Raw genomic sequence first — 88,409 nt, forward strand, 5'->3', positions numbered from 1 at the left:
CTTTTTTACCGATATATCGGTATTGTAAAACCCTTACTATTTATTTAGTAAGGGTTTTTTCGTTTTTTTTAATCTGAGAGTTTTATGAAAATAATAGCAAAACTATGATAATACTAACTTTTCTTATTAAACATACTATCTAAAATAGTGTTAATTCCTTTCGCCAATAATATAATAGCAATTATACAAAAGATAAATGCTATAATTAGTAATACGATAAATAGAGATTTATCCTGATTATTTAAGGCTAAATGTATTAGGCTAGGACCTAAAAACATAAAAATTAAGCAAATTAAGAGTTGTTTCAGGCCCTTTGTTAATATTTCCTTATCTGTTCGATTACTTTCGTCCATGATTAATACTTTCTCTTACTGATTTATATTTCATTAATAATTGGGTCGCTTCTGATTGTTCAATATGTAATTCTTGCATTATCATTTTTACGCCTCTATTTACAAGTTTGTCATTGCTAAGTTGCATATCTACCATTTTATTACCCTTCACTTTACCTAGTTGAATCATGCATGTTGTTGAAATTGTATTAAGTACTAGTTTTTGGGCAGTTCCAGCTTTCATTCTTGAACTACCAGTTAAAAACTCAGGACCCACCATAACTTCAATAGGATATTTTGCTGTTAACGATATAGGACTATTATGATTACAAGTAATACATCCCGTTAAAATGCTATTAGAATTACATTGTTCTAAAGTGTGAAGTACATAAGGAGTAGTACCTGATGCTGCAATACCAATCACAGTATCATTTTGTGATATATTTAAATTTTCTAAATCTTTCCAGCCTTGTGTTCTTGAATCTTCTGCATTTTCTACAGCTTTTCGAATGGCTTTATCTCCACCAGCAATTATTCCAATTACTAAATTATCTGAAACTCCGAATGTAGGTGGACATTCTGACGCATCCAAAATCCCTAATCTACCACTAGTTCCAGCTCCAATATATATAATTCTACCACCATTCTTAAGTTTGGGAATAATTCTATTTATTAATGCTTCTATTTGTGGTAAAGATTTTTCAACGGCTAAAGAAACGAGTTTATCTTCATTATTTATATTAGTGATAATCTCATTTACAGACATGCTATCGAGATTATTATATTTTGATTCTTGTTCTGTTATTTTTGTAAACGTCATAAGTTGAAGGTAAGAATAATAATTATATAGGATGCTATTTAGTTAAGCTTGATTAATATACTAATTAAATTTACTGGATTTTAATCTAAATAAAACTATTCTACTGTATAAATAACTTGTTCAACTTCTGATAATCGAAAATAACCAAATGGATAATTTTCCTCGTTAGTTGTGTTTATACAATTTCCTCGAACTGTAGCTGGTTGTGTTTCAAAAGGCCCACCTCCATCTTCGCTTCCTTGTTGTAATAAGATAAACATAAACTCATAGTACTGCTCAGATACACCAAAATGGCGAATAGTTAATTCATTTCCTGATTCTAAATCTTCTTCAGAATAAAAACCAAAAATTTGATTCCCATCTATAAATCTATCATCGCCAACATCTAGGGATGGAGAGTCCGAAATATCAGTAAAATATTCAAAGAAATAATAATTGTCTGTTTCAGCAGGATCTGTAAAATAAACTTTAATTTCAATCTCATCGCCAAAGAAACTTCCTTCATCATCTTGCTCAATATAATCAATTGGAGCAACTGATTTTAAAGTTTCTGTAGCTGTATATACTTCATTATTATAATTTATAAATAATGTATACTCTCCATCAATAATTGGGATAAAATCAGAATTTCTATAAATACCAGTTTCATTCTCTTCAATAAATGAAAACGTATTACCATTAGTATCAAATATTTGTACCAAAGCATTGTTAGCTGGTGGAATAATTTCATCAAAGAATGGTGCTGAAAGAGTTAGTTTTATAAACTGTTCGTTTCCTGAAGTGTTTTTATACCAATCTATGGAGGCTTCAATAACTAATCTTGGTTCAACTTCATTTAAATCTACATCAATTACATCTTCACAAGAATATAAAAACGTACATATTATTAAAAAACAGAAAACTTTTTTCATGTGTTAAAATTTAAAATTATAAGATATTGATGGTACCATTCCGAAAATCGCCAATTTAACTGCTTCATTGTTACTTGTGTCGCTATTTTCACCAAAAGATATGCTGGCAGCATTTTTACGTCCGTAGACATTATAAATTCCGAATACCCATTCACCTTTAAAATTCTTTTTACTTTCTGGTTTTGGTGTATATATGGTTGATAAATCTAACCGATGATATGCTGGTAATCTACTTGAGTTTCTGGCTTCATAATTTGGTATTACTAGTCCGTTATATTCATATTGACTATTAGGATACGTAGTGGGTTGTCCGGTTTGAAAAATAAAATTAGAACTAAATGACCATTTTTTATTGAGCTCGTAACTTCCGGTTAGTGAAACATCATGAGTTTTATCGTATGCCGTGCTATACCATTGTCCACTATTAATTCCTGTTTCAATAGGAGTTCGTCCTGGTGTTCTTTGCTCAGATTTTGATAATGTATATGCTAACCATCCGGTAAATCGACCTTCATTTTTTCTGAGTAAGACTTCTAATCCGTAAGCTCTTGCTTCTCCATTTAAAATTATTTGTTCAATGGCATCATTGGCAATTAAATCTGCACCATCAACATAATCAATTCGGTTTTTAATGGTTTTATAAAAGCTTTCAATTTCAATTGAAAATGTATTATCCTTAAATGTTTTAAAGTAACCAACGGCAACTTGATCAAGTAACTGAGGTTTTACATATTTACCACTTGGCGTCCAAACATCTAGTGGAGTAGGAGAAGTTGTGTTTGATAATAGATGTAAATATTGACTCATTCTGTTATAACTTGCCTTCACTGAAGATACATCGTTTAATTGATATGCTATAGCTAGTCTTGGCTCTAAGTTAGTAAAGGATTCTATTACATCAGATCGGTTAAAACTTTCGGTTCCTATTGGTTCTGCTTTTTCATATATACCAATTTCCTCATTAAAGATTAAGGGAGAATCATTTTCATAAATATTTAATTCATCTTGGCCTAATCGATGGAACATACTTAGTCTAGCTCCATAACTGATACTAAGCTTATTACTCAATTTATGCTCAGCATCGATATAAACGGCATTTTCAAACGCGTATTTATCAATAAGTTTATAGGGATTAATTCCAGAAGTTTCCGTTGTAGGATTAATTTCACCAGGATTAAAATCGTAATACATACTGTTCAAACCATATTCAAGCTTAAAATTGTTGTTGATGTAGTGTTTAAAATCGTATTTTAAATTGAAGTTTTTTATACCCGAAACCCAGTCAAACTCTACAAAACTTAATTCTAAACCATAATAGTAATCAGAATAAATTAATGATAAATTTGAAAATAGTTTATCTGAAAACAAATGATTCCATCGGAAATTCAATACAGAATTTCCAAATGTATTTTGAAAGCTATCAGAAATTTCAAATACATCTCTGCCAAAATATCCTGACAAATAAATATTATTATTTGTATTAATATTATAACTCAGTTTAGTATTTAAATCATAAAAATAAGCTTTGCTATCAATATCAAAAAGTGGTAAAAATAAATGGGCGTAACTGCTTCTACCTCCAATTAAAAAAGAGCCTTTGTCTTTTTTTATAGGACCTTCAGCCAATAATCTACTAGAGATCAAGCCAATTCCTCCATTCATATGAAATGATTTACTATTCCCTTCTTTTTGATAAATATCTAAAACTGAAGATACACGTCCACCATATTTAGCAGGAATTCCTCCTTTGTACAATTTTAAATCTTTAATGGCATCTGGATTAAAAACAGAGAAGAAACCAAATAAATGAGACGAATTAAATATGGTAGCTTCATCTAATAGGATAAGATTTTGATCTGCTGCACCACCTCGTACATTAAAACCTGAAGCACCTTCACCGGCATTAGTTACACCTGGAAGTAAGGTAATAGATTTAATAACATCGACCTCACCCAAAACCACAGGCATATTCTTTATGGTTTTTATTGATAAAGAATTAACACTCATCTGAGGTTTCTTAATGTTTAGTTTTTCAATATTTTCTGTGATTACAACTTCGTCTAAGCTTTCAGTAGCTTCTAATAATTTATAGTTTTTAGTAAGGTCTGATAAAAGTACTACAGATTCATTTACTGTTGTAAAACCTAAATAGCTAATTTGTATATCATAAGTGCCAGCTGGCAGCGTAATAGAGTAGAAGCCATATTCATTGGACATGGTTCCTGTCTGTAATTCTGGAATTATAATATTTACGCCAATGAGTGTTTCATTACTTTGGTTATCAGTTATCGTTCCACTTAATGTGAACTTTTCTTGAGCATAGAGATTAATGCTGCATAAAAATAGGCAGAGAAAAAATCCTCTGGATAGTATTTTCATATGTGATGAATATTATATTGATTGATGATGACTTTCTGTTATAACGAATAACTAATGTAGTTGTTACACTAAAAGTAATTTAAAAGCATAAAAAAAGCTTCTCGAAAGAAGCTTTTTAACAAAATCTTAATGTATAATAATTAAGTAATTAATTCATAATTGTATTAAATGCTTTACTTGGACGCATAGCATTAGATACTAGTTCTTCATTTGGATAATAATAGCCATCAATATTTACAGATTCACCTTGGCAATCTATTAATTCTTTCACTATCGTATCTTCATTAGTGGAAAGTTCTTTAAATATTTTTGAAAATTCAGTTTTAAGATCAGCGTCTTTATCTTGATTAGCTAATGCTTCAGCCCAATATAAAGCCAAATAAAAATGACTTCCTCTATTGTCTAATTCATTTACCTTTCTTGAAGGCCCTTTTCTATTTTCTAATAATTTATCAGAAGCATCATCTAAAGTTTCTCCTAAAATGCTCGCTTTTTTATTGTTATTTACAATAGAAAAATGTTCAAGAGAAACAGCTAATGCTAAGAACTCTCCTAGAGAATCCCAACGTAAGTGATCTTCTTCAACAAACTGCTGAACATGTTTTGGAGCAGATCCACCAGCACCAGTTTCAAATAAACCACCACCATTCATTAAAGGAACAATAGATAACATTTTTGCACTTGTACCTACTTCTAATATAGGAAACAAATCAGTTAAATAATCTCTTAACACATTTCCTGTTACAGAAATAGTGTCATCTCCAGCCTTAAGACGTTCTAATGTGAAATTTGTAGCATCGATTGGTGATAAAATTCTAAGATCTAATCCGTCAGTATCGTGATCTTTAAGGTATGTATTTACCTTTCTTATCAATTCTGCATCATGCGCTCTGTTTTTATCTAACCAAAAAACAGCTGGTGTTTGGGAAGCTCTAGCTCTTGTAACAGCTAACTTTACCCAATCTTGAATTGGTGCATCTTTAACTTGACACATTCTCCAGATATCTCCAGTTTCAACTTTATGGCTTATTAATACATTTCCGTTATTATCAACAACTTCTACTTTGCCATCTGCTGAAATTTCAAATGTTTTATCATGAGAACCGTATTCTTCAGCTTTTTGAGCCATAAGACCTACGTTAGGTACTGTTCCCATTGTAGTAGGATCAAAGGCACCATGTTTTTTACAGAAATCTATAGTGGCGATGTAAACACCAGCATAACTGCTGTCTGGTATTACTGCTTTTGTATCTTGTTGATTTCCTTCTGCATTCCACATTTGACCAGATGTTCTAATCATTGCAGGCATAGAAGCATCAATAATGACGTCACTTGGCACATGTAGATTAGTAATTCCTCTATCAGAATTTACCATAGCTAAATCGGCACTATGATCTAAGGCAAAACGAATATCATCTCTAATTTCATCGCGTTTATCTTCCGGAAGTTCACTTAATTTTTCAAGTAAATTTCCAAAGCCATTATTTACGTCTACACCTATTTCATCAAAGGTTTTACCATGCTTCTCAAATAAATCTTTAAAAAATATTCTTACGGCATGTCCAAAAATAATTGGGTCAGATACTTTCATCATAGTTGCTTTCATATGTAAAGAAAACAAAACACTTTGATCTAAAGCATCCTCAACTTGTTCTTCTAAAAACTCAAGTAATGCCTTTTTACTCATTACTGTAGCGTCGATAATTTCGCCTTTAAGTAAACTTAAATTCTCTTTTAAATTAGTGGCATTACCTTTAGAATCTGTATGTACAATTTTTACGGTTGTTTTATCTGCAAGCGTAACTGATTTTTCATTGTGAGCAAAATCTCCTTCAGACATTGTTGCCACATGCGTTTTAGAATCTGCCGTCCAAGCTCCCATACTATGAGGATTTTTCTTAGCGTAATTCTTAACTGCTTTTGGTGCACGTCTATCAGAATTTCCTTCTCTTAAGACAGGATTTACTGCACTACCTTTTATCTTATCGTAACGAGATTTAATTTCCTTTTCAGATTCATTTTGAGGCTCATCTGGATAATTAGGAATTTTAAATCCTTTATTTTGTAATTCTTCAATGGCAGCAGTAAGTTGCGGGACAGATGCACTAATATTTGGAAGTTTAATAATATTAGCTTCTGGTTTTTTAGCTAATTCGCCCAATTCTGCAAGTGCGTCAGCTACTTTTTGATCTTCAGTTAAAAAATCTGGAAAAGTTGCTAAAATTCTAGCTGCTAAGGATATATCTTTTGTTTCAATAGAAATACCAGAAGACTTTGTAAATGCTTTAACAATTGGTAAAAATGAACGTGTTGCTAAAGCTGGTGCTTCATCCGTTTTTGTATAAACAATCTTTGCTGTTTTTGTCATAAGTCTAGTAAATAGTTTGAAAAATAATTAGCTTAAAATTAAGCAGAGCAAATATACGAAAACGTTTGATTTTTCACGTGCTAGATTTGCACTAAAGCACGCTATTATTTAAAGAATCAATAAATTTTTGCTTAAAATAATCGATTTATTATTTTATCTTAATATTGAAGCTTTTTAGCAATCCAGAAATGTTTTCATTAGAAAAAGAAGCTTTATTTAATTGATTTACGGAAGGATTGATATTAAAGTTAATGGCAGAAGTAAAGTCTGCACTTTCTAGATTGGTTCTATTAAACGTTGATCCGCTTAAATCACAGTCTTTAAATACGACTTGTTTTGCTTCGGATTCAGTAAAATCTGCTTGATGAATTGTACAATTTTGAAACTCAGTAAGGTTAATTTTTAATTGATAGAAACTACTGAAATTTAAAATGCAATTAATAAATTTAAACGATAACAAAAAGGCATTACAATTTTGAAATAGAACACCAAGTAATTTACAATCTTTGAAAGATACGTCGTTGAAGGTTGTGTTAATAACGTTGACATTGCTAAAATTACAATCTATGAAGTTGCATTCTATAAAATTAATGTTTGAAATGTCTGAGTTTTCAAACGTACAGTTGGTAAACGTACAATCTGTATATTCAGCTTTTGGGAGTAGGTTTACGGTGTAATTTTCGCTCTTAAAATCGTGTTGATCGAATAAAAGTAAGTTCATTCTTTAATTTTTCTTAATTGTATTTGTTTGTCATCCCACAATAGAACTTTATAATACACCGAAAATTTTTCAGCAGGTGTTTTTTTCCATTCCTTCTTGGTGTAGATTAGGTTAACTACATTGTTTTCTAAACTAAATGACTTTAAGTGAAATAGGGTTGAGCCTACTGGGCAAAATATGTATTTAATATGATGTAATTTTCCTATGGAATCAAAATTAATGAGTTCTTGTTTATCTCTAACATTTGAAATTAAGAATTTTAATTCGGCTTCAGTTAAACCATTTTTTTTATAAAGGGAATCTTTAATTTTTTTAATTGGGTTTGTAGAAATTAAGCTTATGGTATCTTGTTCTAACCAATTCCTTAATATATAAGGATTTTGCTTTTTAATAGTCCATGTGTTAGTATGCAATATAGCAAGCGAATCTCGTTGAGCATTACTCTGTGAAGTCAAAAGTAGGATGATAATGAGGAATAAAGGTTTCATTATATTAAGGATAGACGTTTTTATATAAAATAAGAACTAATGGTTTAATGATCTAGTGTATTTAATCCAAACAAAAAAAAAGCCATATCATTCAGAATTATCTGTGTTGACATGGCTTTCATAGAAACAGAACTATTATGACTTACTTAGCTTTCACTAACTCAACTAAATGACCAGCGTCAAAAGTTTTTCAGTACATCAGTATCTGATTCAAATTCGAAACATTTTATATCTTTCAAAATGTATTGACCTGATATTACTTTGTTTCTTAGGTTTGTTTTTCTTGATGTTTTTCTGATAAATATTCAAATACTCGAGTATCTATTAGGGAACATTGCTCATCCTTTTCGTGTGCACTTTCGATTCCACTACTTTTTCAGAACTTTTCACTTTTCTACTATAACCTACACAAGCATGTTATCTTATAAAAGCTTCATGATCGTTTTACAAACACTTGTTAACACAAGTTGCTACACAATCTCAAAAAACAACCTCATTACATAAAGAACGAATCTCTAACGACAACTAACATTAATTTGAAATAGGATTCAAAAAACAAACTAGGTTTGTTATTAATTGTTTCACTAAATTACATAATTAAATTTGAAATCGCTATAGTTTTAACATTTTAGATATCAACACCTTATGAACCGTAGTTGTTAACAATTGTTAAAAACGAAAAGAGCCTTCTGATACAGAAGGCTCTTTTTGTTTTTATATAAGTTTGAATTATCTTCTAACTTCTTTGATTCTTGCTTTTTTACCAGTAAGACCTCTAAAGTAGTAAATTCTAGCTCTACGTACTTTACCACGTTTGTTAACTTCTACTTTCTGTAAAGCTGGTAAGTTCACTGGGAAAATACGCTCTACACCAATAGTTCCTGACATTTTACGGATAGTAAACGTTTCAGAAGATCCACTTCCTTTACGTTGTAATACTACACCTCTAAAAAACTGAGTACGTACTTTTTCACCTTCTCTAATTTCATAGTAAACAGTGATTGTATCACCAGCACTAAATTCTGGAAAGTCTTTACGAGTTACAAATTCGTCTTGTACAAATTTTACTAAAGAATTCATTTTGTTTTGTTTATAATTTTTGATTCAAAGCAACATTCACGATTCTCGCCAGAGGTTGGTCTAAATTGGTTTGCAAAAGTAGTGCTTTTTATAAAATATGCAATGCTTTAGTATATTATTTTTTGTGGGATTATTTATTAATTGTCAATCGATGACGATAATTAATACTGAAACTAATTCTCAGAATCTTTCTTTGATAATTCTGTTATGACAAACATTAATAAACCAATAGCAAAAATTAAATACGATAAACTTCTAACAATATTAGAAATACCTTGAATTTGTAATAGAGTGTCCATACTGTATCTGCCTGCCATTATTGTAATTATTAGGCTTACAACATATTTAATACAAAATAATAGATAACCAATAAATATGGTCCAAGTTGCTGGAGTTCTCTTTTTTATAATAAGTACAATTGTAGCAGCTAATATGATTAGCATAGAAATGCTACTAATTATCTGACCAATAGAAAATAGAATTTGTGTAGAACTATCCATAATTTAATATTTTACTGTTTATCATCTAAAAGATCAGGACGTCTTTCTTGTGTTCTTTTATAGGCTTGCTCTTCTCGCCATTTTTCAATTTTAGCAAAATTACCACTAAATAGTACTTCAGGCACTTTCATACCATCATACTCTCTAGGTTTTGTGTAAATTGGTGGTGCTAATAAATTATCTTGAAACGAGTCTGTTAAAGCAGACGTTTCATTACCAAGTACGCCAGGAATTAATCGAATTACGGCATCACACAAAACAGCTGCACCTAATTCTCCACCAGAAAGCACATAGTCACCTATAGATATTTCTCTTGTAATAAATTTATCTCGTACACGTTGATCTACGCCTTTATAATGTCCGCAAAGAATAATTATATTTTCTTTTAAAGACGTTTGGTTGGCAATGCTTTGGTTGAGTTGTTCACCATCTGGTGTCATATAGATAATTTCGTCGTAATTACGTTCTGCTTGTAATTTTGAAATACATTTGTCTATTGGTGCAATACTCATTACCATACCAGCACCTCCTCCAAATTGAGTATCATCAATTGACTTGTAATTACCAGTTGCAAAATCTCTTAAGTTATGAAAGTGAATTTCTACCAGACCTGCTTCTATTGCTCTCTTCAGTATAGAGGCTTCAAACGGACTTTGTAAAAGTTCTGGTAAAACGGTAATAATATCTATACGCATGATTTATGTTAATTGGCTGCGAAGATAAGATTTATTGTTATGTTTTTTAATAAAGTCTAATTTTAGTATTGTTATGGAATGATGATTGTTAATATTCCATTTATTAGAGTTTATTTATCTGAATCAATAAGATCTTGAATTACTTCAGACGTTAATTCAAAGCCTTTTAGATCTGGCCATCCTTCCCATACTACAATGCCATTTGGATCAATAATTACGCAATGTGGTATGCCTCTAATTTCAAAAATATCATTTAAATGTTTATCGGTATCAATAGCACTATAATATTCTATTTCTGGGTAATTGAGTTTTTCAACTGTGGCTTCTGTTTCATCACTTAATCCAATGACAACTAGATTTTCACTAAACTCTTTATGAAACTTATTTAATTTTGGAATAGATCTTAAACATGGTCCACACCAAGTAGCCCAAAAATCTATAAGTATAAATTTACCTTCCATCTCTGGTTTATCTGATAACCATTTTTCTACTACCAATTCTGGCGCTTCTTTATTTATAAAAGATTTAGCCCATAATTCTTTTTCTTGAGAAAATGCGTTGACACTTATAAGAACAATAATAATTAGAATAAGTTTTTTCATGTTTAATAGTCTTTAATGATAAGGTAATTTGGTTATTAATGCATTTTTAACATAGAGCTGTCCAAAACAAATTATTAAGTAAAAAATCATTGAATGTCTCTTTAGTTTGTTTCTTACCTAATTGTTTAATTTCAAATTTTGCTGTTTTACGATTCCAACTTAATGTAAGGTTAGTACATTCAATTTGTATATAGACATCATAAACCTTTTTTAGCGTCTTTAATTGTTCTTGAATATCGTTTTTAGATAAAAACTGCTTTTTTTCAATTGATTTTTCAATTAATTCAATATCTGCTTTATCAATAATTTTAAAGTTTCCTGATAATATAGACACTAATGAATTTTTATCAGTTAGTGAACGTATCAGTTCCATAATATTATAATACGATGTTTTCTCACTTTTATATTCTGAGTATTCATAACAGATCAGTTCATCTTCTTTAATTTTCATTCCAAATGGTACGAGGTTAAGATTAACATTTGTATCTGTGCCAAGTTGAGGGATTTCAAATTCAACATAAAACAAAGGAGAGATGGAATCTGTTACTATATCTTTTGTTGTAAAACTTTTAATGCCAAAATCTTCTGGTAAAATTTCGGAAAGTAATCTGTTTGAAGTGGTTTTTTTCATCCAATCACATCCGCTATAATCCGATTGTAACAAGGTGTAATTTCCATTAACATCCTTATAAGCACCAATAGATGAACTACAATTACAACCACATGTTGGGTATGAGCCAGAAATATATAGGTAACCATTTTTAGAATCGTCAATAATTTTTACGTCTGAAGTTTTACTTTCTAAATCCTCTAAATTTGAATAACAAGCTTGAACGTTATTCCATAAAAGTTGACTCAATTCACTTTTAGTTTGAGTAAATCCGATATAAGGAATTATAAAAGTAAATAAATATATTAGTCGTTTAGGCATTGCAACTTAACTGTTTGTTTTTCATTTTTTTTTATAAAAAAAATCCGTAATTAAAATTACGGATTTATATTATAATGTGTTAAAGAAATTTAATTAAGATTTATGCTTATTTAATTCATCTTGTAATTGACGTCTTACTTTTTGCTCTCGTTCTAATGCAGTGCGTCTGTGTTCTTCAAATTCAGTTTCAACTTCATCTAATTTGTGTTTAGCTTCTCGTGTTGCTGAATTACTACCTTTAAATTTGTAAATAAATAATAATAAAAATGCAAATAAAGCGCCAATAATAGACCACATAATTACATTGTAATTCGTTTTACTAGTCTGCATACCTAATAAGGCCATGTTATTTTTTTCAGAATCTGTTTGATCCAAAATGGTCTGAGTATCCACTAACTTTACTTTTAGATCTTCAATTTCCTTAGCTTGGTTACCTACAACTTTTTCAGAATTTTCTAGTTTTTTGTATGTAGTTTTTAACGAATCAAGAACATGTGCTTTTAAAGTTAAAAGCCAAGCATATTTTACAGCTTCATATTTTTGGCCATTGGTACCTCTAAAATTACCAGACTTCTTAAATATATATTCAAACTGACTATCTATTGTACCACTGTTTAATGACAACTTATCGTCCTCATCATCTGTGTTTGTTTGCGCGTTTAAATTTTGCAAACTAAGTGTAACTATAAGAATTACAGAAACTTTGGTTAGGAATTTCATCTAAAGATTAATTTTAGTTTTGATGGATTAATTGACTGCCAAGATAATAATTTTATGAGTATTACATAAACATTTATCAAACAAATAGCCTCACATTAAAGTAAGGCTATTTTATATACGATAGATATTATAATTTAGATGTTAAGCGTACTTAAATGTGATAAATTCGTAATATCATTTTCGTCTAAGCTATATTGATACAGTCCATTTGCTCCAATTAACACCAATATTCCATTGTTTATAATAACATCAAAGCTGTCAACATTTATAGAGGTAACTAACTGTGAATTATTAGGATCTGAAATATCAAAAACCTTAACTTCATCATCACAAACAAATAGATAATCGTTGTAAAGTCCTATTCCTATTGGTCGAGTTAAATTTCTCGATGATATTAAAACGGGATTAGTAATATCTGCAACATCATATATTTCTAATACATTAATGGTATTGCCACAGCCAATATTAGAGTGTAAGGTTACATAAGCATGTGTATCATTGGCAATAACAGGATCGCATGCCGTAAAATGTTCTACAGCAGAGAGATAACTAGGTTCTTCAGGATTATCTAAATCGTAAATAAACATGCCATTTCTAGAACCTATATATAAATAGTTCTTATAATTAAATAGAGTTTCAATATTCCATCCTATTGGTATGGTATTAATTTGAACAGGTTCTGCTGTATTAATTATACTAAACACATTTAAGTTAGTATCGTCAACAACGTATAGGTAATCGGTGTAAAGTGCAAATCTAGCAAGTGATCCACCTTGTCCGTTTTCAGAAAAGGAAGATGCATCATTGGAACTATCAGAATCACAGCTCAGAACTAAAAAAATAACGAGTAAAATTAAATAGATTTTTTTCATAGCTATTAGTTTATAAGTTCCCAGTTTACAATAATATCATCGTCTTCGAGAGCATAATAATATTCACCCTCTGGAGACCAAATTTGAGGAAATACATGTTCTAAACGTTTCGTAATTGTTAGAGTTTCTGAAGATTCGTCAATTGTAAATGCAATTAAATCTGTAGCATTATTGGCGTATATAATGTCTTCCTTTATACTTAAATCTGAAGAGCCAAGTACTTTTATAAAGGCAATATTTTGTGGATTTGAAGGGTCTGAATTATTGATAAGGTGGAAGCCTTCATTTACCTCGTTAATAAAAATATAGTTTCCTTTTACGTATATTTTTCCTGAATTTTCTATAGCTCGTGGCGTGTTTTCAAGCATAGTTGTAGATTCAAAAGCAGTACGCTTAATAATTACAGGCTCGTAATTAGATGTCATAATGAAGTCATCATCAACACCTCCAAAATGGATACAGCTATGTAGCAGCAATACCGAAACTACTGCCAGAAAAGCAAGTTTATTTTTCATAATTAAATTGATTAGTTGTTAAGAAGATGAAAAACTATGAAAAAGGTTGCGTTTAAATTTCATTAAATTACTAACAGCTTAACTTTTAAACAAAAAAAATCTTGCCAGCTGACAAGATTTTTTCTTTTTTTCCTTTTTCAATTATTCTAATAATAAGCATAGCGTCTTACTTTAGAAATATACTTTGCTAATCTAATAACTTGATGACTGTAGCCATACTCATTATCATACCATATATATAAGATGGCATTTTTACCATCTTTTCTTACAATTGTTGCTTTACTATCATAAATTGAAGGTGCAGAACTACCAACAATGTCACTAGACACAAGCTCATCACTCATCTCAAATTTAATTTGTTCTACCAAATCACCTTCTAGCGCATATTTTTTCATGATGGTATTCATGCTTTCCACTGAAGTTTCATTTTTTAATTCTAAACTAAGAATTGCTAAAGATCCATTAGGCACTGGTACTCTAATAGCGTTAGATGTTAATTTTCCTTCTAACGATGGTAATGCTTTGCTAACCGCTTTTCCTGCGCCAGTTTCAGTAATTACCATATTAAGAGCAGCAGCGCGTCCTCGTCTGTATTTACCATGAAAATTATCCACAAGATTCTGATCGTTGGTATATGCATGAATGGTTTCTAAATGACCAGTTTTAATACCGAAAGAATCTTCTACTGCTTTTAAAATTGGCGTAATTGCATTTGTTGTACAAGATGCGGCTGAGAATATTTTTACTTTATCAGGATCGTTTTCCTTGTGGTTTACACCATGAACAATATTAGGAATGCCTTTTCCTGGTGCAGTTAATAAAACTTTATCTACACCTTTGGCTTTGAGGTGTCTGCTTAATGCTTCTTTATCTCTAAAAGCGCCAGTATTATCTATAATTAAAGCATTTTTTATACCATACTTTGTATAATCAATATCTTCAGGCTTATTTGCAGAGATTATTTTCACTGTAGTTCCATTAATTATTAATGCAGAATTTTTTACATCAATACTTACCATACCAGAGAAATCTCCATGAACTGAATCATTTCTTAATAATGAAGCACGCTTTTCTAAAACAGTTTCGTTAATTTCTCCTCTAGTTACAATAGCTCTTAACCTTAATTGTGTGCCTTTTCCTGTGCGTGTCATTAATTCACGTGCTACCAAACGACCAATTCTGCCAAAACCATAAAGAACAACATTCTTTGGTTCAATAGGTTTATTTTGTTTTGAGTTACCAAGTTTAGCCGCTACAAAAGCAGTAGCATTGCTATATTTTTGGTCTTCCATATGAAACTCATAAGTTAACTTACCAATATCTAATTTGGCAGGAGGGAAGTTTAAAGCATTAATGGCTTGTGCAATTTCAACAGAATCAAAAATAGAAATTGGTTTTTGTACAAATTCACCAGCATATTCATGCAGATTCAAAATTTCGCTTACATTTCTATCAATTAATTGATTTCTAAATAGAACTAATTCAATAGACTTATCATACCATAAGTCACTGATGATTTTTATAAATTCTACTGTTGCTCTGCGACGATCAGCTTGAAAAGCCAATTCCTTTTCGTAAGTGGCATTAAAACTCATATTTTTTTGTTTAGAGAATAAATTATTAGTTTATATTTTTTGCGAAAGTACTATATTTCAAACGTTTTCGTAGCACATTTTAACGAAAATAAAAACCCTTCAAAGAAAATTACTTTGAAGGGTTCATTTAACCTAAATTTAATGTCTCATTATCTAAAATGATAGACCACTTTCTCTCCGTTTTTATTTATCACTTCTAGCTGAAGCGCTTCATTGATATGCTTAGAAGTTATAGCACTTTTTGCATCATCAATTGTGTAAAGTTCTGTTCCGTTAATTTTAGTGATGATAGAACCTTCCTCAATACCGTTTTTATTCCAATAAGGTTTATAATTGTCATCAAAACGTGAAATCTTTACTCCATATTCAGTATTGTATTTTTTAAGTTCTTTTTTTGATGCATTTTTAATCATTCCTATATTCTGTAGATTATAAGTCGATGGTTTTAATAAAGTAACAGGAAGTGTTTCTTCTTCACCATCTCTCAATAAGGTTACATTTACCACGTCATCAGGACTTTTGGTTTTTAAATAACCAGATAAATCCGAAAACTTATTAATTTTAACGTTGTCTATTTTATTGATTATATCGCCAGATTGTATACCTGCTTTTTCTGCTCCTGTATCTTCTTGTACATCGCTAACGTAAAAACCTTCTGTAGTTGTTGTTCCTAATTCTTCAGCAGCTTTACTATTTAATGCACCACCAACAACACCTAGAATACCGTTTTGTACATTTCCATATTCCATAATGTCATTTACAATTTTGCGTGCAATATTACTTGGCACAGCAAAAGAATACCCAATGTAAGAACCTGTACGAGATGAAATAGCTGTATTAATGCCAATTAAATCACCATTTGTATTAACTAAAGCTCCTCCTGAATTTCCAGGATTTACAGCTGCATCAGTTTGTATAAACGACTGTGAATGGTTTCCAGATAAATCTCTTGATTTTGCACTTATAATTCCGGCTGTAACCGTAGAAGTTAGGTTAAAAGGATTGCCAACGGCTAAAACCCATTCACCAACTTTTGCATTATCAGAATCTCCAAAAGCCATAAACGGAAGGTCTTCATCAGTTTCAATTTTTAATAAAGCGATATCAGTAGATTCATCCGTACCTATCAACTCAGCCATATATGCTTTGTTATTATTTAAGGTAATGCTAATTTCGTTTGCATTTTTAATTACATGGTTATTGGTAACAATATAACCTGTTGGCGAAATTATTACACCACTACCTGTACCAACTTGTGCTCTTTGAGACTGACGACCAAAAAATAAATCTTGCATCGATGTTGGTGCACTAACGATAGATGTATTTTTTACATGGACTACGGCATCCAATGATTTTTCTGCAGACTCAATAAAATTTGGAGTATTTGCACTATTATTATTTACGTTATTGTAATTTGATGCTGGTACAAAGACTGGAGTATCAGCTGTGGTTTCTACCATTAAGGGTTTAGAATCTTTTTCAACAAATAATTTGTAACCACCTAAGGTTAAAAGGCCTCCTAATGCCGAAACAAAGACTAATGTTAGAATCTTCTTCATGTTTTTTTAGATTTAAGTATTACTATTCATTTTAACTAACGATTAAATTTAGAAATTTATTGATTTCATTTTTCGATTTAACGACTTTTTAACGTGAATTTTAACGCGTGTTTAACAACTGATTTTAATGTGTATTATTCTTATATTTGCCTACAATTATGAATATGACATTTTACAAATATCAAGGTACAGGTAACGATTTTGTAATCGTAGATAACCGCTTAAATACAATAGATAAATCTAATACTAAGCGTATTGCTGAAATCTGCGATAGACGTTTTGGTGTAGGTGCAGACGGATTTATACTTTTAGAAAACGATGATAATACAGATTTTAAAATGGTGTATTATAACGCAGATGGTAACGAAAGTAGTATGTGCGGAAATGGTGGTCGTTGCATTGTAGCTTTCGCAAAGTTTCTAGGTATTATAGAAAATGAAACTGAATTTATTGCTATTGATGGTCTTCATAGTGCAAAAGTTGATAATGGTATTGTTCATTTACAAATGCAAGACGTCTCTAAAATAGAATCATTTAAAGATCATCAGTTTTTAGATACAGGTTCGCCACATCATGTAGAAATGGTTTCTAATATTTCTAATTTTGAAGTAAAATCAAAAGGTGCTAAGATAAGATATGGTGCACCATATAATGAAGCTGGTAGTAATGTGAATTTTGTAGAGCAAATTTCTGATGATAATTTCGCTGTAAGAACATACGAGAGAGGTGTAGAAGATGAAACCCTATCTTGTGGTACAGGCGTTACAGCTGTTGCGATAGCTATGCACAAAACAGGTAAAACATTAAATGAGAAGGTTAAACTGAAGACACAAGGTGGTTCCTTAAATGTAATGTTTAATTTTGATGATAGTGGCTATTCTAATATTTGGCTAATTGGTCCTGCAGAACAAGTGTTTAAAGGCGAAATGACATGGTAAGCTTAACAGGAAATCAAATATATTTAAGAGCTTTAGAGCCCGAAGATTTAGAGTTTGTATACGAAATAGAAAATGACACAAACTTGTGGTATTTAAGTGATACACAAACACCATATTCTAGATTTTTAATTAAGCAATATTTAGAAAATGCTCAGCAAGATATTTTCGAAGCCAAGCAACTGAGATTAGCAATATGTAATGTTCAAAAAGAAACAATAGGATTAATTGATGTGTTTGATTTTGATATAAAAAACAAACGTGCTGGTATCGGAATATTAATTCAAGATAAAGAAAATAGAAATTTAGGTTATGGTAAGGAAGCATTAAACTTATTAGTTAACTACTGTTTTTCAACATTACATTTACACCAAGTTTATGCTAATATTTCAGAAAATAATTTAGCGAGTTTAAAGCTTTTTGAAACGAATGGGTTTAAGAAAATAGGATTAAAAAAAGATTGGAGTTTTGATGGAAAAACTTACTCTAATGAATATGTATTACAACGAATTAACAACTAACTATGTATATTAAAAAAATTCTTTGGGCAGTAGCTCTTATTGGCTTGGTAATTTGTGGTGCATTTGCCTACTATGTATATAATGCCATGTTTGCACCTAATACAAAATTCAATAATGAAACTGCTTATATAGAAGTACCAACAGATGCAAAGTATGCAGAAGTACGTTCACAGTTAGAGCCACTTTTGGAGGATATTGATGCCTTTGATGCTTTAGCCAAACAGAAGCAATACATTACAAATATTAAAGCTGGTCGTTTTGCTATTAATAAAGGAATGAATAATAATGATATTATTAATTCGATAAGAAGTAAAAATCTTCCAATAAAAATTGCGTTTAATAATCAGCATAATTTAGCAGATTTGGCAGGAAGAATTAGTACACAAATTGAAGCTGATAGTTTATCCCTTATTAATGCGATGACAGATGAAGCATTTTTAAGAAAAAATGGATTTAATAAAGCAACTGCTTTAGGAATGTATTTGCCAAACAGCTATGAATTTTTCTGGAATACATCTGCAGAAACATTTAGAGAAAGGATGCTAAAAGAATATAACCGTTTCTGGACAGCAGATAGAAAAGCAAAAGCCAAAAAGCTGAATTTAACGCCTAATGAGGTCATTACTTTAGCTTCAATTGTGCATGAAGAATCTAAGCAAGCCAATGAGCAACCTAGAGTTGCAGGAGTTTATCTCAATAGGTTGAGAATTAAAATGGCTTTACAAGCAGACCCAACTTTAAAGTTTGCAGCTTATCAATTACCAAAGTATAAGAACACAATTATTAGACGAGTTTTAAATATTCATAAAGAAATTGAATCGCCTTATAATACATACAAGTATTCAGGTTTGCCACCTGGACTTATCGCTATGCCAGATTTATCTGCTGTAAAAGCGGTTTTAAATCCTGAGAAGCACGGCTATTTATATTTTGCGGCAGATGCAAAACGAATTGGCTATCATAAGTTTGCTAAAACTTTAGGTCAGCACAATAATAATGCACGCGAGTATCATCAATATTTGTCATCTCAAGGTATTAATAAATAAAGTCAAATGCGTTTATACTGCCATTTTGTATTATTCTTTTTGGTTAGTTATTCTGTTTTTTCGCAATCTAAGTTCAATGCATTTTTAAAGCCTAGTGATACTTTAAATAAATCACGACGCAATACAGTTGTCATTTCAGAATCCGTTTTAGCTTCTGCTACACTAATTGGTCTCAATCAATTGTGGTACGCAGATTATCCGCGTTCTAGTTTTAAAACTTTAAATGATAGTGGAGAATGGTTACAGATGGACAAAATGGGACATGCTTTTTCATCGTATCAATTAGGTAGGGTAGGAGCAAATTCTTTAGAATGGGCTGGAGTTAGTGAAAGAAATCAATTAATCTATGGTTCTACAATTGGCTTAGGGTTTTTAACCGCAGTTGAAGTTTTAGATGGTTTTTCAGAAGAATGGGGATTTTCTTGGACAGACATGGCAGCAAATACAGCAGGAACAGGTTTATACGTTGGCCAAGAGTTACTTTGGAAAGAACAACGTATTATTTTAAAATATTCTTTTCACAGAACGCAATTTGCAATACAAAGACCAAACAAATTAGGTAATGGATTAACTGAAGAATTTTTAAAAGATTATAATGGACAAACCTATTGGTTGAGTGCTAATATTAATTCGTTTTTAAAAACAGAAACGATTCCTAACTGGTTAAATTTTGCATTTGGCTATGGTGCAGAAGGTATGTTAACTGGTGAGTCCTCGGATTTAAACTTTACAAATCAAAATAGAAGACGTCAATTTTACTTTAGTTTAGATGTTGATTTAACCAAAATTAAGACCAATTCTAACGTCTTAAAAACTGTTTTTAGCGTTTTTAACGTTGTAAAAGTTCCTTTTCCTGCATTGGAGTTGAGTGACGATGGTCGTTCAAAGTGGCATTTTATATACTTTTAAGTTAAAATTTTAACACTTAAGCGGCTGATTTTCAGTAATTACAAAATAGTCGTATATTTGCACGCGAATTTGGTAACGTAATTGGGGAAATTATTTTACTAATTAAATTTAGCTGTTATGATTAAAAGTAACATTAAGAATTTTTTATTACCGTTTTCAATTTGTTTGCTCTTAGCAATATCATTGTATCCAGATACTACACTTAACCTTGAAGCTTATTCTACTGAAGGTTTAGAACTTAACTATAACATTTCTGAAGATTTAGCCATGTTGCCTAAAGAGACTTCAGTGAAGTATAATATGTTTACACCACATTTAGGTAAATCATTTGATGGTTTTAAAGAGGCATTAGCATTTAAAGAATCAAGGGGAAATTATTTTACGGTAAATACTTTGGGTTATTTAGGAAAGTATCAGTTTGGTGAAGAAACTTTAAAGTTGTTAGGTATATATACACCAAACCAATTTTTATATAACCCTGAGTTACAAGAAAAGGCCTTTGTTGCAAACGCAGAAAGAAATAAATGGGTGCTTCGAAAAGATATAAAGCGTTTTGAAGGTAAATTTATTGGAGGGATAGAAATTACCGAATCTGGTATTTTAGCAGCTGCGCACTTAGCAGGTCCTGGAAGTGTTAAGAAATACTTGCGTAGTTATGGAGGTACCAATAGTTCTGACGCTTATGGAGCAACGGTTAAAACTTACATGAAAAGATTCTCTGGTTATGATACTTCAATGATCACACCAGATAAAAAAGCTAGAGTTACCTTATAATTATTTAGTCATTAGTCTTTTTGGATAATAAATATTGCAGGTCTCTTGTGGAGGTCTTCTTTGTTATGTTTCCAATCTTTCGCAGTTTTCGTTCTAATATACTCGGTTGGTAATGTTAAATCACAAGCCACACAAATTCTTGTATTAGGTTGTAATGTATGTGATAAATCTTCGAGTATTTTCATGTTTCTATAAGGTGTCTCAATGAATATTTGAGCTTGGTTATGTTCAGAAGATAACCGTTCTAAAGACTTTAACTTAGCTTTTCTCTCGCTTTTATCAATAGGTAAATAGCCATTGAATGTGAAACTCTGGCCATTCATACCAGATGCCATTAGCGCTAAAATGATAGATGATGGACCAACAAGTGGAACAACTTTTATATCCATTTGATGGGCTAAACTTACAATATCAGCACCAGGATCTGCGATTGCAGGGCAGCCAGCTTCAGATAATAAACCAATAGAATTTCCCTCTAAACAACTATTAAGATAAGTGTTGCGTTCAGCTTCAGTGGTATATTTATTTAGTACTTGTAATTTTAATGAAGGTTGAGATTTTCCGGGAGAAACACGTTTAATAAATCGTCTTGCAGTTTTTTCATTTTCAACTATATAATAGTCTAAATCTTCGATTATCTTTTTGATTGAAATCGGTAAAACCTCTAATGGTGGATTATCTCCTAATCGTGTTGGTATGAGGTATAATGTTCCTTTTGTGATGCTCATTAATTTTTAACCAGTTTATGAATGGATTGTGCTCCGTTTTCGTCTGTTATTTTTAATAGGTAAATCCCAACTGACAATTCGGATATATTAATTTGCTGAATACTAGTTGTACTTTGAGCAACAGTTTTCATTACTTTTCCTTGTAGGTCAAATATATGTATAACAGATGATAATTCATTTGCTAAATTTGTGCCAAAATTTATATTCACAATATTATTAGATGGATTAGGATAAACGGAAATTGAAGAAATTGAATTTTGATTTAAACTTAACGTCGTATCCGTTAATTTATAAATATTTCCAGATGTTAAATCTGAAATATATAATTCTCCATTTAAATCTTCACCAAAAGCACTCCAATTACCATTAAAATCTTGTAAGTTTCTATTCCAAACGTCATTGGTTTCATCATAAGTTAAGAAACCTATTTCTTGACTACAGTAATCAGCAAAGAAGTATAAACCATCAAAACTAGAATATGCTGTTCCTCTATATACATAACCACCTGTTATAGAGCACTTAGATTCTCCATCGTCAAAATGGTGATAGCCACCAATAGGGTAAGTATAAGTACTAGCTGCGGAGCAATCGTCAGAATTAAATATTGAATTACCTTCGTAGCAACGCCATCCATAATTTAATCCGGCAGCGGCATCTGCAGCCGTAGTGTGGTTAATTTCTTCGTATGCATTTTGTCCAACATCTGCTATCCAGATGTCTCCGTTTAAGCTATCAAAAGAAAATTTCCATGGGTTTCTTAATCCGTAAGCCCAAATTTCTCCATTAACACTTGGGTTGCCTACAAATGGGTTGTCTGCAGGAATACTATAATTATGTATTGATGTGACTGAATTGATATCTAACCTCAAAATTTTACCTAAAAAATTTGTTGTGTCTTGTGAGTTATTTTGAGGGTCACCAGAAGCACCACCATCGCCAGAAGCAATGTATAAAAAGCCATCTGGTCCGAAAGCTAAATCACCACCATTATGATTACTGTAGGGCTGATAAAAGGAAATAATATTAAACTCCGAACCAGCATCTGCTAACAACGGATTTGTAGCATCTCTAGTAAATCTAGAAATTACAGAATCTCCAGAATTGTCTATATAATATACAAAGAAGTAACCATTGGTCTCGTAGTCTGGATGAAAAGCCAAGCCTAACAAGCCTCTTTCGTTACCGCTATCAATAACAAGATTGTCAATATCTAAGAAAGCAGTACTTTCTATGGAGCCATCAGAATTAACTATTTTAATAAACCCATCTTGTTCTACAACGTAAAGTTTGTCGTCACCAGCATGTTTAATGTTTACAGGTCTATTAAAATTTGAAGCAAATAGCTCTAAATCTATGTCTTGGGCGTGTGAAAACTGTAAGGTAAAAAAAGCAAAAACAAACAGAGTAATAGCAGACTTCAGCATAATTATTAATGGTTTTAGCTACTAATTTACAAAAAAAACGAGCTTAGTTATAGTAAAATTACGATTAGTCGTTTATTGTTTTTATTAAGATGTCGCAGGTTTCATGTACAAGATTGTATACATATTCAAAACCATCTTTTTCGCCATAATAAGGATCTGGCATATTTTTATTTTGAATTGAGGTATTAGCTTCTAAAAACAACATTACTTTTTCGATATCATTATTATTTCTCGCAAGCCTAATAATGTCTTCATAATTTGAAGAGTCCATAGCGTAGATATAATCAAACGTATCAAAATCAGCAACCGTAAATTGTCTAGCGGTTTGTGTACTTATATCTAATCCATGTTTTTTGGCTACAGCAATAGAGCGTTCGTCTGGTTTATTGCCAACGTGGTAGGCAGCTGTACCAGCAGAATCAACATAAAAATGGTCTTCAGGAAGTTTAGACTGCATAATTCCGTGTGCTAAAGGTAAACGGCAAATATTCCCCAAGCATACCATTAAAATACGAGTCATAATAAAAGGTAATTAAAGAGCTAACTTTTTAGACAAATCCTCAACGTATTTTCTAAATTGCTTATCAGTTGATGATAAATTATCAACGGTTTTACAAGCATGCAGAACTGTAGCATGATCACGTTGTCCAATTTGAGAACCAATACTAGCTAAAGACGCTTTAGTGTATTTTTTGGCAAAAAACATAGCTAACTGACGTGCTTGTACAATATGACGCTTACGTGTTTTAGATTGTAGTGTATTAACATCCATCTGAAAATAATCTGAAACTACTTTCTGAATGTAATCTATAGAGACTTCACGCTTAGTGTTCTTAACAAACTTCTCTACGATGTCTTTTGCAAGATTTATAGTAATTTCCTTTTTGTTGAATGAAGACTGAGCAATTAAAGAAATAATAGCACCTTCTAGCTCTCTTACATTGGTTTTAATATGTTTTGCAACATATTCTACAATATCATCTGGCATTTCAACGCCATCTCTATAAAGCTTATTCTTTAAAATGGAAACTCTAGTTTCAAAATCTGGAGTTTGTAATTCGGCAGAAAGTCCCCATTTAAAACGAGATAATAAGCGTTGCTCAATATCTTGCATATCTACAGGCGCTTTGTCACTTGTTAAAATAACTTGCTTTCCGTTTTGGTGTAAGTGATTAAATATATGAAAGAATACATCTTGCGTACCTGTTTTACCAGATAAGAATTGTACGTCATCAATAATTAAAACATCTATAATTTGATAGAAGTGAATAAAGTCATTTCTATTATTTTTCTTCACAGAATCAATATACTGCTGTGTAAACTTCTCTGCAGAAATATACAATACAGTTTTCTCAGGATATTTATCTTTGATATCAACACCAATGGCATGGGCTAAGTGTGTTTTGCCTAAACCGACACCTCCAAAAATCAATAATGGATTGAATGAAGTTCCTCCTGGTTTATTTGCTACTGCAATACCTGCATTTCTAGCTAAACGGTTTGAGTCGCCTTCAAGGAAGTTTTCAAAACTATAACTTGGGTTTAATTGAGACTCAATCTTAACATTTCTTATTCCCGGAATGATAAATGGGTTTCTAAGTTCAGGGCTTTTATTATTAAAAGGCACATCGACATCTTGCGATTTTACAGCAGATCTATTTGAACTTGGAATTTTTTCAGTGAAAGGTTGCTTATTACCATAAGTGTTTTCCATTTTAATAACGTAAACCAATTTGGCATCTTCTCCTAACTCCTTAGTAAGCGAAACTTTTAAAATCTTAACGTAATGCTCTTCTAACCATTCATAGAAGAATTTACTTGGCACTTGTATACTCAATGCATTTCCAGAGAGTTTAACAGCATCTATAGGTTCAAACCAAGTTTTGTAGGCTTGTGGTTGAATATTGTCTTTAATAAAAGCAAGACAATTACTCCATACAGATTGCGCTGTGTTCTCCATGCGTTAAGTTAAGTTATTTGTTGTTAGTTATATTAGCAAAAAAAAAGAGAATTAGGATTCTCTAGTAGTTTTTGAACAAGGCAAATATGTGAACAAAATTCTTAATAAAAAAATTAAAATATTTTGAATATTTAGAAATTTTTCCTCATGTTTAAAACGAATTTAAAATTACGAAATAAATCCTAAACAAATTTACATAAATGAACTTTAATGAAACAGAAATAAGAGTGCGATATGGTGAGACAGACCAAATGGGCGTTGTATACCACGCCAATTACGCGGTATACTTTGAAGTAGGAAGAACCGAGTGGTTACGTGAATTTGGCTTAAGTTATAGTGCAATGGAAGCGGATGGGATAATGTTACCTGTAGTATCACTTTCTGTAAACTACAAAAATTCAGCACGTTATGATGATGTTCTTAAAGTAAAAACTACACTTAAAAAAATGCCAACGGCTTCTATTGAATTTGAATATGAATTACGAAATCAGTCTAACATTTTATTAGCAACAGGAAGTACAATTTTGGCTTTTATTGACACGAAGCGAAATAGACCAACACGTTGTCCAAAATATCTTTTAGACCAACTGCAAAATTATTCGTTATAATTCTTTGATTTCAATACCGTAAAATTGATCAAATAATTCAAAAACTTTAGAACCGTTACTTTTTCTGACAGATATTTCTAACATACAATTTAATTCTAACGTTTGTTTTTTGATTTCGACTTCATTCTCTTTGATTAATCTCATCACCTTGCTCATGTTTTTGTATTCAAAAATGAGTTGAAATTCTTTATTAATTGTTCGTTCTACAATTTTTGAAGCTTCTAAAGCTAATTGTGCGCCTGTTCTGTAAGCATTTATTAAACCACCAACTCCCAATTTTACGCCACCATAATATCTAACTACAATTATTAGAATGTTGGTTACTTCAAATGATTGTATTTGTCCATAAATAGGCATACCTGCAGAATTACTAGGTTCGCCATCATCGTTCGCTCTATATTGTTTAGACTCGGCTCCTATCTGGTAGGCGTAGCACCAATGTCTTGCAGAATAATGTGTTTTTTTTACGTCCTCAAGGTGTTGTTTTATTTGGTCTTCGTTATCTACCGGAAACGCAAAACCAATGAACTTACTATTTTTATCTTTGAATATTTCGCCTTCTGCAGGCTCTAAAATTGTTTGGTATAAATCTTCCTCTGTCATTCTGTAAGATAGTTAATATCGCTTCGACAAAAATACCAATACACTTATTATATAATCGTTATAATATAATAATATTCAATTTTATCGATGTGAAGAGGGCTTTCTATGACGATTAATTTTATTAGCAATTAGATTATTGGATAGAATACATTTTTTAATAAGTAAAGTTTATAATGTTCTATAAATTTACTTATATTTTTCGTTTTAAATTTTAAATATCAATGGTGAAAATAAATATACTATTCTTCTTACTGTCTTTTAATGTTATTATGGCTCAAGATCAAGAAACGATTGGCTTAGTTTATAATGATTTTAATAAAACCAAATCAGAGGGCTATACATTAATTAAGCCTACAAATGATAATAGAGTGTTTTTAATTAATAACTGTGGAGAGGTTGTTAATCAATGGGATGCCACAGGAGATGGAGTGAGCAGATCATATTTTTTAGAAAATGGGAATTTATTATTGAGTAATGGAACTAATGCAGAAATTAGAGATTGGGATAATAATATAGTTTGGAGTATTTCTTATAGCGATCTTGGTTTTGTAACTCATCATGATATTGCTCCATTATCTAATGGTAATTTTTTAGTATTAGTGAGAGATGTTTACTCTAAAAGTGAAATGGTAGGTCATGGGTTAGATGTTTCCTTTCCTGATGATGATTTTCAGCTTGAACGAATAATAGAAATTGAGCCATTAGGCAGTAATTCTGCAAACCTTGTCTGGGAATGGAAGGCTTTTGATCATTTAATTCAAGATTTCGATAGTTCTAAAGATAATTATGGTGTTGTTGCAAATAATCCACAATTATTTGATCTTAATTATGGAAATCAATCAAATTTCATGCACGTAAATGCTATAAATTATAATGAAGAATTAGATCAAATTGTATTTTCAGCAAGAAATTTAAACGAAATTTATATAATTGATCACAGTACTACAACTATCGAGGCAGGAAAACATGATGGTGGAATTTATGGTAAAGGAGGCGATATACTTTGGAGATGGGGAAACCCAGAAGTTTATGACAACGGTATAGTCGCAGACCGTAAATTAAATGGTCAGCACGATGTAAAATGGATTACTGAAGGACCTAATCAAGGTAAAATTTCTGTATTTAATAACGCTGGTTACGGTAGTGATTTTGCTGCATCATCTATTCATATTATCGATCAAAACCATACCGAAGGCGTCTACACTTTAAATTCGGGTAAATATTTACCTGAAGATTATTTTTGGTCTTGGGATGGAGTAATAATGAGTACTGTTATGCATGAGGGCAAAAAATCTGGCGTGCAATTTATGTCTAATGGTAATGCTTTAATTAACGAATCTGGCAAAGGAAGAATTACAGAGGTAGATAATATGGGTAATGTAATATGGGTTTATATTATTCCTGCAGGTAATAATTCTAATTATAATCAATTCTCACAGCCAGGTGTAAATGAAGCTTTTAGAGTGACCAGATATTCTGAAAATTATATTGGTTTTAATGGATTAACTTTTAATAACACCGGGATTATTGAAGATGTAAACTCTATTTCAGCTAATTGTGTTAATATGTTATCTGACGATGATTCTTACTATGTGAATTTAAATGTATATCCTAATCCCACAAAAACTATTTTAAATTTCACAAAACAAATCGATGAAATTAAAGTTTACGATATATCAGGAAAAGTTGTGCTAAACAAAGCTAACTCTGATTTTGTAAACCTTGAAAGTTTACGAATAGGTTTATATCTTATTGGACTTTTTGAAGATGAGAAATCCGTGATTTTTAAAATTACAAAGAATTAAGGTTATCATTGATTTTAGTTACTAAAAATTTGATTACGTTAATGTAACTAATACAATTGATACGATAGCGATAACTATTCCAATCCAGTTTTTGTTTGAAATATGTTCTTTGAAGAATAACAAACCTATTAACGTAGAGATTGCTACTATAATCACATTATTAATAGTAAATACAGTCGAGCTTTCATAGCCATCTACACGTAAGGCTTTTAATAAAAAATAAATTGAAGCATAATTAACGATACCGAGAGTAATACCAAAAGGTATACTTTTTAATTCGAAACGATTTTTTTCTTTTATAGCTTTGTAACTTAAAATTACTAATCCAATAGTTGCAGCGATACCAAAAATCGTAGCTGAAAATAAAGGAATATTATCGTCAGGAGCAAAATGATTAACTGATGTATCTATAATTCCAGAACCAAAGAATAGCATGACTGGTAGAAATATTGATGGCTTCAATACAGTGTTGTCTTTTGGTTTAATAGAGGTTAGATAAACAGCAAATAACGCTAATACTATACCAATGATTTTTTGAGCACCAATACTTTCGTTATATACATAAATACCAAAAAGGATAGGAATTATAACACTCATTTTACTGGCAACTGAAGCTACAGAAAGGCCGTTTTTCTGTGCTGTCAATGCCATGACATTAAATATAGCTATAAATAAAAAACCTAAACCAAGTGCTCCATAAAACCAGCTTGCACCTACAATTTGAGAAATAATAACTTTACCATCGTAAAAGAATAAGCCAGCTATGCAGGCTGTAATATAGTTTACAATTATAGCTTGGAGCGTATTAACCTTATGCTTGCTATATAGTTTAAATAAAACAAATATTCCAGTTGATGATAGAATACTGAGAAGTAAATATATCAAAAGAGTGCTTTTTTAGTTTCAAAAAGAGTGACTACATCTTCTTTGGTTTCATCAATATTCCAAGTATGAAATCCCATTTGGTCTACTGTATCAGTATTGTCTTTAGTGTCATCTATAAACAGACATTCATTAGCGTTAAGCTTATTTTCATTTAACACGTATTCAAAAATATCTTTATTTGGTTTTCTAAAATGAATTTGCTGAGATAAATAAAAGACATCAAAACACGACTTAAATTCTTCAAAAAACGGAACCGTTTCCTTTACATAATCAATATGCATATCATTTGTATTACTCAGTAGTATGAGTTTGTATTCTTTTTGAAGTGCTAAATTTTTAATAAACTCTAAGCGATGCTTTGGGAAGTCTTTAATGATACAATTCCAAGCCTTAATAAGTTCTACTTCATTAATATTTGGAAATTTCGATTTGTAAAATGCTATAAATTCAGAAGTCGTAATCTTTCCTACTTCATATAATTCGTTAATTTCAATCATATCAGATTCAAAGGTCTCTAAATTGAATAAATCTAAAGCATGTTGCATGGCACCTTGTTTGTCAAGGTTGATAAATACATCGCCAAAATCGAAAATTAAAGTCTTAATCTTTTGCATATATTTTTAAAGTATCATTTTCAATAGTGTTTTCGGAAATTAAATTTCCGCTAAATTGTGGCGCTTTAATACCAGATTTAAATTCGATTTTCCCGATAAAAACTCTGGCTTCATCCCAAAGATTTTCATCTATAAATGTTTGAAGCGTTTGAGAACCTCCTTCTATAATTATAGAATTTATTTGAAACTTAAATAATCCATCACATATTTGTTTGGCAATTGATTTTTTTAAATTCCAATCAATTTTTATATATGAAGCACTAATACTATTATTCAGTGGTGGATGAATTGACCAACTTGTTTGGTTAGTGTCTATGACAGGAAGAGTGTTATTTTCTCCATGAAAAATTATATTATCAGATTCATCATTCAAAATGGAGTAGTCAGAATTTAATTTTAAATCTTTATCCAATACCACTCTAATTGGGTTTTCGCCAGACCAATCTCTAACCGTTAAACTCGGATTGTCTGCTACAACTGTATTGGTTCCCACTAAAATGGCTTGTTCTTCTGAGCGCCATTTATGGACTAATTGGCGTGAGTACTGGTTGGTTATCCAAACTGGTTTTTGCTCGTCCTTTTTTAAAGGTGCAATAAAATCATCAGCCGTTTCTGCCCACTTTAATATAATATAAGGTCGCTTTTTATTGTGAAATGTAAAAAATCGCTTGTGATGTGCTTTGCATTCGGCTTCCAAAACACCAACCGTTACATGGCAGCCAGATGCTCTTAGTTTTACAATGCCTTTTCCGGCAACTTCAGGATTATCATCAATACAACCAATAACCACATTTGGAATGTTGTGTCTCACAATTAAATCGCTGCAAGGTGGTGTTTTTCCAAAATGGCTGCAAGGTTCTAGCGTGACGTAAATGGTACTTTTCGCTAAAAGCGATTGGTCTTTTACGGCATTTATGGCATTAACTTCAGCATGATTGCCACCATAAGTGCTAGTGAATCCTTCAGCAATAATTTGGTCGTTATAAACAATTACGGCACCAACCATTGGGTTAGGTCTTGTAATTCCTAATCCATTTTTGGCAATTTGCAAACAGCGTTTTATATAAGTTTCGTGCGTAGTCAATTAAAGTTTAATTTTTACATCTTGGATTTCATCAACTGTATACGTAGACGAATAACCCATAATTTTATATTTAATGTCGCCTTTATAATGCACTTTTAGGCTTTGGCTAATTAAACTTCCTAATAAACCACCTAAACTATTTTTATCAATAAGTTTTTCTGTTTCTACAGTAACCGTTAAAGGGATTGTAAAATCCTTTTTTCGTGGCACATCAAATTCATCAGAAATAATTGTGGCAACTTCTGTATCATTAATATAGACTTTAAGATCATCCGTTTTTAGTGTACCACCAACATCATTTTTATTCAAGAAAAAAGCATCTGCACTGAGTGTAATTCTTTTAGAATTAGAATCAACAACTTTTATGTTATCTAGCTTTACAAATTCTGGTTTTTCCGTTACAGAACAGTTGAAAAGTAGTGTAAAAGTTAAGGAAAACATTAAGAGTCTTTTAAACATAAAATTGTTTTTATACGTATTTTTGAAATTGCTAAAACCTAATTAATTAGTGCGTAAAGATACTATTGTTATTCGAGAAATTGAAGCTAAGGATAATCCTAAAATTGCGAAGACGATTCGTAATGTTTTAATAGAAATGGGTGTGCCAAAAGTGGGTACAGCCTATGAAGATTCGGCCTTAGATTGTATGAGGGAAACGTACGACGCACCAAAGAAAGCGTATTTTGTAGTAGAATCTGGTAATGACATTATTGGTGGTGCCGGAATTTCGCCATTAGATAATTACGAAGGTAACATCTGCGAATTACAAAAAATGTACTTTATGCCAGAAGCTAGAGGTAAAGGTTTAGGCTCAGAAATGATGCAAAAATGTCTTGATTTTGCCAAGGAAGCTGGTTTTGCACAATGCTATTTAGAAACCTTGCCTTATATGGATGATGCGCGTAAATTATACAGAAAAGTAGGTTTTAAATCCATTGATAAACCACTAGGAAACACTGGTCATTACTCGTGTACGGTTTGGATGCTAAAAGATTTGTAGGTTATGGTTTTAAAAGAACTTCAGAGTATATTTCATATCGAATTAGATGCAATTTATGGTCAGCATGAAGTGAATAGTTTTTTCTATTTGTGCACAGAGCATTATTTGAATACAGCAAGAATTCAATTAACGTTAGAACCAGAATTAGCCATCACAAAACCTGCAACAGAAACGTTTTTTAAAGCCTTAGAACATTTAAAACAACAAAAACCAATTCAGTATTTATTAGGCGAAACCGAATTTTTTGGATTACCGTTTAAAGTGAATGAAAATGTATTGATTCCACGACCTGAAACAGAAGAGTTGGTGGATTTGATTATCCGTTCTGTCGCATCGAGTTCAGTGGACAAGTCATTAAGAATCTTAGATATTGGTACAGGTTCTGGTTGTATAGCCATTTCTTTAGCTAAAAACTTACCGAATGCCGAAGTTTATGCACTAGACGTAAGTCCTGAGGCTTTAAAGATAGCAAAGCAAAATTCTGAATTAAATAAGGTTGATGTCCATTTTATTGAAGCCAGTATTTTAAATGAGACTTGTCATTCCGCACTTGATGCGGCATCTAAATTTGATATTATTGTTTCTAATCCACCATACGTAAGAAACCTAGAAAAACAAGAAATTAAACCCAATGTTTTAAACAATGAACCGCATTTAGCATTGTTTGTAGAAGATGATAATCCGTTACTATTTTATAAAGCCATAACAGCATTCGCGGAAAAAATCTTAAAATCAAAAGGACAATTGTATTTTGAAATTAATCAATATCTTGGAGAAGAAACGAAGGCTTTACTAACCAACACTAATTTTGAAGCTGTTAAGTTATTGAAAGACTTAAATGGAAATAATAGAATGTTGAAGGGTAAAAAGGTTTAGAATGAGAAGTTTAATTTCTTTTTTTGTTTTGATTATTTGTTTCTCTTGTAAGAAAGAAAAACAATCTATTCCAGTGGTAGAAAACAAGAAAGAAGTTATTGAGGCAGCCGATTCGACTACACTTTACAAAGAATCACAAAGTAATAAAAAAGATGTTCTTGGTGATAATTCGCCGATTCATGAGTTTATTGTATTGACTAATAGATTAGAATTAGGAAGATGGAAGCATGATACTATTCGTGCAAAAAAAATATATGGATTAGGAGAAAATAGTTCAAAGAAACCTGTGTTTTTTAAAGAGAAGCCATTTTATGAATTAACTTTTGATGAAACAGGAATTAGCCGATTTGTTAAGTCCAAAAATTTCAAAGATGAATTAGAGGATTTTGATGTTGAGGTTTTTGAAAATACAGTAAGTATTTGGTCTTATTTTTACAGAGATGATATGGATGACAATTGGATTGAAGATGGAATAATTGAACAATGGGAATTTAAAACACAAACTTTAGCCAAAATTGCTCACGAAAATATTGAAAAGAAAGGTGGAACAGTCTTTTACTTTAATACAAATCCATTTTTCTATACCTATAAAAACTATTTATTCATTTTTCATACGAGAGCAATGGCTTTTAGTTATGACCAGAAAATAATATTTGAAGATTTTAAAAATCTTCTAAAAGAATAATTTAATAATGAACACAAAACAACAAATAGAATCACTTAGAGAAGAATTACGTCAGCACAACTACAATTATTACATTTTAGATGATGCAACGATAAGTGATTACGAATTCGATATAAAATTAAAAGAACTTCAAGCTTTAGAAGAAAAGCATCCTGAGTTTTTTGATGCTAATTCGCCAACGCAACGTGTTGGTGGTGCAGTGACTAAGAATTTTAAAACAACGGTTCATGATTCTCGTATGTATTCTTTAGATAATTCATACTCTAAAGAAGATTTGTTGGATTGGGAAACACGAATCAAAAAAATGGTAGATGGCGACGTTAACTACATGTGTGAGTTAAAGTACGATGGCGCTTCTATGAGTTTAACCTATGAAAATGGTAAATTATTAAGAGCAGTCACACGAGGCGATGGTGTGCAAGGCGATGAAGTTACGGCGAATATAAAAACCATTAATACCGTTCCGCTTCAATTGAAAGGCGACTTTCCAGAACGTTTTGATATACGAGGCGAAATTGTTTTACCTATTGAAGGCTTTTTAAAAATGAATGCGGAACGCATCGAAAACGAGGAAGAACCTTATAAAAACCCAAGAAATACGGCATCAGGAAGTTTAAAGCTTCAAGATAGTTCAGAAGTGGCAAAGCGTCCTTTAGAATGTCTTTTATATAGTATAGTGGGCAACAATCTAAATTTAACTTCGCAATACGAAGGTTTAGAAAAAGCTAGAGCTTGGGGATTTAAAGTGCCAAAAGAAGCCAAATTAGTAAAATCTATTGATGAGGTTTTAGAGTATGTAGACTATTGGGATAAAAACAGACACAATTTACCTTACGAGATAGATGGTGTTGTAGTTAAAGTAAATAATCTATACCAACAAGATGAATTAGGTTTTACTGCAAAAGCACCACGTTGGGCTATGGCGTATAAGTTTAAGGCCGAACAAGTTTCTACACGTTTAAATGAAATTACATATCAAGTTGGAAGAACAGGAGCTATAACACCTGTTGCTAATTTAGAACCTGTAGAATTGGCTGGTACAACGGTTAAACGAGCTTCGCTTCATAATGCAGACCAGATTGAAAAATTAGATATTAGAGTAGGCGATGAGGTTTTTGTAGAAAAAGGAGGCGAGATTATTCCAAAGATAATTTCGGTAGACCTAACAAAGCGTCCTGCGGATTCTATACCAACGAGTTATATTGCTAGTTGTCCTGAATGTGGTACAGAATTAGTTAGATTAGAAGGTGAGGCAAAACATTACTGTCCTAATTATATAGCCTGTCCACCACAAGTGGTTGGTAGAATTCAACATTATATCTCTAGGAAAGCTATGGATATTGATGGACTAGGAGGTGAGACGGTTGCTTTATTAGTTAAGGAAGGCCTAATTTATAATTATTCAGATTTATATGAATTAACTGTGGAACAAGTGATTCCGCTAGAACGAATGGCAGAAAAAAGTGCTGTAAACTTGGTTAATGGTATTAAGGCTTCTAAGCAAATTCCGTTTGAGCGTGTACTATTTGCTTTAGGCATTCGTTATGTAGGTGAAACGGTTGCCAAGAAATTGGCTAGGCATTATAAATCTATCGATGCTTTAATGTATGCATCGCTATTAGATTTAGTTACGGTTGATGAAATAGGAGAGCGCATTGCGCAGAGTGTTGTGGAGTTTTTCTCTTCAGAAGAAAATAAATTGATTATAGAGCGCTTAAAAGGGTTTGGAGTGCAATTAGAAATCTCAGCTGAGAAACTTGCTAACCAAACTGATAAGTTAAAGGGGTTGTCTATAGTGGTGTCTGGCGTATTTGAAACGATTTCTAGGAATGAGCTTAAAAAACTCATAGAAGATAATGGAGGAAAGGTGTCTTCATCTATCTCATCTAAAACATCTTATCTCGTTGCAGGTGATAAAATGGGACCAAGTAAGCGGACAAAAGCCGAAAAATTGAATATTCAAATACTAACAGAATTAGACTTTTTGAGTAAATTGAAATAAATTCTTACAGAAAAACAGCTATTTATTCGATGAAATACATAATTTATTCGTTAAAGTGTTAAAAAAATGTTTATATTTGCTTCCATAATTAAGGGATCAATTATAATGTTATTAAATAGAACGATAAAAATAATATTGCTACTGCTGGGAGGAGTTTATATTTCGCTGCAAGGTTTAACCTTGGAGGTAGAAGGCGCCTACGTAAGTGCAATAGCGCTAGTATTATTTACAATTTTTTATATTGGACGTTCGAAAGTTAGATCTAAATTCTTTATTACATTTCTTATTACATTTACTTTAGCACAAGTATTAGGAGCAATTTCTTGGCACACTCCTGAAGTTAAGGCAGATGAAGTTGATTATTTATACTTTGTTAGTAATATGCTTTATATAGTGTCTTATGTTCTGTTAATACTTAAAACGATTAGGCAACTGAGATTAAGAACAATATTTTCTGAATTAACCATTCCGATTTTAGTTTTAGTTGTTTTAGATATATTCTGTGTATCGCTAATCTCAAATACAACAGAAGGTGTGTTGACTACCTCACAATATATTTTAGAATATACTTACAATGGTGTTGTTATGGCATTATTATCCATTGCGCTTATCGATTATATGTATCGCAATAACTCAAAGTCTATGCTATTTTTATTGGCTACTATATTCCTTACGTTTTCAGAAATAATTCAATTAGCGTATTTCTACATTTTAAATGATGACAGTTTGGGATACATTTATGCCTTCTTTCTAGTAATTGCCTTCGTCTTTTTATATGCTCAGTCTCAATATAAAGTTACTGAGCCGATAGCAGCATATATTGACGAACCTTTAGAAGTTGAAAACACCTAATTGATCAATTAGTCGAGTGTGTTGTCACTTTTAACTTGTTCTTCAATAGTATATAAGTCAACCACTTCTTTTCTTCCTTTTAACTCATTATTACCTTTAAATTTTATGGAATATGGATGGTCCAAATTTAATATATTTAATAGCTGAGAAGATATTAATAGGTCAACGGAAAGTTCATTACATAAACCTTGAATTCTCGCAGTCGTATTTAAAGTATCACCCGTAAAAACCACATCTTTTTTTATTCTCCCAATTTCACCAGTTGTAACCTCGCCAAAATGAATTCCGGCTTTAAAAGTTGGATGTACTTTATATTTATCAATAAATTTAGATTTTCGATTTTCTAAGTCGTGTTTCATTTTGAAGAAGCAATAAATGCAATTATTGTTTATATTCTTTGAAACTTTCCATGATACAACCATTTCATCACCTACGTATTGATAAACTTCACCAGAATATGTTATTACTGCTTCTGAAATTACATTATAGTAATCATTTAAAAGCTTGAAATATTGATGGTGGCCAATTTTTTCAGCAATTGCTGTAGACGATTTCATATCCAGAAACATAAAAATCCTGTTTTCAATTTTTGGCTTATGATATTTGCCTGTTATAAAATTTGAAAATGAATTAGGACCAACTTTTTCACTTATCTCATTGTAAAAAAGTGTAAATACAAGTGAAACAGCCATTTGAAAACTAGTACTAATAAAGCTTATACTATTGATAAATTCACTGAATTTGTTCAAAATTTGCTCGTCGAAAATATTTGTTTTTAATTCAATACTCGCTGCTACAGGATAAGCGATACAAATTATAATAAAGAGAAATAGAGAGTATATAATTGACTTTCCTATGACTTTGGTTAAGAAACTTTTTTTTAAAAACAATTGGTTTATAAAAAGTAGTTCAATGATTCCTAATATCAAACCAACAATTGTAACAACAGGCAAGGCAAATAATACAATTTTATAATCTAGTTTTATGACGCCATTGATTGTATAGCCAAAATCTTTTGTGGCGGCATACTCAATTATTAAAAAGATGATACCAAATATCAGCCAGATTAAACCAAATGGAATAACTCGTTTAATATTTCTTTTAAGTTTTGGCGTCATCCTTTGAATTCCATTCGAGTTTAGTATGATTTGTTTTTAAAGTATTAATGTTTCAATCCATTATCTATTTACGGATAGTAGTTTCTCTAAATGATTAATCTAAAATTACTCTGAGCTCTAATTACACAACTATGGAAGCGCCATCTGCTTTAATGTTTTTTCCAGAATTAAAATAAAAATCTACTTTACCAAGATATAATCCATAACAACCAACTTGATTAACTAAGACATTTTTACCAACACTATTTTTTTCAATCGTAGGTTTAGGTAAAAAGGTGTGCGTGTGTCCTCCAATAATAAGATCAATATCTTTTGTTGCTCTTGCTAATTTTAAGTCGCTAACTTTGTTTGGCTTATTCTTATAATTATAGCCTATATGAGAAAGGCAAATAACTAAATCACATTTTTCTTCTTCCTTCAAAATTCGAGACATGTCTTGTGCTTTTTCAATAGGATCGTGATATACGGTTTCTTTATACATTTTTTTATCCACTAAACCTTCTAGCTTAATTCCTAATCCAAAAACACCAATTTTAATTCCGTCTTTAATTAAAATTTTATAAGGTTTTACATGCGTATCCATTACAGTATTTGAAAAGTCATAGTTGGCAGAAACGAATTCAAAGTCAGCATGAGGAATCTGTGCATAAAGACCATCAATTCCGTTATCAAAATCATGATTTCCAATTGTGGCTAAATCGTATTTTAGCATGCTCATAAGCTTAAATTCCAATTCGCCTCCATAATAGTTAAAATATGGTGTGCCTTGAAAAATGTCGCCAGCATCTAATAATAAAGTATTCGGATTTTCTTGTCTTATAGATTCCACTAAGGTTGCACGTCTTGCAACACCTCCTTTATTCGCATTTCTGCCGTCATCTGGTCCAAAAGGATCAATATGACTGTGAACATCGTTGGTGTGCAGTATGGTAATCTTAGTGATTTTAGACGAATCAAAAGATTGTAAACTAAGTCCGCCAACACCAGCTAAAACGGTTGCAGCAGTGGATTTTTGTATAAATTGTCTTCTTTTCATCGTTTTAAAACTTTAATTTGATAAATCTGTTGTCGATCTTTGGATTTAAGGTGTCTGTCTTCTTAAAATTATCAATTAATACGTTTCTAATTTTATAATCTAAGATGGTTAAACCTTCATTGGGTTGAAAAAACGTCATACCATCTCCACCATTATAGAGATAATCGTTAGTAGCAACGTAATACGTTTTTTTAGGATCAATTGGTTCTCCTAATACTGTTGCAGACTTAATTTTGTCATCAACCGTTAAAGTAAGTTGAAGCTGTTTAGAAATAGGATGAGCGCGTTTAGCTTTTGCTAAATAGTCCATCATTTCATTAACTTTATTGCCTTTCATGGCTACCACAACTACAGAGTTTTCAAACGGCATTACTTCATAAGCTGTTCTTGTTGTAATATTTCCTTGAGATATAATAGCACGAATACCACCATGGTTTAACAAAACAAAATCTATATGTTCGCTAGTTTTTTTAAGGAACACCTCGTTACCTTCATCATAGACAGCATCAGCCATCAAATTTCCGATAGCAGTATTTAATTCGCCATCAGATTTAGAATAAGTGTCTAATGCGTAAGAGATAATATTATCCATATCTGCATTAACATGTTCTCTGTAAGGTTTAATAAAATCTTCTACTTCTTTATTGGGCTCTAAGGTCTCGTCAATATTTATGCGTTTACCTTCAATTTTAGAAACTTGCGAAGAAGAACAAGTAAAAAGCAGTAGTAAAAAACAAAGTTTTAGTGTGTGTTTAATAGTCATTGAATAACTTATATAAAGTTTGTATTAAAATGTGAGTGCTTTTATTAAATTTGCACAAAGGCTAAAGATAAATGATTTTAAAAGCATTTAAAGAAAAATCAAATCGAAAATATGTGAACAAATTGTTGGCAGAACGAAAACCTTCTGTAAACAATAGTAAAGTAAAAACAGTCGCGGTTTTATTAAATGCTAATGAGTTTCATGAGTTTGAGGTGTTTAGAGTCTATTTTAAAGAATTAGGCTTAACATCGCCAAAACATAAAATTGTGGCCTTTACTATGGATGATAAGTTAGAGCACAATCAATGGAATGCGCATTATAGTCCAAAAGATTTTGGATGGAATGGTAAAATAAAAAACCAAGATTTACAATCTTTTATTGATGAGCCGTTTGATATGCTGATTTGTTTTTTTAAAAATCCGGTATTACAATTAAATCAAATTACGGCTATATCTAAAGCTAATTTTAAAGTTGGAATTTCAAATGAAGATGAAAGACTCTATGATTTAATTATTGATGTAGAATTAAAGAACATTAATATATTTAAGCAAGAATTGAAGAAATATTTAAACATACTAAAAAAATTATAATGACAAAGTTTATAGGAACTGGTGTAGCGTTAATTACACCTTTTAATGCGGATTTAAGTATCGATTTTGAAGCATTAGAGCGTCTTGTAGAATACAATATTGCAAACGGAACTGATTATTTAGTAATAAGTGGAACAACAGGAGAAAGTGTTACCGTAACTGCAGAAGAAAAAAAGGAATTAATAGCTTTTATAGCTAAAGTAAATAATGGAAGATTGCCGCTTGTACTTGGAATTGGTGGTAATAATACAGCAACTGTAGTGGAAGAAATTAAAGCTACGGACTTTACTGAAATTGACGGAATTTTGTCAGTTTCTCCATATTACAGTAAGCCAACACAAGAAGGTATTTATCAGCATTTTAAAGCAATTGCATTAGTTTCACCAAAACCTATAATACTATATAATGTTCCTGGTAGAACATCTTCTAATATGTTGCCAGAGACAACATTGAGATTAGCTAAGGATTTTGAAAATATTGTAGCCGTAAAAGAAGCAGGTAATAATGTGCATCAATATTTAGAGCTTTTAAGGACTAAGCCAAAAGGTTTTTTAATACTTTCTGGTGATGACGACTTAGCTTTGGGTGTAGCATTAGCAGGAGGTTCTGGTGTTATTTCTGTGATAGGACAAGCATTACCAAAGGAATTTTCTGAAATGATTCGTTTAGGTATTGCTCGCAAGGCGAAGGAAGCGTATGATATTCATTTTAAGCTTATGCCAATTGTAGGTTTAATATTTTCAGAGAACAATCCGGCTGGTATAAAAGCTGTTTTAGAAGCTCTTAATATTTCAAATTCAAATGTGCGATTGCCGCTAGTTGAAGCTACAGAAAACCTAAAAGATGCTATAAAAAACGAATTGAAAATATTAGGTAAAAGTTAAACTTTATATAAATACCTAATTAGCCTAAAAACAACGTTTAAATTAGCCAATAATAATTGTTTTTAAATTCCGTTTATAATGTTTACTTTTGCAGTCTGTTTAAAATTTATGAAGAGAGGACTTTACATATTACTTGTTACTTTAATATTAGTATCATGTAGTGATTTTCAGAAAACCCTAAAATCTGAAGATACTTCGGCCAAATTTGATATGGCTGAAGAACTTTATAATGACGGGAAGTGGGCAAAATCATTTAGATTACTAGATCAAATTCTTCAGAAGTATAGAGGAAAACCTCAGGCAGAGAAATTAACATTTATGCATGCTATGTGTTTGTATAATATGAAAGAGTATTATAGGTCTAGTTATCATTTAGATAAGTTTACGGATATTTACCCGCAGAGTGAGAAGGCAGAACAAGCTTCATTTTTATCTGCTAAAGGTTATTATTACAATTCACCTATTTACTCTAAAGAACAAAAAGAGACTATAGAAGCGATTGAAAAATTACAGTTGTTTGTAAATGCTAATCCTAATTCTCAATATTTAAGTGAAGCTAATACTTTGGTAAAAGAATTAGATTTTAAATTAGAGAAAAAGGCATTCGAAATTGCAAAGCAATATGATTTAATTAAAGACTATAAAGCATCAATTAAATCATTCAATAACTTTTTATTAGAGTTCCCAGGAACGACATTAAGAAGTGAAGCTTTTTATTACAGATTAGATGCTGCTTATAATTTAGCCATTTTAAGTGTAGAGTATTTAAAGGAAGAACGACTCAATGAAGCAATTGACTATTATAATGCTTTAAAGAAAGCATACCCAAACTCAGAAAATATTGAGAATGCTACGGCATTGTACAACCAATTACAAGAAGAGTTGAATACATTAAAGACAAAAAGTTAAACTATTATATAATGATGGATTTAAAAAAGACAGATGCACCAGTAAGTTCAGTAACTTACAACAGAAATGAAATAGATGCACCAACGGATAACATCTATGAAGCAATTTCAGTTATTGCAAAACGTGCAGAGCAAATCAATACTGACATAAGAAGAGAGTTAATTGATAAACTTGAAGAGTTTGCAACATATAACGATAGTCTTGAAGAAATTTTTGAAAACAAAGAGCAAATCGAAGTTTCTAAGTTTTACGAAAAATTACCAAAACCACACGCACTAGCTGTAAAAGAGTGGTTAGATGATAAAATTTATCATAGAAATACTGAGGATCCTCAGTCTTAATTAAATGTCTATTTTAAAAGACAAAAACATTTTATTAGGCATTACAGCTGGTATTGCCGCATATAAATCTGCTAACTTAGTAAGATTATTTATAAAAGCAGGTGCTAACGTTAAAGTCGTTATGACACCTGCTTCTAAGGATTTTATAACACCACTTACACTTTCTACTTTATCTAAAAACCCTGTTTACTCATCTTTTACAGAAGATGGAGATGACAGTCAGGTTTGGAATAATCATGTTGATTTAGGCCTTTGGGCTGATCTATTAATAATTGCACCTGCAACGGCTAACACTATGGCTAAAATGGCAAATGGTGTATGCGATAACATATTATTAGCAACGTATCTTTCGGCTAAATGCCCAGTTTATTTTGCGCCAGCAATGGATTTAGATATGTATAAGCATGAAACTACAAAAGCTTCTTTTGAAAAACTGATTTCATTTGGTAATAAGCTCATTCCTGCAGGTACAGGTGAATTAGCAAGTGGATTAGTAGGTGAAGGTAGAATGGCAGAACCTGAAGATATTTTTAATTATATAGAGAAGGATATATTAGATCAACTACCACTTAAAGGTAAAAGGGTGTTAATTACTGCTGGTCCAACATATGAAGCGATAGATCCTGTGCGCTTTATTGGTAATCATTCAAGTGGCAAAATGGGTTTTGCAATCGCAAATGCAGCGGCAGGTTTAGGAGCTGAGGTTATTTTGGTTACTGGACCAACACACCAAAAAACAGGAAATAATTTTGTGACTGTCAATCCCGTAACAAGTGCAGATGAAATGTACAATGAGGTTCATAAGCATTATAAAGAAACTGATATTGCAATTCTTTCTGCTGCAGTTGCCGATTATAGACCAAAAAATGTGGCTAGTCAGAAAATAAAAAAGAAGGAATCTACGTTTACTATTGAGTTAGAAAAAACTAAAGATATTTTAAAATCACTTGGTGAGATTAAATCACATCAATTTTTAGTGGGTTTTGCTTTAGAAACAAATAATGCTCTAGAACACGCAAAAGGGAAACTAAAATCTAAGAATTTAGATCTTATTGTTTTAAATTCCTTGCAAGATAAAGGTGCAGGTTTTGGAGTGTCAACAAATAAAGTTACATTTATTACATCTACTAATGAAATTATAGAAAACGACTTAAAGTCTAAAAGAGAAGTGGCTCAAGACTTAATGGAACTTATACTAAAACAAACTCATGCGTAAATTATTTCTTTTATTTGCTTTACTAGCTTCAAGTATTTCATTTTCACAAGAGCTTAATTGTACAGTTAATGTAATTGCTCAGCAAACAGGAAATGAAAATGATATTATTTTTAAAACTTTAGAAAAGCAGTTAACAGAATTCGTAAATAATACGAAGTGGACCAACAATTCTTTTGAGGCACACGAGCGTATTAACTGTGGTATGGTTATCAATGTAAGAGAAAATAATAATGACGCTTTTTCTGCATCGATACAAGTATCGTCATCGCGTCCAATTTTTAATTCTACTTACAGTTCGCCTATTTATAATTATAATGACAAAGATTTTAATTTTCAATATTTAGAATTTCAAAATTTAGTATTTAATGAAAGCCAGTTTGAATCTAATTTAGTTTCGGTTTTGGCATTTCACGTCTATATGATTTTAGGAATGGACGCAGATTCCTTTGAGTTAAATGGAGGGAGTGATTATTTTAAACAAGCACAGACAATTGCTAATTACTCACAGCAGCTTAGTGGTCAAGGATGGAAATTAGAAGACGGTTTACAGTCGCGTTTTGCATTAATTGACAATATTATGTCGCCTTCGTATAAAAGTATACGAACAGCGGTATACATGTATCATAGAGAAGGGTTAGATATTATGAATGACAACCAGAAAGATGGAAAGACGAAGATCATTTCTGTTTTTGATGAGTTGAAAAAAGTACATAGCGTACGTCCAAATTCGTTTCTAATGCGCGTATTTTTTGATGCCAAAGCAGATGAGATATTAGATATACTTAATGGAGGTCCTAAGGTAAATGTTGCTGATGCAAAAGATATTCTCAATAAAATAGCACCAATGTATTCGCAAAAGTGGCGTAATATTAAATATTAGTGTTTTAAGGAAGTGTTTTAGCTTTTTAGAATTCCGAAATATTTTCAGAACATTAGACATTTTTCTTCTTCCGTTTCCAATTTTTAAGCCATAATCACTTAATTTCGTATTGTAAAAATTAATTAAGATTGCTTACATCACTTTACATTAAAAATTACGCTCTTATTGATGAGCTCAATGTATCCTTTAACAACGGACTAACTATTATAACTGGTGAAACAGGAGCAGGAAAATCTATCCTGTTAGGTGGTTTATCTTTAGTATTGGGTAAGCGTGCAGATCTAAGTCAGGTTAAAAACGCAAAGGATAAATGTATTATCGAAGCCAATTTTGATCTTGCTAACTATAATTTAAAGTCTTTGTTCAATGATTTAGACTTAGACTATGATGTGCAAACCATAATAAGACGAGAAATACTGCCTTCTGGTAAATCTAGAGCATTTATTAATGACACACCAGTGAATCTAGAGAGTTTAATTAGCTTAAGTAAACATCTTATAGATATACATTCGCAGCACCAAACACAGCAACTAACACAAGATGATTACCAATTTAAAGTTATTGATGCTTTGGCTAAAAATCAGTCGCATTTAGATTCGTTTTCTAAAAGTTTAAATGTGTATAAGTCTCTTCAAAAGGCCTTAGAGAATTTAAAACTTTCTAAAGCTGAATTAATAAAGGAATACGATTACAATTTATTTTTGTCTAAAGAATTGAATGAAATCAATTTAGAAAACGTAAATCTTGAAGAGTTAGAAGCCCAATATGAAGAATTAAATAATGTTGAAATAATAGGAGAGAAGATAAGTAGTTCAAAATCTATCTTAACTGCCGAATCCTTAGGTGTTTCAGATCAAATTATTTCAGTGAGACAAGAGCTCTCTAAAATTGAAAATTTCGGTAAATCTTACCAAGCTTTAAAAGAACGGATAATTAGTGTTGGTATAGAAATCGATGATATTTTAATAGAATTAGATAATTTAGAAGAAAATTTATCATCAGACCCTCAGGAATTAGAACGGATTAATCATCAACTTCAAATTATAAATAATTTATTTCAAAAGCATTCAGTTTCTACCATTGAGGAATTATTAGTTATTAAGATTAATTTAAAATCCAAAATTGATAATACTGAAAGTTTAGATGAAGCTATACTTCTTAAAGAAGAAGAAATCTTAAAAGCAAATAAGAAACTCAATCAATTAGCATTAACTATTACTAAGAATAGAAAAAAAGTTATTCCAATATTTGTTTCAAAATTAGAAACAATTTTAGCATTATTGGGTATGCCTAACGCTAAGTTTAAAGTTGAGTTAGAGTCTAGAGATACATATGTTTCAAACGGAAAAGATAATTTACAATTTCTGTTTATGGCAAATAAAGGATCTAGCTTTAATGAACTAAAAAAATCAGCATCAGGTGGTGAGCTTTCACGTATTATGCTCGCTATAAAATCGATACTAGCAGAATATATTCAATTACCTTCTATTATGTTTGATGAAATTGATACAGGTGTTTCTGGAGAAATTTCTAATAAAATGGGAGATATTATGAAGCAAATGAGTAGCCATATGCAAGTATTTGCCATAACGCATTTACCACAAATAGCGGCTAAAGGTGTTTCGCACTTTAAAGTTTTTAAAACGGATATTAAAGACATTACGCATACACAACTTAAAAAATTAAATGAAGAAGAGCGTATTGTTGAAATAGCACAAATGCTAGGAGGATTGAGTATTACAGATTCTGCGATGGCTCATGCCAAACAATTATTGAATTAAAAATTAATTATTTACCAATTTAAATAAACTAACAACAAAACATTATGTCTTACAACTTACTAAAAGGAAAAAGGGGAATCATTTTTGGAGCATTAGACGAAAACTCTATAGCTTGGAAAACTGCGGTTAGAGTGCATGAGGAAGGCGGAACGTTTGTTCTTACAAATGCACCTGTTGCTATGAGAATGGGTCAAATAAATGAGCTTGCTGAAAAAACGGGTTCTCAAATAATACCAGCAGATGCAACTTCAGAAGAAGATTTGCAAAATCTAGTAGAACAATCAATGGAGATTTTAGGTGGTAAAATAGATTTTGTACTGCATTCTATTGGTATGTCTATTAATGTAAGAAAAGGCAAACACTACACAGATCAAAATTACGCATGGACTCAAAAAGGGACAGATGTTTCCGCTATGTCATTTCACAAGGTCATGCAAACATTATACAAAGCAGATGCTATGAATGAATGGGGTAGTATTGTTGCTTTGACTTACATGGCTGCCCAACGTGTTTTTCCAGATTATAATGATATGGCAGATAATAAAGCGTACTTAGAAAGTATTGCACGTAGTTTTGGTTATTTCTTTGGTCGCGATAAGAAAGTGAGAGTAAATACTATTTCACAATCTCCAACACCAACAACAGCTGGTAGTGGTGTAAAAGGTTTTGATGGCTTTATTGCGTATGCAGAAAAAATGTCTCCGTTAGGTAATGCATCTGCTATGGATTGTGCTAATTATACGATCACATTGTTTAGTGATTTAACTAAACGTGTTACACTCCAAAATTTATATAATGATGGTGGGTTTAGTAATATGGGTGTAAGTGATAGTGTTATGGAAACCTTCGTAGATAATCAATAAGGATCACTCTTAAAGCATTGAAGACCATAATACAAATTAGCGTATTATGGTTTTTTTTTGTTTTTGAATTTCGGTAAATTCAAAAACATATCCGCTAAGAGGTTCACTAATGTAATTAACAACATTGAAAGATGTCGCTGAACGTCCTTTTATACATTTCATCGATTTGAAAGTTAAACATCTTCTTCTTCTAAAGTTTTAACATATTTTTAGAGAATTACTAACTATTAATCCATTTTTATGAAAAAAAATTTACTACTAACAATTTTTGCATTTTGCTTTATCACGTTTGGCTTTTCCCAGGCTGATTGCGCGAATGCATTAGTATTAACTCCAGGGACACCACAAGTAGGTGATACAACTGGACAAGCAGGAAGCTTCTCCGATTCTAATACTGCTCCAGAAGTTAACCCTTGTAGTACCTTCTACAATGATCTTGAATATTGGTTTCAGTACACTGCTGTTGAGACAGGTGAAACTCTAGATATTACAATATCTGACCTTACCAATACTTACTATGGTGTATTTGTAATTGATAATTGTCCTGATTCATCACCAAGTTGTGTTGAATCTGCTACTAATGGTGGCTCTTCTGCTGATCTAGTATTAACTACACCTGCTTTAACAGCAGGAGTCGTTTATTACATTGTATTATCAGATTGGATTCAAGGACCAACGACATTTACTATGACTAGTGCTGTAACTCCTCCACCTACATGTTTAATTCCAACAGATTTAACTGCAACAGGTATAACTGATTCTTCAGCAGAATTAGCTTGGACAGAAGCTGGCACTGCATCAGTATGGAACATAGAAATAGTAGATGCCGGAACTGCGGCTACAGGAACAGCGACTGCGAGTGGCGTTGCTAATCCATATTCAGCTATGAGCTTAACAGATAATAGTGATTATGAATTTTATGTACAAGCAGATTGTGGTATGACAGATGGCGTATCAGAGTGGGCTGGTCCATTTGCATTTTCAACAATATGTGCATCAATTGCTCCTGATTATTTGGCCGATATGTCTTTAAATACACCAGATTGTTGGGAAGAAGCAAATAGTGGTGATGCTGCAAGCGGACCTATGGATTTAGGTTCTGGTTTATGGTATGCATCGAATCATAACGGAACACCAAGTAACGCTATTAATATTTGGTCGGATGTAAGAAGCGATTGGATAATATCTCCAGTTTTTGATTTATCTGCTGCTGCGCCTAGCGAACTTAATATATATGTTGCTTTAACTGAAGGCGGAACTAGTGGAGCTGATGCAGATTTAGGTTCTGATGATAATGTTGAATTATTAATGACTACAGATGGAGGTGCAACTTGGACTTCAATGCAATCTTGGACACAAGGAAATGTGCCAACTGATGTAGGAGAAGAAATTACATATGATCTATCTGCAATTACAGGGACTGTTCAATTCGCCTTTTTAGGTGATGAAGGAGATGTAAATGACACTGAAGACGTATATTTTCACGTAAGTAAATTTCAAGTAAGAGAGACTCCAGCATGTATAGAGCCTTCGGCTTTTATGGCTTCAGGTGAAACAGTAAACTCAGTAGATTTAGCATGGACTATGGGAGATTCTGAGACATTATGGGATATTGAATTGGTTGATGTTACTGCTGCAGCTTCTGTAACAGGGACACCAACGACATCAGGTATTACTACAAACCCTTATACTTTAATGGGGCTTGATGCTAGCAATGATTACGAAGTATATTTAAGGGCAGACTGTGGTGCTGGTGGAACATCTGCATGGATAGGACCAGTTGCTTTTTCTACTCCTTGTGATGCAGTAGTAGCACCTTACTCTCAAGATTTTGAAAATGCTGGTGATATTCCATCTTGTTGGACAAGTTCTTCTTCTACTACAAGAGAATGGGATTTTGCAACTTCTCCTACATTTGGAAATTCTTATGCTGATCATACCTCGGGTTCTGGTTATTTTGCTTTTGTTGATGCTTCAACGGCAACGACATCTACTGATGCGACTTTATTATCTCCAATGGTAGATATTTCAGGTCTTACAACTCCTGCATTATCATTCTATGCATATCATTTTGTTGCTGCTGGAACCAATTCAAATACGCTTACTGTTGAAGTTTGGGATGGAGCAGCTTGGAATCAAGTCTACACAGATGCTGATGGAAATTTAGATGATTGGGAAGCGATTATCATTGACTTATCGTCTTTAACTATAACTGGTAACGTTCAAGCTAGATTCATTGTTGATACTGAAACAAGTTCGAACTATGAAAATGATATCGCAATTGATGATGTATCATTTGATGAAGCACCGTCATGTTTTGACCCTTCAACTTTAGCGGCTTCAAATATTACTGCAGATTCAGCAGATTTGAGTTGGGTTGAAACTGGTTCTGCCACAGCATGGAATATTGAAATAGTAGATGTTACAGCAGGAGGTTCTGTTACTGGAACAGCAACAGCAACAGGCGTTGCAAATCCATATATGTTATCTGGTTTAACTGACGCTAATGATTACGAATTTTACGTTCAAGCGGATTGTGGTGCTAATGGAACATCTTCATGGGTTGGACCATTCTCATTTACAACAACTTGTGCTACGTTTACACCTGATTATACTGAAAGTTTTGATACGTTCGTACCAAACTGTTGGATAGAAGCTGGTTCTGGTGATCCAACAACTGGTCCTACTGAATTAGAGTCTGGTTTATGGAATCATACTGATTTTTTAAATGCAGGTGGTGATGATAATTCAGCTAAAATTAATTTGTATACAACAAATAGAGAAGATTGGTTACTTTCTCCAACATTTGATTTATCTGGAGGAGGTTATGAATTAGTCTACTCAGTAGCTGTTACAGATTACAATAATTCTAATGTGCCAGAATTGGACGGAATGGGATCTGATGATGAAGTTCAGGTTTTAATCTCAACTGACTCTGGAGCTACATGGATTAATTTAGAAACATATAATCAATCTAACATACCTTCTGAAATTGGAGATATTGAAATTATTGATTTATCTGCGTACACAGGAATGGCTCAATTTGCTATTTGGGCAACTGATGGTACTGTTGATGATGCTGAAGATTATGATTTCTTTATAGATGAATTTAAAGTAAGAACACCTCCATCTTGTCTAGAACCTACAAATTTAGTAGCAACTGTTACAGGTTTGGAAACTGCAGATATTGCTTGGACAGCTGGTGATAGTGAAACAGAATGGACTTATGAATATGGCGTTTCTCCATATACTCAAGGTAGTGGTGGAACTACAGGAACAGTGGATACAACACCAACATTAAGTTTAACTGGTTTAGTATCTGGTGAATCTTATGATATTTATGTACAAGCTAACTGTGCTTCAGGTTCAGATAGTGTTTATATAACAACATCGTGGACGCAACCATTAAGTGGTGCAACTTGTGAGGTTGCTATAGATGTAACTGCTCTTCCTTATAATACATCAGATGACACTGCCAATTATGGAGATGATTACACTGGATCTGCAGGAGCAACTGGTTGTGGTACAACTTCCAGTTATCTTAATGGTGATGATGTAGTTTATGCTTATACAGCAACTGCAGATGGCACAATTAATATTGCTATGTCAGCAATAGGAAGTACATACTCTGGACTTTTTGTTTATACTGACTGTGCAAATATTGGTACAGAATGTGTAGCAGGATTTGGGAATGGCTCTAGTACTAATGATTATGATTTAGATCTAGATGTAACTAATGGAACTACTTACTATATTGTAATTTCTACTTGGGCAACTCCTCAAAGTACAACGTATACACTTGATATTACTGAAGTTTTATGTGCGGCTGCAACTATTGATAGTTCTGCAATAGTAGAAACTTGTAATGGTGACGGAACAGGTACATTTGTTGTTGATATTGTAGTATCAGATGCTGGTGATGCAGGTGGAGTTTTTGATGATGGAACAAATACATATCCAGTAGTTGTAGGAACTGTAACAGCAGGTCCTTATAATAGTGGAGATTCTATAACTATAGAATATACAGCAACTGATGTGGCTTGTAGTTCTACTGTAGGTTTATTTGAATTTGCTTGTCCTCCAGTTAATGATGAAATTTCAGCAGCTATTGCAGTTACTGTAGATGAAGGATATTGTGATGGTACTAATTCAAACGGAACAAATGCTGCTTCAACAGATTCATTAGAAGGAGATGGCTCTTGTTTTAATGGTGGATCGAACGATGTTTGGTTTACATTTACTGTACCAGCTAGTGTGGCAACTGTAGACATTTCTACAGATTTTACAGGTGGAACATTAGTTGATTCTGAAATAGCAGTATATTCTGGAGTTTCTGGTGCATTGGTACAATTAGACTGTGATCAAGATAGTGGTACAACTAATTTATCTAATGGATTTGCTTGGAATTCAATAATTTCAGATTTAGCTGTAACTGTTGGAGAGACTTATTATGTTCAAGTTTCAGGATATAGTGGAGCAGAGGGAAGCTTCTGTTTAGATATTGTAACTAATCAAGTATTAGGAACTGATGATATTGAAAGCGAATCTGCTTTTACATACTATCCTAACCCAGTAGAAAACACATTAACATTAAATGCTCAAAATAACATTGAGAACGTTAGTATGTTTAATGTACTTGGTCAAGAAGTATTAAGAGTTACACCTAATTCAATTGATAGTGAATTAGATATGTCTCAATTACAAAGTGGAGCATATTTTGTAAAAGTTACTATTGCAAATAACACACAAACTATAAAAGTGATTAAGCAATAAACTTAATTAAGTTATAATTTAAAAAGCCGCTATTTATAGCGGCTTTTTTTTGTTTTATAATTTAGTAGTGCTTTTATTTTCTTTTTAGCTTAACTAACTATAATTAGTTGTATTTGGTTTATTTACCTTTGCATCTTATGAATGCAATTGAATTTTCTTTTATCATTCCGGTTTATAATAGACCAGACGAAATTAAAGAACTCTTAGAGAGTTTTCTCAAATTTGAAGATACCGTTCCGTTTGAAATTGTGATTATTGAGGACGGTTCAACTGAGTCTTCTGAGCTTATTATAGAACAATTTGAAAGCAACTTAGATATTTCATATTATATTAAGGCCAATTCTGGACCAGGAGATTCTAGGAATTTTGGTATGCATAAGGCTAAAGGTAATTATTATATTATTCTAGATTCTGATGTTATAATGCCTTCAAATTATTTAAATGAAGTAGTTACTTTTTTAGAGACTAATTATTATGATTGTTTTGGCGGTCCTGACGCTGCACATAGTTCTTTTTCAAATTTACAGAAAGCTATAAATTTTGCTATGACTTCTTTTATTACAACTGGTGGTATAAGAGGTGGCGAACATAAGGTTGAAGATTTTCAGCCAAGAAGTTTTAATATGGGCTTGTCTAAAAAAGCATTTTTAACATCTGGTGGATTTGGTAAAATTCATCCTGGTGAAGACCCAGATTTGTCACTTAGGTTACACAAATTAGGTTTTAAGACCACCTTAATTAAAGATGCTTTTGTTTATCACAAGCGTCGTATTTCATGGTCAAAATTCCACAAGCAAGTTAATAAATTTGGTATGGTAAGGCCAATACTAAATCAATGGCATCCAAAATCTAAAAGTTTAGTTTATTGGTTTCCTACTTTATTTAGTTTGGGTTTGTTAGGTGCTTTATTTTTTATGATTTTTGGTATTTATTTTCCAATATATTGCTATGTTCTTTACTTTATAATTGCATTTATATTGGCTTTAATTTCAAATAAAAGTTTAATTATCGCATTTCAGGCCATAATAGCCATTGTTATTCAGTTTTTAGGTTACGGGTTTGGGTTTTTAAAATCAACTTTTTATTTAGTAGTTTTAAAAAGAAATCCGGAGAAAACTTTTCCTAAATTGTTTTTTTGATATGAAACAAAATAGTTCAAGCATATTTGATAAATTAAAAAAACGAAACTATAAACGATTTGGTTTATTTTTTATCGCAGCCTTTGTGTTACTGCTTTTTTCTAAATTATCTAATGACTACAAGCAAACCATAAAATTAAAAGTTAAACTAATCAACGTAGAAGATGAGATTATTATAGAAAATGATTCTTCAAATTATGTTGATGCTTATGTAGAAGCGAAAGGGTTTTCTTTAATACCTTTAATTTTCAATGAGTCGAAAGAGCTTATTGTCAACTCTAATAACAATGTTGTATTAAAAGGAAATCAATATATTTTTGATGTACAAAAACATAAGTTTTTAATTGAAGGGCAGTTAGGTAATTCATATAACTTGTTATCAGTTATTCCAGACACTTTGCGAATTCCGTTTTCTAAAAGGGCATCTAAAATTGTACCCATAAAATTAATAGAAAATATTAATTATGCTGTTGGTTACGATTTGAAAGGAGATTTTTTGTTTAGCCAAGATAGTGTAAAAGTTGTAGGCTCATCAACTGAAGTCGATTCTATAACAGCCATATTTACTGATAAGTTGGTATTGGATAATGTGAACAGCAAAATAAATACAACTATAAAACTCAATATAGATCAATTAAGAAATGTTGAAATCTATCCCAAAGCGCTTTTAGTAACAGGAGAAGTCGCTAGATTTACAGAAGGAACAAAGGAGGTGCCTATTACAGTAACTAATCAGCCAAATGATATTACTATAAACTATTTTCCTAAGACTGTAAGTGTATCATATTATGTCGATTTAGAAGATTATAACAACATTAAAACGGAAGACTTTAGTGTGGAGTGTGATTTTGCTGAAATAGACAATAATCAGAATTATTTATTACCAAAAGTGGTAAAGAAGCCTTTAAGTGTTAAGCGGGTCAATATTAAACAAAAACGAATAGATTATATTAAATTATAATGGTAGTAGTAGGTCTAACAGGTGGTATTGGAAGTGGTAAAACCACAATACTAAATTATTTTAAAACTTTAGGAGTCCCAATTTACATAGCTGATGATGAAGCAAAAGCTTTAATGAACAGGTCTAAGGTTATTAAACGGAAGTTGGTGGCACTATTTGGAGAAGAAGCTTATAAGGATGATAAATTGAACAGACCCTATTTAGCTTCAAAAATTTTTAACGATAAGGCCTTGTTAGATAAAATGAATGCCATTGTACATCCAAAAGTAGCATCGCATTTTAAAAGATGGCTTCAAAAACAAAGTTCAACTTATGTTATAAAAGAAGCTGCTATAATATTTGAAAATAATCTACAAAGTCAATATCATTATATTATTACGGTTATAGCTGACGAAGACCTAAGAATAAAGCGTGTTATGAAACGTGATAATACTTCAAAAGAAAAAATAAAATCGATAATAAATAATCAATTATCTGATAAAGAAAAAGCAGAAAAATCTGATTTTGTGATTGTTAATAATGATTTACTTGTGGCTAAAAATCAAGCTGATAAAGTTCACAATGAAATTCTTCAAAAAATAAAGCACAAATAATCCACTTTCTTTTGTTAACGTTAGGTTAAACCTAATTTGTGCTATATGTTAAAATGTTAAATTTGGCTGATGAGCAAAAAGCTATTCGTGTTATTGATAGTCTTAATGAGTTTATCACTCATCGGTATAATTTTTGTACAGTCTTTTTTTATTAATAATAGTATAGAAAACGAGAATAAGAACTTTACCTTGAGTGTAAAGCGATCCTTAAGTCTTGTTTCTAAGTCTATTGAAGAAATGGAGTTTAGAGACGCATATTCTAAACTGCAGCCATATTTAAATAAGGATAATAAAGTAGATTCTGTAAAAATTAGAAAGCTTTTTATAACAACAGAAGATGACATTAACGATCTTACGATTGTTAATAGAAGTACCGTTTTAGAGGAACATTATAAAGTACCTCCTTCATTGTTCTTTGAAATTGATGCAGATAGTTTAAATATTAGTAAACTCACTAGCGAGCGTGTTACAGAAGTTTATAGTAATGCAAGACTAGACGGTAAAAAGTCTGTTGAGCCCATACAAAGGCTTAGAGAAATTACTTCTATGCCAATCGTTGTAAGACAAATGTACGAGGATGTTTTTAAGCCTTTGTTGAAAACGATTCCTATTTATAAACGTATTACAACAGATCAGGTAGAGTTGTATTTAAATAGAGAGTTAAAAGATGAAGGGATAGATTTAGATTTTGAATTTGGTATATATGACGAAGATTTGGCTACCAAAATTCAAACTCAAAATTTTGAAATGTCTAACGCCTATAAAGGTGTACCAATTTTTTTAGATAACAATGAAGAAAGTAGTTACACGCTTTGGGTAGAGTTTCCAGATAGAAAAAAGTATTTATTATCCTCAATTATATGGATGATAATACTATCGATAGTATTTACAAGTATAATTATCATTGCATACACAAGTGCCATATACCAATTAATAAAGCAACGTCAAATATCACAAATTAAGACCGACTTTATTAATAATATGACGCACGAGTTTAAAACACCAATTGCAACAATTAATTTGGCATTAGACTCAATAAAAAACCCTAAAATAATAAATGACCAAGAGAAGGTATTGCGTTATTTAGGAATGATTAAGGAAGAGAATAAACGAATGCATGCTCAAGTAGAGAATGTATTACGTATTTCTAAGTTAGAAAAGAATGAATTAAATATCAGTAAGGAAAGACACGAGTTACACGACTTAATAGAAGATGCTGTTACTCATGTAGAACTTATAGTAGAAGATAGACAAGGCTATGTTAAAACGCATTTAAATGCAGAGCATACATCAGTTTTAGCAAACGAAACGCATTTTACAAATGTGTTAGTGAACATTTTAGATAACGCAATTAAATACTCTGATGATGCACCAAAAATAGACGTTTACACGGAAAATGCTGGTCATAATATTATTGCAAGAATAGTAGATCAAGGTAACGGAATGTCTAAAGCTGTTGCAAAACGGGTGTTCGAGAAATTTTACAGAGAGCACACAGGTAATGTACATAATGTAAAAGGACATGGGCTTGGTTTAGCTTATGTGAAAAGAATAGTAGATGATCATCAAGGTCATATATCAGTAGAAAGTGAAAAAGGGAAAGGCAGTACTTTTATAATAAAGATGCCATTAATATCATAAAAATAGAATTATGGAAGAACAAAATAAAAAAATACTCTTAGTTGAAGACGATCCAAATTTCGGAACCGTATTAAAGGATTATTTAATGATGAATGATTATGACGTCATCCATGCAAAGAATGGTATGGAAGGTTTTGAAAAATTCAAAAAAGATGATTATGATCTATGTATTCTAGATGTTATGATGCCTTATAAGGATGGATTTACCTTAGCAAAGGAAATACGCGAAAAAAATACAGATGTGCCTATTATCTTCTTAACAGCAAAAGCTATGAAAGAAGATGTCCTTAAAGGATACAAAGTAGGAGCAGATGATTACCTTAATAAACCTTTTGATAGTGAAGTTTTATTAATGAAAATAAAAGCAATAATGCAACGAAAAGCAACAGATACAGTTGCTGATAGTAAACAGTTTGAATTTAAAATAGGGCGTTTTGATCTTAATTCTAAATTGCGATTTTTAAAATTTGATGGTGAGGAGCCTTCAAAATTATCTCCGAAAGAGAATGAGCTGCTACGTTTGTTAGCACTGCATGAAAATGATTTAATGCCGAGAGAATTAGCATTAACAAAAATCTGGAGAGACGATAATTATTTTACTTCTCGTAGTATGGATGTATATATTGCTAAATTACGTAAATACTTAAAGCCAGATCCAAATGTAGAAATTTTAAACATACATGGTGAAGGATTTAGATTGGTCATTAATAACCAATAATTTAAGCTAAAAAGATATAAAGTCCAGTTCATTGAATTGGGCTTTTTTTATACGACAATACTATAATATAAGTGCATAACCTCTTTAAGGTAATCACTATTACATTTCTAGCATTTATTTGCTGGATAATCTATTCTGCAGATACAGGAGGAAAAAATATGTTTTTCGATCTCGTAAATTGGATACCCTTCGGAGATAAAATAGGTCACTTTTTTCTTTTTGGCATTTTAACTTTGGTGGTAAACATCACGTTGAAATTTAAAGAAATTAAACTTTGGATGCAGTTGCCATTGGGTTCTGTAATAGTATCTGCTTTGGTACTATTAGAAGAACTTAGCCAAACGTTTTTTCCTAATAGGACTTTAGATATATCAGATTTAATAGCAGACGGTTTAGGGATTATTTGCTTTACAATTTTGGGACAACGACTTAGTAAAGAAAAGTATATTAAATCATAATTTGAGCAGCAGTTAGAATTGACTATTAGCTATTAGCGACTATATAATCAATAATCTCGCTGACGTTAGTCTTATAATCAAACCATTTTGTATTCTCATCTTTTCTGAACCAAGTGAGTTGACGTTTAGCGAAACGTCTAGTATTCTTTTTAATTTCTGATACGGCTAAATCTAAAGTCCAATCCCCTTCAAAATAGTTAAATAACTCTTTATAGCCGACTGTATTTAATGCATTGAGCTCTTTATGTGGTAATAAAGATTTTACTTCATCTAATAACCCATTTTTAATCATTAAGTCAACACGTTGATTTATTCTATCGTAAATTATATTACGTTCTGCGTTAAGTCCTATGCTTATAGTTTTAAATGCTCTATTTTTTTCAGGGTTAGTAAGAAATGAAGAGTAAGGTTTGTCAGTACCTAAACAAATTTCTAGTGCTCTAATTACACGTTTTGGGTTGTCAATTGCGATTGTATTATAGGCTTCCGTATCTAACGTTTTTAATTGGTCTTGTAAATGTGGTAGCCCTTTTTCTTCAAGTTGAAGATTAAGATTCTCTCTAATACTGGCATCAACCTCAGGAAAATAATCTAAGCCTTTTGTAACGGCTTTTACATATAATCCAGATCCTCCAACCATTATAACAGTTTTGTGTTTTTGATGAAGCTCTTTTAGTTTAGCTATAGCATCACGTTCAAAATCGCCTACGTTATAATTGTTTAGAATAGATTTGTTTTGAATAAAATGGTGCTGAGCAGCGTCTAATTCATCATCAAAAGGAACAGCCGTTCCTATGGCCATTTCTTTAAAAAACTGGCGAGAGTCCGCCGAAATTATTTCTGTATTAAAATGATTCGCTAATTTTATACTTAAGGCCGTTTTACCTATTGCTGTTGGGCCAACTATTGAAATTAAAAGTTTAGTCATGATTTAATTTACAGCCGCATTTATGACAATATTCTGCATCATCTTGATGTTTTTGAGATAAACAATTAATGCAACATTGTGAGTTTAAATGTACTTTAGGTTCAATATTTACAGGTATAGCTTTATCATTATCTTCCTTTAAACTACTTTTTGCATACTCTGCAGAAACAATACCTGTGGGTACGGCTATAATTCCATATCCTAAAATCATAATTATGGTAGTAATAAACTGACCTAAAGGTGTTTGTGGAGCGATATCACCAAAACCTACAGTTGTTAGTGTTACAATACACCAATACACACTTTTTGGGATATTTGTAAAACCATTAGCCTCGCCTTCTACCAAATACATTATAGTACCAAATACTACGGATGAAACCATGACAGCAAATAGAAAAACAAGAATTTTTACTCTGCTAGCTATGATAGAATCTTTTAATTGGTTAGAAGCACCTAAATATCTGGCTAATTTTAGGATTCTAAAAACTCTAAGAAGACGTAATGCGCGTAAAGTAACTAATGCTTGAGCGCCACCAAATAGAAAGGTAAGATACATTGGTATGGTAGAAAGAAAGTCAACAATACCAAAAAAGCTGAATATATATTTGAATGGTTTTCTAACAGTTATAACTCGTAATATATATTCTATGGAAAACAAAATTGTAACAATCCACTCACATATGTAAAGTAAATCATGGTATTTATTATCAATACTAGTAACACTTTCTAGCATTACCAGAACAATACTTACTAAAATGAATATCAGAAGCAGCACATCAAATAACTTACCAGAAGGCGTATCTGCTTCATAAATTACTTCATGCAGTTTAGATTTCCAATTATGTTTATTGTTCACTTCCATAGTTTAAAAGTACAAAAAGTAAAACTATTGCTTTTCTAAGACAATGACTGAATTATTTTGAAGTTCTACAACCTTATCCATAAATAACTTTAAATACGGATAATATTCTGGCGAATAAATAGGTAAGTTAAATTTAACCTTGAAAAATATAATGAGCGAATTATCTTTTAATTCAGAATTATATATGACGTTTCCTGCTTGATTTGGCAAGGAATAATTTACCATTTTTGGAAATTCTAAAACCTTTATGTTTTCGTCAAGATTAATCTGCATAGAATAATTATAGATGTCCTTGTACCCAAAATCAATAGGATAGGTACGCTCTTGAAGCTTAAAAGGATTTTCATCAAAAAACTTTATTAAAAATGGGTTAAGATAAATTTTGTTTCCTATAAATTCTGGTTCAATAGCGATTTCTAATTTCTCAGTGAAGTTTGGTTTAGACTTGTCAAAATCAATAACTTTATGATCCTCAATAATTATTTCATCATAATTATTAATCTTGTTTTCAAAATAACTCAAGTTGCTTTCGTCATACTGTCTTTTTGGTAAATGAGAGTGGTAACCACTATATCTACTTTGTAAAGTACCTTGAAATTCATCATCTGTGAACGATGATAATTCGATTCTATGAGTTCGCGATGAAAAATCTTTTACTACAATATCTTCCCAGTAACTTCCCTTATCAAAATCTATAAGTCTTCCATATTGGTTGAGGGTTCTAAAAGGTAATTCTCCAAAAGCATGGTATTTGTCGGTAGCATCTAAATAGTAACTTTTATCATCAATAATAGCTTTAATTATAACATGGTTAAAATCAGAAAGCACTGGATAAATTTTTGTAGCGAAACCATTTCCTCTAGTAGACATTAAAACAGGAAAAACGGTTATGCCTTCATTGGCTAAAAGATTTTCTAGCAACAAATTAATTTCAAAAACACTGCCTGCTTTTTCTTTTAATAGGTTTTTAACTGAAACGTCATAACGCTCAGATTTTCCATTCCATGTATAGTTATTAACCACAAATTGATGTATCGCTTTTGTTTTTTCTAGTTGATCTTCAATTGAAGTAATCGATTCTGGTAGTACATCTTTTGCTATGCTTTTTTTACTGAGTTGTTTACCAAAGTCAGCATCTGCTTTTAATTCGTGATCTGCATCCTTCCATGTTTTAGTAATTTTATCAACTCTACCATCAAAACCATTAAAGACACTTAATTCATATTCCACTCGTGAGGTATAATTTAATGATGTCGTTGTATAATCCTCAGATTTGTACGCTGGAATATTTTTCATTACATATTTTGAAACACCACAATCCGCACTTGCACCACCACCTGTTTCCAAGCAATTTTTCACTAAATCATTTTCAAATGTATCAAAAGGAATACTTCCTACTAATTTTATGTGATAGATGTAATTTCCAGGAATACTAGCATTATACTCACTATATAATACTGGATCTTGACCTTGAAAATACCAAGGATGAAATTTATACATAAAACGTGATCGCTTTTCATAGCTAACCGTTATCACGCTACCTACTTTTACATTTGGTAATACAAATTTCACTAAAGTATAATGTTCGTTTTCTTCTCTAAAAATGGCCTTCTCGGTAAGTTGAGATTTAACTATTTTACCGTTTTTTAAATTGTAAGTGATCCCTTTAATATCATCAATTTTTTCTTCAGTACTTTTATTTTTGTAGAGTTTAATTTCAAATTCACCACGATCTATACCTTCTGGACGTAAAATTTTAATTTTCTGTTTTACTTCAACGTTAAGCCAGAATGTTTTTTTATTTACAAAACTATTACCATAATCATAAATTACTAGGGCATTTGCGGTAGAATCTTTCTCGTAAGATGTGTGTTCTAATTCACTTTTGCTCACTGACATTTCAGTGTTGTAGGTTTGAGAGAAACTAAAAAGTGTAGTAACTAATACTACAATTAAGATGCTGTATTTCATTAACTATTATTTAAATCTATAATTTTTAAACGTTTATTTCGTCTTATAAAACTTTGAATAATATGCTGAGAGTCTCTATCATTTGTCATTGGTGTAATCACAGATTTCAAAATTTTTCTATTATTAATCTGTAGGTTGAGATCAAAGTATCCCATACCTCTAAATATCCCATTTTCAATTAAAAACACCACTTTTTCACTGATTTCTCTGCCTTTATCTACAATTAGCATATTCTTATTGTCGTAACTGTATTTTTCCTTTAGTTGTTCTATACGTTTGTTATACTCCATAGGTGGTTCTTCATTGATGCATGCACCTTCACATTCTTTTACTTCGTATTTAAAACAACTGGTTTTGGTATTGTATAATCCGGTAAGTTTTTGGCATAGATTAAAATCTTCAACAGCTTTAAATAAAAAGTGTTTTCCACTTGCTCTAGTACTAAAGGTTGTGATAGGTAGATCTTCTCTATCAGATTTATCTATGTGCAGATTAATATAGCCTTTACTATCTGTAAAACTATAAAGGGCATGTGTAAAAATACTTCGACGGAGAGCTCTATTAAAAATTGGTTTGTTCTTTTTAATTTCTGCACTTTCTTTTAATAATGCAGCGAGTTCACTTCCGGTTTTTTCAAAAGTTACTGTATGCACTAATTTTTGAATTTTTTTCGATTTAGAATTCGTACCTGTAAAATGTTGAATTATTCGCTTTCTAATATTTTTACTTTTTCCTATATAAATAATTTCGCCCTCACTGTTATGTATATAGTAGACACCTGTATCTGCAGGTAGTTCATCTATAATAGTAGTGAGCTTTGGTGCTATTTTAGATTTTTGCTCAATTTTAACGGCATCTTTTAAAATGTTTTTATCAAGATCTTTGTCTAGTAACATTTTAAATAACTTTACAGTGGCTAAAGCATCTCCACTCGCTCTATGCCTATCACTCATTGGTATGCCAAGAGCTCTGGTTAATTTACCTAAACTGTAAGATTCCATATCAGGTATCAACTGTTTAGATAACTCAACTGTACAAAGGGTTTTTCGTTTGTATGGAAAACCGAGACGTTTAAATTCTGTTTTTAAAATTCTATAATCAAAGGAAGAATTATGAGCAACTAGTATACAATCTTCAGTGATTTCAACTATACGTTTTGCTACTTCATAAAACTTAGGTGCATTTCTAAGCATGTTAGAATTGATGCCAGTAAGATTAACCACAAAGGGCTGAATTTCGCGTTGAGGATTTACTAATGAAATAAATTGATCTGTTATTTTATGACCATCAAATTGATAGATAGCAATCTCTGTAATTCCTTCTTCATTGAACTTTCCACCAGTGGTTTCTATGTCTAATATTGCGTATATAATGTTAGGTTATTTGGGTCTGATGTCGAAGGTAATAAAATTGAGGCAACGACCGTGATTATTTATTGTAATTTCTTACTCCAAATATACTACTTCCTACGCGAATCATAGTACTTCCGCAGTTAATTGCAAGTTGATAATCGCCACTCATTCCCATGCTTTTGATTTCTAAATCAGGATTAGAATTTTTAAGGTCTGAAAACGTGCTGTTTAGAAAATTAAATTCTTGTTCAACTTGTTTCATATTATCTGTAAAAGTAGCCATTCCCATTAAGCCAACTACTTTTATGTTTTTTAATTCTGAAAATTCATCAGATTGCAGTAGGGTAGAAGCATCATTTACAGACATCCCAAACTTACTGTCTTCTTCAGCAATTTTAATTTGAAGTAAACAATCTATGGTTCTATCGTATTTTTTTGCCTGCTTGTTTATTTCTTGTAATAGTTTGAAACTGTCCACACCATGTATTAAACTTACAAAATTAGCCATGTATTTTACCTTATTTCGCTGTACATGTCCAATCATGTGCCATTCAATATCTTTTGGCATTTCAGCATGTTTGTCTGCCATTTCTTGGATTTTGTTTTCTCCAAAGATGCGCTGACCAGCATTATAAGCTTCCATTAAGTCCGAAACAGGTTTAGTTTTAGAAACAGCAACCAAGGTTACGTGTTCTGGCAATGTAGATTTTATATGTTGAAGGTTTTGCTTAATACTCATTAATCTGAATGATTTGGTTATAATTTTAAAACGGGAACTAAAGGTAAAACTAATTAATATTCATAAATAGTAATAGCACTTCGTAATTTAGGTAAAATATAAGTGCTTTTTGGCGGCATGGTTAAACCTTCGTCTGCAATTTGTTTCATTTGCTCAACGTTTGAAGGACACATACCAAAACCAACTTTAAATTCGCCACTATCTACGCTACTTTTAATTGTAATCATTTCGTGTTTACCGTTAACGTAAGAAATGCGATTATCGTGGCGTAAATCTTCAATACCTAAAATAGGTTGCAATATGGTTTTGTACAATAATTGTGCATCTAATTTATCTAATGCTGTTTTAAAGTCGTAGCTTGTTTTTCTTAAATATAGTGAATAAAATTCGCCATCTAAATACATACTAAAATGATGTGGTTTTGATGGATTATAGGGCATTATACCTCTGTTTTCAATACGATAAAAAGCATCTAATTTTATTAAAAACTCTTCTTTCGATAAGCCGTTTAAATCTTTGATGAGTCGATTAAATTCATGAATCACTAAATCCGATTCTGGAATTAAATAAGACATAAAATAATTATAAGATTCACTTCCATTATGGTTAGGGTTTTTCGCTTTTTCATCCTTATAGAGTAAATAAGAAGATGACGACCTATGATGCCCATCTGCAATATAAACCGTTTCCATTTTACTAAACTCTTTTTGAATTGTAGCAATAGTGTCCTCATCATCTACCTTCCATAAATAGTGTGTGTCTCTATACGTCATAGTAAACTCAAATTCCGCATGTGTTTTTTGAGTTTCGTTTATAATCTCTGCAATAACGGAATTATCAGGATAGGTAAGTAGAACAGGCTCAGCGTTAAAACCAACATTTTGTAAATAACTTTTAAAGGTTTCTTCGCGTTGTGCAATGGTGTCTTCGTGCTTTTTAATGATGTTTTTCTCATAATCCTCAGCACTTGTTGCAGCGATAATGCCACAGAATTCTTGTCCTTGTCTATTTACAATTTTATAGACGTAAAATGATGGCTTTTCATCTTGAACAAAAACACCATCTTCCTTAAATTCTAAATATCTATTTCTTACAAGTTTATAGCGTTCTTGGCCAGTCACTTCTTGTGCATATTTGTAACCAGGATTAATAACATGAAGAAAACTGTATGGATTATAAGCCATACGCGATTCGCGTTCATCTAAAGTATAACTTTGATAAGGACGTGAGGCAACCAGACCAACGATAGCTCTGGTTGGTTTTACAGCTTTAAACGGGATTATTTTTGGCATATTTTTAAGTTTTCAGTCTCAGTTTTCAGTCTTGGTTATGAGTAAGTCTGAAAACTGAGATTGCGACTGTTTACTTAGAAAACTGCTTCGAAATTTTCTCAGCCTTTCGACTTTCAGAATAATCATAAAAGCCTTCTCCAGATTTCACGCCTAATTTTCCAGCCATAACCATATTTACTAATAGAGGACATGGTGCATATTTAGGATTTTTAAAACCATCGTACATCACATTCAGTATAGATAAACAAACATCTAAACCAATAAAATCGGCCAGTTGTAATGGACCCATTGGGTGTGCCATTCCTAATTTCATAACCGTATCAATTTCGGCAACACCAGCAACACCATTATATAAGGTTTCGATGGATTCATTAATCATTGGCATTAAAATACGGTTGGCCACAAAACCAGGATAATCGTTAACTTCTGTTGGTACTTTACCTAATGTTTTAGATAATTCCATGATTGTAGAAGTCACGTTATCACTTGTGTTATAGCCTCTAATAATTTCGACCAATTTCATAATTGGCACAGGATTCATAAAGTGCATGCCAATAACCTTTTCTGGTCTAGACGTTACTGCAGCAATTTGTGTAATAGAAATAGAAGATGTATTTGTGGCGAGAATTGTATTTTCATCGCAAACGGCATCTAATTGCTTAAAAATTTTCAGTTTTAAATCTAAGTTTTCAGTTGCAGCTTCAACAACTAAATCTACATTTTTAACACCATCTTCTGTATTTGTAAACGTTGTTATGTTGCCTAAAGTATTGGCTTTATCTGCTTCGCTAATTTTTTCTTTAGCGACCATTCTATCTAAATTTCTAGAAATGGTATCCATGCCTCGTTTTAAAGATGCTTCGCTAATATCTATAAGTTGAACATTAAATCCGGATTGAGCGAATGTGTGTGCAATACCATTTCCCATGGTTCCTGCACCTATAACTGCGATATTTTTCATTTTTATAAAAGCCCATCCTAACCTTCCCAAAGGGAAGGAACTCTTACTCGGGCGGAATAAGAAAAGCCCCTTAATTCCCCATAGGAGAAAACTGAAGCGTTTATGTTAATACTAATTTTAAGGTTTCTAATTTTAAACTCTAACCGGAACCGTGTTCCCTTCCTTCTGGGAAGGGCTATTAAAACTGATTAATTATCATGTTAGCAACACGTAATGCTTCAGTGCCATCGTGGAGTGTTACGATAGGTTTAGTGTTGTTATTAATAGCATCAGCAAAGGTTTCTAGCTCATCTAAAATAGCGTTGTTATTTGCTATTTCTGGATTGTCAAAATAGATTTGTTTCTTGATGCCTTCTGCGTTCTGAAGAATCATATCAAAATCTCCAGGATTATCTGGTGCATCTTTCATTTTTACTACTTCACATTTCTTCTCTAAAAAGTCTACAGAGATGTAAGCATCTTTTTGAAAGAAACGCGTTTTTCGCATGTTTTTTAGTGAAATTCTACTTGCAGTAAGATTCGCTACACAACCATTTTTAAATTCAATACGAGCATTTGCAATATCTGGTGTTTCACTTACCACAGAAACTCCACTCGCAGAAATATGTTTCACAGGTGATTGCACTACAGAAAGAATAATATCAATATCGTGAATCATTAAATCTAAAACCACAGGCACATCTGTACCACGAGGATTAAATTCAGCTAATCTGTGACATTCAATAAACATTGGGTTTACAATCTGATCCTTTACACCTATAAATGCAGGATTAAATCGCTCTACATGACCAACTTGTCCTTTAACACCATGTTCAGCCACTAAAGTTCTTATGGTTTCAGCTTCTTCTACGGTATTGGTAATAGGCTTTTCAATAAAAACATGTTTTCCTTTCTTAATGGCTTGCTTGGCGCAATCGTAATGAGAGAGTGTAGGAGTTACAATATCTACAACATCTACAGCATCAATTAAATCATCTATAGAATCATAGTATTTATACCCAAATTCTTCAACAACACGTTTAGCATTTTCGGGATCTGCATCGTAAAAACCGACCAAATCGTATTTATTAGATTGATTGAGTAACCTTAAATGTATTTTTCCAAGGTGACCAGCACCAAGAACTCCAACTTTTAGCATATATTCAGTTTTTAACAAAAATAGTCGTTTTCGTTCAGAAATTGAAAAAAGAAAATGGAAAATACTGAGAAATCACTAATTAAATTTTGAATGAATTCTTTCTTTGAAATTCTCCTTCTTTAAATTAATTTAGCGTAAACTAAACTACATTTTGAAAGATACATTTAAGCATCAAGGAATGCGTCAACAACTTGTTGATACACTTGTGAAAAAGGGAATAAAAGACCAAAACGTTTTAAAGGCAATAAATAAAATTCCTAGACATTTGTTTATGGATTCTGGTTTTATAGATCATGCTTATCAAGATAAAGCATTTCCTATTGCTGCAGATCAAACTATTTCGCAGCCTTACACTGTAGCGTTTCAATCTGAATTATTACAAGTAAAGCCAGGTGATAAAGTCTTAGAGATAGGAACAGGTAGTGGTTACCAAACTGCGGTTTTATTAGAATTAGGTGCCAAAGTGTATAGTATAGAGCGTCAGCAAGAACTATTTAAGAAGACCTCTAAATTTTTACCCAAAATAGGTTATAGAGCTAAAAGTCTCATCTTTGGTGATGGTTATAAAGGCATGCCTGAAGAGGCACCTTTTCAAAGTATAATTGTTACTGCAGGAGCACCTTATGTGCCTAATCCGTTATTGAGTCAGTTGGCTATTGGTGGACGTTTAGTAATCCCAGTTGGTGATGATGTACAAGTAATGACTATGTTTATTAGAAAGGGACCAAAAGAATTTGAAAAACACGAATTTGGTGATTTTAGATTTGTGCCTATGTTAGAGGATAAGAATTAAGATAAATCAAGCAAGAACAATGTATTTATTAATTTTACGACAAAAGTAAGATGTAGCTATTTTTGTTTTGATAGAAATTTTCTGCATTTCTCTTAATATTCTCTAGAATTGTGGAATCAATAGTTGTTCAGATTTCAGATAATAACTCATTCATTTTACGGTTGAATATACCTAAGATTTGTTCTTCTCTCTTGTGAATATTTGTAATAATACAACCGCTTGAAATGGTTAAAAAAATAATTGGCTTATCGTATTTGAAATCATGTTCCACTCCATATCTTGAACCTAAACCTCTGGAAAAGTTAAATAAATAGTATTTTTCCTTGCTAAAAAAGTATCTCGCTATAAATTCAATCCTTTTTTCTAGTTCCTTAGTGTTATTTTCTGTTATTAAGTCGAGACCAGTTGAATATACTCTTTTAATTGAGGCTATTGTATTTAATTCAGAATTAAGTTTAATTCTTAATTCTGAATTTGTAATAAATTGATTAATTGAATCTATTTTATGAGATAAAACTTCATTTATTAGTTCAAGATCCTTGTTCTCTTTGTTAAATATTTCTTCAGCATTAACATCATCTTGTGAATACGAGTATCCAAAAGCTAAAAATAACAATAGATAAACTTTTACTTTCATAACCTTATTCTTTTGGTAAATATTTCTCAGGAATTGGGTTTTCTTCAGATTCTTGTGTCCAATAAATATTAATAATCCACCAACGTTTACCGTCGTTAAATAACTGAACACTATTAATACCTCTCATAAAAGGTGTTTCGTCATCCTTACTGTTAAAAGCTTCATAGGTTGTAAAAACGTGAGCAATATTTCCAAAGGTTTGCGTTTTTCTACTGATTTCTACCTCGTGAAAACCGTTTTCTACTAACCAATTTCCAGCCGTAGAAATATAATCGTCAGGAGACATATAGCGTACCACGTTTTCGCCTTTTTTATTTTTGTTTGTAGCGATGAGTTTTGCATCTTTCTGAAAGAGGTGTTTAAATAAATCCCAATCGCGTTTAACCCCTTTATCGCCTGATATTACGGAGTATAATGTGGCAATTGTGCTATCTAAAGTAGCAACGTTATTAGTGTAGTCTTTTTTTTCTTCTTGTGCAGAAACATTAAGAGTAAATACCACTAAGAAAAGTATAAAACAATTTTTCATAATTAATCTTTTTTAATAAAATCGTTAGGGTCAAAGCCATAATAGAATTTATTTATTAATCCATTTGAACTTTCTAAGTTCACAATATCCATTAATTCTTCAAAATACAGACAGATGCGTTCTCTATCTTCAGAATCAAAACCTAATTCTAATTCAGGAAATTTTGAAAGACCATTTTTTATAACCTTTAAATAGTCAATATTTGTTGGTGCTTCAAATTCCGAAACTTTCCTGAATTCAGAGGCAACCTCATTGATTTTTTCAGTTAGGATTGGTTTCAGTTTTTCATCTGAAATTCCTGGATATGTGTTTTCACTAATAAATTTTTCTTTTTCAATAAAGGCTTTAAAAAGCTTATTTGCATTTATAGGTGTTTGCATTTGTATTGTGTCTTGAGCATAGCTAATCGTTACTCCTAAAGTTAACAATAATAATAAAGATGATTTGAAAAATTTCATTATAAATTTTGAACTATAAACTTAAAAGAATTTTAAACCAAATACAACCGCATCACTTATAAATCCGTTTTGGTAAGAACGCAAATAATCGACCCTTAAGAAACGCCATTTTCCCCAACCAATATTATCTAAACCAATAGAATATTCTTGGTAAGGTTTAAAATCTGGCTGTGCCAATAGGTGTGCTCCAACCACTAAATTAAAATTCAGTTTGTTTAATAAAGGCACTTTTCCGAGTATAAAGCCATTAAAATCGTGTTCTGCATGTGCTTCAAAATAAGAATCGTTTGTACTTGCGCCATAATAATCTAAATTATTGAATACATTGGTGTAATTACCTTCTGTACTCACATGTGTAAGGTTGCCATTAAAATGTTGGTAATCTACAAAAGCGATATCGTCTCCATTAAAGAATTTTCCGGCTTTAAGGTTATAACTAAATCTACCCTTATCTTTTACATTGAAAGATTGTGCTAAACGTATTTTTATTTGGTCAAAGTTATAGTTGCTGTTGGTTGCTCCAAATCCTTTTTCGTAACCTAAATACAGCGTTGGGTAATTATCGTTACCAACATTGTATTTAGCATCTGGATAACTCATGTATTCTTGTCCGAAGTTAATGCGCGCATTTATTGAACCTTTTAAGATGTTATGCGTTTGAAAAGGTGCAATGCCATACGCTAATTCATTTAACGGATTATTACTTGTGTAAGCATCATTATCATCATTAATAAAAACTTGATCTGTAGTATTAAATAATGCTTTTCGTCTCTGATAACTTATGCCAGCATATAATCTAAAACCGTTGAAAAGTTCTTCGGAATAGTTTAAAGACAAATGGCTTTTATCATATAACTTCATATAATTATCTTCAAAAAACAAAGAACTTACGCCATTAATTAAAGGTGTAATTGGGTTTGAAGGATTAAATTGAGATGTAGTGACCCCTCCAGATAATGTTAAAAATGGATAACTGGTATTATTAAATTTGTATGTAATTGCTCCTGTGGCGCGCAATCTATCGTCTGAAAATCCATATTGTAAATCGCCATTAACACTTATGTAGCGATTATAGTCGTCAAACCCTTTTGTGTAGAAAACGTTTGCACCAATGGTGTATCCTTGAACCGTATTAAATTGTGTTGAAGTAGGAGGAATGTCAAATCCTAGTCGGTAGTCTTTATATGAATTTTGATAAGTGTAACCTAAAATGTTTCCGAGTTTAAATTTGTTCTTTACGGCATCAATAGAGTCTAAGTATGGTTTAGATTCTCTTACAATTTGTATACTATCTTTAGTGACGTAATCTGTGCGTTCTTCTGAGGTTAGTGGAACAGGTCTAATTTTATTCCAGAAAATAGAATCTTTTTTGTTGGCTTCATCTTCAAAAGACACAATTTCTTTATTAAAATCTTTTCGAGTTAAAGAGGTATTGAATTCGTAATTACTATAAACTGCCGTAAAACGTCCATCGCCTTTAATGCCAAATAAACCATACTTAAAATCGATACTTTGCGATATTCTTGCCCAAATATCATTGCTTTCAGAATAGGAGAAACTTTGCTGTAAAGAAATCACATCTACAGCCGGAATCCTTGCCTGTACACCTGTAATATCTAGTTCTAAAGCATAAATATCCCATTGGTCTTCAATAATATATATAAAGCCAGCAAAAACAGGGTCGTTTTTACGTTTGGGTGTTACTTTGACTTTATTAATGAGGTTGCCTCTGTCGTCGTAAAAAACACCATCTAGTTTGTACTTGTAGTAACTAAAGGCATTGTTGGCTATTGGAGATATAATTTCGTTACCAAAATTAATAGTGTTATTGTAGAAATTAAAATCAACTTCTAATGCTGTGTTAAAACTAAAACCATTACTATTTCCACTGATTTTTGAAGCCGTTATTCGTTCTTTTAGTTTACCTGGACTTAAAAATTGAATTTTTGATATAGTTTCAGATAAATAGATAATTCCACTTCGTGTAGAATCTAATCCGCCACCTAAATCGCCAACTTCTTGACCCATTATTTTCTCAGGAGCATCTTTAATTTTAATTAAACCTCTAGAGTAAAAATCGGCTTTAAAGGATTCTATTTTATCGAGATTTGCTTGTCGTTGCGCAATCGCTTGTCGCATTATAGCATTTGCAGGATCATTGGTAGCATCAACCAAAACTTCACCAAGAGAAACAGATTCTTCTTCTAATACAATATCTAATTGATACGGAAATTTAGAAATTGATACTGATTTTTTTATTGTTTTATAACCCAAATAACTATATATAATAACATAGTCTTTGGGTTGTGAGATGTTGAGTTCGTAATAACCATCGTCATTGCTTGTTGTCCCTTTGTAAGTGTTCTCTATTAAGATATTTACAAAGGGAAGCGGGTTATTATTTTGGTCTGTTATGTTTCCGGTGATTTGTGCCGAAATTGAAGAACTGATCGCGATTAGAAAGATGAAGAGTAAATTTTTTTGCATAGACTAATTGATTGATGATTAGGTAATGGTTTTAAGATTGTTTTTATAGCACAAACTTTATGCCCTTTATAAATAAAGACGTCATTTTATTATAAAAGGTTGCTTTCAGTATAGAAAAAAATATACTGTTCTCAAACTTAGACTAATAAATAAAACGAAAAAGTTATAGGAATCTTAAAGTTATCGGAAATCTTTCTTAATACGGTCTAAATTACGCTTGTTGTCGCGATCTTTTATAGTTTCGCGCTTATCGTATAGTTTTTTACCTTTTCCTAAGCCAATAATCATTTTGGCATAACCTCTATCATCAACAAAAAGTTTTAAAGGAATAATAGCATTTCCTTTAACGTCAATTTCCTTTTTAAGTTTTTTAAGCTCTTTTTTATTAAGAAGTAGTTTGCGCTCTGCCTTTGGTCTATGGTTATAGTAATTACCATAAGCGTATTCCTCAACAGTCATATTTATAACAAAAAGCTCGCCACGCTCGTTAAACTCACAAAAGCTTTCAGCGATAGAAGCCTTGCTGGCTCTAATAGATTTAATCTCTGTGCCTGTAAGTACAATACCAGCCGTATATTTATCTAATATTTCGTACTGAAATTTTGCTTTCTTATTTAGTATGTTGACCTTGTTTTGCATGGTTGGCAAAGATAGGTTTTTAGTGAAAAGTGTAAAAGTTTAAAGCCTGATTTGTTTTTATCAATTAAGAATATGTTAATGCCTTACAATATTGTAATCTAATCTTTAGCTTTACGACTTTCTTTTTAGAAAATAGATAACCTATGAAAAATTACATATTATTACTATTAATTGCCGTCTGTTTTAGCTGTAAAAATGAAAAAACTACTGAAAACATATCTAATACTGAAGTGCGTAAAACAAAGTTGACAGCAGATGATATTATCAATAAATCAATTGAAATTTCTGGTGGCGAAAAGTTTAAACAATCGAGTTTAAAATTCGAATTTAGAGATGTGTATTACCAAGCCCTTCGTAAAAACCATGAGTTTCTTTTAGTTAGAATTTTAGTAAAGGATAACGATTCTATTTTTGATATGTTAAGTAATGTAGGTTTTGAACGTTATGATAATATAGACTTCGTTAAGCTTGAAGATTCTATTGCAAAAAACTATGCAGCCTCTGTAAATTCTGTTCATTATTTTTCTGTTCTACCACATGGTTTAAATGACGAGGCGGTAAACAAAATGTTATTAGCAGATGAACAAATAAAGGGAAACGAATATTACAAAATAAAAGTTACATTTAACGAAAATGGAGGAGGAGAAGACTTTGAAGATGTGTTTGTGTATTGGCTTGATAAGCAGAGTTTTAAATTAGATTATTTAGGTTATTCATATAACGAGGAATCTGGCGTAGGAATGCGTTTTAGGGAAGCCTATAATGAGCGTTACGTAAATGGTTTACGTTTTGTAGATTACAATAATTATAAAACGAAAGACACGAATTTTAAGCTTGAAAATTTAGGTAAAGCCTTTGAAAATAATCAATTAGAACTATTATCTAAAATTGAATTAGAGAATGTAGAAGTACAGTTAATTAACAACTGATAATTCTGATATTTTGCCATCTTTTGTAAATTCTACTTTGTATAAGTTGGCGTTATTATGGTCGTCAATATCATCGTATTTATCTTCATCTATTAAAGCGTTAACAAATTTTGGCGTTGTGTTACTATGACCAACAATTAATACGGTTTGTCCTTTTGTTCTTTCAATAAATTCTTCAATCTTATATTCTGAAGGATTATAATAATTAAGCACTAAGTCGTTGGCATTGGCAGTTGGAGTAGCAGTTTCTTTAGTTCTGTTGTAATTAGTAGAATAGACGGCATCAAAATCAATGCCTTTAAAATGTTTTTTCCAATTTTCAGCACGTTGACGACCAAAAGAAGTTAAGTGTGGATCTCTATTATTTTTATCGCCTCTATCTTTCTCAGCGTGCCTAATTAAATAATATGTAGCGATGACATTTGCATCTTGTTTGTTAGTCTCTTCTTTGCAAGATGGAAATAAGATAAAAGTAATGAGTAGTATAAATATTAAATTTTTCATATTAAATAAGAGAAATCATATTAAGTATTATTGTATAAATATCGACTAAATTAATGAATAAAAATTGAATGATAATTTATAAGTTTTACACTTAGATTTGGTAGCAAGAACTTAATTTATAATCTACGCCAATTCTAAAGCTACCTCAATCATATCTCTAAACGTAGTTTCACGTTCTTTACTCGTTGTAGTTTCATTTGATACTAATGAATCTGAAATTGTTAAAACAGCTAAAGCATTTGCGTTATGTTTTGCAGCTATTGTATATAAACCAGCAGCTTCCATTTCTACACAAAGAACTCCGAATTTAGACCACTTTTTAAATGATTCTTTATCATCTTGGTAAAACTCATCTGAAGATAAAACATTACCCGCTTTAATTTCTATATTTTTTGCGCGTGCTGCTTCTACAGCCTTTATAAATAATCCAAAATCTGCTGTAGGTGCATAATCTGCACCACCAAAGCGTAAATTATTAACACCAGAAGTAGAAGAAGCAGACATAGCCAAAACAATATCTCTAAGTTTTACATCTTCTCTGTAAGATCCGGCACTTCCAACTCTAATTAAGTTCTTTACACCATACTCTGAAATTAATTCATTTGCATATATGGAAATACTAGGAACACCCATTCCTGTTCCCATAGTAGAAATTCGTTTTCCTTTATAGGTACCTGTGTAACCAAGCATTCCTCTAACTTTGTTAAAGCAAACAGGGTTTTCAAAAAATGTCTCAGCAATCCATTTAGCTCTTAATGGATCTCCTGGTAGTAAAATAGTTTCAGCAATTTCGCCTTTTTTAGCCTCAATATGTACACTCATAAAACAAAGTTACGCAAAGTGTAGCAATTAATAAGAAGAGTTAGTTAATTGATTATTCATCATTTCAACACCACCAGAGGCTCCAATTCTAGAGACACCAACCTCAATATATTTAAGGGCAGTTTCAGTATCGCTAATTCCGCCAGAGGCTTTTATTTGTAATTGACCTCTTACTGTTTTTTTCATAATTTTAACAGCTGTCAATGTTGCACCACTTTTAGAAAAACCTGTAGATGTCTTAACATAGTCTGCCTTTGCATCCATACATATTTCACAAGCTTTTACAATTTCATTTTTAGAAAGTTCGCTTATTTCTAATATGACTTTTAGTGTTGTAAGTCCTATAGCTTGTTTCACTTTGCTAATGTCTTTAAGAACAGCAAGGTAATTTTTGCTTTTAAGACGTCCAATATTCATTACAAGATCAATTTCTGAAGCACCTTGATTAATAGCGTTTTTGGCTTCAAAAATCTTAGCTTCAGTAGACATTGCACCAAGAGGAAAACCAACAACAGTACAAACTTTTACGTCTGATCTACTTAATGCTTGTTTTGCAAGTGCTACATAGCTACTATTAACACAAACTGAATAAAAATTGTACTTTAAAGCGTCGTCACAAAGTTTAAGGACGTCGGCTTCTGTAGCTGAAGCGCTAAGAAGTGTGTGATCAATGAATCTGTTTAATTCTATCATAAAAGTTAGGGCTCTCGATTTAAAATTAACTGTAGTGCTTACCATGTGAAAATCTCATGGAAACACAACAAAAAAAATGTCTCAAAAGGTAACGTTCGAATTAAATAGCTCGACAAAGTTAGTGATTTATCCGACAAAAAGCCAAAATTTTAGAAAATAATTTTACCGTTCGTCGAATATTTTTATTCATATTTCTAAGTAAATGATTATTAACATCTAAAGTTTTTAGACTTTAAAAGATTATTTTAAATTTTTCATTGATTACTCCTAATAACATATAATTTAAACTGTTTTCATTATAAATAATAACATCTCTAGAATTCCTTTATTATATTGAGACACTAATTAAATAGAGATGACTAAAAAAATAAATGCAAATATCGAATACGATTTAATTTGTGTAGGAGGTGGCATAATGAGTGCTACCTTAGCATTAATTACCAAAATATTGCAACCAGAATTAAAAGTACTAATTGTTGAGCGGTTGAATAACGTTGCACAAGAAAGTTCTGCTGCTTGGAATAATGCAGGTACTGGCCATTCGGCTTTGTGTGAGTTGAATTATTGTCCACAAGATGATAATGGAGCAATTTCAATAAAAAAAGCCGTTGAAATTTGTAAACAATTTGAAGTCTCAAAACAATTTTGGACATATTTAGTGAATGAAGGATTAATAGAGAATCCTGAAGGTTTTATTAAAAATGTACCACACCATAGTTGGGTTACCGGTAAGGAAAATTCAGATTATTTAGAAGCACGCTATAAAGCCTTTAAAGCGCACTATTTATTTGATATCATAGAGTTTACAAGAGATGTTGAAAAAATGAAGTCGTGGTTTCCTCTAATAGCCAGTGATAGGTCTATAATTGAAGACATGGCTGCATCTCGTATAAGTAGAGGAACAGAAGTTAATTATGGTAACCTTACGCAACAGCTGTTTCATATTTTAGAAACTAAGTATGATACACCTGTTCATTGTAATATGGAAGTGCAAGATGTAGATCCTAGTTTAGATATAGATTGGACGGTTGAGTTGAAAGATTTAAGAACAAAAACAATCCATCATATAGAATCTAAACATGTTTTTATAGGTGCAGGAGGTGCAAGTTTATTGTTGCTTCAAAAAGTTGAAATAGAGGAGAAGGAAGGCTATGGCGGTTTTCCGGTAAGTGGCGAATGGTTGGTTTGTAAAAATGAAGCTATAATTAACCAACATAACGCTAAAGTCTACAGCAAAGCTGGTCCTAACGATCCACCAATGTCTACACCACATTTAGATACAAGATATATTAATGGTAAGCGTGAATTACTTTTTGGTCCATTCGCAGGTTTTAGTCCTAAATTTTTAAAAGAAGGGTCTTATTTTGATTTAGTAAAGTCCATTAAATTCGATAATTTGTCGCCAATGTTAGGTGCATTTTGGCATAATTTACCTTTAACGAGGTATTTGGTAGAACAAGTAAGTATGAACCATGAAGACCGCATGGACGAATTACGCAAGTTTTACAAAAATGCAAAAAGTGAAGATTGGGAGCTTTTGATAGCAGGTCAGCGTGTTCAAATTATTAAAAAGGATGAATTTGAAGGCGGAAAGTTACAATTTGGCACAGAAGTAGTCAGTAGTAAAAACGGAAGTATAACGTGTCTTTTAGGAGCTTCGCCTGGTGCTTCTACCGCTGTGCACGTAATGATGAATGTTTTAGAAAAGGCATTCCCAGAAATTCTTAATTCTGAAAAAGCAAAGCAATTATTAGAGGTTATGATACCAATGTGGAATGTAGAATTAACCCAAGAGTTATTTGAAACTCAACTTGAAAAATCAAAGTTTGCATTAAAATTGTAATAACAATAATATATATAAAAGGAAGAGCAACATGCCTTCCAAGCGCTTGGAATTTGTGTTGCTCTTAACCAACCAATCATTATAAAGACTCTAATTAGTATTAAATGTTACAGCGCTAACCTGTAAATTTTATATATATGAATAAAACAAGATATAGAGAATTAGATGCCTTGAGAGGTTTAGCAGTAATTATGGTGGTTTTATTTCATTTTACTATGGGAAAAAATCAAGCTGAATTGGGCTTTAAACTTGGAACAACTGGTGTTGATTTGTTTTTTATAATTAGTGGATTTGTTATTTTACTTAGTCTTAAATACGTTAACAAATCTGGTCAATTTGTTATAAATAGAATAAGTAGATTGTATCCAACATATTGGGCAAGTGTTTCTTTAACTTTTTTGGTAATGTTATTACATGGCTTTTATTCTCTAAACTTAAGTAAGGTAAGTATTGTTGAGTATTTGGGTAATATGACTATGATTCAATTTTACTTAAAAATCCCATACCTTGATGATTCCTATTGGACTATGATAATAGAATTGTTGTTTTATGGTTTTATGTTAATTTTATTTCATTTTAAACTATTAAAACATATCAATAAAATAGGCATACTTTTAACCTTTTTCATTGTGCTAATTATTCATTTTCATTTTGAAAACATTTGGGTTAAGAGATTGTTTTATTATATCCCTCTATTACAATTTTGGCCGTTATTTTTTTCTGGTATTTTATTTTATCAAATAATCAACAAGTACACAGATTTAACTAAGTATTATTGTGTAATCATCCTTTGCTTATTGTCCCAGATATCGCTTTATGACTATTCTGGTTATTCAAAAAAATTTATTGACTTTTGGGAATATTCAATGATGCTAATTTTTTATTTTTCTTTATTTACCTTGTTTGTAAACAGAAAATTAAAATTCATAATTAATAAGCCATCCTTGTTTTTGGGTAAAATTTCTTTTGCCTTGTACTTAATTCATCAAACGATATCAACGGAATATATTATTCCAATTTTGTCAAATAAATTGAATCTTAATTTTTGGATATCTTCAGCAATAGCTCTAGTGTGTTCAATAGCTCTCGCTACAGGAATTACATTTTTTATTGAAGTACCTTACAGTAAAAAAATGAAAAACATATTATATGGAACAATGTATAAGCGGCTTTAAAAATAAAGCCGCTTATACTATTTGTTACAATTCTTCTGCAACTAAATCACCTTGATTTCTAAAGACTAGTTGTCCATCGAATTCATCTAACAAAATGATGCTATCAGTTGTCACTTTTCCTGCTAGTATTTCTTTACTTAGCTGGTTGAGCACATCTTTTTGTATCACACGTTTTACAGGTCTTGCACCATACTCTGGATTATAACCTTTCTCAGCCAAATAGCTTACAGCTTCCGGTGTAGCATCAAAAGTTATACCTTGTTTTGCTATCATTTTAGTGATGCCTTTTAGTTGTAAACCTACAATATCTACAATGTTCTCTTTAGAAAGCGGAGTAAACATAATAGTATCATCGATACGGTTTAAAAACTCAGGCCTCACACTTTGTTTTAAAACGGCGAGAACATCAACTTTTGCAGCTTCCATAGCAGAAGGTATATCCTTAGTAGCTTCAAAACGCTCCTGTATTAAGTGACTTCCCATATTAGAAGTCATAATTATAATAGTGTTTTTAAAATCTGCAATTCTACCTTTGTTATCTGTTAGTCTGCCTTCATCTAATACTTGTAATAAAATATTAAATGTATCTGGATGCGCTTTTTCAATCTCATCTAATAAAACTACAGAATATGGTTTTCTTCGCACTGCTTCTGTTAATTGTCCACCTTCATCATACCCAACGTATCCAGGAGGCGCACCTACTAAACGACTTACGGCATGACGTTCTTGATATTCACTCATATCTATACGCGTCATAGCATTTTCATCATCAAATAGATATTCTGCTAATGCCTTTGCAAGTTCTGTTTTACCAACACCAGTAGTTCCTAGAAATAAAAAGGTTCCTATTGGTTTTTGTGGATTTTGAAGTCCTGCTCTAGATCGACGTACAGCATCACTAACGGCTTCAATAGCCTCTTCTTGGCCAACAACACGTTTGTGTAATTCATCTTCAAGTTTTAAAAGTTTTTCACGGTCGCTTTGCAGCATTTTTGTTACAGGTATACCTGTCCATTTAGCCACGACATCTGCAATGTCTTCGTAATTAACTTCTTCCTTAATTAAGGAAGTGTCTTGCTGTTCTGCTAATTCAATCTGAAATTTCTCTAATTTTTCATTAGCCTCTTTAATTTTTCCATATCTGATTTCTGCAACTTTTCCGTAATCGCCTTCGCGTTCTGCACGTTCAGCTTCAAGTTTATAGTTTTCTATTTCTTGCTTTATATTTTGAACGTTTTCTACAACTTCTTTTTCAGATTTCCATTTAGCATTCAGTTCATTTCGCTCTTCCTTAAGATTTGCCAAATCTGCCTTTAAGCTTTTCAATTTGGTTTCATCTTTTTCACGCTTAATCGCTTCATGTTCAATTTCTAATTGCATTATTTTACGGTCAAATACATCTAACTCTTCTGGTTTAGAGTTAATTTCCATACGCAATTTAGAAGCAGCTTCATCCATTAAGTCAATAGCTTTGTCTGGTAAAAAACGATTTGTTATATAACGTTGCGATAATTCTACAGCGCCAATAATAGCTTCATCTTTAATTCTTACTTTGTGGTGCGCTTCATACTTCTCTTTAATACCACGTAGAATAGAAATGGCACTTTCAGTATCTGGTTCATCTACTTTTACCATCTGAAAACGTCGCTCTAAAGCTTTGTCTTGTTCAAAATATTTTTGGTATTCATCTAAAGTTGTTGCTCCAATAGCTCTTAATTCGCCACGTGCTAAAGCAGGTTTCAAAATATTAGCAGCATCCATTGCGCCTTGTCCACCACCAGCACCAACAAGTGTATGAATTTCGTCTATAAATAAAACAATATCACCGTTACTTTCAGTAACTTCTTTAATTACGGCTTTTAGTCGTTCTTCAAATTCACCTTTAAATTTTGCGCCTGCAATAAGTGCGCCCATATCTAAAGCAAAAATTTGCTTGTCTTTAAGATTTTCTGGGATGTCGCCATCGATAATTCTATGTGCTAAACCTTCTGCAATGGCTGTTTTTCCAGTTCCTGGTTCACCAACTAAAATTGGATTGTTTTTTGTTCTACGAGATAAGATTTGAAGTATTCTTCTTATTTCTTCATCTCTACCAATTACAGGATCTAATTTACCATCTTCTGCAAGTTGATTTAAGTTTTTAGCATATTTATTAAGAGAATTATAAGTCTCTTCTTGGTTTTGAGACGTTACTCTATCACCTTTTCTTAATTCTTCAATTGCAGCATTTAAGCCTTTTTCCGTTACGCCTTGGTCTTTTAAAATTTGCGCGATTTTACTTTTAGACTTAAAAATGGCTAAAACTAAATGTTCTATTGAAACGTAATCATCATTTATTTTTTTAGCAATGATTGAGGATTCGTTTAAGGTCTTACTCGCCTCGCGAGATATCATTATATCTGCTCCAGTAACTTTAGGAAAACTGTCTAATTCTTTTTCTAAAATTTGCTGTAGCATGGATATATTCACATTAAGCTTTTTAAGCAGAAATGGTAAAACATTCTCGTCAACATTAAATAAAGCTTTAAATATATGCTCGTTTTCTATTTGTTGATGACCTAAACCTTGAGCAAGTTGCTGAGCTTGCTGTATGGCTTCTTGCGATTTGATTGTATAATTATTAAAATTCATCTTTATTATATTTTATTTGTCATTATCAGAATCTCACCTACTAAATATGATTTTTTAGACGATATTTATAATGCTATTTATTACTATTGTTTGATTATATTTAGTCAATAATCTTACCATTTGATAATTGTAAGAATTAAACGACAAAATGTCGGATTTAATATTTTTAAAAGTGACGTTTCGTCAGATTGTAAGATTTTAATTTTGTCAGCGACTATAGTTATCGAACTTTATAGAAAAGAAAAGAGAAAATATGTTTAAAAAATTATTTGGTTCGTCCGAACCTAAGGAAGAGAAGATATTACCGTGGCAAGCATTAACTGATGTTTCGCAGTTAGATTCTATTGTAAAGCTATCTGCTACTAAGACTCAGCTTATTTTTAAGCACTCTACGCGTTGCGGAATTAGTAGTATGGTTATGAAGCAATTTGTTTCAGCTTATGATGTAGAAAATAATGTAGATTTATATTATTTAGATTTATTGAGTTATCGAGATGTATCTAATGAGGTTGGTTATAAATTTCAAGTTATGCATCAGTCTCCGCAGCTTTTAGTGATTAAGAATGGAGTAGTGGTTGCACACGCTAGTCATGGTGGTATTAATGAAGTAGAACTAGAACGTTACGTTTAATATTGAGTTTTTACGATACTTACAAAATAACAAAACAAGATCTTGAAAAACGTAATTATGGCGTTTTTATTGATGGTTTAGACGAGGCTTTTTTAATCTTTATCAATGAACAAAGAAAAGCTGGTCATCAGATTGTTAGTGATGAAAATATAGTGAATGTTGTACGTAAAACTAAACGAGGAATCTACACAAACATTATTATACTATTTATTTTAGGTGTCTTTTGCTTAATTCTCGGTTTATATCAGTTTTTATATACGGAACCATTAATAGGAATGAATTTATACACTCAGTTTCCTGTAATATCAAATGGAGCGATAGAGATTGCAGGTAGTACTATGCTATTAATAGGTTGTATTTATAGTTATATAAAACGTAAAGAAGTATTAGAGCGACTTGTAAAATCTGAGTTAATTGAAGATTTAAAAAAGCTTAAAAGAGAAATTGATAATTTGCCAGTACGACAAACAAAAAAGCGTAAGCGTTTTAAACAGTCTTTTAAAGTTGGTAAAAAGAAATCTTAATAAAATACTTACAATTAAGTATTTCCTACAAAGTTATAAAGTCTTTAAAAGAAAAAAGCACCTTTTATTCTACAGAATAAAAGGTGCTTTTTTACTTAGTGGAAACTTCTAATAATTAATGAATAATTATTTTCTTATTTAAGGTATTGGATTCAGTTTCTACTTTTAATATATATGTACCTTCTGAAATGTTTTTTACTGGAATTCTAATTTCGTGAGATAGTGTGATATTAGTTGCATTCCACGAAGCAACTGTTTGTCCTGCTACGTTAATAAGATATAATTGTTTTACATCTATTGATTGCGGAGTTGAAACAAATATTTCATCAGAATCTAACAAGTATTTTACACTGATTTTTTCTCTTTCTTCCTTAATTGTAGATAACAAAGTGTCCTCTTGAAATACTAGGTAGAAACGATCAGTATAGTTACCAGCTTCTAAATTTAATTGAAAGTTGTTTTCGTTAAAACGAGAGTATGTTCCTAATAAAGCATCATAGATATAAACATCAATAGACGCATTGAAATTTTCTAAAGACTCAAGTTGAATTTCAATATTACCTTGTATTGCTAATGTTAAATCTAAAGGATATGTTTTAGCAACATCAAATGCACCAACACCTTGAATAACATATTTATTACCTTCAATGATGAATGACATGTCACTTGGGAAGTTATCAGAGTTAAGTCCATCATAACCATAGTCAATGCTATCTGTTGCAGAATTATCACTAGTAAATCCTAAAAGTAAATGTCTTTTTGCACCTTCAGGAGTTTTAAAGCTCATTCTAAGTCGCTTAATAGCATTACCATTTACACTTTGTTGATTGGTATTACTATTAGGAGATCTTAAAAATACAGATTCACCAGATGCTTCTGTTTTAAAAATTCGTTGCCCATTATTAAAAGTAATATTTCCTCCAGTAGAACTTCCGTTAACAAAGAAACCTTGTGCAATTGGTACATATCTTTCTGGAGTATTACTAGCTGTTCCTTGACCGTTTATCTCTACAGGAATAGTAGAAGGTAGGCCTCCAGTTTTATTGTAATATGAATATCTTCCTTCATATTGAGCTAAGTTATGAGAAGTACTGTTTGGTGATTGTTCCCAAAATATTAACGTACCATCTAAAAGAGCAGAAGCATTATCGTCGATAAACGCATTGGCATCAATAGCAGACGGATAAGGGTTGCCAACTAAACTAGATCGCGTTCCACCAGAAATAAAGTTGGTTATTGTTCCATTATTTGGTAATCCTCTAAACGTATAATTTTGAGTTGGACTTGCCGTATTACTACCTTTCATTAAGAATCCAAGACCTACATTAAGTGCAGCGTTTTGTGATACCTGATTCCAAGCAGTATAATCTTCAAATTCTCCATTATTAAAAATATATAACCATCTTGTGCTTAACGAAAGTGGAGAAGCAATTCCGTCATAAGATGTAATCCAATTAACGGGAGTTGTACCATCTGCACCATCGTATAGAATATTACTTAATGTAAATGTGGTTGCAGCTGTTTTTACAGGACTTCCCCAATAATTATAATTATAGCCATTGTTAGACCCTTGTTGGTCGCGTTCCAAATATCCTGTGCTAGTAGGCTCTAGGATACTTCCTTCAGGTTGAAGTAATTGAGATTCATCCACTAAATCTAAAATACCATCAATTTTGAGGTATTTATCTACAATTATTTGCTGATCTCCAAGTATACTTAATCGATTACTATCTACAATCAAGCCTAGAACGGTAGTTTTGCTTAAAATATTAGTTGGTCTAGTTGCTAAAACATCCGTTGTTGTTCTTACAATATTCCAAGTTTGTTCTGCTCCTGAGTGACTATTAACTCTAGAATTAGGTATTTGTTGAACGGAACCATTTATCCATGTAGCTTGATTGTCCCAAACATTATTTGATCCAGAAACATATGGAATAGGAGCTGTTTCGGCTTGTATGGTTGTCATGTTATTAAGTTTACCTTGCGTAGCTGATGTTGTAGAAATATCTTCTATATATCCATTTGCAACAACCGATTGCGAACCTGTACCCATTTGGTAATAACCAATTAAATTATTCCATTGTAAACCTCCCGAGATATCTAGAGGTATTTCAACACCTTTTACATTAGGACCATCAGCTTCAATTTCTTGATTCATCATTTCTCTAATTTGAGTTTCTGATAAAGCTGTATTCCAAATTCGGACTTCGTCGATAGCACCATCAAAATAATGAGTAGGATTACCGTTGCTGGTATCCATCGCTCCAATTATACTTTTATTCGTATTTGGTAACGGAGAATTCCCTGCAGAAGTGCTTTGAACATTAAACCCATTTACATAAATAGTATATGTATTTACACCATTAAAAGTTACTGCAATATGGTACCATTGATTAAAATTTATTGGTTGATTAACTTGTAATACCTGATTATTCCATTTAAATCTAATTCTATTATTAAATACGCCTAAATCATAACCGCTGCTTAAGGTTCCACTGTCTCTTTTAGAAAGAATAGTTTTTGTTCCAAATATGTTATCAACTTTTATCCATGATTCTATACTAAAAGAGTTATTTTCTAATCCATAGTTGTTATCAAAATTGATATAATCTTCGGTGCCATCAAAAACAAGACTACTACCGCAATCAGCAAAAATTATAGTCATAGTGTCGCTTGTATCACTACAAGGAGTAGTATTAGCGGCTTGCCATTGTAGTGTATAAGTTTCGCCACTTTCTCCAGTAAAAGTTGAATTGTAAGCTGAACTATCAGAAAAATTGTAAGAATTAGCAGGTTGACCCGAGGTCACAGACCAAACTCCAATAACATTATTAGCGGCTAAAATGACTGTAGTGTTAGAACAATCACTTAAAGAGTTATCAATATCAGTACCAGCATCGGCTATAATACTTTCAACAATTGTAAAATCTTTAGAATCGGTAGCCGCAGCACAAGTCGTTAATGGTGTATTTGATGTAAATGTCAATGTAGTGACACCAACTTCACCAAAACCAAAATTATAAGTTGCTGATGCGCTATTTGCAGAAGGACTAAATGTACCTGTTCCAGAAGTTGTCCATGCACCAGAAGATGCACTACCGGATAAAGTTGCATTTACTGCAATACTTCCGTCTGCGGAGCAAATAGGAGAGACAATATTTTGAATAGCGACTACAGGAGCTTCATCTATTGTAATTGTTCCCGACTCTGATTTTACATCACAACTTGAAGTTGTTGATAACGTATATGTGTACGTTCCGAACACTGTTGGAGTTCCTGTTATTGTAAATTTTAATCCATCATAAGTTGTAGATAATCCAGCAGGTAATCCAGTAATACTTGGCGCATTTAATCCACCTCCTACATCATAAGTAATATCTTGTATAGGTGTATTTTGGCAGATAGTTTGATTGTCTGTACCAGCAATAGATGTTAAGGTTATAAATGTAGATAATGTGGCAAAAGATACGTCATCAATACCAAAGTTATTTCCTTGGGCTGCAGAATTAATGTTTACGATTTCTAAAATTGCAGTAGTATTAGCTCCTGAGTTCCATGTACCATAAATACGTTCCCAATCACTATTTCCTGTCACTAAATCTAAAGTTGGACCAACTTCCGTTCCATTTATTCTAAACCTCAAATCACAAGGGTTTAAAGACGCATTAGATGGATCTGATAAATCAATTCCCCAAGCAGAAAAATAATATAATTCTCCAGGCTCAACTTCTATTTCTTGTCTCCAAGCAGCAAACGTTGCATTACTTCCATTAACAGCAAGAAATTGAGCATCTGTATCTGATGTATGATCGGCAACACTTCTAAAATTCGAATTTAAAGGCCCTGAGTCTGTTGTTATGGTAATATGATTATCGTCAAGAATAATAGGATTTGCAAAATATCGATAACCATTATCATAAGGATTAGTGTAGTCCTCATCATAGTCAAAACCTATAGCATTTAAATTGTCAATAACATCTGGACCAAAATCTCCATCGGTTGTTGATGCAGCATTTGAAAAGTCGCCATTAAAAATTAGTTCTTGTGCAACTCTAATTGTTCCAGATTCCGTGCAGCCATTTGTTGACGTTCCAATAACTTGGTAAAAGTCGGCACTATTAACGTAGATAGTGTCTCCATACTGAACAGGTGTTGTTTGCCACTCCCAAGTAGTGGAGGAAGGTGAACTATCGTTAAGGTCAGTCGCTACTAATTGTACCATATTGCTTTCATCTTCGGGTGTAGAAAGAATGTCGGTAGGGCAATATTCTGCAGCAATAACTATTTTAGGACTAGGATTTACTGTTATTGTTATATTTTCAGTTTCAGTACATCCATTAGAATTATGTGCTGTTACTGTATATTGCGTAGAAGTTTCAGGGTTTACTGTTATAGAACTATTGGCACTAGACGGAATATCTGCGCCAACAGGTAAACCAGCATTGACACCTGTATTACCAGTCCAAGAGTATGTAAAAGTATCAGGAACGTTAGAGGCTCGCACCTGTACATTGTCTATAGAAATATCTGGGTTTTGACTAAAATCCGTACCTCTATAGCCATCATTAGCTGCAATTATTATTTCCAATTGGTTTGGGTTATCAGCTAAAGCAGGTATTGAATAAATAATTTCTTCCCATTGAGTGGCAGATAATGTATTGTTAATTAAAACTTTATCAATTAATACTATATTTCCGGTTCCGTTTACTCTGTAATAAATACTAACATACTTATCGTCACCTACTTCTGTGGCTCTCTTAGTTTGAAAGTATAATGAAAAGTTTTGGTAAGTAGATATATTGGCACCTCCAAGAGTAAACCTCCAATAGCCTGAATTTCCAAATTGATTATCTTGTTGCCTTAATGAATTACCAGCTATGCCTTCTGGTATATATGCAGAACCTTGTGTTGGAGTTCCAGCACCAGTTCGATAATACATATTAACATGAGAGACATTAGACGTTATACCTGGTACTTCTTGTCCATCTAATGTTGCGAAACTACTACCAGTATTAAAATTATAATTTACAATAACATCATTGTTAGTCCCAGCGCCTTGAACAGATGCTGTTAAAATACTTGATTCTCCGCTACAAATAGGATTATCTGAGGCCGTCACTGAAGTTATGATTGGTTTAAGTAAAATTTCTACAGGAGAAGTTGTGGTGCTACATCCTCTAGAATCTGTATAAGTGAATGTTACAAAACCAGGAGCAATCCCTGTAATAATACCAGTAGATGTTACAGCTGCTCTAGTAGTATTATTACTAACCCAAGTACCTCCTGTACTTGGCGATAAAGTACTTGTTTCGCTGACACAAATGGCCGTTGGCGATGTAACCACTGGTAAGGCATTAACTGAAATAGTTATATCAGAACTACAACCATTACTATCTGTATACGTAAAGGTTGCATTTCCTGCAGAAACACCTGTTACAATTCCAGAATTATCTACTGTAGCAAAAGCAGTGTTACTCACCCAACCAGAAGTTGATGGTGTCAATGTTGTTGTACTTTCTACACAAAGTGAAGATGCTCCTGTTACAATAGGTAAAGGGCGTACACTCATTGTTATGCTATTACTTTGTTTTGGGAAAATACAAGATGATAAGTTAGATTGAATTTGAACATAGACTTCATCTGCATCATTGAGAGGTGTAAAAGGAGCAAACGTATTACTTCCTGAGGTTCCAAATGAAACACCGTTTATAAACCATTCATAGATTGGAGAAGCTCCACCATTAGTTGGTGTCGCTGTAAATATAGAATTCTCCCCAGAGCAAATAGGATTATTATCAACAGTTAAACTAACTGAAGCATTTTCTGCAGGATCAATTACGGTTACAGTTGATGAGCATACAGATGAATTTCCAGCGAGATCATAAACGGTTAGGATAACGTTATTTGTACCAACATCGCTACAATCAAAATTTAATTGTGAAGCATTAAAAGTTACTGCAGAGCATGCATCAGAAGAACCATTGTTGAGGTCATTAACTGTTATTGAAGCATTGCCTGAAGCATTTAAAGTTATAGTTAAATCTTTGCAGATAGCTGTAGGCGCAATATTATCAATAAGCGTTACATCAAACATGGTTGACACCACAGGATTAGACCCATCGTTAGTAGAAAGTGTAATTGTTTGCACAGTTCCTGCGCCACTAATAACAGTTCCTGCAATAGGCGATTGTGTAACGGTTAGTGTCGCACAATTATCATTAGCTGTAGTTAAGGATGTATAATCAGGAATAGTAAAATCACAGCTTGCATCTAAGTTTTCATTTCTATCAGCCACTGCAGTAAGTGTAGGCGCAATATTATCAATAAGCGTGACATCAAACGTGGTCGACACCACAGGATTAGATCCATCGTTAGTGAAAAGTGTAATTGTTTGCACAGTTCCTGCGCCACTGATTACAGTTCCTGCAACAGGCGATTGTGTAACGGTAAGTGTGGCACAATTATCATTAGCTATAGTTAAGGCTGTGTAATCAGGAATAGTAAAATCACAACTCGTATCTAAGTTTTCATTTCTATCAACCACTGTAGAAAGTGTAGGTGCAATATTATCAATAAGCGTTACATCAAACATGGTTGACACCACAGGATTAGATCCATCGTTAGTAGAAAGTGTAATTGTTTGCACAGTTCCTGCGCCACTAATAACAGTTCCTGCAATTGGCGATTGTGTAACGGTTAGCGTTGCACAATTATCATTAGCCGTAGTTAACGTTGTATAATCAGGAATAGTAAAATCACAGCTCGTATCTAAGTTTTCATTTCTATCAGCCACTGCAGTAAGCGAAGG

At 31.9% G+C, this 88,409-nt stretch carries 80 protein-coding genes; 33 read left to right on the plus strand and 47 right to left on the minus strand.

The annotated features are described in order from the left end of the window. Nucleotides 1-113: 113 nt before the first annotated feature. The 17 genes from Q0891_RS15495 to Q0891_RS15575 form a co-directional block, all read right to left on the minus strand. Nucleotides 114-353: a DUF6095 family protein gene (locus Q0891_RS15495; protein ID WP_299103096.1), complete on the minus strand. Its 240-nt coding sequence runs from the start codon at nucleotides 351-353 to the stop codon at nucleotides 114-116. Next, a complete protein-coding gene (gene murQ / locus Q0891_RS15500) occupies nucleotides 340-1,152 on the minus strand; it encodes an N-acetylmuramic acid 6-phosphate etherase (RefSeq protein WP_299103098.1) in 813 nt (270 codons plus the stop codon). Before murQ ends, Q0891_RS15495 begins: the two co-directional genes overlap by 14 nt. Before the next feature lie 95 nt (nucleotides 1,153-1,247). Next, nucleotides 1,248-2,063 carry a DUF4249 domain-containing protein gene (locus Q0891_RS15505; protein WP_299103100.1) on the minus strand — a complete coding sequence of 272 codons (816 nt, stop codon included), beginning with the start codon at nucleotides 2,061-2,063 and terminating at the stop codon, nucleotides 1,248-1,250. A gap of 3 nt (nucleotides 2,064-2,066) precedes the next feature. After that, entirely contained in the window at nucleotides 2,067-4,442 is a 2,376-nt protein-coding gene (locus Q0891_RS15510) for a TonB-dependent receptor (RefSeq protein ID WP_299103102.1), read from the minus strand. Between the two features lie 148 nt (nucleotides 4,443-4,590). After that, on the minus strand, nucleotides 4,591-6,810 hold the full coding sequence (locus tag Q0891_RS15515; RefSeq protein ID WP_299103104.1) for an NADP-dependent isocitrate dehydrogenase: 2,220 nt from the start codon (nucleotides 6,808-6,810) through the stop codon (nucleotides 4,591-4,593). A gap of 148 nt (nucleotides 6,811-6,958) precedes the next feature. Then, the gene (locus tag Q0891_RS15520; RefSeq protein ID WP_299103106.1) at nucleotides 6,959-7,531 is read right to left on the minus strand and encodes a pentapeptide repeat-containing protein; all 573 of its coding nucleotides are present in this window, start codon (nucleotides 7,529-7,531) and stop codon (nucleotides 6,959-6,961) included. After that, on the minus strand, nucleotides 7,528-8,019 hold the full coding sequence (locus Q0891_RS15525; RefSeq protein WP_299103108.1) for a hypothetical protein: 492 nt from the start codon (nucleotides 8,017-8,019) through the stop codon (nucleotides 7,528-7,530). The genes Q0891_RS15520 and Q0891_RS15525 overlap by 4 nt, the downstream gene beginning before the upstream one ends. Nucleotides 8,020-8,748: 729 nt before the next feature. After that, nucleotides 8,749-9,099, minus strand: a complete 351-nt coding sequence (gene rplS, locus Q0891_RS15530; RefSeq protein WP_299103110.1) for a 50S ribosomal protein L19 — start codon at nucleotides 9,097-9,099, stop codon at nucleotides 8,749-8,751. Nucleotides 9,100-9,272: 173 nt separating this feature from the next. Continuing rightward, on the minus strand, nucleotides 9,273-9,599 hold the full coding sequence (locus Q0891_RS15535; protein ID WP_299103112.1) for a hypothetical protein: 327 nt from the start codon (nucleotides 9,597-9,599) through the stop codon (nucleotides 9,273-9,275). 11 nt (nucleotides 9,600-9,610) lie between these two features. Then, complete coding sequence (gene trmD / locus Q0891_RS15540; RefSeq protein ID WP_299103114.1) at nucleotides 9,611-10,294, minus strand: tRNA (guanosine(37)-N1)-methyltransferase TrmD; 684 nt, start codon at nucleotides 10,292-10,294, stop codon at nucleotides 9,611-9,613. Between the two features lie 110 nt (nucleotides 10,295-10,404). Then, a complete protein-coding gene (locus Q0891_RS15545; protein ID WP_299103116.1) occupies nucleotides 10,405-10,896 on the minus strand; it encodes a TlpA disulfide reductase family protein in 492 nt (163 codons plus the stop codon). 46 nt (nucleotides 10,897-10,942) lie between these two features. After that, entirely contained in the window at nucleotides 10,943-11,755 is an 813-nt protein-coding gene (locus Q0891_RS15550; RefSeq protein ID WP_299103118.1) for a hypothetical protein, read from the minus strand. Between the two features lie 165 nt (nucleotides 11,756-11,920). Then, the gene (locus Q0891_RS15555) at nucleotides 11,921-12,547 is read right to left on the minus strand and encodes a tRNA (guanine-N1)-methyltransferase (RefSeq protein ID WP_299103120.1); all 627 of its coding nucleotides are present in this window, start codon (nucleotides 12,545-12,547) and stop codon (nucleotides 11,921-11,923) included. A 134-nt stretch (nucleotides 12,548-12,681) separates the two neighbouring features. Next, on the minus strand, nucleotides 12,682-13,419 hold the full coding sequence (locus tag Q0891_RS15560; protein ID WP_299103122.1) for a hypothetical protein: 738 nt from the start codon (nucleotides 13,417-13,419) through the stop codon (nucleotides 12,682-12,684). 5 nt (nucleotides 13,420-13,424) lie between these two features. Next, complete coding sequence (locus Q0891_RS15565; protein ID WP_299103124.1) at nucleotides 13,425-13,934, minus strand: hypothetical protein; 510 nt, start codon at nucleotides 13,932-13,934, stop codon at nucleotides 13,425-13,427. Between the two features lie 146 nt (nucleotides 13,935-14,080). Beyond that, nucleotides 14,081-15,529, minus strand: coding sequence for a glyceraldehyde-3-phosphate dehydrogenase (locus tag Q0891_RS15570; RefSeq protein ID WP_299103126.1), 1,449 nt, complete (start codon nucleotides 15,527-15,529; stop codon nucleotides 14,081-14,083). Nucleotides 15,530-15,678: 149 nt separating this feature from the next. Next, nucleotides 15,679-17,088, minus strand: a complete 1,410-nt coding sequence (locus Q0891_RS15575; protein WP_299103128.1) for a trypsin-like peptidase domain-containing protein — start codon at nucleotides 17,086-17,088, stop codon at nucleotides 15,679-15,681. 158 nt (nucleotides 17,089-17,246) lie between these two features. Between Q0891_RS15575 and dapF the strand changes: the two genes are divergently transcribed. From dapF to Q0891_RS15600, 5 genes are all read left to right on the plus strand, one after another. Beyond that, nucleotides 17,247-18,026 carry a diaminopimelate epimerase gene (gene dapF / locus Q0891_RS15580; RefSeq protein ID WP_299103130.1) on the plus strand — a complete coding sequence of 260 codons (780 nt, stop codon included), beginning with the start codon at nucleotides 17,247-17,249 and terminating at the stop codon, nucleotides 18,024-18,026. Next, entirely contained in the window at nucleotides 18,020-18,544 is a 525-nt protein-coding gene (locus tag Q0891_RS15585) for a GNAT family N-acetyltransferase (RefSeq protein WP_299103132.1), read from the plus strand. Before dapF ends, Q0891_RS15585 begins: the two co-directional genes overlap by 7 nt. Nucleotides 18,545-18,546: 2 nt before the next feature. After that, nucleotides 18,547-19,590, plus strand: coding sequence for an endolytic transglycosylase MltG (gene mltG / locus Q0891_RS15590; protein WP_299103133.1), 1,044 nt, complete (start codon nucleotides 18,547-18,549; stop codon nucleotides 19,588-19,590). Nucleotides 19,591-19,596: 6 nt separating this feature from the next. Then, nucleotides 19,597-20,499, plus strand: a complete 903-nt coding sequence (locus Q0891_RS15595) for a DUF2279 domain-containing protein (RefSeq protein WP_299103135.1) — start codon at nucleotides 19,597-19,599, stop codon at nucleotides 20,497-20,499. Between the two features lie 117 nt (nucleotides 20,500-20,616). Then, a complete protein-coding gene (locus Q0891_RS15600; protein ID WP_299103137.1) occupies nucleotides 20,617-21,273 on the plus strand; it encodes a peptidoglycan-binding protein LysM in 657 nt (218 codons plus the stop codon). An 11-nt stretch (nucleotides 21,274-21,284) separates the two neighbouring features. Here Q0891_RS15600 and Q0891_RS15605 read toward each other — a convergent pair whose 3' ends face one another. The 4 genes from Q0891_RS15605 to dnaA all read right to left on the minus strand — a co-directional run bounded on the left by Q0891_RS15605 (nucleotide 21,285) and on the right by dnaA (nucleotide 25,385). Then, a complete protein-coding gene (locus Q0891_RS15605; RefSeq protein ID WP_299103139.1) occupies nucleotides 21,285-22,001 on the minus strand; it encodes an SAM-dependent methyltransferase in 717 nt (238 codons plus the stop codon). Next, nucleotides 22,001-23,425 (minus strand): PQQ-dependent sugar dehydrogenase, encoded by a 1,425-nt coding sequence (locus Q0891_RS15610; RefSeq protein WP_299103141.1) that lies wholly within the window; start codon nucleotides 23,423-23,425, stop codon nucleotides 22,001-22,003. The genes Q0891_RS15605 and Q0891_RS15610 overlap by 1 nt, the downstream gene beginning before the upstream one ends. A 64-nt stretch (nucleotides 23,426-23,489) precedes the next feature. Continuing rightward, nucleotides 23,490-23,945, minus strand: a complete 456-nt coding sequence (locus Q0891_RS15615; RefSeq protein WP_299103143.1) for a low molecular weight protein-tyrosine-phosphatase — start codon at nucleotides 23,943-23,945, stop codon at nucleotides 23,490-23,492. Between the two features lie 12 nt (nucleotides 23,946-23,957). Beyond that, a complete protein-coding gene (gene dnaA / locus Q0891_RS15620; protein WP_299103145.1) occupies nucleotides 23,958-25,385 on the minus strand; it encodes a chromosomal replication initiator protein DnaA in 1,428 nt (475 codons plus the stop codon). A 200-nt stretch (nucleotides 25,386-25,585) separates the two neighbouring features. On the opposite strand from dnaA, the gene Q0891_RS15625 reads away from it, so the two are divergent. Next, a complete protein-coding gene (locus Q0891_RS15625; protein WP_299103147.1) occupies nucleotides 25,586-25,993 on the plus strand; it encodes a thioesterase family protein in 408 nt (135 codons plus the stop codon). Here the strand turns inward: Q0891_RS15625 and Q0891_RS15630 are convergent. After that, nucleotides 25,988-26,596 carry a YigZ family protein gene (locus Q0891_RS15630; protein ID WP_299103149.1) on the minus strand — a complete coding sequence of 203 codons (609 nt, stop codon included), beginning with the start codon at nucleotides 26,594-26,596 and terminating at the stop codon, nucleotides 25,988-25,990. The genes Q0891_RS15625 and Q0891_RS15630 overlap by 6 nt on opposite strands. Before the next feature lie 221 nt (nucleotides 26,597-26,817). Between Q0891_RS15630 and Q0891_RS15635 the strand changes: the two genes are divergently transcribed. Next, on the plus strand, nucleotides 26,818-28,401 hold the full coding sequence (locus tag Q0891_RS15635; RefSeq protein WP_299103151.1) for an aryl-sulfate sulfotransferase: 1,584 nt from the start codon (nucleotides 26,818-26,820) through the stop codon (nucleotides 28,399-28,401). A 33-nt stretch (nucleotides 28,402-28,434) separates the two neighbouring features. On the opposite strand, the gene Q0891_RS15640 is transcribed toward Q0891_RS15635, so the two are convergent. The 4 genes from Q0891_RS15640 to Q0891_RS15655 are packed head-to-tail and all read right to left on the minus strand — an operon-like array spanning nucleotide 28,435 to nucleotide 31,443. Further along, nucleotides 28,435-29,286 carry a DMT family transporter gene (locus Q0891_RS15640; protein WP_299103153.1) on the minus strand — a complete coding sequence of 284 codons (852 nt, stop codon included), beginning with the start codon at nucleotides 29,284-29,286 and terminating at the stop codon, nucleotides 28,435-28,437. Next, nucleotides 29,283-29,900 (minus strand): HAD family phosphatase, encoded by a 618-nt coding sequence (locus Q0891_RS15645; RefSeq protein WP_299103155.1) that lies wholly within the window; start codon nucleotides 29,898-29,900, stop codon nucleotides 29,283-29,285. Before Q0891_RS15645 ends, Q0891_RS15640 begins: the two co-directional genes overlap by 4 nt. After that, nucleotides 29,887-30,984, minus strand: a complete 1,098-nt coding sequence (gene ribD / locus Q0891_RS15650; RefSeq protein ID WP_299103157.1) for a bifunctional diaminohydroxyphosphoribosylaminopyrimidine deaminase/5-amino-6-(5-phosphoribosylamino)uracil reductase RibD — start codon at nucleotides 30,982-30,984, stop codon at nucleotides 29,887-29,889. The genes Q0891_RS15645 and ribD overlap by 14 nt, the downstream gene beginning before the upstream one ends. Continuing rightward, entirely contained in the window at nucleotides 30,985-31,443 is a 459-nt protein-coding gene (locus tag Q0891_RS15655; protein ID WP_299103159.1) for an LEA type 2 family protein, read from the minus strand. A gap of 49 nt (nucleotides 31,444-31,492) precedes the next feature. Here Q0891_RS15655 and Q0891_RS15660 point away from each other — a divergent pair, with 49 nt between their 5' ends. From Q0891_RS15660 to Q0891_RS15680, 5 genes are all read left to right on the plus strand, one after another. Further along, entirely contained in the window at nucleotides 31,493-31,984 is a 492-nt protein-coding gene (locus tag Q0891_RS15660; RefSeq protein ID WP_299103161.1) for a GNAT family N-acetyltransferase, read from the plus strand. A gap of 3 nt (nucleotides 31,985-31,987) precedes the next feature. Further along, the gene (prmC, locus tag Q0891_RS15665) at nucleotides 31,988-32,860 is read left to right on the plus strand and encodes a peptide chain release factor N(5)-glutamine methyltransferase (RefSeq protein ID WP_299103163.1); all 873 of its coding nucleotides are present in this window, start codon (nucleotides 31,988-31,990) and stop codon (nucleotides 32,858-32,860) included. 1 nt (nucleotide 32,861) lies between these two features. After that, nucleotides 32,862-33,545 (plus strand): hypothetical protein, encoded by a 684-nt coding sequence (locus Q0891_RS15670; protein ID WP_299103165.1) that lies wholly within the window; start codon nucleotides 32,862-32,864, stop codon nucleotides 33,543-33,545. A gap of 7 nt (nucleotides 33,546-33,552) precedes the next feature. Next, nucleotides 33,553-35,547 (plus strand): NAD-dependent DNA ligase LigA, encoded by a 1,995-nt coding sequence (ligA, locus tag Q0891_RS15675; RefSeq protein ID WP_299103167.1) that lies wholly within the window; start codon nucleotides 33,553-33,555, stop codon nucleotides 35,545-35,547. Between the two features lie 180 nt (nucleotides 35,548-35,727). Beyond that, nucleotides 35,728-36,399, plus strand: coding sequence for a hypothetical protein (locus Q0891_RS15680; RefSeq protein ID WP_299103169.1), 672 nt, complete (start codon nucleotides 35,728-35,730; stop codon nucleotides 36,397-36,399). A gap of 8 nt (nucleotides 36,400-36,407) precedes the next feature. Here Q0891_RS15680 and Q0891_RS15685 read toward each other — a convergent pair whose 3' ends face one another. The 3 genes from Q0891_RS15685 to Q0891_RS15695 all read right to left on the minus strand — a co-directional run bounded on the left by Q0891_RS15685 (nucleotide 36,408) and on the right by Q0891_RS15695 (nucleotide 39,316). Next, on the minus strand, nucleotides 36,408-37,517 hold the full coding sequence (locus tag Q0891_RS15685; RefSeq protein WP_299103171.1) for an adenylate/guanylate cyclase domain-containing protein: 1,110 nt from the start codon (nucleotides 37,515-37,517) through the stop codon (nucleotides 36,408-36,410). A 121-nt stretch (nucleotides 37,518-37,638) separates the two neighbouring features. Further along, nucleotides 37,639-38,553: a bifunctional UDP-sugar hydrolase/5'-nucleotidase gene (locus Q0891_RS15690; RefSeq protein ID WP_299103174.1), complete on the minus strand. Its 915-nt coding sequence runs from the start codon at nucleotides 38,551-38,553 to the stop codon at nucleotides 37,639-37,641. Between the two features lie 4 nt (nucleotides 38,554-38,557). Then, entirely contained in the window at nucleotides 38,558-39,316 is a 759-nt protein-coding gene (locus Q0891_RS15695; RefSeq protein WP_299103176.1) for a 5'-nucleotidase C-terminal domain-containing protein, read from the minus strand. Nucleotides 39,317-39,387: 71 nt separating this feature from the next. Here Q0891_RS15695 and Q0891_RS15700 point away from each other — a divergent pair, with 71 nt between their 5' ends. The 15 genes from Q0891_RS15700 (at nucleotide 39,388) to Q0891_RS15770 (ending at nucleotide 57,063) form a co-directional block, all read left to right on the plus strand. Continuing rightward, nucleotides 39,388-39,906, plus strand: a complete 519-nt coding sequence (locus Q0891_RS15700; RefSeq protein ID WP_299103178.1) for a hypothetical protein — start codon at nucleotides 39,388-39,390, stop codon at nucleotides 39,904-39,906. Then, the gene (dapA, locus tag Q0891_RS15705; RefSeq protein WP_299103180.1) at nucleotides 39,906-40,790 is read left to right on the plus strand and encodes a 4-hydroxy-tetrahydrodipicolinate synthase; all 885 of its coding nucleotides are present in this window, start codon (nucleotides 39,906-39,908) and stop codon (nucleotides 40,788-40,790) included. The genes Q0891_RS15700 and dapA overlap by 1 nt, the downstream gene beginning before the upstream one ends. 108 nt (nucleotides 40,791-40,898) lie before the next feature. Then, on the plus strand, nucleotides 40,899-41,699 hold the full coding sequence (locus Q0891_RS15710; protein ID WP_299103182.1) for an outer membrane protein assembly factor BamD: 801 nt from the start codon (nucleotides 40,899-40,901) through the stop codon (nucleotides 41,697-41,699). Between the two features lie 14 nt (nucleotides 41,700-41,713). Continuing rightward, nucleotides 41,714-42,040, plus strand: coding sequence for a DNA-directed RNA polymerase subunit omega (locus Q0891_RS15715; RefSeq protein ID WP_299103246.1), 327 nt, complete (start codon nucleotides 41,714-41,716; stop codon nucleotides 42,038-42,040). Between the two features lie 4 nt (nucleotides 42,041-42,044). Beyond that, complete coding sequence (gene coaBC / locus Q0891_RS15720; protein WP_299103184.1) at nucleotides 42,045-43,256, plus strand: bifunctional phosphopantothenoylcysteine decarboxylase/phosphopantothenate--cysteine ligase CoaBC; 1,212 nt, start codon at nucleotides 42,045-42,047, stop codon at nucleotides 43,254-43,256. Beyond that, nucleotides 43,249-44,136: a DUF4835 family protein gene (locus Q0891_RS15725; protein WP_299103186.1), complete on the plus strand. Its 888-nt coding sequence runs from the start codon at nucleotides 43,249-43,251 to the stop codon at nucleotides 44,134-44,136. The genes coaBC and Q0891_RS15725 overlap by 8 nt, the downstream gene beginning before the upstream one ends. Before the next feature lie 128 nt (nucleotides 44,137-44,264). Continuing rightward, nucleotides 44,265-45,917: a DNA repair protein RecN gene (recN, locus tag Q0891_RS15730; RefSeq protein WP_299103187.1), complete on the plus strand. Its 1,653-nt coding sequence runs from the start codon at nucleotides 44,265-44,267 to the stop codon at nucleotides 45,915-45,917. Between the two features lie 44 nt (nucleotides 45,918-45,961). Then, nucleotides 45,962-46,780: an SDR family oxidoreductase gene (locus Q0891_RS15735; RefSeq protein WP_299103189.1), complete on the plus strand. Its 819-nt coding sequence runs from the start codon at nucleotides 45,962-45,964 to the stop codon at nucleotides 46,778-46,780. 240 nt (nucleotides 46,781-47,020) lie between these two features. Further along, a complete protein-coding gene (locus tag Q0891_RS15740) occupies nucleotides 47,021-51,553 on the plus strand; it encodes a T9SS type A sorting domain-containing protein (RefSeq protein ID WP_299103191.1) in 4,533 nt (1,510 codons plus the stop codon). A gap of 137 nt (nucleotides 51,554-51,690) precedes the next feature. Next, nucleotides 51,691-52,692: a glycosyltransferase gene (locus Q0891_RS15745; RefSeq protein WP_299103193.1), complete on the plus strand. Its 1,002-nt coding sequence runs from the start codon at nucleotides 51,691-51,693 to the stop codon at nucleotides 52,690-52,692. Between the two features lies 1 nt (nucleotide 52,693). Further along, complete coding sequence (locus tag Q0891_RS15750; protein WP_299103195.1) at nucleotides 52,694-53,653, plus strand: hypothetical protein; 960 nt, start codon at nucleotides 52,694-52,696, stop codon at nucleotides 53,651-53,653. Next, entirely contained in the window at nucleotides 53,653-54,246 is a 594-nt protein-coding gene (gene coaE, locus Q0891_RS15755) for a dephospho-CoA kinase (protein WP_299103197.1), read from the plus strand. The genes Q0891_RS15750 and coaE overlap by 1 nt, the downstream gene beginning before the upstream one ends. A gap of 105 nt (nucleotides 54,247-54,351) precedes the next feature. Beyond that, nucleotides 54,352-55,887, plus strand: a complete 1,536-nt coding sequence (locus Q0891_RS15760; protein ID WP_299103199.1) for a HAMP domain-containing sensor histidine kinase — start codon at nucleotides 54,352-54,354, stop codon at nucleotides 55,885-55,887. Nucleotides 55,888-55,897: 10 nt separating this feature from the next. Further along, complete coding sequence (locus tag Q0891_RS15765; RefSeq protein ID WP_299103201.1) at nucleotides 55,898-56,605, plus strand: response regulator transcription factor; 708 nt, start codon at nucleotides 55,898-55,900, stop codon at nucleotides 56,603-56,605. A 71-nt stretch (nucleotides 56,606-56,676) separates the two neighbouring features. Further along, a complete protein-coding gene (locus Q0891_RS15770) occupies nucleotides 56,677-57,063 on the plus strand; it encodes a VanZ family protein (protein WP_299103202.1) in 387 nt (128 codons plus the stop codon). Between the two features lie 25 nt (nucleotides 57,064-57,088). On the opposite strand, the gene miaA is transcribed toward Q0891_RS15770, so the two are convergent. From miaA to Q0891_RS15810, 8 genes are all read right to left on the minus strand, one after another. Beyond that, a complete protein-coding gene (gene miaA, locus Q0891_RS15775) occupies nucleotides 57,089-57,991 on the minus strand; it encodes a tRNA (adenosine(37)-N6)-dimethylallyltransferase MiaA (RefSeq protein WP_299103204.1) in 903 nt (300 codons plus the stop codon). Next, complete coding sequence (locus Q0891_RS15780) at nucleotides 57,984-58,853, minus strand: ion transporter (RefSeq protein ID WP_299103206.1); 870 nt, start codon at nucleotides 58,851-58,853, stop codon at nucleotides 57,984-57,986. The genes miaA and Q0891_RS15780 overlap by 8 nt, the downstream gene beginning before the upstream one ends. A gap of 24 nt (nucleotides 58,854-58,877) precedes the next feature. Then, a complete protein-coding gene (locus tag Q0891_RS15785; protein ID WP_299103207.1) occupies nucleotides 58,878-60,824 on the minus strand; it encodes a DUF3857 domain-containing protein in 1,947 nt (648 codons plus the stop codon). Beyond that, on the minus strand, nucleotides 60,824-62,194 hold the full coding sequence (locus tag Q0891_RS15790; RefSeq protein WP_299103248.1) for an exonuclease domain-containing protein: 1,371 nt from the start codon (nucleotides 62,192-62,194) through the stop codon (nucleotides 60,824-60,826). Before Q0891_RS15790 ends, Q0891_RS15785 begins: the two co-directional genes overlap by 1 nt. 58 nt (nucleotides 62,195-62,252) lie before the next feature. Further along, nucleotides 62,253-62,915: a YggS family pyridoxal phosphate-dependent enzyme gene (locus Q0891_RS15795; protein ID WP_299103209.1), complete on the minus strand. Its 663-nt coding sequence runs from the start codon at nucleotides 62,913-62,915 to the stop codon at nucleotides 62,253-62,255. A gap of 53 nt (nucleotides 62,916-62,968) precedes the next feature. Beyond that, nucleotides 62,969-64,207 carry a DUF1015 domain-containing protein gene (locus tag Q0891_RS15800; protein WP_299103211.1) on the minus strand — a complete coding sequence of 413 codons (1,239 nt, stop codon included), beginning with the start codon at nucleotides 64,205-64,207 and terminating at the stop codon, nucleotides 62,969-62,971. 70 nt (nucleotides 64,208-64,277) lie between these two features. Continuing rightward, nucleotides 64,278-65,168, minus strand: a complete 891-nt coding sequence (locus Q0891_RS15805) for a 3-hydroxyacyl-CoA dehydrogenase family protein (RefSeq protein ID WP_299103213.1) — start codon at nucleotides 65,166-65,168, stop codon at nucleotides 64,278-64,280. A gap of 178 nt (nucleotides 65,169-65,346) precedes the next feature. After that, nucleotides 65,347-66,306, minus strand: a complete 960-nt coding sequence (locus Q0891_RS15810; protein WP_299103215.1) for a Gfo/Idh/MocA family oxidoreductase — start codon at nucleotides 66,304-66,306, stop codon at nucleotides 65,347-65,349. Nucleotides 66,307-66,457: 151 nt separating this feature from the next. On the opposite strand from Q0891_RS15810, the gene Q0891_RS15815 reads away from it, so the two are divergent. Further along, nucleotides 66,458-67,099: a protein-L-isoaspartate(D-aspartate) O-methyltransferase gene (locus Q0891_RS15815; RefSeq protein WP_299103217.1), complete on the plus strand. Its 642-nt coding sequence runs from the start codon at nucleotides 66,458-66,460 to the stop codon at nucleotides 67,097-67,099. 127 nt (nucleotides 67,100-67,226) lie between these two features. Here Q0891_RS15815 and Q0891_RS15820 read toward each other — a convergent pair whose 3' ends face one another. The 5 genes from Q0891_RS15820 to smpB all read right to left on the minus strand — a co-directional run bounded on the left by Q0891_RS15820 (nucleotide 67,227) and on the right by smpB (nucleotide 71,849). Further along, nucleotides 67,227-67,736, minus strand: a complete 510-nt coding sequence (locus Q0891_RS15820) for a hypothetical protein (protein ID WP_299103219.1) — start codon at nucleotides 67,734-67,736, stop codon at nucleotides 67,227-67,229. A 4-nt stretch (nucleotides 67,737-67,740) separates the two neighbouring features. After that, a complete protein-coding gene (locus Q0891_RS15825) occupies nucleotides 67,741-68,265 on the minus strand; it encodes a hypothetical protein (protein ID WP_299103221.1) in 525 nt (174 codons plus the stop codon). A 2-nt stretch (nucleotides 68,266-68,267) separates the two neighbouring features. Continuing rightward, a complete protein-coding gene (locus tag Q0891_RS15830) occupies nucleotides 68,268-68,723 on the minus strand; it encodes a DUF4844 domain-containing protein (RefSeq protein ID WP_299103223.1) in 456 nt (151 codons plus the stop codon). Between the two features lie 21 nt (nucleotides 68,724-68,744). Then, nucleotides 68,745-71,210 carry a DUF5686 and carboxypeptidase regulatory-like domain-containing protein gene (locus tag Q0891_RS15835; protein ID WP_299103225.1) on the minus strand — a complete coding sequence of 822 codons (2,466 nt, stop codon included), beginning with the start codon at nucleotides 71,208-71,210 and terminating at the stop codon, nucleotides 68,745-68,747. Between the two features lie 180 nt (nucleotides 71,211-71,390). After that, on the minus strand, nucleotides 71,391-71,849 hold the full coding sequence (gene smpB, locus Q0891_RS15840) for an SsrA-binding protein SmpB (protein WP_299103227.1): 459 nt from the start codon (nucleotides 71,847-71,849) through the stop codon (nucleotides 71,391-71,393). A gap of 143 nt (nucleotides 71,850-71,992) precedes the next feature. Here smpB and Q0891_RS15845 point away from each other — a divergent pair, with 143 nt between their 5' ends. Further along, nucleotides 71,993-72,778, plus strand: coding sequence for a DUF6503 family protein (locus Q0891_RS15845; RefSeq protein ID WP_299103229.1), 786 nt, complete (start codon nucleotides 71,993-71,995; stop codon nucleotides 72,776-72,778). Here Q0891_RS15845 and Q0891_RS15850 read toward each other — a convergent pair. From Q0891_RS15850 to deoC, 3 genes are all read right to left on the minus strand, one after another. Continuing rightward, nucleotides 72,764-73,282 (minus strand): histidine phosphatase family protein, encoded by a 519-nt coding sequence (locus Q0891_RS15850; RefSeq protein ID WP_299103231.1) that lies wholly within the window; start codon nucleotides 73,280-73,282, stop codon nucleotides 72,764-72,766. The genes Q0891_RS15845 and Q0891_RS15850 overlap by 15 nt on opposite strands. 123 nt (nucleotides 73,283-73,405) lie before the next feature. Further along, complete coding sequence (gene deoD, locus Q0891_RS15855) at nucleotides 73,406-74,104, minus strand: purine-nucleoside phosphorylase (protein ID WP_299103233.1); 699 nt, start codon at nucleotides 74,102-74,104, stop codon at nucleotides 73,406-73,408. A gap of 27 nt (nucleotides 74,105-74,131) precedes the next feature. Further along, complete coding sequence (gene deoC, locus Q0891_RS15860; RefSeq protein WP_299103249.1) at nucleotides 74,132-74,794, minus strand: deoxyribose-phosphate aldolase; 663 nt, start codon at nucleotides 74,792-74,794, stop codon at nucleotides 74,132-74,134. Between the two features lie 358 nt (nucleotides 74,795-75,152). Between deoC and mqo the strand changes: the two genes are divergently transcribed. Then, nucleotides 75,153-76,640: a malate dehydrogenase (quinone) gene (gene mqo / locus Q0891_RS15865; RefSeq protein ID WP_299103235.1), complete on the plus strand. Its 1,488-nt coding sequence runs from the start codon at nucleotides 75,153-75,155 to the stop codon at nucleotides 76,638-76,640. Nucleotides 76,641-76,777: 137 nt separating this feature from the next. Continuing rightward, a complete protein-coding gene (locus Q0891_RS15870) occupies nucleotides 76,778-77,815 on the plus strand; it encodes an acyltransferase (protein ID WP_299103237.1) in 1,038 nt (345 codons plus the stop codon). A 24-nt stretch (nucleotides 77,816-77,839) separates the two neighbouring features. Here the strand turns inward: Q0891_RS15870 and clpB are convergent, their stop codons facing one another. After that, a complete protein-coding gene (gene clpB / locus Q0891_RS15875) occupies nucleotides 77,840-80,446 on the minus strand; it encodes an ATP-dependent chaperone ClpB (protein WP_299103239.1) in 2,607 nt (868 codons plus the stop codon). 253 nt (nucleotides 80,447-80,699) lie between these two features. Between clpB and ytxJ the strand changes: the two genes are divergently transcribed. Both ytxJ and Q0891_RS15885 read left to right on the plus strand, forming a co-directional pair. Next, nucleotides 80,700-81,077 carry a bacillithiol system redox-active protein YtxJ gene (gene ytxJ, locus Q0891_RS15880; RefSeq protein ID WP_299103241.1) on the plus strand — a complete coding sequence of 126 codons (378 nt, stop codon included), beginning with the start codon at nucleotides 80,700-80,702 and terminating at the stop codon, nucleotides 81,075-81,077. A 2-nt stretch (nucleotides 81,078-81,079) separates the two neighbouring features. Continuing rightward, nucleotides 81,080-81,601, plus strand: a complete 522-nt coding sequence (locus Q0891_RS15885) for a hypothetical protein (protein WP_299103242.1) — start codon at nucleotides 81,080-81,082, stop codon at nucleotides 81,599-81,601. Between the two features lie 115 nt (nucleotides 81,602-81,716). On the opposite strand, the gene Q0891_RS15890 is transcribed toward Q0891_RS15885, so the two are convergent. Further along, a complete protein-coding gene (locus Q0891_RS15890; RefSeq protein WP_299103244.1) occupies nucleotides 81,717-88,394 on the minus strand; it encodes a LamG-like jellyroll fold domain-containing protein in 6,678 nt (2,225 codons plus the stop codon). Nucleotides 88,395-88,409: the final 15 nt, after the last annotated feature.

Origin of the sequence: uncultured Winogradskyella sp., assembly GCF_947498005.1 — a bacterium.
Lineage (GTDB): Bacteria > Bacteroidota > Bacteroidia > Flavobacteriales > Flavobacteriaceae > Winogradskyella.

Coding starts and splice junctions, on each gene's coding strand:
- Q0891_RS15695 (WP_299103176.1), bottom strand. CDS start 39,316: ATGACTATTAAACACACACTAAAACTTTGTTTTTTACTACTGCTTTTT.
- Q0891_RS15585 (WP_299103132.1), top strand. CDS start 18,020: ATGGTAAGCTTAACAGGAAATCAAATATATTTAAGAGCTTTAGAGCCC.
- Q0891_RS15735 (WP_299103189.1), top strand. CDS start 45,962: ATGTCTTACAACTTACTAAAAGGAAAAAGGGGAATCATTTTTGGAGCA.
- Q0891_RS15610 (WP_299103141.1), bottom strand. CDS start 23,425: ATGCTGAAGTCTGCTATTACTCTGTTTGTTTTTGCTTTTTTTACCTTA.
- Q0891_RS15810 (WP_299103215.1), bottom strand. CDS start 66,306: ATGCTAAAAGTTGGAGTTCTTGGTGCTGGTCACCTTGGAAAAATACAT.
- Q0891_RS15745 (WP_299103193.1), top strand. CDS start 51,691: ATGAATGCAATTGAATTTTCTTTTATCATTCCGGTTTATAATAGACCA.
- Q0891_RS15560 (WP_299103122.1), bottom strand. CDS start 13,419: ATGAAAAAAATCTATTTAATTTTACTCGTTATTTTTTTAGTTCTGAGC.
- Q0891_RS15690 (WP_299103174.1), bottom strand. CDS start 38,553: ATGAAAAGAAGACAATTTATACAAAAATCCACTGCTGCAACCGTTTTA.
- Q0891_RS15520 (WP_299103106.1), bottom strand. CDS start 7,531: ATGAACTTACTTTTATTCGATCAACACGATTTTAAGAGCGAAAATTAC.
- Q0891_RS15595 (WP_299103135.1), top strand. CDS start 19,597: ATGCGTTTATACTGCCATTTTGTATTATTCTTTTTGGTTAGTTATTCT.
- Q0891_RS15630 (WP_299103149.1), bottom strand. CDS start 26,596: ATGACAGAGGAAGATTTATACCAAACAATTTTAGAGCCTGCAGAAGGC.
- Q0891_RS15525 (WP_299103108.1), bottom strand. CDS start 8,019: ATGAAACCTTTATTCCTCATTATCATCCTACTTTTGACTTCACAGAGT.
- Q0891_RS15830 (WP_299103223.1), bottom strand. CDS start 68,723: ATGAAATTTTTCAAATCATCTTTATTATTATTGTTAACTTTAGGAGTA.
- Q0891_RS15750 (WP_299103195.1), top strand. CDS start 52,694: ATGAAACAAAATAGTTCAAGCATATTTGATAAATTAAAAAAACGAAAC.
- Q0891_RS15765 (WP_299103201.1), top strand. CDS start 55,898: ATGGAAGAACAAAATAAAAAAATACTCTTAGTTGAAGACGATCCAAAT.
- Q0891_RS15805 (WP_299103213.1), bottom strand. CDS start 65,168: ATGAAAAATATCGCAGTTATAGGTGCAGGAACCATGGGAAATGGTATT.
- ligA (WP_299103167.1), top strand. CDS start 33,553: ATGAACACAAAACAACAAATAGAATCACTTAGAGAAGAATTACGTCAG.
- Q0891_RS15785 (WP_299103207.1), bottom strand. CDS start 60,824: ATGAAATACAGCATCTTAATTGTAGTATTAGTTACTACACTTTTTAGT.
- Q0891_RS15700 (WP_299103178.1), top strand. CDS start 39,388: ATGATTTTAAAAGCATTTAAAGAAAAATCAAATCGAAAATATGTGAAC.
- Q0891_RS15870 (WP_299103237.1), top strand. CDS start 76,778: ATGAATAAAACAAGATATAGAGAATTAGATGCCTTGAGAGGTTTAGCA.
- Q0891_RS15555 (WP_299103120.1), bottom strand. CDS start 12,547: ATGAAATTCCTAACCAAAGTTTCTGTAATTCTTATAGTTACACTTAGT.
- Q0891_RS15635 (WP_299103151.1), top strand. CDS start 26,818: ATGGTGAAAATAAATATACTATTCTTCTTACTGTCTTTTAATGTTATT.
- Q0891_RS15685 (WP_299103171.1), bottom strand. CDS start 37,517: ATGACGCCAAAACTTAAAAGAAATATTAAACGAGTTATTCCATTTGGT.
- coaE (WP_299103197.1), top strand. CDS start 53,653: ATGGTAGTAGTAGGTCTAACAGGTGGTATTGGAAGTGGTAAAACCACA.
- Q0891_RS15515 (WP_299103104.1), bottom strand. CDS start 6,810: ATGACAAAAACAGCAAAGATTGTTTATACAAAAACGGATGAAGCACCA.
- Q0891_RS15625 (WP_299103147.1), top strand. CDS start 25,586: ATGAACTTTAATGAAACAGAAATAAGAGTGCGATATGGTGAGACAGAC.
- Q0891_RS15845 (WP_299103229.1), top strand. CDS start 71,993: ATGAAAAATTACATATTATTACTATTAATTGCCGTCTGTTTTAGCTGT.
- trmD (WP_299103114.1), bottom strand. CDS start 10,294: ATGCGTATAGATATTATTACCGTTTTACCAGAACTTTTACAAAGTCCG.
- rplS (WP_299103110.1), bottom strand. CDS start 9,099: ATGAATTCTTTAGTAAAATTTGTACAAGACGAATTTGTAACTCGTAAA.
- prmC (WP_299103163.1), top strand. CDS start 31,988: ATGGTTTTAAAAGAACTTCAGAGTATATTTCATATCGAATTAGATGCA.
- Q0891_RS15600 (WP_299103137.1), top strand. CDS start 20,617: ATGATTAAAAGTAACATTAAGAATTTTTTATTACCGTTTTCAATTTGT.
- Q0891_RS15725 (WP_299103186.1), top strand. CDS start 43,249: ATGCGTAAATTATTTCTTTTATTTGCTTTACTAGCTTCAAGTATTTCA.
- Q0891_RS15645 (WP_299103155.1), bottom strand. CDS start 29,900: ATGCAAAAGATTAAGACTTTAATTTTCGATTTTGGCGATGTATTTATC.
- murQ (WP_299103098.1), bottom strand. CDS start 1,152: ATGACGTTTACAAAAATAACAGAACAAGAATCAAAATATAATAATCTC.
- mltG (WP_299103133.1), top strand. CDS start 18,547: ATGTATATTAAAAAAATTCTTTGGGCAGTAGCTCTTATTGGCTTGGTA.
- ytxJ (WP_299103241.1), top strand. CDS start 80,700: ATGTTTAAAAAATTATTTGGTTCGTCCGAACCTAAGGAAGAGAAGATA.
- Q0891_RS15545 (WP_299103116.1), bottom strand. CDS start 10,896: ATGAAAAAACTTATTCTAATTATTATTGTTCTTATAAGTGTCAACGCA.
- Q0891_RS15715 (WP_299103246.1), top strand. CDS start 41,714: ATGGATTTAAAAAAGACAGATGCACCAGTAAGTTCAGTAACTTACAAC.
- Q0891_RS15655 (WP_299103159.1), bottom strand. CDS start 31,443: ATGTTTAAAAGACTCTTAATGTTTTCCTTAACTTTTACACTACTTTTC.
- Q0891_RS15495 (WP_299103096.1), bottom strand. CDS start 353: ATGGACGAAAGTAATCGAACAGATAAGGAAATATTAACAAAGGGCCTG.
- smpB (WP_299103227.1), bottom strand. CDS start 71,849: ATGCAAAACAAGGTCAACATACTAAATAAGAAAGCAAAATTTCAGTAC.
- Q0891_RS15710 (WP_299103182.1), top strand. CDS start 40,899: ATGAAGAGAGGACTTTACATATTACTTGTTACTTTAATATTAGTATCA.
- Q0891_RS15740 (WP_299103191.1), top strand. CDS start 47,021: ATGAAAAAAAATTTACTACTAACAATTTTTGCATTTTGCTTTATCACG.
- Q0891_RS15605 (WP_299103139.1), bottom strand. CDS start 22,001: ATGAGCATCACAAAAGGAACATTATACCTCATACCAACACGATTAGGA.
- miaA (WP_299103204.1), bottom strand. CDS start 57,991: ATGACTAAACTTTTAATTTCAATAGTTGGCCCAACAGCAATAGGTAAA.
- dnaA (WP_299103145.1), bottom strand. CDS start 25,385: ATGGAGAACACAGCGCAATCTGTATGGAGTAATTGTCTTGCTTTTATT.
- Q0891_RS15535 (WP_299103112.1), bottom strand. CDS start 9,599: ATGGATAGTTCTACACAAATTCTATTTTCTATTGGTCAGATAATTAGT.
- dapA (WP_299103180.1), top strand. CDS start 39,906: ATGACAAAGTTTATAGGAACTGGTGTAGCGTTAATTACACCTTTTAAT.
- deoD (WP_299103233.1), bottom strand. CDS start 74,104: ATGAGTGTACATATTGAGGCTAAAAAAGGCGAAATTGCTGAAACTATT.
- dapF (WP_299103130.1), top strand. CDS start 17,247: ATGAATATGACATTTTACAAATATCAAGGTACAGGTAACGATTTTGTA.
- Q0891_RS15800 (WP_299103211.1), bottom strand. CDS start 64,207: ATGCCAAAAATAATCCCGTTTAAAGCTGTAAAACCAACCAGAGCTATC.
- Q0891_RS15760 (WP_299103199.1), top strand. CDS start 54,352: ATGAGTTTATCACTCATCGGTATAATTTTTGTACAGTCTTTTTTTATT.
- Q0891_RS15670 (WP_299103165.1), top strand. CDS start 32,862: ATGAGAAGTTTAATTTCTTTTTTTGTTTTGATTATTTGTTTCTCTTGT.
- Q0891_RS15780 (WP_299103206.1), bottom strand. CDS start 58,853: ATGGAAGTGAACAATAAACATAATTGGAAATCTAAACTGCATGAAGTA.
- Q0891_RS15825 (WP_299103221.1), bottom strand. CDS start 68,265: ATGAAAAATTGTTTTATACTTTTCTTAGTGGTATTTACTCTTAATGTT.
- Q0891_RS15850 (WP_299103231.1), bottom strand. CDS start 73,282: ATGAAAAATTTAATATTTATACTACTCATTACTTTTATCTTATTTCCA.
- Q0891_RS15615 (WP_299103143.1), bottom strand. CDS start 23,945: ATGACTCGTATTTTAATGGTATGCTTGGGGAATATTTGCCGTTTACCT.
- coaBC (WP_299103184.1), top strand. CDS start 42,045: ATGTCTATTTTAAAAGACAAAAACATTTTATTAGGCATTACAGCTGGT.
- Q0891_RS15820 (WP_299103219.1), bottom strand. CDS start 67,736: ATGAAAGTAAAAGTTTATCTATTGTTATTTTTAGCTTTTGGATACTCG.
- Q0891_RS15570 (WP_299103126.1), bottom strand. CDS start 15,529: ATGAGTTTTAATGCCACTTACGAAAAGGAATTGGCTTTTCAAGCTGAT.
- clpB (WP_299103239.1), bottom strand. CDS start 80,446: ATGAATTTTAATAATTATACAATCAAATCGCAAGAAGCCATACAGCAA.
- mqo (WP_299103235.1), top strand. CDS start 75,153: ATGACTAAAAAAATAAATGCAAATATCGAATACGATTTAATTTGTGTA.
- Q0891_RS15510 (WP_299103102.1), bottom strand. CDS start 4,442: ATGAAAATACTATCCAGAGGATTTTTTCTCTGCCTATTTTTATGCAGC.
- Q0891_RS15575 (WP_299103128.1), bottom strand. CDS start 17,088: ATGAAGAAGATTCTAACATTAGTCTTTGTTTCGGCATTAGGAGGCCTT.
- Q0891_RS15835 (WP_299103225.1), bottom strand. CDS start 71,210: ATGCAAAAAAATTTACTCTTCATCTTTCTAATCGCGATCAGTTCTTCA.
- Q0891_RS15565 (WP_299103124.1), bottom strand. CDS start 13,934: ATGAAAAATAAACTTGCTTTTCTGGCAGTAGTTTCGGTATTGCTGCTA.
- Q0891_RS15505 (WP_299103100.1), bottom strand. CDS start 2,063: ATGAAAAAAGTTTTCTGTTTTTTAATAATATGTACGTTTTTATATTCT.
- Q0891_RS15795 (WP_299103209.1), bottom strand. CDS start 62,915: ATGAGTATTAAGCAAAACCTTCAACATATAAAATCTACATTGCCAGAA.